General features: G+C 67.8%; 85 protein-coding genes (2 of these 85 cut by a window edge). 41 read left to right on the top strand and 44 right to left on the bottom strand.

All coding sequences use genetic code 11. From position 1 onward, the window contains the following. A protein-coding gene (locus tag GTZ97_RS01160; RefSeq protein ID WP_161648661.1) for an FxDxF family PEP-CTERM protein crosses the window boundary here: on the bottom strand, window positions 1-417 show its 5' portion. The gene continues 198 nt to the left of window position 1, outside the view; 417 of the gene's 615 nt are visible here — the first part of the coding sequence; the start codon lies at window positions 415-417; its stop codon lies beyond the left edge, outside the window. Window positions 418-603: 186 nt separating this feature from the next. Here GTZ97_RS01160 and GTZ97_RS01155 point away from each other — a divergent pair, with 186 nt between their 5' ends. Both GTZ97_RS01155 and GTZ97_RS01150 read left to right on the top strand, forming a co-directional pair. Beyond that, window positions 604-1,365, top strand: coding sequence for a Crp/Fnr family transcriptional regulator (locus GTZ97_RS01155; protein ID WP_330863518.1), 762 nt, complete (start codon window positions 604-606; stop codon window positions 1,363-1,365). A 167-nt stretch (window positions 1,366-1,532) separates the two neighbouring features. After that, window positions 1,533-2,426 (top strand): ferritin family protein, encoded by an 894-nt coding sequence (locus GTZ97_RS01150; protein ID WP_161648659.1) that lies wholly within the window; start codon window positions 1,533-1,535, stop codon window positions 2,424-2,426. Between the two features lie 45 nt (window positions 2,427-2,471). Here GTZ97_RS01150 and GTZ97_RS01145 read toward each other — a convergent pair whose 3' ends face one another. From GTZ97_RS01145 to GTZ97_RS01130, 4 genes are read right to left on the bottom strand one after another with little or no spacing between them, the layout of a single operon-like run. Next, window positions 2,472-3,527, bottom strand: a complete 1,056-nt coding sequence (locus GTZ97_RS01145) for a CaiB/BaiF CoA transferase family protein (RefSeq protein ID WP_330863517.1) — start codon at window positions 3,525-3,527, stop codon at window positions 2,472-2,474. Next, window positions 3,524-5,674 carry a 3-hydroxyacyl-CoA dehydrogenase NAD-binding domain-containing protein gene (locus GTZ97_RS01140; RefSeq protein WP_161648658.1) on the bottom strand — a complete coding sequence of 717 codons (2,151 nt, stop codon included), beginning with the start codon at window positions 5,672-5,674 and terminating at the stop codon, window positions 3,524-3,526. The genes GTZ97_RS01145 and GTZ97_RS01140 overlap by 4 nt, the downstream gene beginning before the upstream one ends. Window positions 5,675-5,691: 17 nt before the next feature. Then, window positions 5,692-6,897: an acetyl-CoA C-acetyltransferase gene (locus GTZ97_RS01135; RefSeq protein WP_161648657.1), complete on the bottom strand. Its 1,206-nt coding sequence runs from the start codon at window positions 6,895-6,897 to the stop codon at window positions 5,692-5,694. Between the two features lie 45 nt (window positions 6,898-6,942). After that, a complete protein-coding gene (locus GTZ97_RS01130; protein WP_161648656.1) occupies window positions 6,943-8,103 on the bottom strand; it encodes an acyl-CoA dehydrogenase family protein in 1,161 nt (386 codons plus the stop codon). 276 nt (window positions 8,104-8,379) lie between these two features. Here GTZ97_RS01130 and GTZ97_RS01125 point away from each other — a divergent pair, with 276 nt between their 5' ends. Next, window positions 8,380-9,027: a TetR/AcrR family transcriptional regulator gene (locus GTZ97_RS01125; RefSeq protein WP_161648655.1), complete on the top strand. Its 648-nt coding sequence runs from the start codon at window positions 8,380-8,382 to the stop codon at window positions 9,025-9,027. A 30-nt stretch (window positions 9,028-9,057) separates the two neighbouring features. Here the strand turns inward: GTZ97_RS01125 and GTZ97_RS01120 are convergent, their stop codons facing one another. Beyond that, window positions 9,058-9,198 carry a hypothetical protein gene (locus GTZ97_RS01120; protein WP_161648654.1) on the bottom strand — a complete coding sequence of 47 codons (141 nt, stop codon included), beginning with the start codon at window positions 9,196-9,198 and terminating at the stop codon, window positions 9,058-9,060. A 236-nt stretch (window positions 9,199-9,434) separates the two neighbouring features. On the opposite strand from GTZ97_RS01120, the gene GTZ97_RS01115 reads away from it, so the two are divergent. Together GTZ97_RS01115 and GTZ97_RS01110 are read left to right on the top strand one after the other, a co-directional pair. Beyond that, a complete protein-coding gene (locus GTZ97_RS01115) occupies window positions 9,435-10,412 on the top strand; it encodes a GGDEF domain-containing protein (RefSeq protein ID WP_161648653.1) in 978 nt (325 codons plus the stop codon). Beyond that, window positions 10,409-12,406, top strand: a complete 1,998-nt coding sequence (locus GTZ97_RS01110) for a hybrid sensor histidine kinase/response regulator (RefSeq protein ID WP_161648652.1) — start codon at window positions 10,409-10,411, stop codon at window positions 12,404-12,406. Before GTZ97_RS01115 ends, GTZ97_RS01110 begins: the two co-directional genes overlap by 4 nt. A 21-nt stretch (window positions 12,407-12,427) precedes the next feature. Here GTZ97_RS01110 and GTZ97_RS01105 read toward each other — a convergent pair whose 3' ends face one another. Continuing rightward, window positions 12,428-12,967, bottom strand: a complete 540-nt coding sequence (locus tag GTZ97_RS01105) for a MerR family transcriptional regulator (protein WP_236650937.1) — start codon at window positions 12,965-12,967, stop codon at window positions 12,428-12,430. A gap of 133 nt (window positions 12,968-13,100) precedes the next feature. Here GTZ97_RS01105 and GTZ97_RS01100 point away from each other — a divergent pair, with 133 nt between their 5' ends. From GTZ97_RS01100 to GTZ97_RS01080, 5 genes are all read left to right on the top strand, one after another. Beyond that, the gene (locus GTZ97_RS01100) at window positions 13,101-14,711 is read left to right on the top strand and encodes an acyl-CoA carboxylase subunit beta (protein ID WP_161648651.1); all 1,611 of its coding nucleotides are present in this window, start codon (window positions 13,101-13,103) and stop codon (window positions 14,709-14,711) included. A 70-nt stretch (window positions 14,712-14,781) separates the two neighbouring features. Next, entirely contained in the window at window positions 14,782-15,936 is a 1,155-nt protein-coding gene (locus GTZ97_RS01095) for an acyl-CoA dehydrogenase family protein (RefSeq protein WP_161648650.1), read from the top strand. A 13-nt stretch (window positions 15,937-15,949) separates the two neighbouring features. Further along, window positions 15,950-16,780 (top strand): enoyl-CoA hydratase/isomerase family protein, encoded by an 831-nt coding sequence (locus tag GTZ97_RS01090; RefSeq protein ID WP_161648649.1) that lies wholly within the window; start codon window positions 15,950-15,952, stop codon window positions 16,778-16,780. Between the two features lie 7 nt (window positions 16,781-16,787). Beyond that, window positions 16,788-18,764 carry an acetyl/propionyl/methylcrotonyl-CoA carboxylase subunit alpha gene (locus tag GTZ97_RS01085; RefSeq protein WP_161648648.1) on the top strand — a complete coding sequence of 659 codons (1,977 nt, stop codon included), beginning with the start codon at window positions 16,788-16,790 and terminating at the stop codon, window positions 18,762-18,764. 1 nt (window position 18,765) lies between these two features. Further along, a complete protein-coding gene (locus GTZ97_RS01080; RefSeq protein WP_161648647.1) occupies window positions 18,766-19,659 on the top strand; it encodes a beta-keto acid cleavage family enzyme in 894 nt (297 codons plus the stop codon). A 114-nt stretch (window positions 19,660-19,773) separates the two neighbouring features. On the opposite strand, the gene GTZ97_RS01075 is transcribed toward GTZ97_RS01080, so the two are convergent. The 7 genes from GTZ97_RS01075 to GTZ97_RS01045 form a co-directional block, all read right to left on the bottom strand. Then, window positions 19,774-20,685: a metal-dependent hydrolase gene (locus GTZ97_RS01075; RefSeq protein WP_161648646.1), complete on the bottom strand. Its 912-nt coding sequence runs from the start codon at window positions 20,683-20,685 to the stop codon at window positions 19,774-19,776. 102 nt (window positions 20,686-20,787) lie between these two features. Next, entirely contained in the window at window positions 20,788-22,362 is a 1,575-nt protein-coding gene (locus GTZ97_RS01070; protein WP_161648645.1) for a GGDEF domain-containing protein, read from the bottom strand. Between the two features lie 7 nt (window positions 22,363-22,369). Further along, on the bottom strand, window positions 22,370-23,203 hold the full coding sequence (locus GTZ97_RS01065; protein ID WP_161648644.1) for an efflux RND transporter periplasmic adaptor subunit: 834 nt from the start codon (window positions 23,201-23,203) through the stop codon (window positions 22,370-22,372). 119 nt (window positions 23,204-23,322) lie between these two features. Beyond that, window positions 23,323-32,517, bottom strand: a complete 9,195-nt coding sequence (locus GTZ97_RS01060; protein ID WP_161648643.1) for a cadherin domain-containing protein — start codon at window positions 32,515-32,517, stop codon at window positions 23,323-23,325. A 3-nt stretch (window positions 32,518-32,520) separates the two neighbouring features. Next, the gene (locus GTZ97_RS01055; protein ID WP_161648642.1) at window positions 32,521-34,422 is read right to left on the bottom strand and encodes a preprotein translocase subunit SecA; all 1,902 of its coding nucleotides are present in this window, start codon (window positions 34,420-34,422) and stop codon (window positions 32,521-32,523) included. 135 nt (window positions 34,423-34,557) lie between these two features. Continuing rightward, complete coding sequence (locus tag GTZ97_RS01050) at window positions 34,558-36,732, bottom strand: efflux RND transporter periplasmic adaptor subunit (protein WP_161648641.1); 2,175 nt, start codon at window positions 36,730-36,732, stop codon at window positions 34,558-34,560. Window positions 36,733-36,747: 15 nt separating this feature from the next. Then, the gene (locus GTZ97_RS01045) at window positions 36,748-38,157 is read right to left on the bottom strand and encodes an efflux RND transporter periplasmic adaptor subunit (protein ID WP_161648640.1); all 1,410 of its coding nucleotides are present in this window, start codon (window positions 38,155-38,157) and stop codon (window positions 36,748-36,750) included. A gap of 234 nt (window positions 38,158-38,391) precedes the next feature. Between GTZ97_RS01045 and GTZ97_RS01040 the strand changes: the two genes are divergently transcribed. Genes GTZ97_RS01040 through GTZ97_RS01030 form a run of 3 tightly spaced genes read left to right on the top strand, consistent with a single transcriptional unit; the run spans window position 38,392 to window position 40,954 of the window. Further along, window positions 38,392-39,435, top strand: a complete 1,044-nt coding sequence (locus GTZ97_RS01040) for a GGDEF domain-containing protein (protein ID WP_161648639.1) — start codon at window positions 38,392-38,394, stop codon at window positions 39,433-39,435. Between the two features lie 33 nt (window positions 39,436-39,468). Next, window positions 39,469-40,110 (top strand): hypothetical protein, encoded by a 642-nt coding sequence (locus GTZ97_RS01035; protein ID WP_161648638.1) that lies wholly within the window; start codon window positions 39,469-39,471, stop codon window positions 40,108-40,110. Between the two features lie 10 nt (window positions 40,111-40,120). Continuing rightward, a complete protein-coding gene (locus GTZ97_RS01030; protein WP_161648637.1) occupies window positions 40,121-40,954 on the top strand; it encodes an SDR family oxidoreductase in 834 nt (277 codons plus the stop codon). Between the two features lie 88 nt (window positions 40,955-41,042). Here GTZ97_RS01030 and GTZ97_RS01025 read toward each other — a convergent pair whose 3' ends face one another. From GTZ97_RS01025 to GTZ97_RS01000, 6 genes are all read right to left on the bottom strand, one after another. Then, window positions 41,043-42,497 carry an NAD(P)(+) transhydrogenase (Re/Si-specific) subunit beta gene (locus tag GTZ97_RS01025; protein WP_161648636.1) on the bottom strand — a complete coding sequence of 485 codons (1,455 nt, stop codon included), beginning with the start codon at window positions 42,495-42,497 and terminating at the stop codon, window positions 41,043-41,045. Beyond that, window positions 42,494-42,805 carry an NAD(P) transhydrogenase subunit alpha part 2 gene (locus GTZ97_RS01020; RefSeq protein WP_161648635.1) on the bottom strand — a complete coding sequence of 104 codons (312 nt, stop codon included), beginning with the start codon at window positions 42,803-42,805 and terminating at the stop codon, window positions 42,494-42,496. Before GTZ97_RS01020 ends, GTZ97_RS01025 begins: the two co-directional genes overlap by 4 nt. A gap of 30 nt (window positions 42,806-42,835) precedes the next feature. Beyond that, entirely contained in the window at window positions 42,836-43,201 is a 366-nt protein-coding gene (gene panD / locus GTZ97_RS01015) for an aspartate 1-decarboxylase (protein WP_161648634.1), read from the bottom strand. Window positions 43,202-43,232: 31 nt separating this feature from the next. Then, on the bottom strand, window positions 43,233-44,348 hold the full coding sequence (locus GTZ97_RS01010; protein ID WP_161648633.1) for a Re/Si-specific NAD(P)(+) transhydrogenase subunit alpha: 1,116 nt from the start codon (window positions 44,346-44,348) through the stop codon (window positions 43,233-43,235). A gap of 179 nt (window positions 44,349-44,527) precedes the next feature. Next, window positions 44,528-45,433, bottom strand: a complete 906-nt coding sequence (locus GTZ97_RS01005; RefSeq protein WP_236650962.1) for a methyl-accepting chemotaxis protein — start codon at window positions 45,431-45,433, stop codon at window positions 44,528-44,530. Between the two features lie 108 nt (window positions 45,434-45,541). Then, a complete protein-coding gene (locus GTZ97_RS01000; protein ID WP_161648631.1) occupies window positions 45,542-47,638 on the bottom strand; it encodes a putative bifunctional diguanylate cyclase/phosphodiesterase in 2,097 nt (698 codons plus the stop codon). A gap of 311 nt (window positions 47,639-47,949) precedes the next feature. On the opposite strand from GTZ97_RS01000, the gene GTZ97_RS00995 reads away from it, so the two are divergent. From GTZ97_RS00995 to GTZ97_RS00970, 6 genes are read left to right on the top strand one after another with little or no spacing between them, the layout of a single operon-like run. Further along, a complete protein-coding gene (locus GTZ97_RS00995) occupies window positions 47,950-48,591 on the top strand; it encodes a TetR/AcrR family transcriptional regulator (RefSeq protein WP_161648630.1) in 642 nt (213 codons plus the stop codon). A gap of 59 nt (window positions 48,592-48,650) precedes the next feature. Further along, window positions 48,651-49,208 (top strand): NUDIX hydrolase, encoded by a 558-nt coding sequence (locus tag GTZ97_RS00990; RefSeq protein WP_161648629.1) that lies wholly within the window; start codon window positions 48,651-48,653, stop codon window positions 49,206-49,208. Between the two features lie 47 nt (window positions 49,209-49,255). Continuing rightward, window positions 49,256-50,392 (top strand): tRNA 2-thiouridine(34) synthase MnmA, encoded by a 1,137-nt coding sequence (gene mnmA, locus GTZ97_RS00985; protein ID WP_161648628.1) that lies wholly within the window; start codon window positions 49,256-49,258, stop codon window positions 50,390-50,392. Between the two features lie 20 nt (window positions 50,393-50,412). Further along, window positions 50,413-50,865, top strand: a complete 453-nt coding sequence (locus tag GTZ97_RS00980) for a PIN domain-containing protein (protein ID WP_161648627.1) — start codon at window positions 50,413-50,415, stop codon at window positions 50,863-50,865. Between the two features lie 7 nt (window positions 50,866-50,872). Then, the gene (locus GTZ97_RS00975; RefSeq protein ID WP_161648626.1) at window positions 50,873-51,466 is read left to right on the top strand and encodes a YceB family lipoprotein; all 594 of its coding nucleotides are present in this window, start codon (window positions 50,873-50,875) and stop codon (window positions 51,464-51,466) included. Between the two features lie 54 nt (window positions 51,467-51,520). Beyond that, a complete protein-coding gene (locus tag GTZ97_RS00970) occupies window positions 51,521-52,492 on the top strand; it encodes a PaaI family thioesterase (protein WP_161648625.1) in 972 nt (323 codons plus the stop codon). A 26-nt stretch (window positions 52,493-52,518) separates the two neighbouring features. On the opposite strand, the gene GTZ97_RS00965 is transcribed toward GTZ97_RS00970, so the two are convergent. Together GTZ97_RS00965 and glpD are read right to left on the bottom strand one after the other, a co-directional pair. Beyond that, window positions 52,519-53,313, bottom strand: a complete 795-nt coding sequence (locus GTZ97_RS00965; RefSeq protein WP_161648624.1) for an SDR family oxidoreductase — start codon at window positions 53,311-53,313, stop codon at window positions 52,519-52,521. Window positions 53,314-53,389: 76 nt separating this feature from the next. After that, complete coding sequence (gene glpD / locus GTZ97_RS00960; RefSeq protein WP_236650936.1) at window positions 53,390-55,036, bottom strand: glycerol-3-phosphate dehydrogenase; 1,647 nt, start codon at window positions 55,034-55,036, stop codon at window positions 53,390-53,392. Window positions 55,037-55,193: 157 nt separating this feature from the next. Here glpD and GTZ97_RS00955 point away from each other — a divergent pair, with 157 nt between their 5' ends. The 4 genes from GTZ97_RS00955 to GTZ97_RS00940 all read left to right on the top strand — a co-directional run bounded on the left by GTZ97_RS00955 (window position 55,194) and on the right by GTZ97_RS00940 (window position 58,975). After that, on the top strand, window positions 55,194-55,976 hold the full coding sequence (locus GTZ97_RS00955) for a DeoR/GlpR family DNA-binding transcription regulator (RefSeq protein WP_161648622.1): 783 nt from the start codon (window positions 55,194-55,196) through the stop codon (window positions 55,974-55,976). 15 nt (window positions 55,977-55,991) lie between these two features. After that, window positions 55,992-57,512, top strand: a complete 1,521-nt coding sequence (glpK, locus tag GTZ97_RS00950; protein WP_161648621.1) for a glycerol kinase GlpK — start codon at window positions 55,992-55,994, stop codon at window positions 57,510-57,512. Window positions 57,513-57,545: 33 nt separating this feature from the next. Next, entirely contained in the window at window positions 57,546-57,974 is a 429-nt protein-coding gene (locus GTZ97_RS00945; protein WP_161648857.1) for a PACE efflux transporter, read from the top strand. Between the two features lie 122 nt (window positions 57,975-58,096). Beyond that, on the top strand, window positions 58,097-58,975 hold the full coding sequence (locus GTZ97_RS00940) for an alpha/beta fold hydrolase (protein WP_161648620.1): 879 nt from the start codon (window positions 58,097-58,099) through the stop codon (window positions 58,973-58,975). Between the two features lie 7 nt (window positions 58,976-58,982). On the opposite strand, the gene GTZ97_RS00935 is transcribed toward GTZ97_RS00940, so the two are convergent. Next, on the bottom strand, window positions 58,983-59,657 hold the full coding sequence (locus tag GTZ97_RS00935; RefSeq protein ID WP_236650935.1) for a DUF502 domain-containing protein: 675 nt from the start codon (window positions 59,655-59,657) through the stop codon (window positions 58,983-58,985). 189 nt (window positions 59,658-59,846) lie between these two features. Between GTZ97_RS00935 and GTZ97_RS00930 the strand changes: the two genes are divergently transcribed. The 11 genes from GTZ97_RS00930 (at window position 59,847) to GTZ97_RS00880 (ending at window position 74,486) form a co-directional block, all read left to right on the top strand. Continuing rightward, window positions 59,847-61,622, top strand: coding sequence for an N-acetylglutaminylglutamine amidotransferase (locus GTZ97_RS00930; RefSeq protein WP_161648618.1), 1,776 nt, complete (start codon window positions 59,847-59,849; stop codon window positions 61,620-61,622). Between the two features lie 22 nt (window positions 61,623-61,644). Further along, complete coding sequence (ngg, locus tag GTZ97_RS00925; RefSeq protein ID WP_236650934.1) at window positions 61,645-63,309, top strand: N-acetylglutaminylglutamine synthetase; 1,665 nt, start codon at window positions 61,645-61,647, stop codon at window positions 63,307-63,309. Beyond that, window positions 63,306-64,433, top strand: coding sequence for an osmoprotectant NAGGN system M42 family peptidase (locus GTZ97_RS00920; RefSeq protein ID WP_161648616.1), 1,128 nt, complete (start codon window positions 63,306-63,308; stop codon window positions 64,431-64,433). Before ngg ends, GTZ97_RS00920 begins: the two co-directional genes overlap by 4 nt. A gap of 97 nt (window positions 64,434-64,530) precedes the next feature. Continuing rightward, window positions 64,531-64,917, top strand: a complete 387-nt coding sequence (locus GTZ97_RS00915) for a VOC family protein (RefSeq protein WP_161648615.1) — start codon at window positions 64,531-64,533, stop codon at window positions 64,915-64,917. Between the two features lie 55 nt (window positions 64,918-64,972). Continuing rightward, complete coding sequence (locus GTZ97_RS00910; protein ID WP_161648614.1) at window positions 64,973-65,686, top strand: helix-turn-helix transcriptional regulator; 714 nt, start codon at window positions 64,973-64,975, stop codon at window positions 65,684-65,686. Between the two features lie 102 nt (window positions 65,687-65,788). Beyond that, on the top strand, window positions 65,789-68,515 hold the full coding sequence (leuS, locus tag GTZ97_RS00905) for a leucine--tRNA ligase (protein ID WP_161648613.1): 2,727 nt from the start codon (window positions 65,789-65,791) through the stop codon (window positions 68,513-68,515). Window positions 68,516-68,544: 29 nt separating this feature from the next. Further along, complete coding sequence (locus GTZ97_RS00900) at window positions 68,545-69,159, top strand: LPS-assembly lipoprotein LptE (protein WP_161648612.1); 615 nt, start codon at window positions 68,545-68,547, stop codon at window positions 69,157-69,159. Window positions 69,160-69,165: 6 nt separating this feature from the next. Further along, window positions 69,166-70,215 carry a DNA polymerase III subunit delta gene (gene holA / locus GTZ97_RS00895; RefSeq protein ID WP_161648611.1) on the top strand — a complete coding sequence of 350 codons (1,050 nt, stop codon included), beginning with the start codon at window positions 69,166-69,168 and terminating at the stop codon, window positions 70,213-70,215. A gap of 180 nt (window positions 70,216-70,395) precedes the next feature. Beyond that, window positions 70,396-71,742, top strand: coding sequence for a condensation domain-containing protein (locus GTZ97_RS00890; protein ID WP_161648610.1), 1,347 nt, complete (start codon window positions 70,396-70,398; stop codon window positions 71,740-71,742). Between the two features lie 119 nt (window positions 71,743-71,861). After that, window positions 71,862-72,077, top strand: a complete 216-nt coding sequence (locus GTZ97_RS00885) for a hypothetical protein (RefSeq protein WP_161648609.1) — start codon at window positions 71,862-71,864, stop codon at window positions 72,075-72,077. Between the two features lie 24 nt (window positions 72,078-72,101). After that, window positions 72,102-74,486, top strand: a complete 2,385-nt coding sequence (locus GTZ97_RS00880) for a putative bifunctional diguanylate cyclase/phosphodiesterase (protein WP_201748113.1) — start codon at window positions 72,102-72,104, stop codon at window positions 74,484-74,486. On the opposite strand, the gene GTZ97_RS16450 is transcribed toward GTZ97_RS00880, so the two are convergent. Together GTZ97_RS16450 and GTZ97_RS00870 are read right to left on the bottom strand one after the other, a co-directional pair. Next, a complete protein-coding gene (locus GTZ97_RS16450) occupies window positions 74,483-74,869 on the bottom strand; it encodes a thioredoxin family protein (RefSeq protein WP_201748112.1) in 387 nt (128 codons plus the stop codon). The two genes, GTZ97_RS00880 and GTZ97_RS16450, sit on opposite strands and share 4 nt — an antisense overlap. Before the next feature lie 57 nt (window positions 74,870-74,926). Further along, on the bottom strand, window positions 74,927-76,444 hold the full coding sequence (locus GTZ97_RS00870; protein ID WP_161648608.1) for an aldehyde dehydrogenase: 1,518 nt from the start codon (window positions 76,442-76,444) through the stop codon (window positions 74,927-74,929). 92 nt (window positions 76,445-76,536) lie between these two features. On the opposite strand from GTZ97_RS00870, the gene GTZ97_RS00865 reads away from it, so the two are divergent. From GTZ97_RS00865 to GTZ97_RS00855, 3 genes are read left to right on the top strand one after another with little or no spacing between them, the layout of a single operon-like run. Then, a complete protein-coding gene (locus tag GTZ97_RS00865; protein WP_161648607.1) occupies window positions 76,537-77,154 on the top strand; it encodes a ParA family protein in 618 nt (205 codons plus the stop codon). Then, window positions 77,147-79,078: a sensor histidine kinase gene (locus tag GTZ97_RS00860; protein WP_161648606.1), complete on the top strand. Its 1,932-nt coding sequence runs from the start codon at window positions 77,147-77,149 to the stop codon at window positions 79,076-79,078. The genes GTZ97_RS00865 and GTZ97_RS00860 overlap by 8 nt, the downstream gene beginning before the upstream one ends. After that, the gene (locus tag GTZ97_RS00855; protein ID WP_201748111.1) at window positions 79,051-79,464 is read left to right on the top strand and encodes a response regulator transcription factor; all 414 of its coding nucleotides are present in this window, start codon (window positions 79,051-79,053) and stop codon (window positions 79,462-79,464) included. The genes GTZ97_RS00860 and GTZ97_RS00855 overlap by 28 nt, the downstream gene beginning before the upstream one ends. Here the strand turns inward: GTZ97_RS00855 and GTZ97_RS00850 are convergent. The 9 genes from GTZ97_RS00850 to GTZ97_RS00810 form a co-directional block, all read right to left on the bottom strand. Beyond that, window positions 79,461-80,684, bottom strand: a complete 1,224-nt coding sequence (locus GTZ97_RS00850) for a GGDEF domain-containing protein (RefSeq protein ID WP_161648605.1) — start codon at window positions 80,682-80,684, stop codon at window positions 79,461-79,463. The genes GTZ97_RS00855 and GTZ97_RS00850 overlap by 4 nt on opposite strands. A 118-nt stretch (window positions 80,685-80,802) precedes the next feature. Next, window positions 80,803-82,194: a DUF3138 family protein gene (locus tag GTZ97_RS00845; protein WP_161648604.1), complete on the bottom strand. Its 1,392-nt coding sequence runs from the start codon at window positions 82,192-82,194 to the stop codon at window positions 80,803-80,805. Between the two features lie 109 nt (window positions 82,195-82,303). Then, window positions 82,304-83,164: an ABC transporter permease subunit gene (locus GTZ97_RS00840; RefSeq protein ID WP_161648603.1), complete on the bottom strand. Its 861-nt coding sequence runs from the start codon at window positions 83,162-83,164 to the stop codon at window positions 82,304-82,306. Continuing rightward, entirely contained in the window at window positions 83,161-84,087 is a 927-nt protein-coding gene (locus GTZ97_RS00835; RefSeq protein ID WP_161648602.1) for an ABC transporter permease, read from the bottom strand. The genes GTZ97_RS00840 and GTZ97_RS00835 overlap by 4 nt, the downstream gene beginning before the upstream one ends. Before the next feature lie 13 nt (window positions 84,088-84,100). After that, window positions 84,101-85,225, bottom strand: a complete 1,125-nt coding sequence (locus GTZ97_RS00830) for an ABC transporter ATP-binding protein (protein ID WP_161648601.1) — start codon at window positions 85,223-85,225, stop codon at window positions 84,101-84,103. Window positions 85,226-85,232: 7 nt separating this feature from the next. After that, a complete protein-coding gene (locus GTZ97_RS00825) occupies window positions 85,233-86,357 on the bottom strand; it encodes a polyamine ABC transporter substrate-binding protein (protein WP_161648600.1) in 1,125 nt (374 codons plus the stop codon). Between the two features lie 63 nt (window positions 86,358-86,420). Further along, on the bottom strand, window positions 86,421-87,839 hold the full coding sequence (locus GTZ97_RS00820) for an aspartate aminotransferase family protein (protein ID WP_161648599.1): 1,419 nt from the start codon (window positions 87,837-87,839) through the stop codon (window positions 86,421-86,423). A gap of 24 nt (window positions 87,840-87,863) precedes the next feature. Then, window positions 87,864-89,231: a glutamine synthetase family protein gene (locus tag GTZ97_RS00815; protein WP_161648854.1), complete on the bottom strand. Its 1,368-nt coding sequence runs from the start codon at window positions 89,229-89,231 to the stop codon at window positions 87,864-87,866. Window positions 89,232-89,264: 33 nt separating this feature from the next. After that, window positions 89,265-90,095 (bottom strand): gamma-glutamyl-gamma-aminobutyrate hydrolase family protein, encoded by an 831-nt coding sequence (locus tag GTZ97_RS00810; protein ID WP_201748110.1) that lies wholly within the window; start codon window positions 90,093-90,095, stop codon window positions 89,265-89,267. A 72-nt stretch (window positions 90,096-90,167) separates the two neighbouring features. On the opposite strand from GTZ97_RS00810, the gene GTZ97_RS00805 reads away from it, so the two are divergent. The 3 genes from GTZ97_RS00805 (at window position 90,168) to GTZ97_RS00795 (ending at window position 93,170) form a co-directional block, all read left to right on the top strand. Further along, window positions 90,168-90,521 carry a hypothetical protein gene (locus GTZ97_RS00805; protein WP_161648598.1) on the top strand — a complete coding sequence of 118 codons (354 nt, stop codon included), beginning with the start codon at window positions 90,168-90,170 and terminating at the stop codon, window positions 90,519-90,521. Window positions 90,522-90,590: 69 nt separating this feature from the next. Further along, the gene (locus GTZ97_RS00800; protein WP_201748109.1) at window positions 90,591-92,027 is read left to right on the top strand and encodes a glutamate-cysteine ligase family protein; all 1,437 of its coding nucleotides are present in this window, start codon (window positions 90,591-90,593) and stop codon (window positions 92,025-92,027) included. 60 nt (window positions 92,028-92,087) lie between these two features. Then, the gene (locus GTZ97_RS00795; RefSeq protein ID WP_161648597.1) at window positions 92,088-93,170 is read left to right on the top strand and encodes a M14 family metallopeptidase; all 1,083 of its coding nucleotides are present in this window, start codon (window positions 92,088-92,090) and stop codon (window positions 93,168-93,170) included. Here GTZ97_RS00795 and infA read toward each other — a convergent pair. Next, a complete protein-coding gene (gene infA / locus GTZ97_RS00790) occupies window positions 93,140-93,397 on the bottom strand; it encodes a translation initiation factor IF-1 (RefSeq protein WP_161648851.1) in 258 nt (85 codons plus the stop codon). The genes GTZ97_RS00795 and infA overlap by 31 nt on opposite strands. Before the next feature lie 120 nt (window positions 93,398-93,517). Between infA and GTZ97_RS00785 the strand changes: the two genes are divergently transcribed. Continuing rightward, window positions 93,518-94,810 carry an MFS transporter gene (locus GTZ97_RS00785; protein WP_161648596.1) on the top strand — a complete coding sequence of 431 codons (1,293 nt, stop codon included), beginning with the start codon at window positions 93,518-93,520 and terminating at the stop codon, window positions 94,808-94,810. Here GTZ97_RS00785 and GTZ97_RS00780 read toward each other — a convergent pair. The 9 genes in view from GTZ97_RS00780 to GTZ97_RS00740 are tightly spaced (at most 30 nt apart) and all read right to left on the bottom strand, a layout consistent with a single transcriptional unit that may run on beyond the window. After that, on the bottom strand, window positions 94,788-95,120 hold the full coding sequence (locus tag GTZ97_RS00780) for a hypothetical protein (protein WP_161648595.1): 333 nt from the start codon (window positions 95,118-95,120) through the stop codon (window positions 94,788-94,790). The two genes, GTZ97_RS00785 and GTZ97_RS00780, sit on opposite strands and share 23 nt — an antisense overlap. 23 nt (window positions 95,121-95,143) lie before the next feature. Beyond that, the gene (locus GTZ97_RS00775) at window positions 95,144-102,241 is read right to left on the bottom strand and encodes an eCIS core domain-containing protein (RefSeq protein WP_161648594.1); all 7,098 of its coding nucleotides are present in this window, start codon (window positions 102,239-102,241) and stop codon (window positions 95,144-95,146) included. 29 nt (window positions 102,242-102,270) lie between these two features. Continuing rightward, window positions 102,271-105,762: a hypothetical protein gene (locus tag GTZ97_RS00770; RefSeq protein ID WP_161648593.1), complete on the bottom strand. Its 3,492-nt coding sequence runs from the start codon at window positions 105,760-105,762 to the stop codon at window positions 102,271-102,273. Window positions 105,763-105,770: 8 nt separating this feature from the next. Next, a complete protein-coding gene (locus tag GTZ97_RS00765) occupies window positions 105,771-107,012 on the bottom strand; it encodes a hypothetical protein (RefSeq protein ID WP_161648592.1) in 1,242 nt (413 codons plus the stop codon). A 30-nt stretch (window positions 107,013-107,042) separates the two neighbouring features. Then, window positions 107,043-108,416, bottom strand: a complete 1,374-nt coding sequence (locus GTZ97_RS00760; RefSeq protein WP_161648591.1) for a coiled-coil domain-containing protein — start codon at window positions 108,414-108,416, stop codon at window positions 107,043-107,045. Continuing rightward, entirely contained in the window at window positions 108,413-110,644 is a 2,232-nt protein-coding gene (locus tag GTZ97_RS00755; protein WP_236650933.1) for an ATP-binding protein, read from the bottom strand. Before GTZ97_RS00755 ends, GTZ97_RS00760 begins: the two co-directional genes overlap by 4 nt. Continuing rightward, entirely contained in the window at window positions 110,637-112,235 is a 1,599-nt protein-coding gene (locus GTZ97_RS00750; RefSeq protein WP_161648590.1) for a hypothetical protein, read from the bottom strand. The genes GTZ97_RS00755 and GTZ97_RS00750 overlap by 8 nt, the downstream gene beginning before the upstream one ends. Next, the gene (locus GTZ97_RS00745) at window positions 112,232-114,481 is read right to left on the bottom strand and encodes a phage tail protein (RefSeq protein WP_161648589.1); all 2,250 of its coding nucleotides are present in this window, start codon (window positions 114,479-114,481) and stop codon (window positions 112,232-112,234) included. The genes GTZ97_RS00750 and GTZ97_RS00745 overlap by 4 nt, the downstream gene beginning before the upstream one ends. Before the next feature lie 13 nt (window positions 114,482-114,494). Next, on the bottom strand, window positions 114,495-115,343 hold the 3' end of the coding sequence (locus GTZ97_RS00740; protein ID WP_161648588.1) for a putative baseplate assembly protein. 1,446 nt of this gene lie beyond the right edge of the window; the window shows 849 of its 2,295 coding nt (coding positions 1,447-2,295); its start codon lies beyond the right edge, outside the window — the gene reads right to left on this strand; the stop codon is at window positions 114,495-114,497.

Below are 115,343 nucleotides of genomic sequence, written 5' to 3'. Positions count from 1 at the left end.
GCTCGTACCGACAACTTTGCCGCTCACGGTCATCAGGAAGGGACTGGTTTCATACACAAACTCAGTGCTGACCGAGTCGGCCGGGCCAGTGCCAGGGACAGGCACCAGCGCTGGAATGATTGGCGCGCCGCCCAGCGTAGTGAACGCGATGCTGCCAAAATCGATGTTCACCAGATCCTTGAGGCGCACCTCGGTGAACGCGAAACCGATCTCCGCGTAGGGCGCATCGGCGAACTTCCCGCCAAAGGTGACCAGGTAGGTGTCGACAAACGACCCTGGTACGCCCAGAACGTCTTCCGGCAGAGTCGCAAACGTTTTGGATGCCTTTGCCACCTCATAAGGCTGAAGCGTCAGGGCGGAGGCGGACAAGGCGGACAGGGCCAGCAGGGCGGCCATGGAAACGGACTTCAAGGTCATGGTGTGACTCCCATCAGGTAATGATTCGTGAACCATTTCACGAATTCGCAACCATGGTCCGGCCGGGCACAAACCCGAGTCATTGACTTTTCGCACGACCAGTCTGTCACCCCCCAAGACTGGTGACCAGACAGGCGACCGCCTTGTCACCAGTGGGCACTCGCACCAGAATCCGTCCGTTACAAGATGACAGCGTCACATCCAGGGAGTACCGTGAATCCATCCACGCCCGGCCGCAACATGCAGCCCCCGGGGGCAACGGTTGCCGCGTCGCCGCGGCATTGCATGGGTACCCCGCCCCTGGGAGGCTCGTGTCTTGTATGCCGGCTCCGCGAAACGCTCCCCGGCACCGACCTCGTTCACGACGTTCGGCCACACAGCTGGCCTGCCCATTCGGCCATCTACCAGCAAGGGCAGTCGCTTGGCCGAGTCCATGCGGTGTGCGCTGGCCTGGGCGCCCTGCAACAGACCAGCCCGCACGGCGGCGATCGCACGCTGCGCTTGATCGAGCCGGGCGACGTCATTGGGCTGGAAGGGCTGACAGGCCGGGTAGCGCAGTCACAGGCCATCGCACTCACGACAACGCATACCTGCTGCATGCGCATCGACTTGTTGCTTGCCACTGCTCGTCACACGCCTTGGCTGGCTGCAGAACTGCACGCGCTCTGGCTGCGCGCGCTCACACGTGCTGACTTCGTGATCGCCGGACTGTCCACCGGCCCCGCCCGCGCCCGGGTGGCCAGGCTGCTTGCCCACCTATGTGATCTCAGCGGTCCAAGCCATGTGCCAGATCTGTCCCGACACGACATGGCTTCGCTGATGGCGCTGACCACCGAAACCGTCAGCCGGACCATGGCAGCGCTCCAGCGAGAGGGCGCGGTCCAAAGCAGGGGGGCTCTGCTCATCTGTCGGCCAGACGTGCTCAAAATGGCGTCAGAGCTCGATTGAGACAGGCTCGACCACCACACAGACGCGCAACTGTCATCCACTCCGGATACCCTGGCGTAAGAGGTGGCTGATCAGACGATGATCGCTAGACCATTCTGCGGCAGCTATCATCGTTCACGGCCGGACCCGTCCCCGCTTGGCGGGACTCGTTTTTCCTGGAGTGCAGCATGCTCTACCCCGAACTGTTCAGACAACTCGAATCCGTTCGCTGGAATATGGAAAAGGACATCCCCTGGGACCAGTTCGACGCCAGCCAGCTGAGCGAAGAGCAGGCCCAGACCATCAAGATGAACGCCATCACCGAGTGGGCCGCCCTGCCGGCCACCGAGATGTTTCTGCGCGACAACCGCGACGACAGCGACTTCTCGGCCTTCATGTCGGTGTGGTTCTTTGAAGAGCAAAAACACTCGCTGGTGTTGATGGAGTATCTGCGTCGCTTCCGGCCCGACCTGGTGCCCACCGAAGAAGAGCTGCATGAAGTGCGCTTCGAGTTCGACCCGGCGCCGGCGCTGGAGACGCTGATGCTGCACTTCTGCGGCGAGATCCGCCTGCACCACTGGTACCGCCGGGCGTCCGAGTGGCACACCGAGCCCGTCATCAAGGCGATTTACGACACCCTGGCGCGCGATGAAGCCCGCCACGGCGGCGCCTACCTGCGCTACATGAAGAAAGCCATGAACCGCTTCGGCGACGAGGCCCGTGCCGCCTTTGCCAAAGTGGGTGTGCTGATGGCCAGCGCGCGCCGTACGGCCCAAGCGCTGCACCCCACCAACCTGCACGTCAACCAGGCGCTGTTTCCGCGGGACACCATCCAGTCACGTCTGCCCAACCCCGAGTGGCTGGAGCACTGGCTGGACAAGCAGATCCAGTTTGACGCCGTGTGGGAAAACAAGGTGGTTGAGCGCATTCTGGCCAACATGAGCTCGCTGATGGAACGCAGCTTTGGCTCAGTCCAAGACCTCAACCGCTACCGCAAAGAGCTGACCCGCGCGCTGGAGCAGCGCGTGAACGAAAAAATGCAGGCATTGGCACCCAACGATGCCAAGCCTGCATCCGTCTGACCCCCCGATCAGACAAAACCGTTCAAACCGGCCGAGGGCGAACCGTCAGACCAGCGTCCAGGGCTGAACTGGCTGGCCACCCGCGAACAGCGGGTGGGCTTGAGCCTCGTCCAGCGTGAGCACCGGCGTCACACAGGCATCGGCCGCTTCGAACTTGTGCGCCCAATAAGCCAGCGGCTGGCTGGCCACCAGGGCGGCCACCTCGGCCTTGAGTGCCGCCGCATCAGGCGAGCCTGGGAAGGCGCCGCGCTGCCAGTGGCGGTTCACCCAATCCGGGCGCTCGAAGACCTCGCAGGCCACCTTCCAGAACTTGTGTTCGAGCGCCCCCACCGCCAGGTGGCGGCCATCGGCCGTGGCGTACAGGTTGTAGCAAGGCAGACCGCCATTGAGCAGGTCTTCACCGGCCTGGGGGCGCCGCCCCAGGATGGGCGCCAGCAGCGCCGCCGTGGCCTTGGGCATCACCAGGTGGGTGTGCAGCCCATGCGTCATGCTCACATCCACATGGCGACCCCGCCCCGTGCGGCGGGCCTCGATGACGGCGGCCAACACGGCGATGGTCGCCATCGCGCTGCCTGCGGCCAGATCGCCCCACTGCACATTGGATAAGGCCAGCTCGCCCGTGGGCGCACGCATCTGATCCAGCACCCCCGACATGGCCAGGAAGTTCAGGTCGTGACCCGCCTTGCCAGCCCAGGGCCCGCTCTGCCCGAAGCCGGTGATGGAGACCATCACCAGTTTCGGGTTCAGCGCATGCAGGCGCTCCGCATCCAGCCCCATGCCTTGCAGCACGCCGGGGCGGAAGCTGTCGACCATCACATCGGCCGCCGCCAGCCAATCCCGCAACTGGGCCAGATCGGCTTCGTTGCGGAAATCGACCGTGCGGCAGGGCTTGCCGTGGTTGAGCGCCTCGAACAAGGCCGTCAGAGGCCGCGCCGGGTCGCCCTCGGGCGGCTCCACCTTGATCACCTCGGCGCCCAGGTCGGCCAGCATGCGCGTGCTGAACGGCCCCGGCAGGTTGCGCGACAGGTCGATGACCCGCAGACCATCGAGCAAGCCGCTCAGCGGGCCAGCCATGGTGGCGTGGGCAGCGCTCGGGCTCACACCACGTCCTCGAAGCGGCCGCCTTCCTGGGCCAGCTTGACGATGATGGCTGCCGGCTCGAAGCGCGGACCGTAGGCCTTGGCCAGCTCGCGGGCACGTGCGACGAACTGCTTCGGGCCCACCGCATTGATGAACTGCAGCGCGCCGCCCTGGTTGGGTGCAAAGCCCCAGCCGAAGATCGAGCCGATGTTGGTGTCGGCCACCGAGCGCACCACCTTCTCCTCATAGCAGCGGGCGGCCTCGTTGGCCTGCACGTACAGCAGGCGGTCGACCAGTTCTTGCTGCAAGGGCTGTTGGGCCACCGGCGGGTACAGCTTGGTCAACTCAGGCCACAGCGACTTTTCCTTGCCGTTGTAGTCGTAGAAGCCCTTGCCGGCCTTCTTGCCGATGCGGCCTTGCGTGGCGCCGATGTTCTGCAGCACGGCCTGACCGGGGTGGTGGGGAAGCTCCTTGCCTTCGGCCAGCAGGTCCTTCTTGGTCTGCTCGGCGATGTACAGGGCCAGGCTCAGCGAGACCTCGTCTTGCAGGGCCAGCGGCGGCATGGGCATGCCGGCCTTCAGGCCCGCGACCTCGATGGAACGCGGGTGCACGCCCTCGCCCAGCATGGCCAGGCCTTCCATCACGTAGGTGCCGAACACGCGCGAGGTGTAGAAGCCGCGCGCGTCGTTGACCACGATCGGGGTCTTGCCGATCTGCAGCACGTAGTCGAAGCCACGCGCCAGGGTCTCGTCCGAGGTCTTCTCGCCCACGATGATCTCGACCAGCGGCATCTTGTCGACCGGCGAGAAGAAGTGCAGGCCGATGAAGTTGGCCGGACGGCTGGAGGCAGTGGCCAGGCCGGTGATGGGCAACGTCGAGGTGTTCGAGGCGTACACGGCGTCGGCGGCGATGACGGCTTCCGACTTCTTCGTGCACACGGCCTTGATCTCGCGGTCTTCGAACACCGCTTCGATCACCAGGTCGCACCCCTGCAGGTCATCATACGACGTGGTCGGCTTGATGCGGGCCAGCAGCGCGTCGCGCTTCTCGGCGGTGGACTTGCCACGGCTGATGGCCTTGTCCAGCAGGCCTTGCGAGTAGCCCTTGCCCTTCTCGGCGTTCTCGATCGTGGTGTCGAGCAGCACGACGTCGATGCCGGCCTTGGCCGACACGTAGGCGATGCCCGCACCCATCATGCCGGCGCCCAGGATGCCGACCTTCTTGACCTTGCTTTCGGCAAAGCCCTTGGGACGCGACTGGCCCTTCTTGATGGCGTTGAGCTGGTGCCACAGCGTGCCGATCATGTTCTTGCTGGTCTGCGAGACCACACAGGCCGCAAAGTAGCGCGACTCGACCTGCGAGGCCGCATCAAAGTCCAGCAGGCAGCCCTCGAACAGGCAGCTCATGATGTGCGTGATGGCCGGGTAGTTGCCGTGCGCCTTGGCATTGGCCATCGACGGGGCGATCGCCAGCATCTGCACCACGGCCGGGCTCTTGCTGTCGCCACCGGGGATGCGGAAGCCCTTGTTATCCCAAGGCTGCGAGGCCTTCGGATTGGCCAGGCACCAGGCCTTGGCCTTGGCCAGCATGTCTTCGCGGCTGGATGCCAGCTCGGTCACCAGGCCCATGTCCTTGGCCTTGGCCGCAGTCAGTTCCTTGCCCTGGGTGATGAGCTCGAAGCTCTTCTGGATGCCGATCATGCGGGGCACGCGTTGGGTGCCGCCGCCGCCAGGCAGCAGGCCCAGCTTGACCTCGGGCAGGCCGAGCTTGGTCTTGGGGTCGTCGATGGCGATGCGGGCGTGGCAGGCCAGGGCCAGCTCCAGGCCGCCGCCGAGGGCCGTGCCGTTGATGGCGGCCACCACGGGCTTGCCGCTCTTTTCCATGCGGCGCAGCATGCCCTTGAGGTCTTCACACAGCTTGTAGGCTTCTTCCGCCGAGGTGATCTGCGTGAGCTGGTCGATGTCGGCGCCAACGATGAAGGTCGACTTGGCCGAGGTGATGACCAGGCCCTTGAGGTTGGCGTCGGTTTCCAGCTGGTTGACCAGCGCGGCAAACGGCTCGACCAGGGTCGGGTTGAGCACGTTCATCGCGCGCCCCGGCATGTCGATGGTGACCAGGCCGATGCCGTCGGCATCGATCTCGAAAGTGAAGGCTTGAGATTGAGTCATGGTGTGGGCCTCCCGGATCAGACGCGTTCGATGATGGTGGCGATGCCCATGCCGGCACCGATGCACAGGGTGGCGAGCGCCGTGGACTTGCCCGAACGCTCGAGTTCATCGAGGGCGGTGCCCAGGATGATGGCGCCGGTGGCGCCCAGCGGGTGGCCCATGGCGATGGCACCGCCGTTGACGTTGACGCGGTCCATCGACACGCCGAGGTCCTTGGCGGTCTTCATGGGCACGGTGGCGAACGCCTCGTTGATTTCCCACAGGTCGATGTCGCCCGGGGTCATGCCCAGCTTGTTGAGCGCCTTCTTGCAGGCCGGCGTCGGGCCGGTCAGCATGATGGTGGGCTCGGAGCCGCACTCGGCCGTCATCAGCACACGGGCGCGGGGCTTGAGGCCCGCCTTCTGGCCTGCTTCCTTGCTGCCCAGCAACACCAGCGCGGCGCCGTCGACGATGCCCGAGGAGTTGCCGGCGTGGTGGGCGTGGATGACCTTCTCGATGGTCGTGTACTTGTCGAGCGCGGTGGCGTCGAAGCCCATGGTGCCCATCATCTCGAACGAGGGCATCAGCTTGGACAGCGACTCGACCGAGGTGCCGGGGCGGATGGTCTCGTCCTTGGCCAGCATCAGCATGCCGTTGATGTCCTTGACGGGGATGACCGACTTGTCGAAGCGGCCCTCGGCCTGCGCGGCGGCGGCGCGGCGGTGCGACTCGGCGGCGTAGGCGTCCAGGTCGGCGCGCGAGAAGCCTTCCAGCGTGGCGATCAGGTCAGCCGAGATGCCCTGGGGCACGAAGGCGGTGCCGCTGTTGATGCGCGGGTCCATGACCCAGGCGCCACCGTCGGAGCCCATGGGCCAGCGGCTCATGCTCTCGACGCCACCGGCAACGACCATGTCGCCCAGGCCGGCGCGGATCTTGGCGGCGGCCATGTTGATGGCTTCCAGGCCCGAGGCGCAGAAGCGCGACAGCGTCACACCCGCAACCGACTCGGCCCAGCCGGCGTCCAGCACGGCGGTACGGGCGATGTCGGCGCCCTGCTCGCCCACCGGGGTCACGCAGCCCAGGATGACGTCGTCGACCAGCGAGGTGTCGAGGTTGTGGCGCTGTTGCAGGCCCTGCAGCAGGGTGCGCAGCAGCCACACGGGCGTGGCCTGGTGCAGGCTGCCGTCTTTCTTGCCCTTGCCGCGCGGGGTGCGGACGGCATCAAAAATGTAGGCTTCGATCATGTGAAGCTCCTCAGATGTAGGTTGAGTGGAAGACGAAGCCGCAGATCACAGGAAGCGCGAAGCGAGCTCTTTCATGATCTCGTTGGTGCCGCCGTAGATGCGTTGCACGCGCGAGTCGGCCCACAGGCGGGCGATCGGGTACTCCTTCATGTAGCCGTAGCCACCGAAGAGCTGCAGGCATTCGTCGATCAGCTTGCACTGGTTATCGGTGATCCAGTACTTGATCAGTGCAGCGCGGTCCACGCCCAGCTCGCCCTTGAGGTGCGAGACCATGGCCGCATCGACCAGGGCGCGCGAGGCCAGCAACAGGGCCTGGCACTCGGCCAGCTTGAAGCGCGTGTTCTGGAAGCTGAAGATGGGCTTGCCGAAGGCCTTGCGCTCTTTGGTGTATTCGAGCGTGACCTTCATCGCGTATTCCATGGCGGCGATGCCCGCCAGGGCCACCAGCAGGCGCTCTTGCGGCAGCTCCTGCATCAGCTGGAAGAAGCCCATGCCCTCTTGCTCGCCGATCAGGTTGTGCTTGCTCACCACCACGTCGTCGAAGAACAGCTCGGAGGTGTCCTGCGCTTCCATGCCGATCTTGTCGAGGTTGCGACCACGGCGGAAGCCGGGGGCCTCGTCGGTCTCGACCACGAACAGCGAGATGCCCTGGGCGCCCGCGTCCTTGTCGGTCTTGCACACGACGATGATCAGGTTGGCGAGCTGGCCGTTGGTGATGAAGGTCTTGCTGCCGTTGATCTTGTAAGTCTGGCCGTCTTCGGATTTCTGCGCCAGCGTGCGCACACCTTGCAGGTCGGAGCCTGTGCCCGGCTCGGTCATGGCGATGGCACCGATGAGCTCGCCGGTGGCCAGCTTGGGCAGCCAGCGCTTCTTCTGCTCTTCGGTACCGTAATGCAGGATGTAGGGGGCCACGATGCCAGAGTGCAGCGAGCCGCCAAAGCCGCCGATACCGGCTTCACCCTGGGCCAGAACCAGGGCGGCCTCGTGGCCGAAGTCACCGCCGCCACCGCCGTACGCTTCGGGCATCGAGGCGCACAGAAAACCGTTGGCGCCGGCGTCTTCCCAGGCCTGGCGGTCCATCATGCCCTGGGCGCGCCAGCCTTCGTCCTTGGGCTGCCATTGCTCGATCATGAAGCGCTTGGCCGACTCGAACACCATCTTGTGCTCGTCGGTCATCCAGGCGGGGGCGAAGTTTTGAATGGGCATGGGGGTGTCTCCTCGGTTCACGCAATCTGCTCTCACGAACGCGCCGGCCGGCAAACGATCAGGTAATTTGGATTACCCAACACCAAACCTCTGGTTTACCCCAGGTGTTCAGCCACGACACCGGCCTGACGCGCAGCGTGCCCAGTGTTCCTGGCGCACGCCTCAGCGAAGGATATTGACGTTAACGTCAACAATCGGCAAGGGGAGGCGCCACTTTTTTGCGAACGACCGTTCATCTGGTAATAATGATTACCCCAACGGTACGTCACCTTCCCCATGCAAACCGATGCCCGCACCGCCCCACCCGAAACCGCTGTCGAGCGCCGCGCGGCCCTCGACAGCATGCGGGCCGACACGCTTCACCGCCTGGAGAAGGCGGTGCTGGCGCTGTTTTCTGAACGGGATTTTCACGAGGTGAGCCTGCTGGATGTGGCCAAGGCGGCCAACGTGTCGCTGCAGACCATCTACAAGTACTTCGGCAGCAAGGAGGTGCTGGTCTACGCCATGCTGGACGTCATGCTTGGCCGACTGGCCGAGCGCATGATCGACCACCTGCAGGGCATCGACGACGCCCGCGAGCGCTTGCGCAAGACCTTCTGGGTCACGCTCGACTACATGGACAAGCACCCGGCAGTGATGATGCTGCTGTTCACCGCCGTGCCGGTCTCAAGGCACCGCAACATCCGCATCTACGAAAGCCCCGAACTGATGGGCGCCTTCCTGGGGGTGTTCAAGGATGGGCAAGCCCGCGGGGTGCTCAACCGCCGCGTGTCGGCCAAGGTGCTGCTGGACGTCTTCATGGGCCTGGTAGGGCGCGTCGCGCTGATGCACATCGTGCGGCGCGAGAAGCAGCCGCTCATCGAGCAGTTCGACGAACTGTTTCGCATCCTGTGGCGGGCGCTGTCCGAGGACGACAGCGCCTGAGGGGCGCGCCGCCCGCCACAGTGGATCGCGTCACAACAGGATGATGTCGTCGTAGCAGGAAAGCACCTCTTCGGCGTCGTCCTGGCACTGAAAGCCCAGCTTGGGCCAACCGCCGGCGTGCATGCAGGCGGCAAACAGGGCAGCAGGTTGGTCGCATTGGGTGGGGTTCATGGTGTGCTCCTTGCCGTGAGATCGCGTGAACAGCCACGCAAGCCCATGGTGCGCAATGGGGCGCGTTGAATGGAAAGGGGAATCCCTTTGCTGCGCCGCCCACATCGCGTGAACCCGGCCGCTTGATCAGGGGGGACGGCGCCCGGGCACCTCGGGGAAGCCCCGAAAACCCCGGCCGAGCCCTGAGGTTTGGGCCTCAGCAGCCGATATCCAGTCAAGCGATGACCGAATCCACCATGCAAGCCCCACCCCGCCTCACCGACATCCCGCCTGCAGTCGCCGCAGCCGAGCTCGACGCCGTGGCCCGCCTTGCCGCCGCAGCCATGGGCGCGCCAGCGGCCGCTGTCGGGCTGCTGGACGCCGCGCACTTGCGCTTCGTCGCCAGCGTGGGGCTGCCGGTCGACAGCCTGCCTCGAGACGACGCGCTGTGCGACCGCCTCGCGCCGCTGACGCCGGAGCCCCGCCACACGCACGATCTGCTGCAGTGGCCGGCCGTTCGAGCCCATCCGCTGGTCACCAGCCCCCCCGGGCTGCGCAGCCACCTCAGCGTCCCGCTACTGGACGACAGCGGCGGGATACGCGGTGTGCTGGCCGTCATGGACACCCAGGCCCGCGCCTTTCAGCCAGAGGAGCAGGTCCGCCTGCAAGATCTCGCCACCCTGCTGCAGTGTGCGCTGCGCTGCCACGAGCAGGCCACCCAGCTGTCCCAGCTGGCGCTGACCGACGCGCTGACCGGCCTGGGCAACCGCGTGCATTTCGACCGCAGCCTCGAGGGCGAACTGGCCCACGCCATGCGCACGGGCGAACCCTTCAGCGTGCTGCTGCTCGATCTGGATGGCTTCAAGCAGGTCAATGACGGGTTCGGCCATGCCGCAGGCGACGAGGTGCTGCGCGAGGTGGCCCGCCGGCTGGTGCTGCAGGTGCGCACCGGCGACGCCGTCTGCCGCTTCGACAGTGACACATTCGGCATCGTGATGCGCCATGGCGCCCTCGAGTCCGCGGAAGTGCTCAGCCAGCGCATCCGCCGCGCTGTCGCGGCGCCCATTGCGCTGTCAGGCGGGGATGAGGTTGGCGTGGGTGTCTCGATCGGCGCGGCGGCCTATGACGACAGCGTCCCCTCGGGAAAGGCCTTACTGGACACCGCCGAGGAAGCCCTGCGACAGTCGAAGCGGCACAATGAACACCGCTGGAAGGTCTTCATGGGGGTGCGGTGAAGCACGACGATGACGCGTTGACACAAGCCCTGCAGGAAGCCCGCGCCCAGGCCCGGCGCTACCAGCAGGCCTTTGTGCTGTCTGCCACCGGCCAGGCGCTGGTGAGTCTGGATGGCCGCTTCATCGAGGTCAACCCCAGCCTGTGCACCATGCTCGGCTACCCGGCCGAGGCGCTGCAGCAGCGCCGCTTCCAGGACATCACCCACCCGGACGATGTAGGCCATGACGCGCAAGCCGCCCAGGACATGATCCGCGGCGCGCTGAGTCATTTCCGGCGCGAGAAGCGCTACCTGCGCCCGGACGGGCAGACCGTCTGGGCTTTGGTGACCTCGTGTCTGGTGCACGATGAGCAAGGCCAGCCCTCGCACTTCGCGACCGTGATCGAGGACATCACCGAACGCAAGGCCGCCGACCAGGGCCTGCGCGAACGCGAAGCCCTGCTCAGCAGCATGGGCAAGTTCGTGCCCGGCCTGATCCACAAGATCGGATTTGACGCCGCCGGGCGGGCCCGCTTTCTGTACATCAGTGACCGCGCCATGGAGATGTTCGAGCTGCCGCACGAACAGATGGCGCGCGACTACTACGCCCACCACATCCGCGTGCACCCCGACGACCTGGCCTACGCACGGCGGCTGGCCACCGCGCCACCACCCGGGGCCGCGCTCAAGCCGGTGGACTTCGAATACCGCGTGATCCTGCCCTCGCGCGGCCTGCGCGTGTACGGCGGCCATGCCATTCCCGTCACCGAGGCCGACGGCAGCATCGTCTGGTACGGCCACACAGCCGACGTCACCGACAAGAAGGCCCTGGCCGAGGCCAAGCTCGCCGCCCGTGTCGCCCAGGACGCCAACCAGGCCAAGAGCGACTTTCTCTCACGCGTGAGCCACGAACTGCGCACGCCACTGAACGCCGTGATCGGCTTTGCGCAGCTGCTGCGGCTGGACCCGAAGGGCGGGCTGAGCGAAGCTCAGCTCAAGAAAGTGCAGCTCATCGAGGACGCCGGCTCGCACCTGCTGGGCATCATCAGCGACGTGCTCGACCTGTCGCGCATCGAGGCCGGCAACCTGCCGCTGTCGCCCCAGCCCACCACGCCACTGACGGTGCTGCAAGAAGCGCTGTACCTGGTTGAAGGGCTGGCCAGCGACAAGGCCATCCGGCTGCTGGCGCCCCAAGCCGAGCCACACCTGCCTGTGTGGGCCGATCCGATGCGACTCCGCCAGGTATTGGTCAATCTGCTGAGCAACGCGGTCAAGTACAACCGTCCGCATGGCGAGGTACAGGTGCGCATCTGGCAGCAAGATCATCACGTGGCCATCAGCGTGTCCGACACCGGCCAGGGCCTGTCGGCCGAGCAGCTGCAGCGCCTGTTCCAGCCCTTCGACCGCTTGGGGGCCGAACACAGCGGCATCGAGGGCACAGGCATCGGTCTGGTGATCGTGCGCAAGCTGCTGGAGGCCATGCAGGGCAGACTGGACGTGAACAGCACGCCGGGCGTGGGATCGCGCTTCACCGCCTGGCTGCCCGTGGGCCAGGCTCAGCCCGAGCGCATCGTGACGGCCGAGACCGCATTGGTCACGTCGTCCGCGTCGCACGCGCCGCCCCCCCAGCCGCCCAAGATGACGGTGCTCTACGCCGAAGACAACGAGATCAATGCCGAACTGGTGCGCAATGTGCTGAGCCTGCGCCCGGCCTGCCATCTCGTGGTCGCGCCCGATGGCGCTGCCGCACTCGCGCAGGCCCAGGCGGCACCGCCTGACCTCCTGCTGCTCGATATGCACCTCGGTGACATGACCGGCTTCGAGCTGGCCGAAGCGCTCGACCGGATCCCCGGGCTCCAGGCCATTCCGAAGGTGGCGTTCTCGGCCGACGCCATGCCCGACCAGATCCACCGCGCCGAGGCGGCCGGCTTTGCCAGCTACCTCACCAAGCCGCTGGACGTGCAGGCCCTGCTCCGCTGCATCGACACCCACCTCGCACGCGTGGGCGCCCGCTGAACGCACTGAACCCGGGCTGCGTCAGCCGCCCGATTTGCGCTTGGCCGACAACACCGAGCGGCTGTGCGCATTGATGGCCCGCAGTTCGGCCAGCGTCGCGTCGATCTCGGCGCGCTTGGCCTCCAGATCGGCGATGGCCGCATCCGTCTTCTCGATCACGTAGGTCAGCTGCTGGATGCGGCCCTCGCCATGGCGGCCGTACATGTCCAGGTAGTGCTTGATCTCGGACAGCGGCATGCCCAGTGACTTGGCGCGCAGGATGCGGCGCAGCCGCGCGCGGTCATCCCGGTTGTAGACCCGGGTGCCATTGATGCGGCGGGGCGCGAGCAGCCCCTTGGTTTCGTAGAAACGCAGGGCGCGGGGCGACACGCCATAGCGCTCACAGACCTCGGCGATGCCCATCAGGGCGTCGGTTTCGTGTTCGTCCGACAGCGGCCAACTGGCCATGCCCGCGGCGGGCAGGTCAGCATCGATGTCTTCGTCGCCCCACTCGGCATCCCTGGTCGATTTGGCTTTCAGCTGGCGGCCCACAGTGTCTTGCTCCCTTGACGTGCCAACCATGCGGTTGACTCAACGTTGAATTATCGACGAGGAATGACGCGCGACATCGGTGGTTCACCCTATACGCAATCAGTTGACGTTAACGTCAACCTGCGACTACAGTGCAAGGGCACGATCAAGGATGCCACAGACGATGCCCGCCCTGCGCACTGCCCTCACACCCCAGTCACCCGCCTTCCAGGCCAACGTGGCCCGCATGACCGAACGGCTGGACCAGGTCCGCGCCCTCGAAGCCCTGGTGCGCGAGGGCTCGGCCGCCAAACGCGACAAATTCGACAAGCGCGGTCAGTTGCTGCCCCGCGAGCGCGTCGCCCGCCTGATCGACCGCGGCACGCCATTCCTGGAGCTGTCCACCCTGGCCGGGCTGGGCATGCACGACGACGACGGCAAGAAGAGCGTGCTGGGTGGCGGCACCATCATCGGCATCGGCGTGGTGGCCGGCAAGCGCTGCCTGATCACCGCGTCCGACTCGGCGCTCAAGGGCGGCACCATCTCGCCCATGGGCCTCAAGAAGGGCCTGCGCGCGCAAGAGATCGCCCGCGAGAACAAACTGCCCCTGATTGGCCTGGTCGAATCCGGCGGCGCCAACCTGATGTACCAGGCTGACATCTTCGTCGACGGCGGCAAGAGCTTTGCCAACCAGGCGCGCCTGTCGGCCATGGGCATCCCGCAGATCGCCGTGGTGCACGGCTCGTCCACCGCGGGTGGCGCCTACCTGCCCGGCCTGTCGGACTACGTGGTGCTGGTCAAGGGCCGCTCAAGCATCTACCTGGCCGGCCCGCCGCTGGTCAAGGCCGCCATCGGCGAAGACGCGACGGACGAAGACCTGGGCGGCGCCGAGATGCACGCCAGCGTAACCGGCCTGGGCGAGTACCTGGCCGACAACGACGCCCACGCCATCGCGCTGACGCGCGACCTGGTCGACAAGCTGCAATGGGATGCCGTGCGTGAAGGGCCCGCCGTGCCCGCGCCGCTGTACGACGAACAGGAGTTGCTGGGCTGCATCCCCGCCGATGATCGCGAACCCTTCGACACCCGCGAGGTCATCGCCCGCATCGTCGATGGCTCCGACTTCCTGGAGTTCAAGGCCAACTACGGCAGCGAGACGCTGTGCGGCCACGCCCGCATCAACGGCCACCTGGTCGGCATCCTGGGCAACAACGGCCCCATCCAGCCGCAGGGCTCGACCAAGGCGGCGCAATTCATCCAGCTGTGCGACCAATCCGGCACGCCGCTGGTCTTCCTGCAGAACACGACTGGCTACATGGTGGGCTCGGCAGCTGAACACGGTGGCGCCATCAAGCACGGCTCCAAGATGATTCAGGCGGTGGCCAACGCGCGGGTGCCCAAGTTCACCATCGTGCTCAATGGCTCGTTCGGTGCCGGCAACTACGGCATGTGCGGCCGCGGGTTCGATCCGCGCTTCATCTTCAGCTGGCCCTCGGCACGTGTGGCCGTGATGGGCGGCGCGCAAGCCGCCAAGGTCATGGAGATCGTCACGCGCGGCAAGATGGAGCGCGCCGGCATGCCCGTCAACGACGCCATGCTCGAAGGCATGTCGGCCGAAATCAGGAAGCGCCTGGACGCCGAGAGCAACGTGCTGTTCGGCACCGCCCGCATGTGGGACGACGGCGTGATCGACCCGCGCGATACGCGCCGCGTGCTCTCGCTGTGCCTGGATCTGGCGCGCGACGCCGACCAGCGCCAGCTGCGCGGCAACACCTTTGGCGTGGCGCGTTTCTGAGCCATCGCCCACACATCACCCACATATCACCTACACAACGCGTCAACACCGCGACCCGAGGAGACACACCATGCAATTCACCGCCGAGCACCGCGCCCTGGCCGAGACCGTCAAGCGCTTCTGCGAACAAGAGATCAACCCCTACGTGAAGGAATGGGAAGCCGCCGAGATCTTCCCCGCCCACGAGGTGTTCAAGAAAATGGGCAAGCTGGGCCTGCTGGGCGTCAAGTACGACACCGAGTACGGCGGCATGGGCCTGGACTTCTCGTACTCGATGGTGGTGGCCGAAGAGCTGGGCGCCATCCCCTGCGGCGGTGTGCCCATGGCCATTGGCGTGCAGACCGACATGTGCACCCCCGCGCTGCACCGCTTCGGCTCGCACGAGCTGAAGAAGGAGTACCTGGCCCCGGCGATTGCCGGTGACATGGTGGGCTGCATCGGCGTGAGCGAGGCCGGTGGTGGATCCGACGTGGCGGCACTGAAGACGACGGCCCGCACCGAAGGCGACGACTACGTCATCAACGGCAGCAAGATGTGGATCACCAACGCCACACAGGCCGACTGGTGCTGCCTGCTGGCCAACACCTCCGAAGGCCCGGTCCACAGCAACAAGTCGCTGATCATCGTGCCGATGGATGCCAAGGGCATCACCACGCAGAAGATCAAGAAGATCGGCATGAACTCGTCGGACACGGCGCAGATCTTCTTCGACAACGTGCGCGTGCCCCGCCGCAACCTGATCGGCACCGAAGGCGCGGGCTTCATGATGCAGATGATCCAGTTCCAGGAAGAGCGCCTGTACGGTGCGGCCAACTCGCTGAAGATGCTGGACAAGCTCATCGACCTGACCATCGAGTACTGCAAGGAGCGCCACACCTTCGGCACGCCGCTGATCAACAACCAGGTCATCCACTTCCGCCTGGCCGAGCTGCGCACCGAGGTCGAGCTGCTGCGCTCGCTGACCTACCGCGCCGTCGAAGAGTACGTGCAAGGCAAGGATGTCACCAAGATGGCCTCAATGGCCAAGCTCAAGTGCGGCCGCTTGATCCGCGAGGTGGCCGACAGCTGCCTGCAGTACTGGGGCGGTATGGGCTTCACTTACGACAACCCCATCTCGCAGGCCTACCGCGACGGCCGCCTGGTCTCGATCGGCGGTGGCGCCGACGAAATCATGCTGGGCATCATCTGCAAGTTCGAAGGCACGTTGCCCAAGAAGGCACGCTGAGAGGCCCGCAGCGATGAGCTACACCACCATCCAGGCGCAGACCACGCAAGGCGTCTGCACCCTCACGCTCAACCGCCCCGAGGTGCGCAACGCGATGTCGCTGGCCATGGTCAGCGAGCTGCTCGCGGGGCTGAAGGCCGCCGAACAGGACCCCAACGTGCGCGCGGTGGTGGTGCGAGGCAGCGGCGGGCATTTCTGCGCCGGGGGCGACATCTCGGACATGGCGCAGGCCCGCATGAAGCTGGCTCAGATGCAAGCCGCGCCGGATCCGGTTGAAGGACTGAACCCGGTGGCCGAGACCAATGCCGCCTTCGGCCGCCTGTGCCTGGCCTACGCCCGCTCGCCCCTGCCCATCGTCACGGTGCTCGAAGGCACGGTGATGGGCGGTGGTTTCGGCCTGGCTTGTGTGTCCGACGTCAGCCTGGCGCGGGACACCGTGGCCTTCCGCCTGCCCGAGACCTCGCTGGGCATCATCCCGGCGCAGATCGCGCCCTTCCTGGTCGAGCGGCTGGGTTACGCTGAGGCCAAACGCCTGTCGGTGACGGGCGCCAAGATCAAGGCAGCCGAAGCCCTGACGCTGCGCCTGGTGCACGAGGTGCACAACAACGCCGACGAACTCGAAGGCGCGCTGCAGCGCACGCTCGCCAGCATCCTGGCCTGCGGCCCGCAGGCGATCGCCACCACCAAGGGCCTGCTGGCCCGCGCCCGCCTGACCCCGCCCGAACAGCTTGTCGAAGACGCAGCTCGCCTCTTCGCGCAGGCCGTGCTCAGCGACGAGGGCCAGGAAGGCACCGGCGCCTTCATGCAAAAGCGCAAGCCCAAGTGGGTTCCCCAACAAGGTTGATCACATCATGATCACGAAAATCCTGATCGCCAACCGTGGAGAGATCGCCTGCCGCGTCATCCGCACTGCCCGCAAGCTCGGTTACCGCACGGTGGCCGTCTTCAGCGAGGCCGATGCGCAGGCGCCGCATGTGTCGCTGGCCGACGAGGCCGTCTGCATTGGCCCGGCCGCTGCGGCACAGTCCTATCTGAACGTGGAGGCGCTGCTCGCCGCCTGCCGCAAGACCGCCGCCAACGCGCTGCACCCGGGCTACGGCTTCCTGTCTGAGAACGCCGACTTCGCGCAGGCCTGCGCCGACGCGGGCGTGACCTTCATCGGCCCTGGCCCGGAGGCCATCCGCGTGATGGGCGACAAGGCTGGTGCCAAGCGCGCCATGATCGAAGCGGGCGTGCCCTGCGCGCCCGGCTACCTGGGCGACAAGCAGGACGACGCCACGCTGATCGAGCAGGCAGAGCGCCTGGGCTACCCGCTGCTGGTCAAGGCGGTGAGTGGCGGCGGCGGGCGCGGCATGCGCCTGGTGCATGAAAAGGCCGAATTGGCGCAAGCCATCACCAGTGCGCGCCGCGAGGCCCAGAACGCCTTCGGCGACGGCACGCTGATGCTCGAGCGCCTGATCCTGGATGGCCGCCACATCGAGATCCAGGTCTTCGCAGACGCCCACGGCAACGCTGTCTACATCGGCGAGCGCGACTGCACGGCGCAACGCCGCCGCCAGAAGGTGATCGAAGAATCGCCCTCGCCCGTGGTGAGCCCCGCGATGCGTGAGCGCATGGGCCGCGACGCCGTGCTGGCTGCCCAGGCCATCGGCTACCGCGGTGCGGGCACCATCGAGTACATCGTCGATCAGGACCTCAACCACTACTTCCTGGAGATGAACACCCGCCTGCAGGTGGAGCACCCGGTCACCGAAATGGTCTCGGGCTTCGACCTGGTCGAGTGGCAGATCCGCGTGGCCGATGGCCAGCCGCTGCCGGTCAAGCAGGAAGACATCACCTTGAGCGGCCACGCCATCGAAGCACGCCTGTACGCCGAAGACCCGTACGCCGGTTTTGCGCCGCAGACTGGCCCGGTGCAATGGTGGCGCCCTGCGCAAGCACTGTACGAGGGCGTGCGCATCGACGACGGCATCCGCGAAGGCGGGGAGGTCACGCCCCACTACGACCCGATGGTGGCCAAGCTCATCGTGCACGGCCGCGACCGCGCCGACGCCATCCGCCGCCTGATGGCCACGCTGGACGACGCGCCACTGCTGGGTCTGAAGCACAACGCCCGGTTCCTGCGCGACCTGGTCGACCACCCGCGCTTTCGCGCCGGCAGCATGACCACCACGCTGATCGACCAGTGGCAGGCCGATGGTGACCCGATCCTGCAGGCGCCGGTCGCATCTGACGAGGCCTGGTTGATTGCGGGCGCCCTGTTCGGCGCGCGCCAGCAAGGCACGACATCCCTGCTTCGCGCCGACAGCGTCAGCGCATGGGACCTGCCGTTGCAACAAGACAGCATCAAGCGCACCCTGCGCGTGGGCGCAGCCTCTGATGGCGTCTACCGCATGGCGATGAGCCCGCAGGCCGCCCCCGTTACCGTGCGCCTGCTGAGCGACAACGCCGAGCGCGGTGAAGCCCGCATCGAGCTCGATGGCGTGCAGCGCCGCGTGCGCGCGGTGTGGCTGGGCGACACCTTGAACCTCGTCATCGACGCCGCCGTCTTCACCTTCACCGAGGTCTCGGCTTGGCCGGACGCGGGCAACGCCCTCGACCCGAGCCGCGCCCTGGCGCCCGTGGCCGGGACCGTCACCCAGGTGCTGGTGCAGGCCGGTGACGCCATCACCGAAGGCCAGCCGCTGCTCGCCATCGAGGCCATGAAGATGGAAATGTGGCTCAACGCCCAGGCACCGGGCGTCATCAAGGCCGTGCACACAGCCCAGGGCGCCCAGGTGCAGGCCAAGGCCCTGCTGATCGACATCGAACTCACCAAGGACAACTGACATGGACAAGGCCATCCTCACCTGCGCGCTCACCGGCGTGCTCACCGACCCGGCGCAACACCCGGTGCCCGTCACCGCCAAGGAAATGGCCGCCGCCGCGCGCGAGGCCTACGACGCCGGCGCCTCGATCATGCACGTGCACCTGCGCCGCCAGGAGCCCGGCATGGGGCGCTTTCCGAGCTGGGACCCCGCTGTGGCCGGCGAGATCGACACCGCCATCCGCGAGGCCTGCCCGGGTGTCATCATCAACCTGACCACCGGCGTGGTCGGCCCCGACATCAGCGGCCCTTCGGCCTGCATTCGCGCGGTGCGCCCCGAGATCGCGGCCTGCAACGCCGGCAGCCTCAACTACCTGAAGATCAAGGACAACGGCCAGTGGGCCTGGCCGCCCATGCTCTTCGACAACACCGTCGACAAGGTCAAGGCCATGATCGACGTGATGAACGAAACCGGCACGCGCCCAGAGTTCGAATGCTTCGACGTGGGCATCGTGCGCTCGGTGGGCATGTACCGCAAGGCGGGCATGGCCGACGTGCTGGAGTACAACTTCGTGATGGGCGTGGCCTCGGGCATGCCCGCTGATGCGGATCTGCTCAAGCTGCTGGTGAAGTACCGCGAACCCGGCACCATCTGGCAGACCACGCTGATCGGCCGCGAAGAGATCTGGGCCGTACACCAGGCCACGGCCGAGCTCGGCGGCATGCTGCGCACCGGCGTGGAAGACACCTTCTACCTGCCCGGCGGCGAGAAGACCACGGGCAACGGGCAGCTCATCGAGGCCCTGGCGGCGTGTGCGCGCCGTGCGGGTCGCGAGGTGGCCTCGCCCGCAGAGGCCCGCGAGATGCTGGGCCTGAAGCCGGCATCGGCGCATGGGGTGCAGGCTGTGGCGGCCTGAGGTTCGCCATTGTCCTCGCACGTGGCACCGGGGGTGCCAGACCGGCTCCGATCGCAGACCCGCGGTGCCCTCAGCGCCCCCTCAGCGCCCTTCAGCGCCGCCTTTCATGCGCCTTCAGCGCGCCCCCATCACCTCACGCGCATACACATCGCCGGCCGCCACCGCATCGCCCGTGCGATTGAACGCATCCAGCCAGGTCTGGTAGTGGCCCATCTCCTGATGCTGCCAGGGGTGGAACCCAGGCTTGAAGTAACTCAGGTAGTAACCCAACGCAGGCAGGAAAACGCCACCCGGCTTGTACAGCCACCAGGCGCCCTTGGCCAGCATCTTCATGCGCTGCCAGAAGCCAAAGCCGTCGTCCTTCAGCATGTGGTTGACCATGTACCAGTTGCCGATGGGGTACTCGATGCTGAAGTAGATCAGCCCTGCAATGCGGGTGAGGTAGCCCGCCTTGGCCACTTTGGTGAGCACGTCAAAGCACACGGCCTTGTGCTCGACCTCTTCGATCGAATGCCAGGTGTACATGGCCCGAATGCGATGATCGAAGCCGGCGATGATGTCGGGGCGCTCCATCAAGGTGGTGCACATCATCGCCGTCAGGTGTTCAGCCGCCGCCGTGTATGACAGGTTGAAAGCCCGCGACCAGCTGGACAGCTGCCACTTGAACTTGCGGTCGAGGAAGCGCTGCGTCCACGCCACGTTCAGCCCCTGCTTTTCGAGCATCTCGTTGAAGCGGGCGTGCACGATGCCGTGCTGGGCCTCCTGCCGGGTGAATTCCTTCACCTCCTGTCGCAGCTTGGGGTCGGTGATCTGGTCCCGGTAGGCGCGCACGGTGCTGATGAAATAGCGCTCACCAATCGGGAAGGTCAGCGACATGGCGTCAAAGAAGCGCGTCTTGTAAGGATCCCCGCCGTTCCAGAAACGGGGAATGCGCTCATCCAGCTGGAAATCCAGCTGCTCGCGCGCTTGCATGGGGCGTGTGCTGTGGCTCATGGCAACGGGCTCCAGTCGAATCAGGAGGCTCATTGCACACCGCCTTGCCATGACCTGGGCAGACAAGAGCGTGCTTCAGGCGCCAGATGCCGCGCATCTGAAGGCATCCGCTGTGCGGATCATGCCGGCATGCTCTCAGCCCACTGCGGTGGCTTCGGGTTCGGCCTGGGGTGCGTAACACACCCGGTTGCGCCCCGACTCCTTGGCGGCATACAGCCCGGCATCGGCCTGCTCGATGAGCTTGTCGAGCGACTCGACCGGCCGCTCGGGGAGCGTGCACACCCCGAAGCTGGAGGTGATGCGCAGCCCGGGAATGTTCTCGATCGCCGTGCCCGCCTCTGCTTCGATGCGGGCGCGCATGCGCTGGGCCACCAGCATGGCGTCTTCCAGGGTCGTGGCCGGCAGCAAGATGCAGAACTCTTCACCGCCATAGCGGCACAGCAGGTCATCGGCGCGCAGCGCGCTCTTGAGCACGCGCGCCACCTGCTGGATAACCTGGTCGCCCACGGCATGGCCGTAGGTGTCGTTGAAACTCTTGAACTTGTCGATGTCGGTCATGATGCAGGCCAGCGGCGTCGCGAAGCGCCGAGCCTGCCCGAAATGCCGTTCCGCCCTCGCGTAGAAGGCCCGGCGGTTGAGACAACCTGTCATCGGATCATGGTTGGCGAGCTGTTCCAGCTCCACGTTCTGGCGCTGGATCTGGACGTGGGAAGTTTCGAGTTCGCTCAGCGCCTGACGCAGGCGCGTGTTGGCGCGATCCAGGTCGGTCACGTCATCGAGCGTGACGAGGCAGCCGCGGGCGGTCCCGTGGCCATCGGTGATCGCGGCGCAGTTCATCAACACATGGCGGGCACCGCCCTCGGCGGGCAGGTCCAGACGCACGCCTAGCACGGGCTGGCCGGTGCGCATGGCCTCTAACCAGGGCGCGGGGCGGGCCGAGGCCGCCAGCGCATCACGGAGCCAGCCAAGCTCCGCGATCGGCCGCCCCATCCAACTGTCAGAAGCGGGGTAGAGCTGCTGGAACGCCGCGTTGACCAGCATGATGCGGTGCCGGTCATCGAGCACCAAGAGGCCTTCGGTCAGTGCATCAAAGGCCGCGCGCACGCGATCGGGGATCGCTTGCGACGGATCCAGGTGCTGCAACATGCGGCGCAAGTAGAAGTAGTACACCACAGCGCCCAGCCCCGCCACGCCCAGCAGCAAGGACATCAGCGGGCCCCCGAGCCAGCCACGCCAGCCCGTGACAGCATCTTCGCGATAGCGGATCTCCAGAGTGCCCCACAGCCCGGCCGGCGAGCGCAGCGGCACGTTGACCGCGTCCAGCGTTGACCGCAAGTCACCCCGCCGATGCCAGAGCGCAGCATGGGCTTGCGAGGCGGCGACCAGCTCGCCATCCGTCCGCCGCACACCCACCGATTCGATGTCGTCCGAGGTGCGTGCAAGATCCTCGAGCAGGCGCACCAGCAGTTGCTCACCCTGAGGCTGGGTCAGCAGTACGCGTACCTGTAGCGCAAGAGACAGGGCCTCGCGCTCACGCACGGCACGCAGGCGCTGCTGCTCGCTGGGGAAGATGCCCAGCATCAAGTCCAGCAACAGGATGAGGCTGAGCGTGAGCGACAGCATGCCCCAGGCCAGCCGCACGGTGGCAGATGGCTGCGGCAGATGGCGTCGCCATCGACGCCATCGTGCTTGCCAGCCGGTATCTGTCATGGGGTGCTCAGCGGATGGAGGCGGGACGATCGGTCACGCTGGCGGTCAACTCGACGCTGCAACGCAGCCCGGACGGGATGCTCAGTTGCGGGTTCGGTAGTGTCAGGCGCACGCGAAAGCTGTTGGATGCGGCATCCACCACGCGGTCCACCAGGGTGACCGTGGCGGACAGCGTGCCGAACTGCTTGAGCTGCGGTGTGACGCGCCCGGTCTGTCCCGGCTGGATGGTGCCAAACATGGCGGCCGGCGCGATGGCCTCGACGCGCAACGGATGGATGCGGGCAATCTTGACGACGGGTTCGCGCTCGATGCGCTCGCCCTGGGTGCGGTAGCGCTCGACGACGATGCCTTCAAAGGGCGCGCGGATGAGGCGCTGGCCCAGCTGAGCTGCCGACAGCTCAAACTCACGCTGCGCGACATCTCGGGCATCACGCGCCTGTTGGGCGCGCTGGTCGGCTACCCGCGCTTCAGCTTCAGCCTGCTCCAGGGCCTGCGGCGAGATGAAATTGGCCTTGACCAAGTCCTTGGCGCGGTCCAGCTTGCTGCGGGCCAACGAGGCCGCGGCCTCCGCTGCCTTGACCTCGGCGTCCGCGCGGGCTCTGGACTCTGCCACGGCCACCGAGGCGCGCTCGACACCCGAGCTGAGTCGGGCCAGCACCTGGCCCGCCTTGACAAAATCGCCGCGCTCCACGCGCATCTCTTCGATGACGCCCACAGACGCACTGCCCACATCGGCCACGCGATCCGGCTCAATCAGGCAATTCAACGGTTCGGCTGCCTGCGTCAGCGCCGGCACACTGGCCAACAACGCCCCCCAGACCATCCAACAAGATTTCAACATGCGCAACACCCCCGGCGCACCGACCATGCGCCCAGCTTGCCTGCATGTTCTAACGTTCTGACAACGCGCAATCGGTGAATAAGCGGCACCATTCGTCAGAAGTTCACGGCTGTCCACGCTCAACGCCGGCCATCGATGTCGGCGAACGCGCTGTCGCCGACGGGCGCAATGTCGAACAACGCCTCCGCGCGTTGCGCGAGCGCGTCATCCGCCTCGGGTACGCGCATGTCGTCGGCCTGCCGGCTCCGGCCGAGCACCGGCAAGGGGTCGATGCCGCGCCAGGCTGGCGCCGAAACTGCCATGCTGGCCAGCAGACCGCTGGTGCGCGCAGCCCACCAGACTGCACCAGCCGACAAAACCACGCCCCCCACCCGCATGGCCTGCACATCGACCGCGACATCGACGTCACCCGACTCGGGTGGCCAACGGCCGAGATCGCCAAGGTCGAATGCCGCGGGCACCGCGTCGGTCGCGGCAGTCGATGCGACGCCCTGTGCCGCTTGCGCCATGACCTGAACCAGCACCTCAACCGGCGACAATGCTGCACCCGCTGCCACCGTGGGACTCTGGGTGAACCACGACCACATCTGGGTGCTGTAGCGTACCGCCCCCACCGTCACGCCGCTCAAGGGCGGCGCCTGAGTGAGACCACGCGCGTCACCCCCCACGTCCCCTTCCAGAGGGGGGCTGACATTCAGCAAGCCCGGTACACCGCCGCCTGTCGGGCGCTCGGCCGCGGCAGAAGGCGCCTCGTCATTGCCATCCGCACTGCCCACCGTCGGAGGCATCGCAGCCGGCTCTACCGCCTGCACGGGGCCCAGCGTTGGCCGCTCGGGTAACGGCTCGGGCGAAGGTGTCGACACCACAGGTGCCACCGCTGCGGCCTCGACCCGCACGGACACCCATTGCACCTCGGAGGCCAGCGCACCATCGGACACCCGAACGGCAAACTGATCCATCCCCACGAAACCGGCACCCGGCGTGTACGTGACCGTACCCTCCGGCGTCAGCAGCACCGCGCCATGACTCGGCCCGTTGACCATTTCAACCTGCAGCGGCGCGCCCTCCGGGTCGCGCACCAGGGCCAAGGGCCCGCTGCTGGCCGGGAGCGTCACTGGCTGCCCGGCACGGGTGGTGAGCGTCGGGATCGTCCCCGTCCAGACAGGCTGCTCATCCTCATTGAGCACAGTGACCGCGATGCGCTGCGTGCTGGACAATATGCCGTCACTGACCGTCACCTCGACGTCATAGACGTTGTTGGCACCAGCATCCAGTGGCGCCTCGTAATCCGGCGCCACGACAAAACGCAGCTCACCCGTGGCGGCGTCGATCGCGAACCGGCCAGCATCGGCCCCGCCCGTGATGCTGTAGGTCAGGCCGCCGCTGGCGTCGGCGTCGGTTGCGGTCACGATGGTCACAGCCGTCGTGTTCTCGTTGATGGCCACCGCCGCATTCGCCCCACCGCCGTTGCTGGTGATCACCGGCGCGGTATCGTTGATGTCGGTCACGGTGACCGCAAAGGCCTGGACCACGCTGAAGCTGCCGTCGCTGGCGCTAACCTCAACTTCATAGACGTTGTCGCCATCCGCGTCGGTGGGCTGCTCCCGGTCTGGCGCCAGCACGAAGCGCAGCACCCCGGTGCCGGCATCCACGACGAAACGCGCCTGATCAGCTCCACCGATGATGCTGTACGTCAGCACGGCACCGATGTCGGCATCGCTGGCGGTGACCACCGTCACGTCTGTCATGCCTTCTGCCACCTCGATCGATACGGCGAGCGCACCGCCGTGACTGGTGATGACGGGTGTGTTGTCATTGACGTTGGCCACTGTGACGGCAATGACCTGGCTGGCGCTGAGCACGCCATCGCTGACTGTCACCACCACGTCATAAACATTGTCTGCGCCGGCGTCCTGCGGGCTCTCATGATCGGGCGCGGCGTTGAACCGAAGCGCGCCCGTGCTGGCGTTGATGCTGAAGCGTGCCGCATCGGCGCCACCCGTGACGCTGTAGCTCAGTGCGCCCAGTCCATCTGGATCCGTGGCCGTCACCGTGGTCACCGCCGTGGTGTTCTCATTGATCGCCACGGCCGCATTGGTACCACCGCCATTGCTCGTGATCACCGGTGCGTTGTCGTTGACGTTGTTGACCGTCACTGCAATGGCCTGCACATCGGTGAAGCTGCCATCGCTGACCGTCACCTCGACGTCGTAGACATTGTTGCCGCCCGCGTCCTGCGGCACCTCAAAGTCAGGCGCAGCAATGAAGCGCAGCACGCCTGTCGTCGCATGGATGCTGAACAGCGCCGCGTCCGCGCCGCCGCTGATGCTGTAGTTCAGTGCGCCCAGGCCATCCGCATCCGTGGCCGTCACCGTGGTCACCGCCGTGGTGTTCTCATTGATCGCCACAGCCGCATTGGCGCCACCGCCATTACTCGTGATCACGGGCGCGTTGTCGTTGAGGTTGAGCACGCGTACCGTGATGGCCTGGCTGTCGGTGTTGAGCCCATCGCTGACGCGCACGATGACATCGTACAGATTGTCGCCACCGATATCTGTGGGCGCTTCATGATCCGGCGCCACCACAAAACTCAGGACGCCGGTATTCGCATCGATGGTGAAACGGGCCGCGTCTACACCACCTGCAATGCTGTAGGTCAAAGTATCTGCCGGATCGACATCCACCGCCGTCACTGTTGTGACATACGTCGTGTGTTCGGCCACATCGACCTGGGCGGCGCCACCACCCCCATTGCTGGTGATCACTGGCGCGTCGCCGTTGACATCCAGCACCGTGATCGCCAGCGTCTGCTGCACGCTCAAGAGCCCGTCGCTGGCAGAGACGGTCACCAGGTAAACGTTGTCCAAGTCATCATCAAGCGGCACAGCGAAGTCAGGCGGCACGGCAAATCTCAACTGGCCCGTCACCGCGTCGATCGTGAACAGCGCGGCATCTGCCCCGCCCGCGATGCTGTAACTCAGCACGCTGCCCGCATCCGCATCGGTTGCCATGACAGTCGTGACATCCACCTCACCTTCATTGACCGACACGGCTCCGATTGCGCCGCCGCCGTTGCTGGTGATCACCGGCGCGTTGTCGTTGACGTTGTTGACCGTCACCGCAATGGCCTGCACATCGGTGAGGCTGCCATCGCTGACCGTCACCTCGACGTCATAGACGTTGTTGCTGCCCGCATCGGTAGGCGCCTCGCGATCCGGCGCCACGATGAAGCGCAGCACGCCAGTCGCCGCATCGATGCTGAAGCGTGCCGCATCGGCGCCACCCGTGATGCTGTAGCTCAGTGCGCCCAGTCCATCTGCATCCGTGGCCGTCACCGTGGTCACCGCCGTGGTGTTCTCATTGATCGCCACAGCCGCATTGGTGCCACCGCCGTTGCTCGTGATCACCGGTGCGTTGTCGTTGACATTGAGCACCGTCACTGACACGGCCTGCGTATCGGTGTCCTGACCGTCGCCGACCGAGACGATCACTTCATAGACGTTGTCACCGTTGGCATCAGTTGGCGTCTCGAAATCCGGCGCAACGGCAAAGTGCAGCGAACCGGTGACCGCATCGATGGTGAAGCGCGCCGCATCGGCGCCACCGGCGATGGCATAGACCAGGGGGGCAGCCGTGTCCACGTCAGTGGCTGTCACCATGGTCACTGCAGTGGTGTTCTCATTGATGCTGATGGCGGCCGCAGCCCCACCACCGTTGCTGGTGATGACGGGAGGATCGTTGACGGCCTGTACCGCCACGGTGACGGTCTGTGGCGCGCTTGCCTGCCCTTGCTCAGAGGTCAGGCCCACACGCACCTGCCGGTCCTGTGTAGATGGGGCTGCCTGGTTGCTGTTGGCATAGGTCAGGCTGCGCACCAGCGCAGTCACAGCCAGGTCGGTGGCTGAACCATTGAGTAACACCACCAGCGGCACACCGGCGCTACCGCCCGAGACCGTACCAATCGCCACCCCGCCATACCGCACCTCGCTACCGACCACAGCAATCTGGCCTGCAGCCTGGCCGACGCTCTCGATGCCCAGCACATCCTCTGCCGCCTGCCCCCCCGCGATGATCTCGACCGTGAGCGCGGCCCCGTCATACCAGTCGGCCGATTCAGTGGCAACAGTGGCATTGCCGCCTGCATCCAGCTTGATCGGCGCGCTACCCTCGACAAAGGCACGGGCATCGCCGTCCAGGTTGGCGATCACGGCCGCCTGTCGGTACCAGACAAAGGTGAAGTTCTCGCGGTACGTGAACCCGGTGGACGAATCCATGGTGCTCACGGCACCCCAACTGCCTCCTCCCCATAACGACGTGTGCAGATCAGCACCGTTGTCCTGCACGACGAGCATGATCTCGTTCGAGTAGGGGTCGGCGTACAGCTTGACCACGTACGGGATGTCGGTGCCGCCCATGCTGGGCCCGGTCTGCTCGGCCGACCAGCCTGTTGCCGCAGACCAGGTGCGGAAGAAGACATTCGGGCCTGCGGACTTGCCATAGGCCGCCAGCAACTCGCCTGACTGGCTCTCGAAAGCCAGCGCCATGGTGGGGTGGTGGTCTGTCAGCGTGACGCCCGATGTGGTCGCCACCAGCCCCGCGTCCCACACGCTGCCGTCCCACACATGCAGCCAGAGCTGGTTGGCGGCGTTCTTGGCCGCCAGTGCCAGCCGGTCACTGCCCGGATCGCAGACCAGCACCACCGTGTGCAACTCAGATGTGGCTGTGATTCCGGCTGGCGCTGCCACCGTGGCCTGAGCGCTCCAGCTGCTGCCGTCCCACAGCCTGTACTGAAACTCCGACGCGTTCGCGGCCGAAGCGTCATACACCACCATGGCATGACCACTGCGCTGCTCGTACACCACGCCGAGCTCGAAGTACTGCTTGCTGCTGTTGGTTCCCAGCGTCTGGGCCTGTCCCCAACTGCTGCCGTTCCACACCAGCGCGTACTGGTTGTTCGATGCAGCCGAAGTCTCCACCGCCAGCACCATCTCCGAGCGAGTGGGATGGGCCGCCAGCTTCATGTGGACCGGCTCGCCACTCACGGGCGCCGTGATGGTCTGAATGGCTGACCAGGTGCTGCCATTCCAGACGGCATACGACAGACCCGCCGTTCCGCTGGTGCCGTTGCTCCAGACCAGCACCGCGTTGCCCGTGGCGTTGTCATACGCCACTGCAAAGCTCTCATACTGCGAGGCCACATCGCTGGGGTCGGCCAGCGGGATGGTCAGCACCGAAGACCAGCTGCTGCCGTTCCAGATGCCCGCCAAGATCTTGCCCGACACGTCGGCCGCACCAATGAACAGGATCTCGCGTCGCGTAGGCGCCTCAGCGGCCACAATCATGGAGATGTCGTCGCCAAAACTGAGCCCGTTGACCCCGGTGCCGCCAAAGGCGCTGCCCATCCAGTCGGCATAAAACTGGAAGAACTGGTCGTTGTTGTTCCAGATGAGCTTGCCACGCGGCGCCTGCGCCGGTGCCACCGCCTGAACGGCCAGCGCAAACTCCGAGGCGCCCACGAAGCCCGTCTCGACGTTGCTGACCGCCGTGATCCAGTCGCCCACGTTGACGCCGGCCACGTCGATCGAAAAGCTGGCGTCGCCGGTGCTGGCATCGGTGGTGAGTTGCACCGCGCCCAGATAAGTCCGGCCTTCACCATGGCCAGAACCATCCGGTGTGGGGCTGGCAAAGAACTCGAGGTACAGCGTCGCGCCGTGGTAATACTCGACAGAGCCGAGGATGCGGGTCACGCCACCGCTGGTCACCACCGAGGTGATCACCGGGAAGTTGTTTCGGTAGTTGGCCCCGCCATCGCCATCCCCGAAGTCGTTGAACGTGACGCCGTTGTTGTCCAGGTCGATGCCCAGTCCCGCGTTGCTGTGGATGCTGTTGCGGTAGAACAGGTTGCTGTGGCCTGAGTTGACGACGATGCCTGCGCCCCCGTTGTTGGCGATCACGTTGCCTTCGCCATCGCTCTTGCCACCGATCACGCTGTTGCTGGCCGCGATGTAGACACCGGCGCCACCATTACCAGCCGGTGTGGTGCCGTCTGCCGCGACACCGATGTAGTTGCCACGCACCACATGCCCGGCGGCCGGGCTGCTGTGGATGGCCACGCCGTGCGAGCTGTTGCCCGAGATGAGGTTGCGCGCGCCCGCTGTGCTGCCCCCGACTGTCGTTACCACGCTGCTGGTGAGGTAGATGCCCACGCCTGTGTTGCCCAGCGCCGAGGTACCCGCTGCGTTGAGGCCGACGATGTTGCCCTGCAGCGTGACAGCGGCCGAGCCGCCCACGTAGATGCCGCCACCATTGTTGCCCGACACCAAGTTGCCGGCGCCGGCTACTGTGCCGCCAATCAGCACCGTACCGCCATCATCGACATAGATACCGTAGCCGGCGTTGCCCAGATCGAGCGAGCCGGTCGCATCAGTGCCGACGCGGTTACCCTGGATGGTCACATTGCCAGTCGTGGTGGCCCACACACCATGGCTGGAAAAGCCGGATATCACATTGCCAGCCCCGGCCGCCGTGCCACCGATCGTGATCTGGCTCGACGAGGTTTCGATCATGATGCCGTAGCTGCCGTTCGTGCTGGTGAACGCCGTCGAGCCGGCCGCATCGGTGCCGATGTAGTTGCCCAGGATGGTGGTGCCGTTGGCGCCGCTCAGCAAGTAGATGTTGTAGGCCGAGACGTTGCCCGAGATCACGTTGCGGTCGTCTGCCGCAGTGCCGCCGATCGTCACATTGGCGCCGTAGGACTGGATGCCCGACCCGATGTTGCGCTCGCCCAGACCGGCATTGCTGCCATCGGCGTGAAAGCTGCCGATGTAGTTGCCCACAATGGTGTGGTTGTCTGATCCGGACTGGATGTGGATGCCATCGCCACCGAAGTCGCGGATCACGAAGCCCCGGATGGTGCTGCCATCTGCGGTGCCGGTCAGCGTGAAGCCATTGCCCGCCCCGCCCTCGCCGTCCAGCACGATGCGCGGCTGGCCCGTGTAGCCCGGCTGAGAGGCGGCATTGATATAGACCGCATCGGTGATGCTGGGCAGCGTGCTGGTTGGCAGAATCGTGTACTCGCCATACACGCCGGTTGCGCCGGTGAGGTTGAACGTGATCACGTCCAGGCCAGGCGTGTTGTTGGCCGCGATGATGGCCTCCCGCAGCGACACTTTGCCATCTGTTCCCTTGCTCGCATTCAGCTGCTCGATGGTGAAGCTGCTGCCCAGCCCACTGTCGTTGGTGTCGGCCGTGGTGTCCACGACCAGCACGTTGGAGACATCGGTGACGGTCACGTAGAGGGTCTGGAAGGCAAACAGGCTGCCATCGCTGGCACGCACCGTCACTTCATACACGTTGTCCGCATTGCTGTCGGTCGGGTTCTCGAAATCCGGGGCCGTGGTGAAATTGAGTACGCCACCTGCGGTGATGGAGAAGCGTGCCGCATCGGCGCCCCCGCTGATGCTGTAGGTGATCGCGGTGCCCTCAGGGTCGCTCGCGGTGACCGTTGTGACCAGCGTGCGGGTCTCCTGAACCGACACGGCCGCAGTAGCCCCGCCACCATTGCTGGTGATGACGGGCGCATCGTTGACCCGTGTGACGGTGAGGCTGGATGTCGCAGACGCGGTCTGGCCGTATGCGTCAGTGACCGTCACGCTGATGGAACGGGTGGTGGTCGCAGGGTTGTCAGAGGCGTTGTCATACCGAATCGAGCGAAGCACTTCCTGGTACTGCGCAGCGGTCGCGCTCCCCGAGAGACTCAGCACGCCGGTTGCGCTGTTGTAAGCGCCCGTGATGGGAGTGGTGCCGGCCTCAAAACTCAGGGATTCCAACACGCCGTCTGGTCGGTTGGTCAGTGCCACCGTCATGCCTGTCAAGGTGCCTGAGCCCGCGGAGATGGTGGCATCGTTGACATCCGCAATGGGCTCTGGAAATCCCTCGACGTAGGCGCCGTTGTAGTTGGAGCCAACTGCCCCCGAGCTGTTGTTGGCGTCCAGATCGAGCGATGGCGGGGCAGGTGCTGTGAAAGTGACTTCGAGACGGGGGCGTTGCGCGATGGTAGCCGCCTCTGACGAGGCAAAGCCGACACGCGACGAGTAATCATCGTTGAAGATGTACCAGCCGTGGTTGGTGGATGGGTCGTTCACCCAACCTTGTACGGTGGCGACCAGCGCGGCGGTGCTGCCCACCGTATAGGTCTTGTTTCCGCTTTCCGCCAGCGTCACGTCTGCGATCAGCCTGGCCTCGATGCCGTCCACACCGCTGCCCATGGAGTTCCAGGTGGAAGTGTCCGACCAACTGGTCAACATGCGGTAGATGCTGAAAGTGGGGTTGGTAAACGTCGATTGGTTGGTGATCGTCAGCACCAGCTTGACGTCCGTGATAGTGGCCCCGAGCGGAATCTGTGACGCGCTTCCACCGACGATGTCGTTGAACTTGAACAGGATCTGAAAGGCGTCGTAGGTGCCCGATCGTCCGGCATAGATGACGGTGTCCGCGCTGTTGTTGTTGTTCGGGCCCAATTGCTCAAGGCCGGTATCCTCTGTTCCGGTGTAGCCGTTCTCGCCGTCTCGAAACGTCACCGTCGGCAGCACCTGCTGCCAACTGACCTGGAAGTCCAGCCCCACCGCCAGTGCCGTGTCCACGTTGCCGATGCGGTGTTCCAGATCCCAGTCCCCTCCCAGCGAGGCTGCACCCGTACGGTCCACCGATGCGGCCACGTCTGCGCCCGTCAGCATGGCCAGGTCACCCAGCAGCGCGCGGCCCGTGGCGTCAGCGGCCAGATCACAGCCATAAAGCAGCAGATCGGCCTCTGCATGCAGGGCCCTTGCCCAGCCCGCCACATCGCCCGCGTGGGCCAGCAAGGTGGTGCTGTCCAGCCGGTCCGAGCCCAGCGCCAGGCCCTGCGCATCGCCATGGCTGATGATGTGCACCGCGGTCAGCCCTTCACGGCTGGCGAGCAGGTCGGTGATCTGTGCCAGACCACTGCGATCGGCTGTGAGCACCACCACCTCGATGGCCCGCCCGCTGCGCGCGGCTTCGGCCTCAATGGCCGTGCGCCACTGGTCGGCGTTGTCCACCCGCCAATCCAGGATAACCAGTTCCCGCGTCGTGGTCTGCTGGCTGACCATCCCTTGCTGCTGGCTGGTCTGCGCGGATTGCTCCCAGCCGCTGGCCGCCGCAACGGGCGGCAGGCCGGGCACAGCGTGCTGGCCTGCCGTGGCCAATGGAACCAGCCCGTCCAGATCGGCCGAGAACAGCAGCCGGCTCTCAAGTTCTTCGACCAGCGGCCCGGCGGGGTGAGGTACACGGCGCATGGTTCAGCGGTCCCAAGGGTGATAAGTGGCCCACGCCAGCTGCGCGGCCTGGCGGCGCTCGGCCAACAACATGCGCCAGCGCAGCGCCTGGCCTCGGCGAGACGCCCGACGCTGACGCCAGGTTAGCCACCCGTTGAGCAGCGCGGGCATCACACGGGCCAGCCCGAGCAGCGGACCGCGCCAGCCAGGCGCCACACCCACCACCGGATCGGCGAGCGACAACCACCGTTCATGGGCGCCTTGCTGGCCCTTGCGGCCTGCGCGGCCCGCGAGCTGCCGCTCGGTTCGCCGCGCTGCATGCAGCCCGATGGACACGACCTGCAGACCGCCTTGGCGGGCCAGTGCATCGTCGACAGGGATGTCCGTTCCACGGCCGGCCATCTGCGTGGCCACCGTGACCACACCCGGCCCACCCGCTGCCGACACGATGGCCGCCTCGTCGGCATCCTGGCTCGCGTTGAGCACCACGTGGCGTACGCCGCAGGCCGTCAAGGCCTGCGACACAGTGTGGGATTCGGCGACCGAGCGCGTCCCCACCAGTACGGGCAGCCCGCTGGCCTGCAGCGCCCGCACCCGCGCCGCCACGGCGGCCATCAGCGCCGCATCCGAGCGGCACACACGCGTGCCGCGGTCCACACGCTGGCTGGGCAGGTGTGAGGCCACGCGCACAACCGGCAGGCCATACACGGCCATCAGCTCGCGCCGCGCCTCCCAGACCGTGCCGCTCTGGCCGCATAGCCGCAGGTAGCGCGGAAACAGCTGCTGGTAACTCAACTGCTGCAGCGTCTGAGTAGGAGGCGTCGGCTTGAGCCCTTCCTTGATCGCCAGCAGTTGGTGGATGCCCCGCGACCAGCTCCGCCCCTGAGCACGCCGACCCGTGTGGCTGTCGACGATCTGGATCTCGTCGTCATGCACGACGTAGTGCACATCGCGCTCGAAGCTGTACAACGCGGCCAGCGCCGTGGTGACCATCTCCTCGCGCAGGCGGCGAAGCCGCCAGTCGGGCCCCAGATGGGTGGCCCGTGCTGCCAGCCAGTCACGCGCGGCATCGCTCAGGTGCCACTGTCCGGGAGCCCGCTCGATCGCCTGCTCGCCGCGGATCAGCTGACGCGCCAGAAACAAGGCCACGCGGTGACGCTGCACCTGGTCATCGAGCACCGGAGCCGACAAGATCATCGGCATCGTGGCCTCATCGACGAGCACGCTGTCGGCCTCGTCCAGCACCGCCATGCACAAGCCCCGCAGCACCGGCGCGGTCACCTCAGACGTGCAACCGCTGCGCTGGGCCGTGCTCTGCATGGCCAGGCGATCACGCAGATGATCGAAAGCCAATTCGCGGGCACTCGCGTACGCCACATCACATTGGTAGACCCGTCGGCGCCGCGCCGCGTCATCCTGCGGCTCAATGGCAGCCACGCTCAGGCCCAGCATCCGGTACACGGATGCCCAGGCTGCGGCATCGCGCGCGGCCAGGTAGTCATTCGATGACAGCACATGCACGGGTACACCCGCCAGCGCGGCCACCGCTGCCGTGAGCACGGCCACCACCGTCTTGCCCTCGCCCGTGGCCAGCTCAATCACGGCGTTGGCCAGCATGGCCTGCGCGGCGTGAAGCTGCGTGTCTCGCACAGCCAGGCCAGCGCTCCGCCGGATTGCCTCGCTCGTCGCTGCCAGGGCCGCGGCCACGCCCCCCCCCTGCAGCCCCTGTGCAAGAAGCTGCACACGGACCCGCTGGACCTGAAGCGCGAAGGCCTCTTCATTCAGATCCGCCCAGCCTGCTTGCAGCCCACGGATGCGCTGCACCACGGCGTCGCGAGCTTGCCGTCCCGGCGGCCGGACATGATGGCGGCACTGCTGCCACCAGGCGCGCAGCGGATTGGGCTGCTCGGCCGGCAGCGACAGCATGGGATAGCCCCCCCAGACCGGCCCGGGGCGCGGCGCCCATCCCGGCCTGCGCCAAACCAGGCCCGCCGCATCTGGGCCGGCCGATGGCACCTGATCAAAAGCGGATGCGAACAGCGATGCCGGCATGTGCTCTCCTCAGCCCGCCTGCACGAACTGCCGCAGCAGCAACTGCCGCAGGCGGAAGGTGAGTTGCGACACCAGTGTCTGCGGCGGCAAGTCGAGCCTCACCTGCACCCGTCCCCCGACCCGGGTGGCGGCGCGGTCGGGTACCTGTAGCTCCAAAGCGAAAACCGGGCGCAGCGGGCGCAAGCCATCCGCATCCTGCGGATCCGTCGGCACATGACCGCCTGCGCTTGCCCCGAGCGACCGGGTGGGCAGACGGTCCAGCGCGGCAGGGACCTGCCGGACCAGCTCGGCGCGATGCACCCGTCCGTCGTCCGCGAACAGCACGCTCATGGACACGGTCGAGCCGGCGGCCAGCGCCTCGCGCCACAGACCGGCATCGTCTTCCGGAATCACAGCAAGCACCCGGCTGCCTCCCTCCGGCAACACATGGGCCAGCACCTCCCCCTGCGGTACGTCCCTGTGCAGTCCATCCTCCGCGGCCGGCAGCACAAAGACGCCGGCGGTGGCCGCGCGCACCGTCAACCCCGCCAAGCGCCTGTCGAGGTCGTCCAGCGTGGCCTGATCCCGACGCAGCGCCTGCTCGGCCTGCTCCACGCGTACAGGATCCGTGCCCCACATGGCGCTGCGCTCAGCCTCGGTGGCGCTCATCCGCGCGGCCACCACGGCGCGCTCGGACAGCAACTCTTCCGACACCAGCTGAAGCAGCGGGGTGCCAGCCTGTACTCGTGCACCATCGCTGGCCAACACCCTGTCCACCCGGCTGGCATGGGGGGCACGCAGCACGGCTGCATCCGGCAGCCAGGCCACGCCTTGCGTGTTGAGCGTCGGCGTCCAGGGCCACAGGAGCACGGCGCCGATGGCCGCGGCGACAGTACCCACCAGCATCCAGCGCACCTGCTCGCGCGCCTCGCCCAACGCGGGCGCCTCGGCAAGCTCCGCCACCCAGCGCCACACGGGCGTCAGAAGCAGACTCCACACCATCCAGACCCCCGCCGCCCAGGCCAACCATGGCGACCAGTTGCCTACCCACTGCACCACAAACCATCCCACCAGCACGCGCCACCACCAAGACGCGGGCGCATACAGCCACAAGGCGAGCTGCTCGAACCGGTCACCAGCGAGGTCGGGACGGGTCAGATCAGGGCGGCGCAGCAGACGCGCCACGAGGTGCTGCAACTGCAGCCGCCAGTGACGCGCGCTGCGCGTGCCCAGGTTGGGCAGATCGAGCACGTCGCACACCAAGTGATACCCGTCATACCGCATCAGCGGGTTGCCGTTGAACAGCACAGTCGAAACGCCGCCCAGCACCATGAGCACCAACGCCAGATCGCGCGCGAGACCCGGCGAAACCCACACCCATACCCACACCGCGGCGGCTGCACAGGCAAGTTCGACGGCCATGCCCGCCGCGACGATGACCGCGCGTTGCCAACGATTCGTCAGACGCAACGAATCGGTGGCATCCACATGGGGCAACGGCAACAGCAACAGAAAACTCAAGCCGACTTCGCGGGTGGTGCACCCGTACCGCCGCAGGGCCAGCGCGTGGCCGGCCTCGTGCAAGGCCTTGAGCACGGGGTACATCAGCCACATCCACAGAAGGGCATGCGGTTGGGTAAGCGTCTGACGCGCATGTGACAGGAGATCCGGCAGATGCCACCACGCCGCCACAAGGGCCGACACCACCAGCATCAGCCACACCGCGCCCGTGGCAGCGTGAAACAGCACACGCGCCAGCGGATCCCCCCGCGGCAGCCAGCCCGAGGGATCAAATAGCTTCACACGGAAAGCCAGGGGATGCACCCGCGCACGCTGCTCGGCCTGCTCACGTTGACTGCCACGCGCGGCCAAACGATGGAGATCGGGTTGCTGGTCTGCCTGCAGCAGATCGCCGTCGGCCAGCTGCCCGAGGATCCCGAGGACCTCGTCCTGCGTCGGCGCTTCATCGCCTTGCTGATCCAGCAGGCTGCGCCAGATGGCATCCACGCTCAGTTCGCCATCGAGTCGCCCCACGACCTCGAACGCCCGCGCATGCACGCGGTGGAAGCGCCCGGTCGCGACGTTGTGCAGAACGTACCACTGCTGCCCGCGCGAAGGCTGTCGATGCACCGTCACCTGCGGCCGCAGCCGGGGCCGCAGGCCTGCCACGCGAAACCACTGAGGAGACAGGAGGCTGGCTTCCATGCTTGTCCCTGCGGCTCACCACCAGGACCACGTCAGCCAGCGCAAGCCACGCCCCGCCTCGCTCAGCCACCGCACCAGCAAAGGCTGCTGCGCAAGCTCGATCTGAGCCACGCCCTGCATGCCGGGGCGCCAACCCGCGGGCGGCGCGCCAACAGGTTCGGCCAGCACCTCGAAACGTTGCTGTCCATCTACCGATTTGGCCAGCGGCGTGATCCGCATCACACGCAAATCGATCGGTGCCGTTGGCAACGCTGTCAGCAACACACGTGCAGGCTGTCCTGGCTGCACGAGGGCGATGCGTCGCTCATCCACATCCAGCACCAGACGCCAACCGCTGAGCGGGGCCACGGTCAGCAACAACTCACTGCGCTGCACAGGCGAGCCCACCTTCTGCGCCAGATCGCCTGCGATCACCACCCCATCGAACGGGGCGATCACTTTGGTGCGCGCCAGCTGCTGCTGGGCGCGCTCCAGCTGCGCACGCGCCTCGGCCGCCCGAGACTGGGCCATGGCGGCTTGCGCCCGTTCGCCGCGGGTGAAGGCATCAATGAACGCATTCTCATGCTGCGTCAGTTCCGCCTGATACCCTCGCACCTGCAGGCGCAGGTCATCATCGGCCAGTTGCGCGAGCACCTGTCCCCCACGGACGCTGTCGCCTGGGCGAACCATCACCTGCTGCAAAAAGCCGTCGACCGGTGCGGTCAGTGCGCGCTGCTGCGCGCCCTCTACCCGAGCCGCCACATCCAGCCGATGCGGCAGCGGCACCACCGCCGCCAGCGCAATCGCCACCACGGCCCCGGCCGCACCAAACTGCCACATGCGGCGCCCGACACTGCCCTCGCGCACCCAGCGCATGCGCAGATCACGGCGCACGCGCGCCCAACCGCCCAGGCTGGCCTCATGCCGCAGCTTGAGCACCGGCGCCACCGCCTCGGCCATCGCCTCCAGAGCGATGATCTCGGCCGCGGTGAACCGACCGAGCTCCCGCTCGCAGGTGATGGCGCCCAACACCTCACCCTGCCGCGCAACGGGCACGGTGATGACGCCGATCACTCCCTCGCGGCGCATCAGCGCGCGATGGGCAAGCGTGATCCTCACGGCGCCGTCAGCCACCCGAGGCACGCAGATTGTCTGGGCCTGCACCACGGCCTCCTGCATCGCCTCCTCGACGCCGCCCAGCACGGCGCCGCGACCCAACTGGGCGCCGTGCGACAGGCCCTGCACTCGCAGGCTCGCGCCGCGGCCCCAGCCAACGGCCACGCGACGGCAAGCCAGCGTCTGCGCGACCTCGGTGGCCAATGCAGCCAACGCCGCTGGCGTGTCCGACTCGCGCAGCACGGCCTGCAGGCTCCGCCAGGACAGGCGGGCCAAGTCAGCCTCCTCGGCGGGCGGCAGCGTGGATGGAGAAACCTCTTGCTGGAGCATGGATCGGCATCGACCTCGCCCGACAAAGGCGCAGCCGGTCATCGGTTGACCATGCTCTCATGCTAGGGAAACGCGCGCCGTTTGACGCTCCGAAACAGCAGGCAATGGCCGTGCTGTTCTTCACGGCAACGCCAAGGGATTACCCGGGTCTTTGACCGCAAACGCCACGTCACCTGCGCGGTATGCTCGCATCGACACACCGACACCAACGGCGTCGGCAGACAAGGAGGTTGCATGTCAGAGCAGTCCGTCGCATCTGGTGCGTTTGCGCGCTTGTTGCTCAGTGGGGCATTGCTGGGCGGCGTGGTTCACATTGCCTTTGCGTTGCTGTTCTATCAAGGCGGTGCCATCACCATGGCCTGGGTGAACGTGGGCAGCGTGCTGGTCTACGTGGTTGCAGGCCGCATGCTCGCGGCGGGTCATGTGGGGTGGGCGCTGGCCACCATGGCCATCGAGATCGTCGCTCACGCCGTGCTGGCCGTGCGCATGGTGGGCTGGGACAGCGGCTTTCATTTCTACCTGCTGATCACCATCCCCGTGCTGCTGGCCAGCGGCATCATGCGCTGGCCCGCCAAGATCGGTTCGGCCACGCTGATCGCCAGCATCTACGTCGCGATGGACTGGTACTGGCGCCGCGCCATGCCGCTGCACCCGCTGGATGCAGACACCCTGAGGCACCTCCACCAGTTCAACCTCGTCTCGACCATCACCGTGCTGGGCGGTCTCACGGTGGTGTATGTGCAGCTCATCCGCGATGCCGAGAAGCGCCTGCACCGGATGGCCACCACCGACCACCTGACCGGCCTGATGAACCGCCGCAGCCTGGTCGACGCGCTGGAGCGCGAACAGGCGCGCCGCCTGCGCAAGCCGCACCCCATGACAGTGATTCTGGTCGACATTGACCACTTCAAGCAGCTCAACGACACCTACGGCCATGCCGTAGGCGACTGGGCCTTGCAGGCCGTGGCCGGCGTGCTCAAGAAAGGCGTGCGCGAGATGGACTTCGTGGCCCGCTGGGGTGGGGAAGAGTTTCTGATCGTGCTGCCGTTTGCGGACGGCACACAGGCCAACCCGGTGGCCGAGCGGCTGCGCGAAACCATCCGCACCATCGAGCACCCCGGCCGACTGCCATTGCAACTCGGTGCGACACTGGGGGTGGCCGAAGTCGGTACCGAAGAGGACGTCGAGCAGGCCATCCAGCGCGCCGACGCAGCGCTCTACCAGGGCAAGCATCAAGGTCGCAACCGCGTGGTGATCGCCGAGGCGGCGCTGGTCTGATTACCCCGCCATCCCACCACACCCAGAGAGAACATGATCCGCATTCACACGACGCTGTGGCGCGCAACGCCCCTCGCCCTGGCGCTGCTGCTCGGGGCCTGCGCCTCCAAACCCGTGGCCACCACCGATGCCGAAGGCCGCGTGACCAACCAGGAGCCGGCCGTCACGGAACGCGTGGGGCAGGCCGTGATCACCCCGCTGGGGGACCTCAACGTCGTACGCAGCGAGATCCCCGAGATTCTTCAGGAGGCCGTGAAGCTGGGCGCCTACCACCCACCAGCCGAGCGCAGTTGCGTGCACATCGGTGAACAGATCGTGCTGCTGAATGCAGCATTGGGTTCGGATCTGGATGCGCCCAAGGGCGGCGATGTGGGCAGCCTGCTGGACCGCGGCACCGACATGGCCGAAGACGCAGGCATCTCGGCGGTGCAACGCACCGTCGAGGGCGTCGTGCCCTTCCGCAGTTGGGTGCGCAAGCTCAGCGGCGCTGAACGCCACTCGCGCCGTGTGCGCACGGCCATCGTGACTGGCGGCATCCGCCGCGCTTACCTCAAGGGTGTGGGCATGCAACTGGGCTGCCAGCCACCCGCAGCGCCCCTGGCTCGCACGGAGCCGGCCGAGGCCAAGGGCAAACCGTCGCTGGTCGACCGCGTGCTGGCCCGAGACGAACCCTGAGGAGGTTGCCGTGACATCGCCACGTGACACCGTCTTGATCACCGGCTGCGGCTCTGGCATCGGGCAGGCACTCGCCCGCGCCTGCCACCAGCGCGGTCTGACCGTCTGCGCCACGGCGCGACGCCTGGACACCCTCGCCCCACTGGCCGCCGAAGGGATGCTGACACGTCAGCTCGACGTGACCGACGAAGCCGCCATCGGGCCACTGCTGGCCGAGTTGCAGCAGGCCGGGCACACCGTGGGCATGTTGATCAACAACGCGGGTTACGGTGCCATGGGCCCCATGCTCGACGTGACCACAGCCGAGTGGCACCGCCAGTTCGACGTCAACCTGTTTGCTCCCATGGCGGTGGCCCGCGCCGTGCTGCCCGGCATGATCGCCCGGCGCCGCGGAACGATCGTGAACATCAGCAGCGTCTCGGGCGTGCTGACCACGCCGTTTGCCGGCCCCTATTGCGCCAGCAAGGCGGCGTTCAATGCTGCATCGGATGCGCTGCGCATGGAACTCGCCCCGCTGGGCGTGCGCGTGGTCACCGTGCAGCCAGGCGGCATCCAGTCGGCCTTCGGCAGCAATGCCAGCAACGCGGTCAGCCTGGCGCCTGACTCGCCTTATCAAGCCATCAAGGCCAGCGTGCTGGCACGCGCCAACGAGAGCCAGAACCAGGCCACACCGGCCGACACTTTCGCCCGCCAGCTGGTCGAGCAACTGATGCGCGCAGATTGCCCACCCATCGTGCGCCTGGGCGAAAAGAGCACGCTGCTGCCGGCGCTCAAGCAGTGGCTGCCCACCCGGCTGCTGGACCGGGTGTTGAGCAAGAAGTTTGGATTGACGAAGCTCGGCTGACACCGGCTGGACGACAAGCAAAAAGGCCGGCGTCTGCCGGCCTTTCGCTAGAGCAGGCAGCAAGCGCGGCTTGCCACCCAGGTCAGACTCACTCCACCGCCTTGACCATGTCCTCGACCACCTTCTTGGCGTCGCCGAACACCATCATGGTCTTGTCCATGTAGAACAGCTCGTTGTCCAGGCCGGCGTAACCACTGGCCATCGAGCGCTTGTTCACGATCACAGTCTTGGCCTTGTAGGCCTCCAGGATCGGCATGCCGTAGATGGGCGAGCCCTTGACGTGCGCGGCCGGGTTCACCACGTCGTTGGCGCCCAGGATGATGGCCACGTCAGCCTGCCCAAACTCGGCGTTGATGTCTTCCATTTCGTGCACCTGGTCGTAAGGCACTTCGGCCTCGGCCAGCAGCACGTTCATGTGACCGGGCATGCGACCGGCCACCGGGTGGATGGCGTACTTGACGGTGATGCCCTTCTCGGTGAGCTTCTGAGCCAGCTCCTTCACCGCGTGCTGAGCGCGGGCCACGGCCAGACCGTAGCCCGGCACGATGACCACCGACTCGGCGTTGCCCAGAATGAAGGCGGCGTCGTCGGCCGAGCCGCTCTTGACGCTACGCTGCTGCTGCGCGCCACCGGCACCGGCTGCGCCCGCATCACCACCGAAGCCGCCCAGGATCACGTTGAAGAACGAGCGGTTCATCGCCTTGCACATGATGTACGAGAGGATGGCGCCCGACGACCCCACCAGCGAACCGGCGATGATCAGCATGGGGTTGTTCAGCGAGAAGCCGATGCCCGCAGCGGCCCAGCCCGAGTAGCTGTTGAGCATCGACACCACCACCGGCATGTCGGCGCCGCCAATGGGGATGATGATCAGCACACCGAGGATGAAGCTCAGGGCGATCAGCGCGACGAACAGGTCCATGCGCTGCGTGGCCATGAAGGCGCCGATCAGGCCCAGGGCCAGCAGGCCGAGGGCCAGGTTCAGCATGTGCTGACCCTTGAAGATGACCGGCGCACCCTGGAACAGACGGAACTTGTACTTGCCACTGAGCTTGCCGAAGGCAATGACCGAGCCCGAGAAGGTGATGGCACCGATGGCGGCACCCAGTGCCAGCTCCAGCAGGTTGCCCACCGGGATCTGCGCGATCTCGCCTGCGACCGGCTTGGCCACGATCTGGAAGGCCCAGGGTTCGGCCACCACGGCCACGGCGATGAACACCGCCGCCAGACCGATCATGCTGTGCATGAAGGCGACCAGCTCCGGCATCTTGGTCATCTCGACGCGCTTGGCCATCACGGCACCGGCGCCGCCGCCGACGACCAGGCCGGCCAGCACATAGCCCAAACCTTCAACGAAATCGAGTTGCAGCGCCTGCACCTGACCGTGGATCAGGCCCACGGTGGTGAGCACCGCGATGGCCATGCCCGTCATGCCGAACAGGTTGCCGCGGATGGACGTGGTCGGGTGGCTCAGGCCCTTGAGCGCCTGGATGAAGCACACCGAAGCGACCAGGTACAGCAGTGCGATGAGGTTCATGCTCATTTGCTGGCTCCTGCCTTCTTGTCCTTCTTCTTGAACATCTCGAGCATGCGGCGGGTGACGAGGAAGCCACCGAACACGTTGACCGCCGCCAGCGCCACGGCCAGCACGCCCATGATCTTGCCCGTGGGGGTTTCGGTCAGCGCGGCCGCCAGCATGGCGCCCACGATGACGATGGCCGACACGGCGTTGGTCACGGCCATCAGCGGGGTGTGGAGGGCGGGCGTCACGTTCCAGACCACGTGGTAGCCGACGTAGATGGCCAGCACGAAGATGGTCAGGTTGATGACGACGTGCGAGATCGCTTCCATCGTTGTCTCCTGGTTCTATTCAGATGAGGATCAGTCGAACTTGCGGATTTCCTTGATGGCATTGCGCTCGTCGAGCAGCACCACCTTGGGCTTGTAGCTGGACACCTCGGTCTCCGACATCGGCGCGTAGGTGCAGATGATCAGCAGGTCGCCGACGTGGGCCTTGCGGGCCGCCGCGCCATTGAGCGAAATGACACCCGAACCGCGCGGCGCCTTGATGACGTAGGTGGAGAAGCGTTCGCCGTTGTTGATGTTGTAGAGCTCGATGTACTCGAACTCCTTCATGTCGGCGGCATCCAGCAGGTCTTCATCGATCCCGCAAGAGCCTTCGTAATTCAGGTCGGCCTCGGTGACCGTGGCGCGGTGCAGCTTGGCCCGCAGCATGACGCGTTGCATGAGGTGGTACTCCAGGAAAGGGGGCGCGAGGTCAGGTACGCAGCAGCTGACCGTCGCGGCACATCAGACAGGCCTTGACGATGTCGTCTTCCAGATCGACATGGAACTGGCCGTCCTTGTTGATGACGAGCTTGAGGAAGTCGAGCACGTTGCGCGCGTACAGCGCAGACGCGTCGGCAGCGACCAGGGCGGGCAGGTTGGTTTCACCCACGAGGGTGACGCCATGCTTGACCACGGTCTTGCCGGCTTCCGTCAGCGGGCAATTGCCCCCCTGGGCGGCAGCCAGATCGACGATGACCGAACCTGGCTTCATGGACTTGACCATCTCCTCGGTCACCAGCACGGGGGCGGCGCGACCGGGGATGAGGGCGGTGGTGATGACCACATCGGCCTGGGCCACGCGCTTGGCGACCTCGGCCTTCTGACGGTCCAGCCAGCTCTGCGGCATGGGGCGGGCGTAACCGCCCACGCCTTCGGCGGCTTCTTTTTCTTCGGCCGTTTCATACGGCACGTCGATGAACTTGGCGCCCAGCGACTCGACCTGCTCCTTTACCGAAGGCCGCACATCGGAGGCCTCGATGACGGCACCCAGGCGCTTGGCCGTGGCAATGGCCTGCAAGCCAGCCACACCCACGCCCAGAATCACCACACGGGCCGCCTTGACGGTGCCGGCGGCAGTCATGAGCATCGGGAAAATGCGCTGGTACCTGTCGGCGGCAATCATGACGGCCTTGTAGCCCGCCAGGTTGGCCTGCGAGGACAGCACGTCCATGCTCTGTGCGCGTGTGGTGCGCGGCGCGGCTTCGAGGGCAAAGGCCGTCAGCTTCGCATCGGTCAGCGCCTGCAAGCCGTCCTTGTCAAACGGGTTGAGCATGCCCACCAGCACGGCGCCGGGCTTCATCAGCGCACGCTCGTCCGCCTGAGGCGAGCGAACTTTGAGCACCATGTCGCAACCCAGCGCGCCGGCGGCGTCGGTGATCTCGGCGCCAGCGGCCAGATAGGCTTCGTCGGTCACGCTGGCTGCCACACCCGCGCCGGACTGCACACGCAGCGTGTGGCCCTGGGCTTTCAGTTTCTTGACGGTTTCAGGAGTCACTGCCACGCGGGTTTCGCCGGCAAAGGTTTCCTGGGGTATGCCGATCAGCATACGAGTCTCCTACTGTGGTGTTCGGGTGCGGACAAATGTTTCTGGCCGGTAAACGGCACGGAACTCGCCAGCATACACAAAGTTCGCCGAGGTCACTGACCGTTTCGGTCACTGCCCCCGTACTCCAGCGCCATGCAGATCGCCGGATTGTCGCAGAATTGACTTTGTGTGTGGTCAGATCAGCCCGCGCCGACCGCGGACAGGGCCGTGCGGCACAACGCTGTCTGCTGTCTGACCGTGTCATCCAGGCTGACCAGCGCATCGGCGATGCAGCCGATCCGCTCCGTCTGTGCCTGCGTGTCACTGGCGATTTCTTCCAGTAGCACGTGTACCTGCTGAACCTGCGCCACCAGTTCTGCCATGGTTGCGCCGGCTTCCCGGGCATGCGTGGCGCCTGAGCTCATCCGGCTCACGCTGTGCTCTACCAGGCCCCGGATCTGGCGCGCGGAGCCGGCACTGTGCTGCGCAAGGGCGCGCACCTCCGCCGCCACCACCGCAAAGCCGCGGCCCTGCGGCCCCGCACGTGCCGCTTCGACGGCTGCGTTCAATGCGAGGATGTTGGTCTGAAAGGCGATCTGATCGATCACCGCAACAATCTCGGAGATCTCCCGAGAGCGTTCAGCCAGGCTCTGCATTGCCGACACCACCGCCTCAACCGCCACACCGCCCTGGGTGGCAATGTCGCTGGCGGAGCGCGACAGGTCCGCCGCCAGGCGCGCAGCATCGGCCTGTTCGCACACGGAGCCGCGTACCGTTTCCGCTTGCCGGCGCGTGACGTCGACACCGGCCTGGGCGCGTGCTGTCAGGACGTCGAGGGCACGCCAGTTGTCGACCGCGAAGGCAGCAGGCGTGGTCGCCGGGGCCGCATCAGGTGCAGCGTGGGTGATACACCCGTGTGCGGGATGCGCATCGCTGTCACGCGCGAAGGCAGGCGCCGATGGCGTCGGACGCAGGTAAGCCAGTTGCCGTCTGGCAAAACCGCACCCCAGCGCCGCGCCCAGCGCCACCCCGACCAGGGTGGACTGGACCCAGCCCTGTGCGTGCCAGGCGGCGAACACAAGCGCCACCGGCAGCCCTACCAGCATGGCGATCAACGCACACGACAGTCGAGGCAGTGCGCGAGCCTGGCGGGCGGGCATCGAAGAAACGAGTGCTGGGTGCGACATGCTTGCTCCAGTAGGCCTTGGGATGGATCAGCCGCCGGCGTGAGACCGGACTCGGGCCAGCGCGTCATCTGCCGTCTCCGGTCGTCCGAGGTAGTAGCCCTGCATCACGTCGCAGCCCTGGCAAGCCAGGAACTGTCGTTGCGCCTCGGTCTCAATGCCCTCGGCCACCAGCTCGAGCCCCAGGGCATGGGCCATTTCGATGGCGGCGCTGCAGATCGCGCGGTCATTCGCGCTGCGCTCGAGGTCCTTGACGAAGGCGCGGTCGAGCTTGATGCGCTGAATGGGCAGGGTCTTGAGATAGGCCAAAGAGGAGTAGCCGGTACCGAAATCGTCCACAGCCCAGCTCACCCCCGCCTCGCGCAGTCGGTTCATCTGCTCGATGCAACGTGCCGGATCGCGCATGGCGACCGACTCGGTCAGCTCAAGCTCCAGCGTACCGGGCGGAAGGCCGTAGGTCTGGAGGTGCGCGCTCAGGCGCTCCGGCAGGGCCACATCGTGCAACTCGTCTGCGGAGAGGTTGATGGCAATGCGCAGGTGCTTGCCCCCCGCATCCGCCCAGGTACGCCAGTGTCGGCAAGCCTCACGGGCCACCCAGTCCCCGATGTGACGGATCAAGCCTGTCTGCTCCGCCAACGGGATGAACTGGTCGGGCGGCACGGCCTCGCCTGCGCTGGTTGTCCACCGAATGAGGGCCTCGAATCCGAGCAATACACCTCCGCATGCAGCGAACTGCGGTTGAAACCGCAAGCTGAACTCCTGCTGCGGCAACGCCTGCCTGAGCTTGCTTTCCAGTGCAAAACGCTGCGCGCTCAGCGCATGCAGCTCGGGCCGGAAGGTCACCACGGCCCCCTGACCGACGGCCTTGGCGGCGTGGAGGGCGGCGTCGGCGTGGCGCATCAGCTCGGCTGCGCTCCCGCCGTGGTCCGGGTACAGGGACAGTCCAATCGATGCGGCGACATGGAGGTCGTGGTCGTGCACGCGCATGGGCTCGGCCAGCGCAGCGAGCATCTTGGCCGCCAGGGGCGCCACAACGGTCTCGTCATGCAGCTCGACAAGCAACACCACGAACTCGTCTCCGCCCAGCCTCGCTACAAGGTCGTCGCTTCGCACAGCCGCCTTCAGGCGCTGCGCAATCAGCTTGAGCACCTCATCGCCAGCCGAATGGCCCAACGAGTCATTGATGGTCTTGAACCGGTCAAGGTCTATGAACAGCAATGCCATGCCTGGGCTGCCGTCCGACCGGCGGCTCAGGCGCTGACGCAGCACGGACTGCAGCTGCTCCCGATTCGCCAGCCCAGTCAAGGTGTCATGCCACGACAGATAGTCAATGCGATCCTGGGCAAGCCGACCGTCGGTGACGTCGCAGACGAGCGCGCTCAATCTGAGCGTGGCGTCACGGCGGTCCAGGTAGCCGCGTTCTCGCAGCCACTTCGTCCGGCCGCTCGCTTCGCGCACGCGGTACTCGATTTCGTAAGGGCCGCGCTCGACCTCACGATACGCCGCCTGCAAGGTGCCACGGTCTTGCGGCTCGACCCGCGCAATGTGCGCGTCCAGATGGCGGGGCAGCTCGTCGGCGCCTCCGCCCAGTATGGCCTCGGCCCCCGGCGTCCAGTGCATGACATGCTCGGACAGCGCATACTCGAAGCCCGCCATGCGGGCGAGACTCAGGGCCTCGCGCATGCGGCGCTCGCCCGCCTCCAGCGCTTCGCGGGCGCGACGCTGGGCCGTGACATCTGCCTGCACGGCAACGAAATGACAAACCTCGCCGTCGGCGCCACGAACCGGCTGGATATTTAACTGAACCCAGTAAGGGCTGCCGTCTTTCCGATAATTAACCAACTCCGCCTGCTCAACGGGCTCGCCCGCGCGGACCTTGTCCCGGATGAGATTCAAGGTCGTTCTGCAGGTGAGCGGGCCATGCAGAAACTCGCCGGGTTGGCGCCCCACTACTTCTGAAAGCGCCCAGCCTGTGACCACGGTGTAGGCGGGGTTGACATACTCGATGCGCCGATACCGATCGGTGATGACCACCATGTTATGGGTGTGCTCCACCACCAGCCGGTACTTCGCTGCGTGGCAGCCGGCACCGCAGGCCGCTGCCGTGTCGTCGATCGGAAGCTCCACCTCTCCCCCCTTGTGCGCTTTGTCAGGACGCATCTCGCCGACCAGAAACCAACAGCCTCGCGCCGGTTTCGTTATTTGTACACGTATTGTACTTGTACAAAACGCGTATAACCGAAAAAAAACGGGGGCTTGCCACCCCGTCTCGGGGTTTGGGCGCAAACTTGGTCTTGCTGACTCCTACGACGACGGCGATTTCCTGAGGCGAGCATTTCCCTTCAGCATGGTCATTGCAATTGCTTCGCACCCCAGAGAGCGCCAACCCCTGCTGAATATGCGTGCCCTGGCGCCCCGGCCCTCGGCACTTGTCCACCATGCCCCGCACCCACAACAAGCGCCGCGTTACGCCGGAAGAACGTGATCAGTTCAGGGCCCAGCTGATTGACATTGCGCGCCGTATTTTCCTGGCCGAGGGTTACGGCGCGGTGACCATCCGCCGCGTGGCAGCAGAGGCGGGCGTCACGCCCATGGCGTTTTACTGGTACTTTGAAAGCAAGGACGCCTTGCTGACCGTCATCTGGGACGAGTTCATCAAGGATTCCGCTGAAACTTGCGCGCGCGCCGCCGATGCCGCCGGACCCGCGTCCGCGAAGGTGCTTGCATATTTCGCGACATTTCTCGATTACTGGCTGGCGCGGCGCGACCGCTTCCGTTTCATTTTCCTGAGCGATTCGCATACCGTCGACTACACGAGCCTGCGAAAGCAGTTGTTTGCGATGCCCGGCGTGAAGCAGCATTTTTCGCAATATGACGCCCTGCTGGCGCCGCTGTTCCATGGGCGCCCCGATATGACGCAACGGGTGGAACAACTGCGCACCTTGTCGATGTACCGCGTGTTCGGCTTCTTGTATTGCACGGTGGGCATCTACGACTACGACGCTGTGGAAACACGGCGCTTGCGCCAATTGGTCACGGACGAAATGGGGCGCTGCCTCGATCACTGGTGCACACACTGAGACCGGGGGGATCACATCGTCACCCGTTGGACATGATCTTGGCGGATAATGCTCGGCTCATGAACCCCGTCGATTTGCTGGAAGCCCTCTCTGCCGCGGACGCGCCCCAGTCACCTGCCAAGGTGCGCTGGAAGCCCAACGTCACCGTGGCGGCGCTGATCGAGCATGACGGCCGCTTCCTGCTGGTCGAGGAAGACACCTCGGATGGCCTGCTGCTGAACAACCCGGCAGGCCACCTGGACCTGGGTGAATCGCCCATTCAGGGCGTGATCCGCGAGACACTCGAGGAAACCGCGCGCACGTTCCAGCCGCACGGTTTTGTGGGCATGTTCATGTCGCGCTTCCGCCGCACGCGTACCGGCGAAGACGTCACCTACCTGCGGCTGGCTTTTTACGGCACCGTGTCGGAGGCCGACGCCAGCCTGCAGCTCGACGAGGGGATCGTGCGCACCGTGTGGATGACGCCGGACGAGATCCGTGCCTGCCCTGAGCGCCACCGCAGCCCGCTGGTGCTGGAGTGTGTCGAGCGCTATCTGGCTGGCGAGCGCTACCCGCTGTCGCTGCTCACGGTGCACGACAGCGTGTTCTCCGCGCCCAACTTCAACCGCGCCGCCTGAGTCGGCCCCGACCGGCTCGCCGGTCAGCCCTTGCCGTGCATCCCACCATGTCTCAGCCCCTCCACCGCGTCGTTGTAGGCCTGAGCGGCGGCGTGGATTCGGCCGTCTCGGCCTGGCTGCTGAAACAGCAGGGCCACGAGGTCATCGGCATCTTCATGAAGAACTGGGAAGATGACGACGACAGCGAGTATTGCTCGTCGCGTCAGGATTTCCTGGATGCCGCGTCGGTCGCCGACGTGATCGGCATCGAGATCGAGCACGTGAATTTCGCAGCCGACTACAAGGACCGCGTCTTCGCCGAGTTTCTGCGCGAGTACCAGGCCGGCCGCACGCCCAACCCCGATGTGCTGTGCAACGCCGAGATCAAGTTCAAGGCCTTTCTGGACCACGCGATGCGCCTGGGCGCAGAGAAGATCGCCACCGGGCACTATGCGCGGGTGCGCGGGGTGGCCGATGCCTCGTTCGAAGGCGGAGAGCGCTTCGAGCTGCTCAAGGGGCTCGACCCGCTGAAGGATCAGAGTTACTTCCTGCATCGCCTGAACCAGGCGCAGCTGAGCAAGACGATGTTCCCGGTGGGCGAGTTGCCCAAGACCGAGGTACGCCGCATTGCCGACGAGATCCGGCTACCCAACGCGAAGAAGAAGGATTCGACCGGCATCTGCTTCATTGGCGAGCGGCCGTTCCGCGAGTTTCTCAACCGCTACCTGAGCAACACCCCCGGCCCCATCAAGGACGACCGTGGCCGCAAGCTGGGCGAGCACGTCGGCCTGAGCTTCTACACGCTGGGCCAGCGCAAGGGCATCGGCATCGGTGGCGTGAAGGACAAGGGCGCTTCCCGTGGCGGCGGCGAGCACGAACCCTGGTTTGTCGCGCGCAAGGACATGACCACCAACACGCTGTATGTGGTGCAGGGGCACGACCACCCCTGGCTGCAGCAGCACACGCTAATGGCCGACGATTTGAGCTGGGTGGATGGGCGCGGGCCGACGCTGGCACAGGCAGGCGTCGGCGCCAAGACGCGCTATCGCCAGGCCGATGCGCCCTGCGAGGTGACGGCGGTGGATGCCAGGACCTTGCAGCTGCGCTTTCCGCAGGCGCAATGGGCGGTTACGCCCGGGCAATCGGCCGTGCTGTACCAGGGCGAGGTGTGCCTGGGCGGGGGCGTGATCGCGTCGGCGGCGTGATGCAAACGGGCACACTGCGCATGGATCACCCAGCGGACGACAGCGCCCCCATCGTCATCCTCGACACGAACGCCCTGCTCGACTGGCGCGTCTTCAAAGACCCCGCCGCCCAGCCCATTGTCGACGGCATCCTCAGCGGCGCGCTGCGTTGGCTCGCCTGCCCCTCGATGGAGCAGGAGTGGCACCAGGTCTGGCCGCGCAGTTACTTCCGCGACTGGCAGCCCGACCCGATGTTGACGCTGACGGTGTTCCAGCACGCGACCTTCGTGGACGAGCCGCCACGTTGCGGCTTGCGCTGCAAGGATCCTGATGACCAAGTCTTCATCGACCTGGCCATCCACGTGGGCGCACGCTGGCTGTTCAGCAAGGATGCGGCGCTGCTCAAGCTCGGCCGGCGCGCGCAGCGCCTGCATGGGGTGCAGGTGCTGCCGCTGGCCACCTGGGCCGGCACGCCCCTGCGGGATGCGGCATGATCGGCCCATGGCTGCACACACCCCTGACCCCATGAACGGGCGACGCGCCTGGCTGCGGATGGCGCCCTGGTGGCTCGCCGGCAGCGGCATCGCCTTGCTGACCGCCTGCGCCAGCGTGCTTGGCCCGCGTACGGTCGAGATCAGCCAGGCCGAGTTGCTGGACAAGCTCTCGAAGCAGTTTCCCGCCACACAGCGCCTGATGAACGTGCTGGATGTTCAGGCGCTGGCGCCCCGGCTCACGCTGCACCCCGACACCAACCGCGTGACGGCGGCCATCCCGCTGGTGGCCAAGGACCTGTTGCGCAGCCAGGAGCACAAGGGCGAGGTGGCGCTGAGCTTCGGGCTGCGCTTTGAGCCTCAGGACATGACCATCCGGCTCAAGCAGCCGAAGGTGGAATCGGCCCGCATCGCCGGGCTGCCGGCCACGCTGGAGCGGGGCCTCACCCGCGCCGCGGCTTGGCTGGCCGAAGAGCGGCTGGACAACCAGATCGTGCACCGCTTCAAGCCGGAAGACCTGCGCCGGGCCGACCGCATGGGCTATGTGGTGCACGACCTGCGTGTCACGGCCCAGGGCCTCGCGGTCGACCTGCGCCCACGCTGATCGAAACTTGTGGACAATGCGGTTTCTCCGCGTTCTCCTCGATCGAGCATCGGCATGAGCATCTTCACTGGCGACAACCGCAAGGCCTCGGCGCAGGCCTTCATCTCGGGCATCCCTTACGCGTCGGCGTCGGGCATGCGGCTGGAAGACGTCAGCGAAGGCCGCTGCAGCCTGCTTCTGCCCGCGCGCGCCACGTGGACCGGTGACAGCGAACGCAAGCTGATCCACCCCGGCTGCCTGAGCGTGCTGGCCGATACGGCCTGCGGTGTGGCCGTCGGCTGCGCGATGGAAGAACTCGAGCCTTACGCCACGCTTGACCTGCGCATGGATTACCTGCGCCCGCCGGTGGCCGAAACCGACCTGATCTGCACGGCCGAATGCCATCGGCTGTCGCGCAGCGTCGCCTTTGTGCGCGGCGAACTGCACCAGCCCGGTCAGAGCGAGCCTGTGGCCACTGTGCACGCCACTTTCATGCGCGCCACGGCCAACACGCGCCGCAAGGATGCGGGCACCGCGTCGCGCCAGCCCACACCCTCAGAAGCCGCCTCGGCACTCATCGCACCGGCCAGTGTGGAGTCGAGCAAGGTGTTCGTGTCGACCCCCGACGCCACCCCCGAAACCCTGGCGCTGCCACCGGGCCGCTCGCCTTATGTGGACTTTCTGAACATCCACCAGCAGACGCAGGTGGACGCGGGCCCGGTGTTCCGCATGCCCTTCAAGCCCGAGCTGATCGGCAACCCGGTGCTGCCAGCGCTGCACGGCGGCATCTTGGCCGGCTTCGGCGAAACGGCCATGATCCTGCACCTGGTGCAGACCAACCCGGGCATCACGGGCGTGCCGCGCGGCGTGGACTTCGCGATCGCCTACATGCGCTCGGCCAAGCCGGTGGACACCTTTGCACAATGCACCACGGTGCGCCAGGGCAACCGCGTGGCGCTGGTGATGGTGTCGCTGTGGCAGGACGACCCGTGCAAGCCGGTGGTGCAGGCCCGTGGTCACTTCCTGATGCCGCGCGACGACGCCTGAAGGGCCTCGCCAAGCGAGGGGCGGGCTCAGTAGCCCGCCATGCGGGCCGTCACCACGCGGTTCATGAAGCTGGGCGACAGCTTGGAGAGCAGTGCAAACAGCTTGGTCTGCCAGCCGACATGGGTGTGCACGGGCATGCGCGCGGCCGCCATGTTGGCCAGCCGCCAGACCGCCTCGGCCACGTCTTCGGGGCCCAGTCTCACACCCAGGGTCTGCACCGTTTTCATGCGGCTGACCTCGTCGGCCACCATGGCGGTGTTGACGAACAGCGGCAGCACGTCGACCACACGCACACCATGGCGCTGCCACTCGATGTCCAGCGCCTCGGTCAGGCTGCGTACGGCGGCCTTGGTGGCCGAGTAGCTGGCCAGTTCGGGCTGGCCGTACAAGGCCGAGGCCGAGCACATGTTGATCACGCGACTGCCTGGCGTGCGGCGCAGGTACAGCGCCGCGGCATGACACCCATTGACCACGCCCTTGAGGTTGATGTCGATAAGGCGGTGGTGGCGTGCCAGATCGGCCGCCTCGAATGGGCTGGTCACGGCGATGCCCGCGTTGTTGAGCAGCACATCCAACCGCCCGCCCGCCGCATCGGTGAAGCGGCGCAGGGCCGCATCCCAGTCCTCGGGCTGCGTCACATCCAACCGGCCCGCCACCGTTGCGGCGCCGCCGAGGCCGCGCTGCACGGCCAGCACCCCCGCTTCGTCGATGTCCCACAGGCCCACGAACCAGCCCTGGGCTGCAAACCGCTCGGCCACCGCGCGGCCGATGCCGGCGGCAGCACCGGTCACGAAAAGGGCGGGCGCTTGAGCAGGGTGCATGGGTCAACTCCAAAAGCGGCTGAGTGTGGTCAGGGGCCACCGCGTCGTCTTGACCGCAGCAGCCAGCATTTTGACATCACGCGCCAACACCCCGCATCCGGACGAACGACTGCACCGCGCGCTGACGCAGCCACTGGCGCACCTGCTCCCGCCCTGCCGCGTCCAGGTGCAGGCCGAGCTTGGTGCGGCGCCACAGCACGTCGTCGCCAGTCTGTGCCCACTCGTGCTCGACCAGGTGAAGGAGTTCCCGCTCGAACACCCCGGGGGCCACCTCGGCGCCCAGCTCAGCGCACGTGCTCGCGCCCTCCAGCAGCCGCGGAACCTCGCTGCCATAGGTGCGCGCCCAGCGCTGCAGCAGCTCGACTTCCATCCACGGGTAACGGGTCAGCAACCAGCCCAGGTACTGGCTCAGCGCCTGGCCGGGCTGCAGGGGCTCGCACATCACACCCGCGAGGTCACCACCGGGCAAGGTCGCATCGGCCGTCCACGCGCGGCGGGGCTCGCCCAACAGCGCCCCGACCTGATGGGCGGCCTGCTCGGCCAGCACACGGAAGGTGGTGAGCTTGCCGCCCCACACAGTGAGCCACGGCGCGGGTTCGGCGCGGGCCTGCAGCAGGTAGTCACGCGTCACCGCGGCTGCGTTGCCGCTGGCATCGTCCAGCAGCGGGCGCACGCCCGCGTACGACCACACCACGTCAGCGGGCTGGATCGGCCGCGCCAGGTAGCGCCCCAGTTCGCGACACAGATAGGCCACTTCGTCGCCATCGATGGCCACCCGAGCCGGGTCGTCGCGCCATTCGACATCGGTGGTGCCCACCAGCGTGTAGTGCGTCTCGTAGGGGATGGCGAAAATGATGCGGCGGTCCTGCCCCTGGAAGATGTAGGCGTGGTCATGGTCGAACAGCCGGGGCACGACGATGTGGCTGCCCTTGACCAGGCGCAGGCGTCCCGGGTTGCCCACGCCGCCCTGGCCACCCTGTCCGTGATTGCCCGGCGTCTGCACCCGCATCACCTGGCGCAGCAGGTGTTCCGCCCAGGGGCCCGCCGCATTGACCACGCTGCGCGCGCGTACGCTCACGCGCCGCACCGTGTCACCCGTGTGCGCGTCGCGGCTGAGCAGTTCGGCGCGCCAGCCATGGCCTTCGGCCGTGATGTGTGCACAGCGGGTGCGCGTCAGCACCTTGGCGCCCCGCTGCACCGCGTCGCGCGCGCAGAGCACGACCAGGCGGGCGTCGTCCACCCAGCCATCCGAGTAAACGAAGCCCTTGCGCCAGCCCGGCTGCAGCGGCCCCCCCAGCGGGCTGCGGTCCAGCGCCACGGCGTGGCTGCCTGGCAGAAACTCGCGCCGCGCGAGATGGTCGTACAGCCACAGGCCCGCGCGGATCATCCAGGCCGGGCGCATGCTGGCGTCGTGAGGCAACACGAAGCGCAAGGGCCACATGATGTGCGGCGCCGAGCGCAGCAGCACCTCGCGCTCCATCAGGGCCTTGCGAACCAGACCGAACTCGCCATACTCCAGGTAACGCAGCCCCCCGTGGATGAGCTTCGTCGATGCCGACGAGGTGTGGCTGGCGAGGTCGTCCTGCTCGCACAACAGCACGCGCCAGCCTCGGCCGGCGAGGTCGCGTGCGATGCCGACGCCGTTGATGCCACCACCCACCACCAGCACGTCGACGGTGTGGTCCGCAGGGGCAGAGACGGTGGAGGATGGGGTCGGAGACAAGGCAAACTCCCGAAAAGTGACAGAAACGCGCAAATGACAGCGCGAAGCGTATCGTATTTGATCGTTTCTTTTCGTTTTTGTCTTTGTTTTTTCGTATAACCTGCGAACTTGTCCGCGAACCAAGGCCTCACGAGGGCCACCACAGGAGACATCGCCCATGCCCGCCGCTTCCAGCTGGAGCCCCAACCCACGCCAACAGGCCCTGCTTGACGAGGTCAAGACCCGGGGCGCCGTGTCCGTGGAGCGGCTGGCCCAGCGCCTGAACGTGACGATGCAGACGGTGCGGCGGGATGTCCAGCGCCTGGCCGACGCGGGGCTGCTGCAGCGCTTCCACGGCGGCGTGAGCCTGCCGCGCGAGATGCCGCTGGGTGGCGCCTGGAAAGAACGTCAGGCCCTGCGCGCCGACGCGAAGGCGCGCATTGCCCAGTCCGTGGCAGCCGCCATTCCCGCGGGCAGCAGCCTGATGCTGGGCATCGGCACCACGGTCGAAGCCGTGGCACGCGCCCTGCTCGACAAGCCTGGCCTGACGGTGGTCACCCACAACCTGCACGTCGCCAACCTGCTAAGCGAACACCGCGAATGCAAGGTGCACATTGCCGGCGGCGTGCTCCGCGGGCGCGACAGCGCGCTCGAGGGCGAGAGCACCGTGTCCTTCCTGTCCCAGTTCCGGGTGGACTACGCCATCATCAGCACGCTGGGTGTGGACCCCGACGGCACGATGCGCGACCGCGATCTGCGCGAGCTGCCAGTCGTGCAGACCCTGATGAAGCAGGCGCGCGAATGCTGGCTGGTGGCCGATGTCAGCAAGTTCGGCGAAGCCGCGCTGGCCAAGGTCGCCCATCTGCGCGACATGCGCCGCGTGTTCACCGAAGCCCTGCCCCCGGCCCCGTTCCCGCAGATGATGCAGGAATGGGGTGTGGGCCTGACCATCGCGTCCTGACGCCTGTGCATCACCATGAGCTACCTGCTCGCCCTCGACCAGGGCACCTCCAGTTCCCGCAGCATCGTGTTCGACGCGCAAGGCCGCATCCTGGCCAGCGCGCAGCTGGAGATCCGCCAGCACTACCCCCAACCCGGCTGGGTCGAGCACGACCCGCTGGAGCTGTGGGCCACCCAGCGCGACACCGCAGCGCAGGCGCTGGCGCAGTTGCGCGCCCAGGGCCATGACCTGGCCCAGCTGCGCGGCATTGGCATCACCAACCAGCGTGAGACGGTCGTGCTGTGGCGGCGGGACACGGGCCAGCCCGTGGCGCGGGCCATCGTCTGGCAGGACCGCCGCACCGAAACACGCTGCGCGCAGATGCGTGAGGCCGGCCTGGGCGAGCAGGTCCGCCGCAAGACCGGGCTGGTGATCGACCCTTACTTTTCAGGCACCAAGCTGGCCTGGTTGCTCGACCATGTTGACGGCGCCCGCGCCGCGGCCGAGCAGGGCGAACTCGCCTTCGGCACGGTCGACAGCTGGCTGCTGTGGCAGCTGACGGGCGGGCGCGTGCACGCCACCGATGTCAGCAATGCGTCGCGCACGCTGCTGTTCAACATCCACACCCAACAGTGGGACGACGAGTTGCTCGCGCTGCTCAACGTGCCACGCAGTGTCCTGCCTGAGGTGCGGCCTTCCAGCCATGTGTTCGGCGAGGTGCCGCCCGCGGTGTGGGGCGACAGCCCGGACGGCGTGCCCGTGCTGCCGGTGGGCGGCATCGCGGGTGACCAGCAGGCCGCACTGTTCGGGCAGGCCGGCTTCGAAGCGGGCCTGGCAAAGAACACCTATGGCACGGGCTGCTTCATGTTGATGCACACCGGCCAACAGGCGCGCGAGTCGGCCAACGGCCTGCTGGCCACGGCAGCCGCGCAGGTGGGCGCGCAACCCGCCTACGCCATGGAAGGCAGCGTGTTCATCGGCGGCGCCGTGGTGCAGTGGCTGCGCGACGGGTTGCAGGCCATCCGCGCAGCCAGCGAGGTGCAGACGCTGGCCGAAAGCGTGCCCGATTCGGGCGGCGTGGTGTTCGTGCCGGCCTTCACCGGCCTGGGTGCGCCCTACTGGCACAGCGAGGCGCGCGGCGCCATCCTGGGCCTGACCCGGGGCAGCACGGTGGCCCACATCGCCCGCGCAGCACTGGAATCCGTCGCCTTCCAGAGCGCGGCACTGCTGCAGGCCATGAGCCGTGACGCCGAAGCCGCGGGCGGCCGTGCGGTCAGCGAGTTGCGCGTGGATGGCGGCGCCTGCGTCAACAACCTGCTGATGCAGTTCCAGGCCGACCTGCTGGGCATTCCTGTCGTGCGGCCCAAGGTGGTCGAGACCACGGCGCTGGGCGCGGCCTATCTGGCCGGGCTGGCGACCGGCGTCTACCCCGACACCACGGCCATTGCCCGTCTGTGGCAGGCCGACCGCACCTTCTACCCCACGCTGTCGCGCGAGCGCGCGGCCGAGCGCATGGCCGAATGGGAGCGCGCGGTGCGGCAGGCCTGCACCCACTGAGCGAGGCCATCGATGTCTGCCCGGATCGGCACCCTGCAAGGGGTGCGCCGCAAGGTGGTGCACGCCACGCTCTATGAAGCCATTGCCGTGGCGGTGGTCACCGTGGCGGTCATGCTGTTCACCGACAAGGGGCTGGCCCACGCGGGCAGCCTGGCCCTGGCCACCTCGGTGGCGGCCGTGAGCTGGAACATGGTCTTCAATGCGCTGTTCGAAGCGTGGGAGCGACGCCAGGCCGACCGGACGCGCACGGTCCGTCGCCGCGTGGCGCATGCCATCGGTTTCGAAGGCGGCCTGGTGCTGCTGACGGTGCCCTTGATCGCCTGGTGGCTGGACATGAGCTGGTGGGCCGCGCTCGTGGCCGACATCGGCCTGGTCGTGTTCTTTTTGTTCTACACCTTCTGCTTCAACTGGGTGTTCGACCACGTGTTTGGCCTGCCGGCCAGCGCCGCCCCTTCGCCCTGAACCAGGCGTTTTCACGGAGGGGGGCTGTCGCCCAAACCGCCCGGGCTGTCGCGCAGACTGCCGCGCCTGCCGGCGCCGGCCGCTAGCATCGGTACTTTGCCGTACCGCTCGCTCATCCTCCCATGCCCGCACCGTTGACGCCATCGTTCGAGATCCAAGGACCGGATGGGCACCTTGCCGTCCGGCAGTGGGGCCAGCCCGGCCGCCCGGTGGTGTTGTGCGTGCATGGCTACCCCGACAACAGCAGCAAGTGGGAGGCCGTGGCCGACTTGCTCGCGCGCGACTTCCACGTCGTGGCGTACGACGTGCGTGGCGCTGGCCAATCGTTCAAGCCCGGTCGCACGGATGCCTACGCGCTGCCCCGGCTCACCGAAGATTTTCGGGCGGTGATCGACGTGGTCAGCCCGCATGCACCCGTCCATCTGGTCGGACACGATTGGGGCTCGGTGCAATGCTGGGAGTTCGTGACAGACCCGAGCCTGAAAGGGCGCATTGCGTCGTACACCTCGTGCTCGGGCCCCTGCCTGGACCACGTCGGCCACTGGATGCGCGACCGCTTGCGCCGGCCCAGCCCGCGCGGCCTGGCACAGGTGGCCGTGCAATTGGTCAAGAGCTGGTATGTCTACCTGTTCCATCTGCCGTGGCTGCCCGAGTTGCTGTGGCGCGGGGTGTTCGGCCGCCAGTGGCACCTGTTCATGCGCTGGCTCGAGCGCACCCCCGTGCCGCCTCGCGACGGTCAGACCGAAGACGGCCTGTTCGGCGTGAACCTGTACCGGGCCAACTTCCTGCCCCGGCTGCTGCGGCCCGGGCTTCGCGTGGCCCATGCGCCGGTGCAGGTGCTGGTACCCACGGGCGACCACTTCGTCAGCCCCGCGCTGAGCGAGGACCTGGGCCGCTGGGCCCCGGCGCTGCGCCGGCGCGAACTGGATGCCGGTCACTGGATCACATTGAAGCACCCCGAGCTGTTTGCGCGGGCGGTACGCGAGTTCATTGCTGCCTGAGGCGCGATCAGGCGCTGTCGGGCTTGATCACGGAAGGGATCTGGCGGCCCAGCACCTGGGCCGAGGTGACACCCATGGACACGTAAATGCTGGTGAGGCCATCCATGCCCACCTCTGCCGGCGCCACCCACGCTTCAGGCACATAGAGCAAGCCACCACCCACGGGCACGGGCGCCGTGGGCACCAGCACGGCCAGGTAGTTCTGGCCATCGAGCTGGACGGGATCGGGCGTGGACAGCAGGCCCAGCACCTTGACCCCTCCCGGCCCGCCGAAGCTGCACCAGACCGGGCTCATCGACTTCAGGCCGTCCTCGTCACGCTGGCTGAGCATGTCGACAAAGCGGCTGATCAGGTCATACACGTTGCGAACCAGCGGGATGCGCCGCACCACCCCGTTGACCAACCTCGCCAGGCCGCGCTGCAGTTCGGCTTCGACCAGCAGACCCAGGGCGAACACCCCCAGCACGATGATGAGTGCGCCCAGCGCGTAACCGAGCAGCGTGGAGTCTGACAGTCCGATGCCCAGTTGCACAAAGACCTGACCCACCAGGCTGTTGGGACCCAGCCAGTCATACAACAGCCGCCCCAACCAGATGAACACCGCGGCGGTGACGAACAAGGGCAAAGCCGCCAGCAGGCCCGTCACGAAGGTGCGGGTCAGCTCGCGGAAAGAGCGCTTCATGGGCATGAACAGGCCGATACAACGACACGGCAACACTGCCGCCCCGCATTATCGCGATCCCGCGCACAGGCCAGGGTGATCCGGCAACCCGATTCTTTCCCGCATATACATTTGTACAATAGTATTTTGCCGAGGGCGGAACGCCGCTTGCCAGCCGATCCACTGCCCCTTGTTCAGGAAGGAGACCCCATGTGCGGTTTTGTCGGCGTGAGACGCTTTGACGGACGCGCCCCCGATGCAGCGTTGCTGCAGCGCATGTCCCAGGTGATCGCGCCCCGGGGACCCGATGCGCATGGATTGATCATCCAGGGCCCCTTCGGGGTCGCGCATCGCCGGCTCAAGGTCATCGACCTGAGCGAGACCGCGCAGCAGCCCATGGTCGACATGGCGCTGGGGCTCACGCTGGTGTTCAACGGCTGCATTTACAACTACCGCGAGCTGCGCGAAGCCTTGCAGGCGCGGGGTTACACCTTCACGTCCAGCGGCGACACGGAGGTCGTCCTCAAGGCCTTCCACGCATGGGGCCAGGGCGCCTGGGCGCGCCTGCACGGCATGTTTGCCGTCGTGGTGCACGAGCGAGACAGCGGGCGCATCACGCTCGCGCGAGACCGATTCGGCATCAAGCCGCTGTACATCGCGCAAACGCCGGGCGGGGTGCGCTTTGGCTCGTCCCTGCCCGCGCTGCTGTGCGACCCGGAGGTGGACCGCACCATCGACACCATGGCGCTGAATCACTACCTGTGCTGGCATGCGGTCGTGCCGCCACCGCTGACGCTGCTGAAGGGCGTCCGCAAGTTGCCGCCAGGCAGCAGCCTGGTGATCGACGCTGAAGGCCAGGGCGATCTCCACACCTGGTGGCAGCTGAAGGTCGAGGCCGATCCGGCCCTGGCGCGCTTGCCTGCCGAGGAACGTGAATCGTTGGTTGAACAGGCGCTGCGGACGGCGGTGCGACGCCGCACGGTGGCCGACGTACCGGTCGGCGTGCTGCTGTCCGGCGGGGTGGACTCCAGTCTGATCGTCGCTTTGCTGGCCGAGGCCGGTCAGATGGGGCTGCAGACCTTCTCCATCGGCTTTGATGCTGCTGGCGGGGAAGCAGGTGACGAGTTCCACTACTCCGATCTCGTGGCCCAGCGCTTCGACACCGAACATCACCGCATCCACATCCCGTCTTCCGAGCTGATGGACGCTCTGCCGGCGACCATCGCCGCCATGTCGGAGCCCATGGCGAGTTACGACAACGTGGCCTTCTACCTCTTGTCGCAGGCGGTGTCCCGTCACACCAAGGTCGTGCAAAGCGGCCAGGGTGCCGACGAGGTGTTTGCCGGCTACCACTGGTATCCCCAGCTGGCCGAGGTGCCGGTCGAGCGGGCGGCGGCGGCGTACGAGCAAGTCTTCTTCGACCTCTCGCCGGCGGCGTTGCAGGCACTGCTGAGGCCCGAGGTCTTGTACCCGGACGCCAGCCAGGCCTATGTCGCGCAGCACTTCCGCAGCATCGGAGGCAGCAGCGTGGAGAAGGCCCTGCATCTGGACACCACCGTGATGCTGGTTGACGACCCGGTCAAGCGCGTGGACAACATGACGATGGCCTGGGGCCTGGAAGCGCGGGTGCCCTTCCTGGACCATGAGCTGGTCGAACTGGCCGGACGGCTGCCCGTGGCCGACAAGCTCCATGACGGGGGCAAGGGGGTGCTCAAGGCCATTGCACGCCGTCATCTTCCCCGCGAGGTGGTGGACCGCCCGAAGGGCTACTTCCCCGTGCCCATCCTCAAGCACATCGACGGGCCGGTGCTGGAGTTGGTGCGCGACGCGCTGCACAGCAGGGCTGCGCGCGAACGTGGCCTGTTCCAGCCGCACGCCATCGAAGCCATGCTGGCCCGCCCCGACCAGCAGCTCACGCCGCTGCGTGGCTCGCGCCTGTGGCAGGTCGGGCTGCTGGAGATGTGGCTGCAAGCCCATGCCATCTGACACATCCATGACCTCTCCGACCATGACCCCAACCATCATCGACTGCGGCTGGGGCCGCCTGCTCATGGGCCAGACCTTCGCTTCTCAGCGAGATCTGGTGGAGGCCCTCGTGGCCGAGGCGCCGCAGCAGCGTGACGTGGCGCTGTACGCCCCTGACCCCCACGTGCTGGTGGCACTGGCACCCCAGCAACTCTTTCTGGACCCGTCACATACCTATCGCCTGCCGGTCGCAGCGGCGCAGGGCTGGAACCACCCCCGCAGCGGCCCTGGCTGGCGTGTGCGGCCGGCGAGCGCAGCGGACGAAAGCGATGTGAACCGCATCCTGTGCGCCCGGCACATGGTGCCGGTGTGGCCCGGCTTCCTGAACCAGGCCGTTGACGACCCCGCCTTGTGCATCCTCGTCGCCGAGGAAACCGAGGCGAAACGGGTTGTGGGGGTGGTCACCGGCGTCGACCATGTGGCGGCTTGCGGAGACAGCGAGCGCGGCTGCAGCCTGTGGTCGCTGGCCGTCGATCCGCAATGCGTGCGCAACGGCATCGGCCTGGCGCTCGTGAGCGAGCTGGCCAGCCGCTTCCACGCACGCGGGTTGCAGCACATGGACCTGTCGGTCATGCACGACAACCAGCAGGCCATCGCGCTGTATGAGAAGCTCGGCTTCGAGCGCGTGCCCATCTTCTGCGTCAAGAACCGCAACCCGATCAACGAGACGCTCTATGTCGGCCCTGACAGCGATGAAGGACTGAACATCTACGCCAAGATCATCGTCAAGGAGGCACGCCGACGCGGCATCCACGCCGAGGTGCTCGATGCCGAACACGGCTACTTCCGACTCAGCCTGGGCGGGCGCAGCATCACCTGCCGGGAGTCGCTGTCGGAGCTGACCACCGCCGTGGCCATGAGCCGCTGCGACGACAAGCGCGTCACGCGGCGCGTGCTGGCACGCGGTGGCGTGCGCACGCCCGAGCAGCTTGTGGTGGGCTGTCCCGACGCGCTGGAGGCCTTTCTGGTTCGACACCCTCGCGTCGTGGTCAAACCTGCACGCGGAGAGCAAGGCAAGGGCATCTCCGTGGACCTTTGTGGCGTGGCTGCCGTATCACGGGCCGTCGAGGGCGCGCGCCGCTACTGCGATGACGTGATCGTCGAGGAGATGGTGGCCGGACAGGATCTGCGCATCGTGGTGATCGACCACCATGTGGTCGCAGCAGCCACCCGCCAGCCGGCCTGCGTCGTGGGCGATGGCGCCCATGACATCCGCACGCTGATCGAGCGCCACAGCCGCCGGCGTGAAGCCGCCACCCATGGCGAAAGCCGCATCCCGATGGACGAGGAGACCACACGCTGTGTCGTGGCCGCCGGCTTCACACTCGACAGCGTGCTGCCTGCCGGCCAGGTGCTGGCCGTACGCAAGACGGCCAACCTGCACACGGGCGGCACCATCCACGATGTGACGGCTCAGCTGCACCCGCACCTGCGCGACGTGGCCGAGAAGGCCTCGCGCCTGCTTGACATCCCGGTCGTGGGCTTCGACTTCATGGTGCCCGACGTGGCAGGCGACACCTACTGGGTCATCGAGGCCAACGAACGACCCGGGCTGGCCAACCACGAGCCCCAGCCCACGGTGCAGGCCTTTGTCGACTTGCTGTTCCCCCAGACCCGGGCCAGCCCGCCTGGCCTGTCGCCCACATGAGCGCCCTCGCCATCAACCCCGCCTACCTGCAGTCGGTGCTGCGCCGGCTGCTCGAGACCCCGAGCCCATCGGGCATGACCGATGCCGTCGTGCGGCTGGTGTGCGAGCTGCTCGACGAGCTGGGCATCAGCTACCAGCTCACCCGCCGGGGCGCGATTCGGGCGGTGCTGCCCGGCAAGCGCAGCCGGCCCAAACGCGCCATTGCGAGCCACCTCGACACGCTCGGGGCCATGGTCAAGGCACTCAAGCCCAATGGCCGCCTGGCCATCTCGCCCATTGGCTTTTGGTCGTCGCGCTTTGCCGAGGGCGCCCGCGTGACCGTCTACTGCGACCACCACAATCTGCGCGGCACGGTGTTGCCGCTCAAGGCCTCGGGCCACACCTTCAACAAGGAGATCGACACCCAGCCGGTGGACTGGCAGCAAGTGGAAGTCCGGCTCGACGAGCGCGTGGCCAGTGTGGCTGACCTGATGCACCTGGGCGTGCGGGTCGGCGACACGATTGCCCTGGACACCGGCACCGAGTTCTGTCCCAACGGCTTCATCAACTCGCGCTACCTGGACGACAAGGCGGGGGTGGCGAGCATGCTGGCGGCGGCCGAGGCCATCGTGCGCGAAGGCGCCGCGCTGCCGCTCGATGTGCTGCTGCTGTTCACCATCTCGGAAGAGGTGGGCGTGGGCGCCTCGCACGTGCTGCACGGCGGCGATGTATCCGAACTGATCTCGGTCGACAACGGCACGGTGGCCGAGGGCCAGAACACGTCGGAATACGGGGTCACCATCTCGATGATGGACAGCAGCGGGCCGTTCGACTGGCACCTCACACGCCACCTGCTGAACCTGTGCCGACTGCATGCCATCGACCACGCGCGCGATGTGTTTCGCTACTACCGCAGCGACGCCGCATCCGCCGTCGAAGCCGGCAACGACATCCGCACCGCCTTGCTGTGCTTCGCCTGCGACGCCTCCCACGGTTACGAGCGCACGCATGAAGACTCGCTGCTGGCGCTCGGCCGGCTGCTGGCCGCCTACATGCTCAGCCCGCCCTTGTTCGAGCGCGACCGTGAGCCCATGGGGCCGCTGGGCGACTTCCCACCCGCCGACGCGCAGATCACGCCCGAGTGAGGGCGACGTGTCAGACCAGCCTGCTGACAACACGCTGTCAGCAGCCTCGGCGCACGATGGGCACGCCATTCACCACACATGCAAAGGAGTGCACGACATGACTGACACCACCATCCACCACGCGGCCAGCTGGTTCGAGATCCCCGTCAGCAACCTGGCCCGAAGCCAGGCGTTCTACGAAACGCTGCTGGGCGTCAAGCTGACCCCGATGACGTGCAGCGGCGAGACGCTGGCTGTCTTTCCCGGCGACGAGCGCCATGGCGTGCGCGGCGCCTTGCTGGCGGCAGACCAGGTCGCGCCGCAGCGAACCGGCGTGACGCTCTACCTCAACGCGGGCAACACGCTGGCGCCGGTGCTGGCACGCGCCGTCCAGCAAGGCAGCGAAGTGCTCACGCCGCGCACCGTGCTGCCCGATGGCGGCGGCTGCTTCGCCCACATCACCGACCCAGACGGCCAGCGCATCGGCCTGTACGCGCTGGACTGACGCCGAGCCAGGGGGCGATGGCTGCGGGCCACTGAACAGCTGCGACACTGAGCGCATGCGACGCGCCGACCGCCTCTTTCAGTTGCTGCAGCTCATCCGCGGACGCCGGCTGTCCACGGCAGGCTGGCTCGCCCAGCGGCTGGAGGTGTCGGTGCGCACCGTATACCGCGACGTGGCCGCCTTGCAGTCGCAAGGCGTGCCCATCGACGGCGAAGCCGGCGTGGGCTACCGCATCGGCGCCGGCTACAGCCTGCCGCCCCTCATGTTCACGCCGGAGCAAGCCCAGGCCCTGGCAGCCTCGGTGCGCATCGCCGCCGGTCGCCTCGATCCGGAGCTGGCGCAGCAGGCCGAGGAGGCCCTGGGCACGCTGCTCAGCGTGCTGCCCAGCCGCAGCCGTACCGCCGCAGACCGCCTGCCGCTGCATGCGCCCGCGCGCCCGCACACGGCCCTGACGCTGGAGCGCCTCGGACACCTGCGCCGGGCGATCGACGGCCGTCGCCTGGTGCATCTGGGGTATGCCGATGCCTCGGGCCAGGCCAGCCAGCGTTGCGTCCGCCCGCTGGCGTGCTTTTGCTGGGACACCGTTTGGACACTGTCGGGCTGGTGCGAACTGCGCGACGGCTTTCGTCACTTCCGTCTCGACCGGATCCAGACCCTGGTCGTGGACGAACGGTGTTTCACCGACGAGCCGGGCAAGACCCTGGCCGACCTGTTCCGGGCGGTGTGCGACACGCCGCGCACCGCCGGGGCCGCTGGCGGCTTCCTATAATCGCCGGATTCCCTGTCTCAGGTCGGGGCCTTCCATGAAGATGAAGGCGCCGGCCTGATTCTGTCTTGGCGACCCGGCGTCGCCTGTCGCACGACACGTCCCATGAGCGCACAAAACGAATCCCAGACCTACGACCCGCGCGCCGTCGAAGCGCGCGCCCAGCAACACTGGGCGGACGCGGACGCCTACCGGGTCACCGAGGACACGTCCAAGAAGGCGTTCTACGCCTGCTCGATGCTGCCCTACCCCTCGGGCAAGCTGCACATGGGTCACGTGCGCAACTACACGATCAACGACATGCTCACGCGCTACCTGCGCATGAACGGTCACAACGTGCTGATGCCCATGGGCTGGGACGCGTTCGGTCTGCCGGCTGAAAACGCCGCGCTCAAGAACAAGGTGCCGCCCGCCGCCTGGACCTACGACAACATCGCCTACATGAAGAAGCAGATGAAGGCGATGGGGCTGGCGATCGACTGGTCGCGCGAGATCGCCACCTGCCAGCCCGAGTACTACAAGTGGAACCAGTGGCTGTTCATCAAGATGCTGGAAGCCGGCATCTGCGAACGCCGCACCCAGACGGTGAACTGGGACCCGGTCGACCAGACCGTGCTGGCCAATGAGCAGGTGATCGACGGCAAGGGCTGGCGCTCGGGCGCGCCGGTCGAAAAGCGCGAGATCCCCGGCTACTACCTGAACATCACCAAGTACGCCGACGAGCTGTTGAGCGCCGTGGCCAACCCCGAGGACAAGAACTACCTCGCCGGCTGGCCCGAGCGCGTGCGCCTGATGCAGGAGAACTGGATCGGCAAGTCCGAGGGTGTGCGCTTTGCGTTTGCGCACGACATCAAGGACGCCTCGGGTGCATTGATCAACAACGGCCAGCTGTGGGTCTTCACCACCCGCGCCGACACCATCATGGGCGTGACCTTCTGCGCCGTGGCGGCCGAGCACCCGCTGGCGCTGCACGCCGCTGCCACCAAGCCCGAAGTGCAGGCCTTCATCGACGAGTGCAAGACCGGCGGCACCACCGAAGCCGAGCTGGCCACCCAAGAGAAGAAGGGCGTGCCCACGGGCCTGTTCGTCACGCACCCCCTCACCGGCCAGCAGGTCGAGGTGTGGGTGGGCAACTATGTGCTGATGTCCTATGGCGACGGCGCCGTGATGGGCGTGCCGGCCCACGATGAGCGCGACTTCGCGTTTGCCAAGAAGTACGGCATCGCGATCCAGCAGGTCATCGCCGTGGACGGCGAAAGCTTCTCGACTGACGCCTGGCAAGAGTGGTATGGCGACAAGCAAAAAGGCCAGTGCGTCAACAGCGGCGTACTCGATGGCCTGGGCTACAAGGACGCCGTCAACAAGGTCGCCGAACTGCTCATCGCCAAGGGCGTGGGCGAGAAGAAAACCACCTGGCGCCTGCGCGACTGGGGCATCAGCCGCCAGCGCTACTGGGGTACACCCATCCCCATCATCCACTGCGCCGACTGCGGCCCGGTGCCGGTGCCCGAGAAAGACCTGCCCGTGCGCCTGCCGGAAGACGTGGTGCCCGATGGCAGCGGCAACCCCCTCAAGCAACGCCCCGACTTCCTGAACGTGGCCTGCCCCAAGTGCGGCAAGCCCGCCCAGCGCGAAACCGACACGATGGACACCTTCGTGGACTCGAGCTGGTACTTCCTGCGCTACACCTGCGCCGACAACCACGGCGCCATGGTCGATGAGCGCACCAACTACTGGATGGCCAACGGGGGCATGGACCAGTACATCGGTGGCATCGAACACGCCATCCTGCACCTGCTGTATGCGCGCTTCTGGACCAAGGTCATGCGCGATCTGGGGCTGGTGAAGGTGGACGAGCCCTTCAAGAAGCTGCTCACCCAGGGCATGGTGCTCAACCACATCTACAGCCGTCGCACGGCCAAGGGTGGCAAGGAGTACTTCTGGCCACACGACGTCGAACACGTGATGGACGACGCCGGCAAGGTCATTGGCGCCAAGCTCATCAACGAAGTCGACAGCGCCGACGGCAAGCTGCCCGCAGGCACCGCCATCGACTATGAAGGCGTGGGCACCATGTCGAAGTCGAAGAACAACGGCATCGACCCCCAAGAGCTGATCGAGAAGTACGGCGCCGACACGGCGCGTCTGTACACCATGTTCACCGCGCCGCCCGAACTCACGCTCGAGTGGAACGACGCCGCCGTGGAAGGCAGCTACCGCTTCCTGCGCCGCGTCTGGAACTTCGGCATGAAGCTGCGCGCCCTGCCGGATGCCGGCACGGTGGTGGCCACGCGCGGCGCCACCTCGCTGGGCGATGTCGCCTTCGGCAAAGAGGCCAAGGCCCTGCGGCTGGAGATCCACACCGTGCTCAAGCAGGTGGACTACGACTACCAGCGCATGCAGTACAACACCGTGGTCTCCGGCGCGATGAAGATGCTCAATGCGCTGGAAGGCTTCAAAGCCACCGACACGGCCGATGGCCAGGTCGCCCTGATCGAGGGCTTCGGCATCCTGGTGCGTGTGCTGTACCCGGCCACACCGCACCTGGCCCACGCGCTGTGGAGCGAACTGGGTTACGCTGGCCCGCTGGGTGACCTGCTGGACGCGCCCTGGCCGCAAGTTGACGCGTCGGCCCTGGTGCAAGACGAGATCGAGCTGATGCTGCAGGTCAATGGCAAGCTGCGTGGCGCCATCAAGGTCAGCCCGCAGGCCGACAAGGCCGCCATCGAAGCGGCCGCCCTGGCCAGTGAGGATTTCGCCAAGTTCAGCGAAGGCAAGGCGCCCAAAAAGGTCATCATCGTGCCAGGCCGCCTGGTCAATCTGGTCGTCTGAGCACCGCCGTCGGTCTAAGGTCCAACCCCATGCAACGCCGCCACCTCCTGTCTCTGCTCGGCGCCTCGTCGCTGTTGCCGCTGGCCACCCTCGCGGGGTGTGGGTTCCAGCTGCGGCGGCCCCGCGCCATGGCCTTCCAGTCCATTCAGCTCACCGGCTTTCAGGCGGCATCGCCCCTGGCCACCGAGCTGGCGCGCGAACTCGAGGCCAGCGGCGTCAGCGTGGTCGACAGCGTGGCCCAGGCCGCACAGCGCACAGGTGGCGGGCAAGTGCCCGTCGGCCACCTCGTGTTCGAGGCCATGCGCGACACGCAGGACCTGACCGTGGCCACCAAGACGGCCTATGGCCAGGTGCGCAGCATCACCGCGCGCAACCGCCTGCGCTTTCAGGTCAAGCGTGCCGACGGCAGCGTGCTGCTGGCCCCGGCCGACATCGCGCTGGACCGCGACCTGAGCTACAACGAGCAGGACGCGCTGGCCAAGCAAAACGAGTCCGAAGCGCTCAACCGCGCCATGCAGACCGACATCGTGCAGCAGGTGCTGCGTCGCCTGGCGGCGATCCGGGCCGAGCAGCTGCCTTGGCCCGAACCGGCGCCCCAGGGCGCGCCCACCGCCGCCCCAGCGTCTGCGGCCTCCCAGCGCTGAGCCCGCATGCAGCTTCGCCACGATCAGCTGAGCGCCCACCTGGCCAAAGGCCCGTTGAAGGCGGTCTACACGCTGCATGGCGACGAGCCGCTGCTGCAACAGGAAGCGGGTGACGCCATCCGCGCCGCCGCGCGCGCCGCTGGCTTCACCGAGCGCCAGGTCCACACCGTGGCGGGTGCCCATTTCGACTGGTCAGGCCTGATCGGCGCGGCCAGCGAGATGTCGCTGTTCGGCGACCGTCAGCTCATCGAGATCCGCATCCCGTCGGGCAAGCCCGGCAAGGATGGCTCCGAGGCCCTGCAACGCTACTGCGAAGCCGCTGCCGGCAACGACGGGCTGCTGACCATGGTCAGCCTGCCTCGGCTGGACAAGCAGCAGCAAAGCAGCGCGTGGTTCACCGCGCTCGATGGTGCAGGCCTGAGCGTGCGCTGCGACCCGATCGAGCGTCAGGCCCTGCCGATGTGGATCGCACAACGCCTTGCGGCCCAGGGCCAGCAGGTCGAGGGCGGTGAAGCCGGTCAGCGCACGCTGGCCTTTTTTGCAGACCGGGTCGAAGGCAACCTGCTGGCCGCGCATCAGGAAATCATCAAGCTGGGCCTGCTGCACGGACCGGGCACGCTGACAGCCGAGCAGATCGAGGCCGCCGTCGTGGACGTGGCGCGCTTCAATGTCTTCAAGCTCAGCGAAACCGTGCTGTCGGGCCACATCGACCGCACCTTGCGCATGCTCGAAGGCCTGGAGGCCGAAGGCGAGGCTGCCGTGCTGGTGCACTGGACACTGAGCGAAGACATCCTCACGCTGCAACGCGCCCGCCGCGGGCTGGATGGCGGCAAGCCGCTGCCCATGGTGCTGCGTGAGTTGCGCGTGTGGGGCCCCCGCGAGCGCCATTTCGAGCGCATCCTGCCCCGCATCAAGCCAGCCGCGGTCAGCCGCCTGCTGGCCTCGGCCGCCGCGGTCGACGGCGTCATCAAGGGCCTGCGCCACCCGCAGTGGCCGGCCGACCCCTGGGAAGCCATCCGGCGCCTGGCCGTGCAGCTCAGCCGCGCGGTGGCCTGAACGCCGCACGCCGCTCCTTCCCTCGCCCTCTCGCCCCCGCAAACCCGGGGTCGAAAACGCCCTTCTGCGCCCTTCGGTGCAGGAAAGCCCGCGGGCCACGCGCCGCGCGACGTCTCTATAGTCCGAAAGCAGATGGCACACGTTCGACGGTGAACGTGCCGACAACAGAAGTACCGCGTTGTGTCCCACCCTGACCACCTCCCGCTGAACCGTTCCGAACACCTGTACTGGGCCGGTGAAGGGCTCTACGGCCCGGTCAACATGGCATTCATGCTGCGGTTCGCGGGGCCGGTGGCCGAGGCAGATGTGCGCCGCAGCCTGCGTGCCCTCGTCAGCGCCTACCCCCGCCTGCGCGGCGTGATCCAACCCGGCTGGGTGCGCCACCACCTGCGCATCCTGCCGGACAACCCCCATGTCGACCTGCTGTTTGCCGACGCCTACCGCGTGCAACCCGGCGTCGACCCGTCCAACCTGAAGGCGCTCGAAGCGTTTCACGGACCCTTTCTCAACGAGCCCATGCCACTGGAGCGTGGCCTGCCGTGGCGGGCCCGCTTTTTCCCGCATGACGCGACGCCGGCGCTGATGTTCTCGGTGCATCACATCGCGGGGGACGGCCGCTCGATGATCGATGCGTTGTGCGGCCTGATGGCGGCGCTCAATGGCCATACACCGGCCGCATGCCCGCTGGACGCACCCTCCATGCTGCCGGCCGTCCTGCCTCAGCGTTGGCAGGACTGGCCTGCCAGCATCGCGGCCTGGTGGCGCAACACCCAGGCCGTCAAACAGTTCATGCAGACGCGCCGAGTCGTCAGCCTGGCCACCCACCGCTCCAACGAGTTTGCGCCCACGCAGGTTCATCACTGTGACCTGCAGACGCCACCCCAAACCCTGCGACGGATCGCCAAGGCCATGGGCACCACCAGCAACACCTTGCTGACGGCGATGCTGGCCGAAGCCTTTCTCTCACTGGCCCATGACGACCCGAACGCGGTCGCGGCCATCCGCATCTCCGTGGACCTGCGTCGCTACTTCCCTCAAGGCCGCGCACCGCGCTTCGGCAACCATGTGGCCACGATGGTGGTGAGAGCCCGCCGCCAGCCCGATCTCGCACATCAGGTGGCCGACATCGATGCCCAGGCCAAAGCCGGCCTGGCCAGCTTCGAACAGCGGCAGCATGCGCTGCCCTTGCTGTTCTATGAATGGCTGCCCCTGATGGGCAAGACCTTGTACAGCCGCATGCTGATCGCCTTCAAGCGGCGCGGCAAACTCGACGATGTCAGCTGCCACTTCACCAACCTGGGTGACACCGACGCCATTCATCCCGAGGGGGCTGGCGTGCGGCTTGCCCACATGTGGCCCGCGACAAACAGCACCGGCCTGCTGGTGGCCACCGGCAGCCTGGCTGGACGGCAGTTCATGGTGCTCAGCCACCCACAGGACGAGATCCCCGCCGAGGCGGTGCACCAGTTCAGTGCGCGAGTGGATCGCCAGCTGCAAGCACTCGAGACGCTGCGTGCTGCGGCGTGACAGGCAGCACAAAAAGGGCGGGATTGCGCCCGTTCTCGCGGCCTCGCCCCTTCATGGAACCGCCATCATGGCCGAAAGCAAGGCGTCGGCTGTTCTTGACGCCCCAGATGGTGTGTTCCATGGTCACCCTGCCCGCCCCTCCTGCCCGCCCCTCGTTTGCTGTTCCACGATCGGCCTCACGGCAGCCGGAGGAGGTGGCCACGCCCGCTCCAGAAGCGCCAGCTAACTCCACGACGCCAGCCGGCCACGCCGACTGGCTGAGCGCGGCCATGGCCGCCTGGCTCGCACCCGCCAGTCACGATCTGCCCCCCACTCAACAGGCGGGTGACCGCTGAGCGGCGCCGTGCCATGATGCCTGCATGCTGCCGTTTCTGAACCCGCACCGGCTCCAGACCCGCATCGTCGCGATGTTCCTGGGGCTGCTGCTGATCATTCAGGCGGTCAGCTACTGGTTCGTGCAACGCAGTGTCGATGCCAACGCCCGACGCGCGATCCAGGCCGAACTGCAAACCGGCGAGAAGGTCTTTCTGCGCCTGCTCGAACAGAACAACGAGCGGCTGGCCCAGGCCACCCGCGTGCTCGCCAGCGATTACGGCTTTCGCGCAGCCATTGCCAGCAACGATGCCGAAACCATGCTGTCGGCCCTCGAGAACCATGGGGAGCGCATCGACGCCAGTCTGGCGCTGTTTGCCGACCCCGAGTTTCGACTGCAGGCGGCCACGGGCGAGCAGCCCGCGCGCTTTCTGGAGGCCGTCCGGCGCTATGCGCTGAGCGCCGACCACGACGGCACCCAACGCCATCAGGTCGAACTGATTGATGGGCAGCCATATCAGATCGTGGCGGTTCCGGTGCGTGCACCTGCCGTGATCGGCTGGGTGGGCATGGCCTTCCGGCTTGATGCCAACCTGTTGCGCGACATGCAGAACCTGTCCGGCCTGGACGTGGCCCTCATGCTTCCGGGCAAGCATGGCCGCCCCGAAGTGCGCATGGCCACCCTGCCAGCGGACGCATGGCCGGCGGCGCAGTCCACCCCCGCCAACGGGAGCAAGACCCTGCGCGGAGAGTACGCCACCCTGGCGGTGACCTTGCCCGGCGCTTCCGAGACCGGCACGGCCACCGTGGTCCTGATGCGCTCGGTCGACCAGGCGCTGTCCAGCTACCGGGACCTGCAGGTGACGCTGCTGACCCTCGCCGCGCTTGGCGTGCTGGCGTTTGGTGTGGGCAGCGTGGTGACGGCGCGCCGCATTGCCACGCCGCTGCGCGCCCTCTCGCGCGTGGCCCGCCGGCTGGGCAAGGGCGACTACGCACAGGCAGTCGCCGTGCGCGGCCGTGGCGAGATCGGGGAACTGGCCGCCTCGCTGGAAGCCATGCGCCAGGCCGTCCAGGCCCGCGAAGGCGAGATCCGGCGACTGGCTTTCCAGGATGCACTGACCGATTTGCCCAACCGCGAGCAGTTCCGCCATGACCTGCGGCAGGCGATCTTCCGCAGCCAGGACAGCGGCGCGCCCTGCACCGTGCTGCTGATGGACATGGACCGCTTCAAGCACGTCAACGACGTGCTGGGCCACCGCTTCGGTGACCGGCTGCTGCGCGCAGTGGCCGAGCGCATCCGACAGGAAGCCCTGGCCGAGCACCCTGCTGTGCTCGCACGCCTGAGTGGCGACGAGTTTGCTGTGCTGCTGCCCGAGACGGCCGTCTCGGGCGCCTTGCCGATTGCACAGCGCATCCACGCGGTGCTGGAGCGCCCCTTCACATTGGACGACCACACGGTCGACCTCAGTGCCGGCATCGGCGTGGCCGCGTGCCCCACCGATGGCGACGACGCCGACCTGCTGCTCAGCCGCGCCGAGCTGGCCATGTATGCCGCCAAGCAGCGACAGGCCGGCACGGTGGTCTACCAGGCAGGGCTGGACACAGGCAGTCAGGAATCCCTCAGCCTGCTCAGCGAGTTGCGCACGGCCGTCGAGCAAGATCAGCTGCGCCTGTTCCTTCAGCCCAAGGTCGATCTGCGCAGCGGCCAGATCATCGGGGCGGAGGCGCTGGTGCGCTGGCAACATCCGACACGCGGCATGGTGCCGCCGATGAAGTTCATCCCGTTTGCCGAGCAGACCGGCTTCATCCGCGTAATGACCATGTGGATCCTCGGCGAGGTGGCCCGATCCGCCCACCAGCTCGCCCACCATGGCCTGCGCATGAAACTGGCCGTCAACCTGTCGACCCGCGACCTGATGGATCAGGACCTGCCCGCCAAGGTCGAAGCCGTGCTGCAGGAACACGGCGTGGATCCGACCCTCATCGTGCTCGAAATCACCGAAAGCGCGATCATGGACGACCCGCAACGCGCGCTGCAGACACTCAACCGCCTGCACGCACTGGGCCTGAAGCTCTCGATCGACGACTTCGGTACCGGCTACTCTTCGCTGGCCTACCTCAAGCGCCTGCCGGTTGACGAGCTCAAGATCGATCGCTCGTTCGTGATGAACATGGAAAGCGACCTGCAGGACGCCAAGATCGTCTACTCCACCATCGACCTCGCCCACAACCTGGGCCTGAGCGTGGTGGCCGAAGGCGTGGAAGGCGCCAAGCACTGGAAGCTGCTGGCCGGCCTGGGCTGCGACGAGGCCCAGGGCTATTTCATCGCCAAGCCCATGCCCGCCGACGACTTCATGTCCTGGCTGGCCAACTGGCGCGCCCCCGACACCGAGCAGGAAGACCTGGGCACCGCCTTCGCGGCCATGATTTAAGCGGCGAGCGCCTGCGCCAACGCGGCAAATGCCTCGGCCTGGTCATCCGGCAAGCCCAGCGCCGCGGGCGCCGGCCACTTGCCCTCTCCTGACAGCACGGCCTGCGCCTGCGCCTGGTGCACCGCCACCAGGCGCTGCGCGTCGTTGAGCCGCGGCAATACCGGCCCGGCAAACAGCACGTGGCCCTCACAGGCCAACATCAGCGTCGGGAAGGTCTCCACATCGATGTCGCCCACCTGGTCGGCTTCGTCCTCGATGTCGATCCAGCGATAGCGATGGCCAGGTGCCGCCGCCTGCAGATCGGCAAAGGTGGCGGTGTACTCGCGACAGGTGCCGCACCAGGCGGCACACAGGCAAACGATGTCGAGGACGGCGGTGGACATGGGCGGATTCTGGCAGGAATCCTGCTTCGCATAACCGAACACTAAGGCGCAGCCCCCTCACCCCACCCTGATCCAAGTCGTCTTCAACTCCGTGTACTTGTCCAGCGCGTGCAGCGACTTGTCGCGCCCGTTGCCTGACTGCTTCACACCGCCGAAGGGCACGGTGATGTCGTCTTCGTCGTACTGGTTCACGTGCACGGTGCCGGCTTTGAGGGCGCGGGCCACGCGGTGGGCGCGGTCGAGGTGGCGACTCCAGACGCTGGCTTGCAGGCCGTAGTCGGTGCCATTGGCCAGCGCGATGGCCTCGGCTTCGTCCTTGAAGCGCAGGATGCTGAGCACGGGGCCGAAAATCTCTTCCTGCGCGATGCGCATGTCGGGCTGCACGTGGTCGAACACCGTGGGCTCGACGTAGTGGCCGCCGCTGTCGGCGCGGGCCTGGCGGCCGCCGGCCAGCAGGCGGGCGCCTTGCTGGATGCCGCTGTCGATGTGGCCCATCACCGAGCGCAGCTGGCCTTCGTCGACCAGCGCGCCCATCACGGTGGCGGGGCTGAGCGGGTCGGCCGGCTGGTGTTTGGGCACCTCGGCCAGTGCGGCGTCGATGACGGCGTCGGCCACCGCCTCGTGCACCAGCAGGCGCGAGGGCGCGTTGCAGGATTCGCCCTGGTTGAAGAACAGCGCCTGGGCCACGGTGCGCCCGGCCCGCACGGGGTCGTCCACATCGTCAAACACCACAAAGGCCGATTTGCCGCCGAGCTCGTTGAACACCCGCTTGAGGTTGCTGCGGCCGGCGTATTCGAGCATCTTGCGGCCCACGCGGGTCGATCCCGTGAAGCCCAGCGCATCGACATCGGGGTGCAGGGCCAGCGCTTCGCCAGCCTCGTGGCCATAACCCGGCACGACATTGAGCACGCCTTCGGGCAGGCCCGCCTTGGCCGCGAGCTCGGCCAGGCGCATGGCCGTCAGCGGCGATTTCTCGGAAGGCTTGAGCACCACGCTGTTGCCCATGGCCAGCGCGGGCCCGAGCTTCCAGGCGGCCATGATCATGGGGTAGTTCCAGGGCACGATGGCGCCCACCACGCCCACGGGCTCGCGCTGGATCAGCGCCAGCGCGTTGGCCGGCGTGGGCGCAATCTCGTCGTAGACCTTGTCGATGGCTTCTGCATACCAGGCGATGCAGCGCGCCGCGGCCGGCACGTCGACGCTGAGGCTGTACTGGATGGGCTTGCCCATGTCCAGCGTTTCGAGCAAGGCGAGTTCGTCCTTGTGCTGGGTGATGAGCTCGGCCCAGCGCTGCAGGATGCGCTTGCGCACGGCCGGCGCCTTGCGGGCCCAGCGGCCATCGTCGAAGCTGCGGCGGGCGGCCGCCACGGCGCGGTCGATGTCTTCGCGCTGCCCGCGGGCCACCTGGGTGAGCAGGCGCCCGTCGATGGGCGAGTGGCAGGCAAAGGTCTGGCCGTCTGCAGCCGCCACGCGCGCGCCGCCAATCCAGGCGCGGCCATCGATGCGGCCTTCGGCCAGCCAGGCGTCGGCGCGGTCATGCCACAGGCGGGTCTGTCGGTGCGGTGTGTCGGTCATGTGCCCATGCTAGCCAAAACCGGCGCGGCGGTCACACTGCAGGCGCGGCTTGCGCCACAATGCATCAGCCTGACACACCGAGGGAGCACAGCATGCCGGTGATCGTGGTCGCCAACCCGAAGGGCGGCGTGGGAAAGTCCACGCTGTCGAGCAACATTGCAGCCTATTTCGCCAGCCAGGGCCACGCGGTCATGCTGGGCGACATCGACCGTCAGCAGTCGTCCCGGCTGTGGCTGCGCCTGCGGCCGCCGACGCTGCCGGCCATCCAGACCTGGGACATCAGCAAGGACCAGATGGCCCGCCCACCCAAGGGCACGACCCACATGGTGCTCGACACACCCGCCGGGCTGCACGGCAAGGCGCTGGAGGCTGCCGTGCGGCTGGCCGACAAGATTCTGGTGCCCGTGCAGGCCAGCGTGTTCGACATCTACGCGGTGCAGGCCTTTCTGGAAGACCTGGCCAGCCGCAAGCACGCGAGCAAGGTGGAGCTGGCCGTGGTGGCCAACCGCGTGAAGGACCACACCCGGGCCACCGAGCACCTGCTGACCTTTTTGCAGACGCTGGATGTGCCCCTGCTGGCGCAGCTGCGCGACACGCAGAACTACGCCCACCTGGCGGCCCACGGCCTGGGCCTGTGGGATGTGCCTGCCGCCAAGGTCGAGAAGGACCTCGCGCAGTGGGCGCCGGTCACCCGCTGGCTGGATGCCTGAAGCGGGTGGCCTGCGTCGGGCGCAGCCCGGCGGCCCTTCGGCCTGGCTGCGGCTGTGGTGGTGCGGTGTGCTCGCGGTGGCCGCGGTGTGCTGGCCAGGCAGCGCCCTGGGCGCGGAAGACGACCTGATCACCAGCCGGGCCTGGCTGGCCGATCCTTCGGGACAGCTCAGCCTGGCAGACGTGCAGGCTGGCCCCTGGCAAGCCGCCCCCCGCGTGCTGTCTCGCGGCTACACCGCCGACACGGTCTGGCTGCGTGTGACCGTCAACGTGCCGCGCGCAGACGAGGCGGTGGTGCTGCGTGTGCGGCCCAGCTACCTCGATGAGGTGCGCCTCTACCATCCAGACCCGGCCGCACCCGGACAGTGGCGCCATCGGGACACGGGCGACAGGGTGCCTTTTGCGCTGCGTGACCGCGCATCGGCGGCCCTGGCGCTGGTGTGGCACCCCCACCGGGCCGGCGAACACACCCTGTACTTGCGCGTGCGCACCACGAGCACACTGATGGTGAGCGTGCGAGCCCTGAGCACGCACGATGCCCAGCGGCACGACCACCGTCTGGACCTGTTTCTCATTGCCTACCTCAGTGTGATGGTGGGAATGGGCCTGTGGGCGCTGATGGATCACACCCTGCAGCCCAGCCGTGTCAGCCTCTGGTTTCTGGCCACGCAGGCCACCGCCGTGGTGTTTGCCGTTTCGGCGCTTGGCTACATGGCCGCGCTGCTTCCTGCTGCGTGGTCTACGGCTGGCGACGTGGTGACGAGCGTCTCGGTGTGCCTCTCCACCATGCTGCTTCTGGGCTTTTACCGGGCCATGCTGGCCGACACGGCGCCATCGGGCACCTCTCGCACGGCCATTGCGGTGGTCATGCTGATGTTTCCCGTGCAGCTGCTGCTGATCGCCACAGGGCACCCCCGTGCGGCTGTCGAAAGCAACGCCATGGTGGCGACCCTGGTGGCCACGCCCCTGGTGTTCTGGATGGTTGCGTCCTCGCGCCAGGATGGTGTGCTGAGCCGACGCGTCTGGTGGGGCGTCGTGAGCACGCAGGCCGTGCTGGTGGTGGTGGCAATGGTGCCGTTGCTGGGATGGCGTGGCGCGGAAGAGTTCAACCTGCAGGCGTCACTGGTCTTCGGGCTCAGCAGTGCGCTGCTGATGCTGGGGGTGCTCATGATGCGTTCTCGCCGGCTGCGCCAGATTTCACGCCGCGATCGCTTGCAGCTGGACCTGGTGTCGCAGCGCCTGGAGCTTGCTCAGCAGCAGCGCGCTGATCAGCAGCAGTTTCTGGACATGCTGGGCCACGAGCTCAAGACGCCGCTGATGACCATTCGGCTGGCCGCGGGAGCGTTGCAGCGCCAGCCCCCGCTCGTCGACGCCCAGGCCCAGCGGCGCCTGATGCACATCGATGCCGCTGCCACCGCGATGAACCAGGTGCTTGAGCGCGTGCTGGAGGCCAACCGCCTCGGCGACAGCAGCCTGCCGGTGAGCACCTCGCCGGTGCAGTTCGATGCCCTGCTCGCTGGCCTGCGCGCCACCTTGGTCGCGCCGGAGCGACTGCACTACGAGGGTGTCACAGGAGCCATCATCTTGACCGATGCGGATCTGCTGCGCGTCATCCTGGCCAACTTGCTGGACAACGCCTGCAAGTACTCGCCGCCCGGCTCGCCGGTGTGGTTGACGCTGGGCGAGCTACCGGGCCACTGGCATGTCTGCGTGCGCAACGCGCTCGGCCCCGCGGGCGCCCCCGACGCACATCGCGTGTTTGACAAGTATCACCGCGCCGAGGAAGCCAAAGGCTTCGCGGGGGCTGGCCTGGGTCTGTGGCTCGGGCACAATCTGGCTCAGCGACTGGGCGGCACGCTCAGCGTGCGGACGATTGGTGACCACGTGGAGTTCAGCCTGTGCCTGCCCTTGCAGAAGCCCCTGTAGCCCGCCAGCTTCACGTGCTGGTGGTGGAAGACCACCCGCCGCTGCTCGAGGAACTGGTGGCCCACCTGCGCGAAGTCGGTCACACGGTGACGGGTCTGGCCGCCCCACTGGACATCGACAGGCTGATGATGACGGAGCCGATTGAACTGGTGGTGCTGGACTTGAACCTGCCGCACGAGGACGGCCTGTCGGTGGCCCGGCGACTGCGGGCTGCCTTGCCGGAGCTGGGCATCATCGCACTGTCCGGCCGCATCCACAGCGATCAGAAGGCAGCGGCTTACGCCGACGGGGTGGACATCTACCTGGCCAAACCAGCGTCTCCAGATGAGTTGTCTGCCGCCATCCAGAGCCTGGCGCGGCGCCTGCCGGCCCGCGCCACGCATTAGCGCACCGGCGGGGCGTCCGCCTCGCTCCACAACACGTGACGGTGGCGGCCACCATGTTTGGCGGCGTACAGCGCCGCATCGGCGCGGTCCACCAGGTTGTCTCGCGCCATCTGTCCGTCGGGCCGCGCGACGGCCACGCCAATGCTCACCGACACATGTCGACCCGCTGACGACTTGGGATGCGGCAACGCCAGGCGATCGACCTCCTCGGTCAGCCGGCGCGCCGTGGCTTCGGCGCCTGCTTCGTCGGTATCCGGCAGCAGCACGGTGAACTCCTCGCCACCGTAGCGCGCCGCCTGGTCGCCCGGGCGCCGCACCACCGCCGACAGCGCCTCGGCCAGCCGCACCAGGCAGGTGTCGCCCGCAGGGTGGCCGAAGTGGTCGTTGTAGGCCTTGAAGTGGTCGACGTCGACCATGAGCAGTGCCAGCGGTCGGCCCGTGCGGCGGGCGCGGTCCCATTCGAGCGCCAGCGCCTCATCAAAGGCGCGGCGGTTGGCCAGTCCGGTCAGCCCGTCGCGCCGGGCCAGCTCGCCCAGTTCCTGGTTCAGGCGCTGCACCTCCTGGCGCTCCATGTCGAGCAAGACGGACTGGTAGAACGCCATGCGGTCTTTGTCTTGCCGCACCGCTGCGACGAACAGGCAGACCGCTGCTGTGAGTCCGTAGTGTCCGCCGGCCAACCAGGCAGCTTCGGGCGTGGGCGACCACCAGGCGGCCAGCAGGCCCAGCGCGCCGATGGCGCAACCGCGGGCCACGGCGCGCACGCCCAGATGCAGGCCGAGTGCACCCACGATGGTGACCAGCACGGCCATGTGGACCTCGTTGACCGCCAGCGAGCGGCTGGTCATCAGCGTGGCGGCGGCCAGCTTGGCTGCGACGATGGTGCCGAACGTCCAGGGCAGCCAGCGTTCGTGCGAGGCCTGCCAGCCCGGCCGGAAAGCCAGCGCCAGGCCGATCATGCCGGCCGTGACCGACACCAGCTCAGAGGCCGCGAACACCACCCGATCGCGCCCGTGGAGCTCGCCCGCATACAGCCACACCGTGAAGCCGATGAAGGCCACGAAAGCGGCCAGCAGCAGCGGCCACCACACCGCCACCAGCCGCGTGAACTCGCGCTGGCGCAGGGCGGCATGACGAAGCTGCAGGGCGGCCGGCACCGGCTCCAGCCAGCGGTGGTGCCGGGTCAGGCTTTCGACGTCGGAACGAGATAACTCCTGGGGCATGCCGGGCGCGGACCTACGGGGCTGCGGCGTCCACCGTGACGCCGCGTTGCCTCATGTTAGGCCAAGTTGGGCCTTCCGGACGCCGGGTCTGCCTGGAGAAGCGCCTCGAACAGGTGTCTTAGAAGCTCACAACCACCGCCGCGCCGATGACCTGGTTGCTCTTGTAAGCCTTGAGGTTGCTCGTGTCCAGGAAGATGGGATCGGTGGCCCAGTCGTAGCGGTACTCGAACTTCAGGATGGTGTTCAGGTCGTAGGCGTAGTTCAGGCCCAGCGACAGGGCACCGCGGTTCACACCCCTGCGTGACAGCACGTCGGCCTCGTCGAATCCGCCCTCTGCGTCGGTGTAGGCGCGCAACGGCGTACCAATCCCGTTGAACGGGTCGCGCTCCGCATAGCCCAGCAGCCCGCCGCCGTTCTTGCTGTTCCAGATGTAGTCCATGCGCGCGACGCCTTCCAGGCGCGGGGTGAACTTGTGCGCCACCAGGGCCGACAGCCCCTGCCAGTGGGCGTCACGCAGCGGCGCACCGTCGATGCCGCCACCAATCGCCGCTTCCTTCTGGCGACCGAAGCTCAACTGCCCTTGCACGGTCCAGTCTCCGCGGATGAAGTAAGCGTCCACTTCAAACAGGTCGACGCGACTGTCAGGCAATCCCTCGTCGCGGAAGTTGGAGGCCTTGCCATGCACCCCCGCAAAACCAAAGCCCTGGAACTCGCCCTTGGCGTAGTCCACGCGGTAGGTGAACACCGGGGCCTGCTCGCCGTTGCCGCGGCGGCTGGTGTTCATGTTGGCCAGCATGGCGCGCGTCCACCACTTGCCCCGCGTGATGTCCACGCCCGCGCCCGTGTAGTAAGTGGGCAGCGTCAGGTCGAACAGCAGGTTGTGGGTGATGAGCTTGTTGAGCTGCGGCTGCAGGTACTCGTAGCCCGACCAGTCGGGCACGTGACCGGCGAGGAAGCGGGTCTGCAGATCGGTCAACGGCAGCGACACCGTGGCCTCGTGGATGGGCGAGTTGCTGCCTTCGGCCACGGCCATGGTGCTGCGCTGCGGCGCCAGGGTCAGGCGCCAGCGCGTGCCGCCATCGGTCTCCTTCTGGAAGTCGATGGCCGCCATGCCCAGATAGGAATCGTCGTAGGTGTAGCCGCTGGCCGAAACCGGGTCCAGGAACAGGAAGCCGGCGTTGTGGCGGCGCTGGTTGGCGATGTAGGTCGGGTCGGCCCAGCCACTGATCTTCAGGCCCTTGAAACCCAGCATCTCGCGGCTGTCTTCCAGCGCCTCGGTCTTGACCGCGATGCGGTTGAAATCCTGCTGGCGTTCGGTTTCTTGCGCGGCCTGGGCTTCCAGGCGCTGTTCCAGTTCGGTCACGCGGGCCTTGAGCGCGCGCAGCTCCTGCAGCAGCTCTTGCTGGGCCGAGGCGGTCTGCGACAGGGCCAGCGTGGGCAGCAAGGCCCCCAGGGCGCCCACCACCAGCCAGCGGCCTGAACGGGGGGCAGTCGAAAGATGCGGCTTCATGGTGGGCTCCTTGTCTGACGTGTCGGTGTGATGCGAAAGCGGTTTGGGGAAAGCGGTGTGGAGGTGGCAGAGGCGTGGCGCGGCGGTCAGGTATGGCGACGGGCGGAGATCACGGGCTGCGGTGCGCGCGCGCCACGTCAAGCTGGCGCCGTCGCTCCAGCCGGGCCAGCGCATAGCTGCCGCCGATCACGGCCAGCGCTACCACGCCGATCACCACCGTGGCCAGCGCGTTGACGCTCGGGTCCAGCCCCAGGCGCGCGCGCGAGAACACCACCAGCGGCAAGGTGGTGGCGCCTGGGCCCGACAGGAAGGCGGCGATGACGACGTCGTCCATCGACAGCGTGAAGGTCAGCAGCCAGGCCGAGGCCAGCGATGGCGCGATCATGGGCAGCGTGACCAGAAAGAAGACCTGCAGCGGGCGGGCACCCAGATCCTGCGCGGCCTCTTCGAGCGCGCGGTCGAGCGTCTGTAGCCGAGCCTGGATCACCACGGTGGCGTAAGCCATGCCCACCAGCAAATGGCCCAGCCAGATCGTCAGCCAGCCGCGTTCCGGCACGCCCAGCAGGCGCTGCACAGACACCAGCATCAGCAGCAGCGACAGCCCGATGATGACCTCGGGCATGACCAGCGGCGCGTTGACCATGCCGGCCATCAGCGTGCGCCCGCCAAAGCGCGGGTGGCGCACCAGCGCCAGCGCCGCCAGGGTGCCGAGCACCACGGCGGCCGTGGCCGTGCACAGCGCGATGCCCAGCGACAGCTTCAGCCCGTGCAGCACCTCCTTGTCCTGCGTCAGCGCCACAAACCATCGCAGGCTGAAGCCGCCCCAGACCGACGCCAGGGGCGAGGCGTTGAAGGCCGCCACCACCAGCGCCACGATCGGCACGTACAGAAAGGCAAAGCCCAGCGCAAGCCAGACCCGCGGCAGCCACCGCGCCGACCGCCCGCTCACACGCGACAGACCGCGGCTCATGCGCGGCCTCCCTGACGCGCTTGCGCCTCGGCCTGCGCGCGGTTGAACCACGCCAGCGGCACCAGGATCAGCAACACCATCAACACGGCCACGCTGGCAGCCATGGGCCAGTCATTGTTCGAGAAGAACTCATCCCACAGCACGCGGCCGATCATCAGGGTCTCGGGCCCGCCCAGCAGCTCGGGAATCACGAATTCGCCCACGCAGGGGATGAACACCAGCATCGCACCCGCGACGATGCCCGGCCGCGACAGCGGCACCGTGATGCGCCAGAAGGCCTGCCAGGGCGTGGCACCCAGGTCGGAAGCGGCCTCCAGCAGGCGCATGTCCAGCTTCGACAAGGTGGCATACAGCGGCAGGATCATGAACGGCAGGTAGGTGTAGACCATGCCCAGCACCAGCGAGAACGGCGTGTGCATGTACTGGCCGGCCGCCGGCGTCCAGCCCAGCCACGCGAACAACAGGCCCAGCCCGGTGGCATCGAAGGCCTGGGCCAGCCAGCCGCCCTCGCTGAGCAGACCCTTCCACGCGTACACACGCAGCAGGAACGAGGTCCAGAACGGCAGCATCACGCCCATCACCAGCGCCGGCTGGATGGCCGGGTTGGCGCGCGCCATGAACCACGCAAACGGGTAACCGATCAGCAGGCACACGGCCGTGGTGATGGCCGCGAACTTCAGGCTGTTGAGGTAGGTGCGGAAGTACAGGTCATCCTGCGTGATGAACAGGTAGTTGCTGAACTTGAGTTGCACCTGCAGCACGCCATCCTGCCAGGTGACCAGGTCGCTGAAGGTGGCAATGTCCATCTCGGACACGCTGATCTTCAGCACGATCAGAAAGGGCAACAGGAAGAAGGCCAGCAGCCAGAGGAAGGGCACGCCGACCAGCGTGCGCTGCATCCAGTTCAGGCGCGAGGACACCATGGACACCGCCGCCTTACTGCGTCAGCACGACATGGGCCGAGGGCGACCAACAGGCCCAGGCCTCGTCGCCCCAGCTCAGCATGTCGTCCGGGTGGCGCTCGGTGTTGCCCTGGCTCACCTTGAGGATGGCACCGCTGGCCAGCTCCAGGTGGTAGAGCGTGTCGCTGCCGAAATAGACCAGATCGCGCACCTTGCCGCGCACCTGGTTGAGCGGCGCGGGCGCATCGCCGGGCTCCGGCTCGGGCGGGCGCCGCGACAGGCGGATCTTTTCGGGCCGCAGGGCGACCGTCACCGGCATGCCCACATGGCCGGTGATGCCGTGGCCCACGAAATGGCGCACATCGGCGCAGGCGATCTCGACATGGTCCGCCTCGTCCACCGCCAGCGTGCCGTCCATGAGGTTGACGTTACCGATGAAGTCGGCCACGAAGCGGCTCGACGGGGTCTCGTAGATCTCGCGCGGGCTGCCGATCTGCAGGATGCGGCCCTCGCTCATCACGCCAATGCGGCTGGCCATGGCCATCGCCTCTTCCTGGTCGTGGGTGACCATCAGGCAGGTCACGCCGACCGACTCGATGATGTTGACCAGCTCGATCTGCGTGGCCTCGCGCAGCTTCTTGTCGAGTGCGCCCAGCGGCTCATCCAGCAGCAGCAGGCGTGGCTGCTTGGCCAGGCTGCGCGCCAGCGCCACGCGCTGCTGCTGCCCCCCCGACAACTGATGCGGTTTGCGCTGGGCCAGCGGCGCCAGCTGCACCAGTTTGAGCATGGCGTCGACGCGCTGCGCCACCTCGGTGCGTGGCAGGCCTTCGCGCCGCAGGCCGAAGGCGATGTTGTCCCACACCGTGAGGTGTGGAAACAGCGCGTACGACTGGAACATCATGTTGACCGGCCGCTGGTAGGGCGCCAGCCCGACCAGGTCCTGGCCGCCCAGCAGAATGCGGCCCGAGCTCGGCTCGTCAAATCCGCCCAGCATGCGCAGCAGCGACGACTTGCCGCACCCCGATGGCCCCAGCAGCGCGAAGATCTCGCCGCGGTTCAGGTTCAGTGACACGTTGTCCACCGCCCGGAAGCTGCCGCCATCCGGGCTGGGGAAGTCCTTGACCAGACGGTCAATCGACAGGTACGGCTCAGCGCTCAAGACCGCCTCACATGCCGGTCTTGAACGAGGTGTAGATGCGCGTCATCTGTCGGCGGATGTCGTTGTTGACCGCGCCGGGCATGGCCATCTTGCGCATCTCAGCCTCGGGAGGGTAGACCGACGGATCGTTGGCCACCTCAGGCTTGACCAGCGGGCGGGCGGCCGCATTGGGGTTGGCGAAGAACACCTTGTTGGTCAGGCTGGCATGCACCTCGGGGCGCAGGATGTAGTTGATCCACTTGTGGGCGTTCTCGGGGTGGGGCGCATCGGCCGGGATCACCATCACGTCCATGAACACCACGCCGCCCGTCTTGGGAATCAGCGTCTGGATGCGCTGGCCGGTCTTGCCTTCCTGCGCCCGGAAGCGGGCGATGTTGAAGTCACCCGAGTAGCCGAAGGCCATGCACAGCGAGCCGTTGGCCAAGTCGTTGATGTAGCCCGACGAGCTGAACACCGTGATGTGCGGGCGGATGGCCTTGAGCAGCGCCGGCACGGCCTGGTAGTCGGCAATGTTGCGGCTGAAGGCGGGCTTGCCCAGGTAATGCAGCGCCGCCGGCACCACCTCGGTGGCCGAATCGAGCACCGACACGCCGCAGCGCTTGAGGCGGCTCACATACTCGGGCTTGAACAGCAGATCCCAGGCGTTGTCGGGCATGGGCAGGTCGCCCAGCGCGGCCTTGACCTTGTCGACGTTGATGCCGATGGTGGTGAAGCCCCACAGCCAGTTGACCATGTACTGGTTGCCCGGGTCGAGCTGGGCCAACTGCGCCTGGATGCCCGGATCGAGGTTCTTCAGATTGGGCAGCTTGGACTTGTCGAGCTTTTGCAGCAGGCCGCCATCGGCTTGCATCTTGGCCCAGTACGACGAGGGCACGACGATGTCGTAGCCCGTCTTGCCGGCCACCAGCTTGGCGTGAACGATCTCGTTGCTGTCGAAGTTGTCGTAGCGGACCTTGATGCCGGTTTCCTTCTCGAAATTGGCAATCGTGTCCGGTGCGATGTAGTTCGACCAGTTGTAGATGTTGAGGACCTTCTCTTCCTGCGCGTGGGTGGCACCCACGGCCAGCAAGGCTAGGCTGGCGGTCAGGGCGTGGCGCAGGCGCGCCAGAGCTGGACGGGGCGTCGAAGGCATGCGGGCTTCCTCTCTGAATGTTCGGCACGCAAACTTTACGCCAGGGCAGCGCCAGCCCCGCCCCTAGGATGCAGGGAGCCAGCCCCGGTGTTGCAAATCCGTCCACGTCAGGTCCAGGCAGTGACGGATCAGGCCGAGCAGTTCGTCGACCTGGGCTTCGGTCATGACCAGCGGCGGCGCCACGATCATGCGGTCGCCCACTGCGCGCATGATCAGGCCGTTGCCGAAGCAATGGCCGCGGCACAGCATGCCCACACCCAGCGCCGGGTCGAAGGCCTCGGCGGCCACGGCGCTCGGCCCGGCCCCCTGCGCCTTGCGCCGCACCAGGCGCAGGGCGCCCATCAGCCCACAGGTCTCGGCCTCGCCCACCAGAGGGTGCTCGGCCAGCGCCGCAAAGCCGGCAGCCAGGCGCGGCCCGGTCACCTCGCGCACGCGGGTGATGAGGCCCTCGCGCTCGATCAGATCCAGGTTGGCCAGCGCCACCGCACACGCCACCGGGTGGCCGCTGTAGGTGTAGCCATGGGCGAACTCGCCGCCCTGCTCGATCAGCACCCGCGCCACCCGGTCGCCCACCAGCACGCCGCCCAGCGGGATGTAACCCGAGGTCACACCTTTTGCAAACGTGATCAGGTCGGGTCGCGTCCCGAAGCGCTCGCAGCCGAACCAGTGGCCGGTGCGCCCGAAGCCGCAGATCACCTCATCGGACACCAGCAGGATGCCGTACTGGTCGCAGATGCGCTGGATCTCGGGCCAGTAGCTTTCGGGCGGGATGATGACCCCGCCCGCGCCCTGCACCGGCTCGCCGATGAAGGCCGCCACATGCTCAGGCCCCACCTCGCGGATCTTGTCTTCGAGCCAGGATGCGGCACGCCGGCCAAACGCCTCGGCCGACTCGCCCGGCAGGCCATGCTGCACCTGGTAGGGCTGGTCGATGTGTACGATGCCGGGGATGGGCAGGCCGCCCTGGGCGTGCATGTCTTTCATGCCGCCCAGCGAGGCCGCCGCCATGGTGGAGCCGTGGTAGGCGTTGTAGCGGCTGATGACGGTGTGGCGACGCGGCTGGCCCATCAGATCCCAGTAGCGCCGCACCATGCGGATCACGGTGTCGTTGCCTTCCGAGCCCGAGCCGCTGAAGAACACATGGCTGAACTGTGGTGGGCTGATCTGGGCCAACCGCGCGGCCAGGGCCACCGCGGGCGGTGTGGTTGTCTGGAAGAAGGAGTTGTAGAAGGGCAGCGTGCGCAGCTGCTCGGTGGCCGCGTCGATCAGCGCCTGCTGGCCGTAGCCCACGTTCACACACCACAGGCCGCTCATCGCATCGAAAAGCCGCTGGCCTTCGCTGTCCCAAAGATAGATGTTGTCGCCGCGGGTGATGATGCGGCTGCCCTTGGCGGCCAGCGCCTTGAAGTCGGTGAAGGGGTGCAGGTGGTGGGCGGCATCCAGCGCCTGCCATTGCGCGGTGGTGTGTTCGAACTGCGGCATGGTGACGGCTTTCAGGCGTGACAGTCAGACGTGAAGCAGCAGGTGCTCGCGCTCCCAGGGCGAGATCACCTTCATGAACTCGGCGTGCTCGACCTCCTTGATCTCGGTGTAGACGGTCAGGAAGTCCTGGCCCAGCACCTCGGCCAGATCGGTCTCGTCGCGCAGCAGGCCCAAGGCCTCGCCCAGGCTGCGGGGCAGCAGGTAGTCGCTCAGGTAGGCGTCGCCGCGGCACTCGGGTGAGGGCTCGATCTGCTTGATGATGCCCAGGTAGCCGCAGGCCAGCGTGGCGGCCAGCGCCACATACGGATTGGCGTCGGCACCGATCACGCGGTTTTCGATGCGGCGCGCCTGCGGCTCGGCCACCGGCGAGCGAAAACCCACCGTGCGGTTGTCGGCGCCCCAGTGCGTGTTGATGGGCGCCGCGGTGGAGCGCACCAGCCGCCGGTAGCTGTTCACATACGGGGCGAACAGCGCCATGGCCGCGGGCACGTAGCGCTGCAGGCCGCCAATGAACCAGTAAAAGGCCTTTGACGGGCTGCCATCGTCGTTGCTGAACAGGTTGCGCCCCGTGGCCTTGTCCACGACGCTCTGGTGGATGTGCATCGCACTGCCTGGCTCGTTGGCCATGGGCTTGGCCATGAAGGTGGCATACATCTCATGGCGCAGCGCCGCCTCACGGATGGTGCGCTTGAAGAAGAACACCTCGTCGGCCAGGCCCAGCGGATGGGCATGGAAGAAGTTGATCTCCATCTGCCCGGCACCCACCTCGTGGATCAGCGTGTCGACGTTGAGCTCCATCTGCTCGCAGTAGGCGTAGATGTCCTCGAACAGCGGATCGAACTCGTTGACTGCATCGATGGAGTAGGCCTGTCGCGAGGTTTCGGCGCGGCCGCTGCGGCCCCGAGGCGGGCGCAGCGGTTGGTTGGGGTCGGTGCTGCGCTCGATCAGGTAGAACTCGAGTTCGGGCGCCACAACCGGCAGCCAGCCCTGGGCCTCGTACAGCGCACACACGCGCTTGAGCACCGAGCGCGGCGCATACGGAATGAGTTCGCCGTCGCGTGTGTAGCAATCATGGATGACCTGGGCGGTCGGGTCGGTGGCCCAGGGCACGATGCGCACCGTGGTCGGGTCCGGCCGCAGGTGCATGTCGCGGTCGGTCGGGGTGATGACGTCGTAGTAGGCGCCCGACTGCGGAAACTCGCCGGTGACCCCGATGGCCACGATGCCCTCGGGCAGGCGCATGCCGCGGTCTTCGGTGAACTTCTCGCGCGGCAGGATCTTGCCGCGGGCCACGCCGGTCAGATCCGGCACCAGGCATTCGATCTCGGTGACCCGGCGCTCGTTGAGCCAGTGTTCAAGGTCGCTGAAACTGCTGGGTAGCCGGCGTTGCATGGTGTTCACCTGGTGTTTGTGTGTCGCCGCGTGTCAACGGCGCTGGGGATGGGGGACTTCCTCGATCGCGTCGGCGTGCTGCTCGCGGCGCGCGCGGTGGGCGCGGCAGGCCTGGCCGAAGGCGTCGAACAGGCGCCGCGACACCGGGTTGGCCGCCGCCTGCCATTCGGGGTGCCACTGCAGGCACAGGTTGAAGGCCTGGCCCGGCTCCCAGGTGAAGGCCTCGACCACGCCATCGGGCGCCACGGCCTCCACCCGCAGACCGGGCGCCAGGCGCTTGACCCCCTGGCCGTGCAGGCTGTTGACCATCACCTGCGCACCGTCGCGCACATCGGGCGGCAAGTCCGCCAACACAGCATCCAGCGTGCCGCCCGGGGTCAGCGCCACCGGATGGGCAAAGCCATACTCCTGCTCGACGGGCAGGTTGCCGTCGCCACGGTGGTCCATCAGACCGGGCTGTTCGTGCACCGCCTGGTGCAGCGAGCCGCCCAGGGCCACGTTCACCTCCTGGAAGCCTCGGCAAATGCCCAGCAAGGGGATGCCACGTTGCAACGCCTCCCGGATCAAAGGCAGTGTCCAGGCGTCGCGGTCAGGGTCGAGCGGCAGGGAGGGGTCGTGCACGTCTTCGCCGAAATGGCTGGGATGCACATTCGACGGCGAGCCGGTCAGCAACACGCCGTTGGCGATGTCCAGCAGCGTGCCGAGCTCGTCCACGTGCGCGGCCGGCACGACGAGCGGCACGCACCCTGCCAGTCGCACGGCCTCGACGTACTTGCGTCCAGCCACGTGGAAGGGATGACGCCCCAACACCCGCTGGCAGGCGGGCACCAGGACGATGGGCGGTCTGTTCAGATGGGCACTCATGGCGCTGTCGTCCTGCAACCAGTGTGCCAAAGCGGCATGGCTTGTCAATGCGAATGGCGTGACAATCGTCTCATGCCCGCACCAGATGACGCGCTCACCCTCGCTTATCTCGAATTTGACCTCGGTGAGACCACCGATGGGGTGCACACGCTGGAGGCGCTGGCCTCGGTGCAGGCCGCGCATCGGCCGGCGCTTGCCGCCGAGGTCGAGGCGGTGCTGACCTGGTGTCGCACCCGCTTTCCGAACGGGCCCGGACCGCTCGAAGAAGGGCACGATTGGGACATGGCCTGCGACTGGACGGTGGACGGCGGCGGCGACCACGAGGGCGCCCCGGCCTGGCACACCGTCGGGCTCACGCTGACCGGTCCCGCGGCCTTCGCCGAGGCGCTCACGCACGCCTGGCGCAACACCCCATCGGGGCATTGACCCGCATCAAGCGCAGTTGTTTTCAGGGCGCGGGCACTTCCCTTGCCCCGTGCGGCCGGCGATCATGGGATGTCTGCCACCCGTCGCGCCGCCATGGGACAGGAAATCAGCCGCACCACCTTCACTGACGACGACCGTCAGCGCTTCGCGCTGGCCCTGCAAGCCGAGACCGCGCTGGCCCGGCAATGGTTCGAAGCCGGGCGCTTCGCCGAAGACAGCCTGACCGTGGGCTGTGAGCTGGAAGGTTGGCTGCTGGACCGCAACCGCTTTCCCAAGGCCAGCAACCAGCGCATCCTGGCGGCCCTGGACGACCCCATGGTCGTGCCCGAGTTGTCGCGCTTCAACATCGAGCTCAATGCCAGCCCCCGCGCGCTGGCCGGCACCGCCCTGTCCGACATGGAGGCCGAGCTGCGCGCCATCTGGGCGCGCTGTGACGATGCCGCACGCGATGACGGCGGCAACGTGGTGGCCATCGGCACGCTGCCGACGCTGAAGGAGGCCGATCTGAGCCTGTCGGCCATGACGCCCTCCTCCCGCTACCGCGCGCTCAACGAGCAGGTGCTGCGCGCCCGCGGCGGTGCGCCCATCACCCTGGACATCGACGGCATCGGGTCGCTGCACACGGCCCACGAGAACGTCATGCTGGAGGCGGCCACCACGTCGTTCCAGCTGCACCTGCAGGTGCCGGCCTGCGCGATCAGCCGCTACCTGAACGCCTCGACCGTGCTCAGCGGCCCGATCGTCGCCCTGTCCGCCAACGCGCCCTTTCTGTTTGGCCAGCCGCTGTGGCATGAGACGCGCATCCCCCTGTTCGAACAGGCCGTGAACTGTGGCGACGGCCCGAGCGGCCAGCGCGTGACCTTCGGCAGCGGCTACGTGGGCGCCGACCCGACGACCGTCTTTGCCGACAACGCGGCGCACTACGACGTGTTGCTGCCGCTGTGCAGCGCCGACCCGCCCGAGCAGTTCAGCCACCTGCGTCTGCACAACGGCACGGTGTGGCGCTGGAACCGCCTGCTGATCGGCTGGGATGCCGCACGCCAGCCCCACCTGCGGCTCGAACAGCGCGTGATGCCGGCCGGCCCCACACTGGTCGACATGGTGGCCAACGCGGCGTTCTATTACGGCGCCGTGCACATGCTGGCCGCGCGGCCACAGCCCCCAGAGGCCGCCCTGCCCTTCGAGGACGCGCGCGCCAACTTCTACCGCGCCGCCCGCGACGGGCTCGCCGCCCCCCAACGGTGGCTGGACGGCAAGACCCACACGGCGCAGGCGCTGCTCACCCAGTTGCTGCCGCTGGCCGAAGAAGGGTTGCACCGCCTCGGCGTGTCGCCCGCCGACGCGCGGCGCTATCTGGATGTGGTCGCCCTGCGCCTGCGCACCGGGCAGAACGGCGCCGTCTGGCAGCTGGCCCACCACGGCCGCCATGGCGACCTGTTCCAGCTCACGGCCGATTACCTTGCCTTGCAGCACCAGGGCCTGCCGGTGCATGAATGGCCGGTGTGAGCCCGCCCCAGCCGATGGGCATGCCCCCGATGTGTATCCGCCTGATTGTGTTGACAAGACATGCCTGAGCCCGCCCTCCACCTGACCGAGCTGCACGCCCTGCCGCCCAGCCTTCTGACCACGCCAGCCCGGCTGCTGCACACCGTGCTGCCCGGGCCGACCTTGATCCATCTGCCAGGGCGACGCGAACCCGCGCTGTTCGTCTGCGCGCTGCTGCACGGCAACGAAGACGTGGGCCTGGCCGCGCTGCAGATGGTCTTGCGCAAGCACGCCCGTCAGCCCCTGCCTCGGGCCTTGAGCCTGTTCATCGGCAACATCGAAGCCGCTGCCGAAGGCCTGCGTCGGCTTGACGGGCAGCCGGACTACAACCGTGCCTGGCCCGGCACGGTGGCCCACGTGGGCACGCCGGAGCACGGTTTGATGACCCGGGTACACGACATCATGCGCGCGCGCGGGGTGTTTGCCTCGCTGGACATCCACAACAACACCGGCCTGAACCCGCACTACAGCGTGGTGACCGACCTGACCCCGCAGACCTTGCACCTGGCGCGGCTGTTTTCGCGCACGGTCGTGTGGTTTCGGGGCACGCCGGGTACACAGACCGGGGCGTTCAGCAGTTGGTGTCCATCGGTGGCGGTGGAATGTGGGCAACCCGGCCAGGCCACGAACGAGATGGCGGCCGCGCGCTTCATCGAGGCGGCGCTGCACCTCAGCGACTTTCCGGACCATCCCTTACCGGCATCGGAGCTGGATCTGTACCACGCGCTGGCCGTGGTCAAGGTGGCGCCCGAGCTGAGCTTCGGCTTTGGCGACCCGGACGCGGCGCTGCGCTTCGACGCCGAGATGGACCACCGCAACTTCGTCGAGTTGCCGGCTGGTGCCGTGTTCGCTCACAGCACGCATCCGCGGCCGCTGCAGGCCTGGGACGAGCAAGGGCAGGATGTGGCCGAGGCCCTGTTCGAGCGGGTGGGCGATGCGCTACAGCTGGCGCGCCCGGCCATGCCGGCCATGATCACGCGCGATCTGCGCGTGGTGCGACAGGATTGCCTGTGCTACCTGATGGAGCGGGTGCCCCGCTCACTGGTGGGCACCGCCATGGTGGATGGCACGTCTCAGTTCGAGCGGCGCGGCGGCGGGGTGTAGCCGGTGCGCTCGATGTGGCGGAAGGTGATGCGGCCCTTGCTCAGGTCGTAAGGCGACAGCTCGAGCGACACCTTGTCACCCGCCAGGATGCGGATGTGGTGCTTTTTCATCTTGCCGGAGGTGTACGCCACCAGCTGGTGTCCGTTGTCGAGTGTGACGCGGAAGCGGGAGTCCGGCAGGACTTCGTCCACCACGCCTTGCATTTCGATCAGTTCTTCCTTGGCCATGTCTGATTGCGCTTGTTTCGGGTCTGCCTGGACGCGCTTGTTGACGGCATCCTGACGGTGCCAGTGGGATGCTGCAGCGCGATGGGTTCGCAAACGAACCCGACATTGTAACATCGGGGGATGCAGTCAGCCAGCCCCCCTCCCCCGCAGTCCGGCGCCCGGGAGGACGCCCTCACCATCGGCCTGGTGGGCCTGGCGCATGGGATCTCCCACTTTCACCACCTGCTGCTGCCCACGCTGTTTCCCGTCTTCGCGCGCGAGTTCGGGTTGAGCTTTGCCGAACTGGGCCTGCTGATGACGGTGTTTTTTGCCGTCTCGGGCATCGGGCAGACCGCCTCGGGCTTTCTCGTGGACCGCGTCGGCGCGCGGCCGGTGCTGTTTGCCGCGCTGCTGTGCTTTGCGGGCGCCGGGCTGATGACCGCGCTGGCCGGTACCTTCACCGGGCCCTATGTGGGGCTCATGGCCGCCGCCGTGCTGGCCGGCCTGGGCAACGCCCCCTTCCACCCGGTGGATTTCACCATCCTCAACCACCGCGTTGCGCTGCCGCGGCTGGGCCATGCGTTTTCCATCCATGGCATCAGTGGCAACCTGGGCTGGGCGCTGGCGCCGGTCTTTCTGATCGGCATGCAAGGGCTCACGGGCAGCTGGCGGATCGCCTGCGCGGCGGCCGCACTGATGACGCTGACGTTGACGGCCGTGCTGTGGTGGCAGCGCGCCGCGCTGGACGATCGCGGCACCCCGCTCGCGGCAGAGCACACCAACAAGCCCGCAGGCGCCCGGCCGGGTGCGCTCCAGGGCGCTGGCTCGCTCGGGCTGGCGCAACTGCTGGCCATGCCCACGGTGTGGCTGTGCTTCGGGTTTTTCTTCTGGTCCACCGCGGCGCTGAGCGCGGTGCAGGGCTTTGCCAGCCCGGCACTGCAGCAGCTCTACGGCCTGCGCGAATCGCTGACCGCGTTTGTCGTCACCGCCTTCATGCTGGCGGGGGCCGCCGGCATGGTCGTCGGCGGGTTTCTGGTGGCGCGGGTACAGCGGCTGGAGCGCACCATCGGTGTGGCCATGGCCGCATCGGCCGGGCTGTTCCTGATGGCAGCCTCGGGCGCTGTGGCCCCCTGGGCGGCGGCGGCCAGCGTGGCGCTGGCCGGGTTCGGCACGGGGCTGGCCGGCCCTTCGCGCGACATGCTGATCAAGCGCGCGGCGCCGGCCGGGGCCACCGGCCGCGTCTACGGCCTGGTGTATTCGGGGCTGGATCTCGGCTTCGCGGTGGCCGCGCCGGTGCTGGGCCACTGGATGGACCATGGCCGCCCAGGGTGGGTGTTCGCGGGCGCCGCCGGGGCGCTGCTGCTGGCGGTGGCCTCGGCCAACTGGGTGGGGCGCCGCACCACCGCCCGGCTCAGTCCTCTTCCTGCCCCTTGACGGGGCCCTTGAAGCGGTCGGGCGTGTAGACGTTGCCCTCGCGTTGCACACGGGGGCGTCCGGCATCGGACGGCTGCTGACGTGCGCGCTGCATGGCGTCATGCAGCACCTGCTGGGCCTGGTTGCGCGACGACCGCCAGTAGCGCATCGCCCGCAGGCGCTGCACGGTGCGCACCCACAGACGCTCGAAAGCCCGGTCCAGCCGGGCACGCCGTTGCGGGCCCAGGACCAGACGCACCAGCAAGGCCACACAGACCGCTGCCACCAGCACGGCCAACGCTTGCTCGAACCCGAAAGACGACGACGCCATCTGCACACTCCGTGTGCCACATGTTAGCGTCGATCGCCTCGCTCTGCCCGCTCGCTCCCCGCATCCGGGGCGTTGAGCAACTGGTCCAGCGTATCGGCATTCAGGCTGGGCACCTCAAAGCGCACGGCCTCCGGATCGAAAACCACCCCCCGGCCGTCGCTGTAGTAATCCACCGGCACAGCCAGACGCATGGCAAGGTTGCCGCCGAGTTCGCGGCGGGCCAGGTTCCAGTCCTTGCGCCACAGGGTGAAGCTGGTGACAAAGGCATCGGCCACCACCTCGGCGTAGCCGTTGAGGCTGAAGGCCAGCCGGGGCGTGAGCGAGGCGTTCAGACCAGCATGCAGATGCAGCCCGGTGGTGGGCCGCCAGTCGATGTCCACCGCGGGTGTCGCACGCGCGGTGAGCGCCGCCTCGGCGCTGACGTTCAGGCCTGCCGTGGCGCGGATCACCGCCGCGCCCAGCGACACGCCGGCATCCAGCGAGGCGGCCACGCCAGCTTCGGCCGGCAGCTCGAAGGTCGCCCCACCGGTGACATGCAGGCTGTCAGGCTGGGCGGGGTTGAAGTCGTGCACCGCGACCTCGGTCCGGGTCAGCCGACCGGGGCCCACATGGGCGTGGCCCGTGACGCGGCCGTTGATGGTCAGCGCCAGCCCCACGACCGAGCCCCCGACCGACAGGCCCACCAGCGGCACGGACACGGTGGGCATGCGGAACAGCTCACGACGGGCCCGCTCGGGCGCCGGGTACTGGTTGAACACGGTGACGGGCTCGGGGAGGCCGATGCGCCCGCTGATGAGCAGATCGCCGCTGGGCCGCACCTTGAGGCCCACGCCGCCTTCGAGCCAGTCGGTCAGGCGCACGGTGACGGTGCCGTTGCCAAAGGGGTGCAGCTCGCCGCCTGCGCCACCGGCCGCCCCCTCGGCCGGCGGACTGCCCAACAGCCGGCCGTCATCGTCCACGGCGCCGTTGGTCAGGCCCACGCGCACGCGCCCGCGCACCCGCTCGCCCACCGCGAACGGGGCATCGGCCGCGAACATGAACAGGCCGTCGCGGTAGCTGGCCTCCAGCGTGGCCGTGATGCCGGCAAAGGTCGCCTCGGCCGTGCCAGAAGCGCTCAGCGACCAGTCGCTGTTGCCAGCCGCCTGGGCAAGCGCGGCCTCGATGCGCCCGTTGCGCAAACCCGGTCGATCGCGAAAGCGGGCCGTGCCGCCGATCATGGTGCCGCGTTCCGGGTCGAACGTCACCCCCAGCGTCGCCGACTCGACGCCCGGAATCGCCAGTTCGGCCGTACCCTGGATGCTGCGCTGCTCGCCATCAAAGCTGGCATCGACCGATGCGCGCTGGATGCCACGCACCTTGCCCGGGCCGATGGCCAGGCGCCCGCCGCCGGACAGCTTGCCCTCGGGCGCGTCGGGCGTGCGCGCATAGGTCAGGCGCACGCTGGCTTCGCCATCGAACAGGTTGCGATCAAACTGGAAATCACCGGTGAGCCGGAAGCCCTCCCGGCTGGCCGCACCGCGCAGGTTGCCCTGGCCCAGGCGGGCAATGCTGTAGGCCACACCGCCGTCGAGGGTGAGCCCGCTGCGCGTGCCCAAGGCCACAGTGAGGTCGCAGCCATCGATGCGGAAGGGCCCGCCCAGGGCCAGCTCGCCGCCTGAGAACGCCTTGTAGACCTGCAGGTCGTTGCCAAGCAGGCGGAAGTCCAGGCGCGAGCCGCGCAGCAGCGCGATGCTGGGCTCGACATGACCGTGCACCGTCAGGCCGAGGCCCGGCACGATGTCCATGTCGCTGATGACCACGGGGCTCAGGGCCGTGACGCCCCCTTCGCGCAAGATGCCGCGGAAGCGCTCCAGCAGGCTGTCGGTGTCGAGCACGCCGGCGTTGGTCAGGCGCGGCAGGCGCACGATGTCGATGGCCACATCGGCGCGCGCGCCCTCAGCCAGCTGGGCGTGCACGAGCCGGCCGCGAACCTGCCCCATCGGGCCGGTGGCCGAGCCACTGAGGGTCAGCGTCAGGCCACTCGTGTTCAGCCCGGGCAGCCAGTCGCGCAGCACGCGGTCGGCGTCGGCCGGCTGCCCGTCACGCAGGGGCACCGACTTGGGCTGGCCACCGCGCTTGGTCGGATACAGCACCAGCAGGTTGGGCGAGCCGGTGTAGCGCGCGGCATCCACCCCGGCGGGCCAGGGCTGCACGGCATGCCCGTCAGAGGGAGCGCCCGTCAGGTTGGACGGGTCGTAGATGCGCAGGCCCTGGGCCGGTTGTGCGGCCAGCACGTTGTCCAGGGTGTAGCGATGCCCGACCGCAGGGTCGCCCTCGGCCAGAAAGCTGCCGAAGCGAACATGGAAGCGCCGCTTGAGCACCTCGGCCTGACGCTGCTCGACCGGCAGGCTGCGCGCCGCGTCAGAGCGCGCATAGGCGGCAAAGGCCTCGTCCATGAAGCGGTCGATGGCCCGGCCGGAGGCACCATTGGCGCTGCGCTCAAGCAGCTCCAGGTTTTCGATGCGGTCGTAGCCGATGCCACCGATCTGCAGCTCGACGATGTGATCGACCTCGAACGGGTGCTCCTGCGGATCGCCATCGCGGGTCCAGCGGGGCTGGCGCAACGCCAGCGCGAGGTCGTTCATGCGCCCCACCATCACATGGCTGCCGGCATTGGCCAGGGTGCGCTGGCGCGGCACGGCCACATACACCTTGTCGGCCTCCAGGCCGCTGACCACGGTCTGCATGGCGGTGCGCAGTGTGCCGGGCGGCGTGGCCTGTCGCCACAGGCTTTGCTGACGCGAGTCGAGGTCGGCACGGCGGTAGCCGGCCGGCCGGCGCACGCCCGCCGTGAGTGCGCGCTGGTAGGCCGCGTGGCGGTGGCGGTTGTCGTCGCTTTCGGTGTACTTCAGCGATGGCAGCTTGAGCTGCGGCAGGGTGATGTCGCCCAGCGCGGGCTCGCCGGCCTCGCGGGGAGCCGCGCCACCCGCGGCCGGCGCAGGGCCCGCGGCCGGTGGCGCGGCGCTGGCGGCCGCAGGTGCGGGGGCTGCTGCCGAGGCGGCCGGCGTGTCGTCCGTGCGCATGACCTGGCGGGCCACGCCGCGCTGCTGCTGCAGGACGTGAGCCAGTTCATGCGCCAGCAGGCGCTGCCCCTCGGCGCTGTCGGGCTGGTAGGCGCCCGGGGCGAAGGCGATGTCGTGGCCCACGGTGAAGGCGCGAGCCTGCAGGCGTTCGGCTTCGCGCTCGGCCATCGGCGTGGTGTGCACACGCACCTGCGAGAAATCCGCACCGAGCTGCTGTTCCATGTGGCCACGGGTGGCGGCGTCCAGTGGCTCGCCGGCGCCCAGGCGCTGAACCACGCCTTCGTCGACCTCGGTGGGCGCCCGCGCGCCAGCCTCGGCGGTGCCATCGGCGCGCTTGGGCATGACCGACTGGTTGGGCTCGGTCGACGCCAGGGGCTCGGCGCTGCACACCGGCTCGGTGTGCGTGAGCTCGGACGCACCGGCCGCCTTGCCCTGGTCGTCGGTGGTCTTGACCACGGGGGGGCCGGCCTTGTTGGTGGCCACATCGCGCAGGGTGCTGGCATCCAGTGTGGGCTGCTTGATGCTGAACGCATCCGAGATCTTCTCCGGCGTGATCTTGCCGGTCTTGGAGTTGTAGCCCACGGTGCCGGTGGCGCTGATGCCCACGGGCAACTGGTAACTGGCCTGCGCCAGCGTGAAGTTCTTGCTCCACACCGTCACCTTCTTGACCAGCAGGTTGAGCTTGGCCGCCACCTCGCCAAACACCCGGAAGGTCAGCGCCGGGTTGATGTTCAGGCTGAGCGTGCTGGACAGATCGAGCCCATTGGCCACGCTGTAGGTGAAGTCGGTCTTGGCCCCCAGAATCGGCTGCTTGTCGTCGGGGATGTTGACGCCGGCTTCCAGCCCCACGCTGCCCACCAGGCTGGCCACGGCCGCGCTGAACTCCAGGTTGAGCTGCGCCCCGACCTTGACGCCCGCGTCGCCCGGCACCTCGAAGCGCCCGCCGCCCTTGAACTTGAGCTGGTCGATGTCCACGGCGGCCGGGTCGAACTCCTCGACCTCGATGAACACGCCCTTGAGCTTGCCGGGCCCGATGTAGGCATGGGCCTTGAGCGTGGCCGTGGCCGAGACGGTGACGCCCACCGACACCGAGCCCACTGAAAAGCCCAGACCCGGCACGGGCACCGATGGCGACTCATACGCCTCGTCGATGAACTCGGCCTTGCCCTTGGGCACCCGAGGGAACAGTTGCACCTCGTCGACCTTGAGGCCGCCGCCCACGCGCACCGTGCCATCTGGCGCCAGCCGCAGCTTGAGCGTGCCGGTGAGCACGTCGGGAATCAGCTTGGCGTCGATGTCGGCGGCGCCAAACGCCTTGAACGTGCCGCCCTCGCCTTTGTCGGCACGCTTGCCGTGTTCATCGACTGCCGCGTTGGTGACGCCCGCTTTCACCGTGCCGCTCAGCGGGCCCTTCTTGAAGTCGAAACTGCCCTCCAGCAACACCGTGCCGTCGCTGTAGTCGAAGGCGAGCTTGGCCCCGCTGAGGCCGGGAATCTTGGGCGTGACCTCGCCGTTGGCCGACACCTTCCACTGCTCGCCCGCCTGCTTGACCGACACGGTGATGTCGGCCGCCTCAACCATGGGCACCTTCTCATCAAGCGACAGCTTGCCGGTGACCTGGAGCTGTTCCTGTGCATACGTGACCGACAGCGACGCGGCCTTCAGACCCGGGATGTCGGGCATGACATCACCGGTGGCCGTGAAGACCGAGTTGGCATAGGACACCGAGAGGCTGGCCGACTTGATGCCTTTGATCTTGTCCGGGTTGGTGATGCCCAGCGTGCCCTTGCCGCTGAAGCCCTCGCCCGTGGTGTAGCCCAGTTCGACCTTGGCCAGATCGAAGAGCTTGCGGTCGGCCGTGAGGGCGCCCTTGGCATACAGGATGGGTGCCTCCTTGCCCGAGCGCATGCCCACCGTGAGATGACCTGAACCAAATCCTTTGATGGTGAAGCCCAGGTGGCCCTCGGCGCCCAGGCCTTTGGTGCCATACAAGAGCGTGAGGCTCGCGTCATCGACGGTGATGCCCGGCAGCTTGAGCTTGTCGCTGAGGTCGCCCGCTGAGAGCGTGTGTTCGAAAGCCAGCTCATCGCCCCGCCAGCGAACCGGGATCTGCAGGCCCTGGAACAGTTCGTGGCTGGCGGTGAGCATGCCATCGGCGACCACCTGCCCCCGCACCACGCTGACCTGCTCGAAGGCAACGGGGCTGGCGCCGGGCACGTCGAGCCCCGGCGGATTCAAGCTGGCCAGGGCCCCAGCGTAGGGCTTGCTGGTGATGCGGTTGAGCGTCGCGGTGAAACGCTTGCCGGCGTTGACCTTGACGGTTCGCGGCAGGTCCCACGTCCCTTCCAGCGTCCCGACCGGTCCTGTCCCCGGCTGGTCCAGATCGGCCGTCAACGTGATCGAGTCGATGCGCAAGCCCGCGAGCCGCCCGCTGTTGTGCACATTGACCTTGTTCTTCTTCAGCGGGAAGGCATCGATGAAGCCGGCGCCCGTGTCAGAGTACAGCGCGAAGCGGTCCTTGTGCGTGCCGTCGTCCTTGGCCGCGCGCGGGTCGTTCTTGAGCCAGACCAGGTGCTCGCCCTTGGCGATCTGTTCGCGGCTCCAGAACTGGGAGGTGGACTCCGGGTTCTTGCCGGCCCCGCCACCCTCCACTTCCTCGAACTTGATGTCGTTGTCCTTCAGGTAGGACTTGACCAGGTTGTCGCCGGTGTTCTTGTCCACCGCCGCCAGATAGGTCTTGACGTTGGCATAGATGGCCGAGCGCAGCAAGGAGCCCACGTTGGTGTTGTGCTTGCCCGTCAAGAGCTCGTAGTTCTCGAACGCATCTTCACCGCCGACCTGCACTTCGACGATGTGGTCCACCTGCATGGGGCTGTTGAACCAGCTGCCATCCGGCGCCCAGGTGGGCACCTTCAGCCGTTCGACCACCTCGCCGACGGTGCCACTGATGGTCTGGCGCGTGGCGCCGAACCAGGTCAGGCTCTGCCGTCCGCCCGCGGGATCGAAGCCGATGCTGTCGTAATGCGGGGCCAGGTCGACCGCCTTCTTCCACTTGTTGACCTGGTCTGTGGCAAAGGCCGGTTTGTCACGGTCGTACCCGGCAGGCCGTTTCAGTGACTTCCCCGCTCGCTTCTTGTACACCGGTGCATGCCGCGCCTTGATCTCCGGCAGCCGCAAGGTTTCCAAGCCCTTGCGCGCCTTCTTGTCCTTGACCGGATCAATGGCAGCCTGGCGGACGTCGTTGGGATCGGCATAGGCCGGGTTGGTGGCCGGCGCAGCCGCCGGCGCGCGCGCCACGACCGCGGCCAACCCCATGTCGTCGTTCTGCATGACGTGGGCCAGCTCGTGCGCCATGAGGTGGCGACTCGATTCACCGCCCGGCTGATACTCGCCTGCGGCGAAGACCACATGGTGACCGAAGGTGAAGGCCCGCGCGTGCAGCGCGCGCGCCGCGTCGGCGGCCGCAGCGTCGTGGTGCACCCGCACGTGCGACAGGTCGCGCCCAAAGCGCGGCTCGAAGAACGCGCGGGCGTCTGCATCCAGCGGCTCACCCGGGCCCAGGCTCGCTTTCAGGGCCTCCGGACTGTCAGGCTGTTTCGAGCCGGACGGATCCTGTGCCTGAGACGACGCGGCCCGCTGGACAGGCTTGTCCGCAGCGCCCGCGAGGCCTGCGGGGCCAGCCTGGCGCTTGTCATCACGCGCCGTGGGCGCCGGCTTGGCCCCAGCGGCAGCAGGCGCGCCAGCAGGCTGACGCATCACCCGATCGGCCATGGCATCGGCCTCGCGCTCGATCGCATCGCCAGGCTCGGTCACGGCCAGCTTGGGGCGCGCGGCGAGTCTGGCGAAGGCGTCCTTGTTGGCGTCCTTGTCGGCTGCCTTGTCTGCGGCCTTATTGGCGCTCTTATCGGCACCCTTGCTGGCGCCCTGATTGACCGCCTTGCCATCATCCCGACGCGCTGACTGGGGGGCCGCAGCGCCCTGACCCGCCGCGTCCTTCGCAGGCGCAGCGGGTGTGGCCGGCTTCTTGGTGTCGGCGCGGGGCGGGGCAGACTGGGCCATGATGGGTCCGTGCGATCAACCCGTCGCGGTCAGTTCAGTTCCATGCGCAACACACCGACCACCGTGAGCACCTGGGCGCCACCAAAGTCGGTCACCGTCGAGGCGATGTGGCCATCGTCCCCCCCGCTGGGCGGCGTCCCCCCAGGCACGTTCAGCAACTTCTTCAGGGCATCGTGCTGCACAGCCGGCTGGACCCCGGCGGCCAGCGGCGCACGCGCGTCCACGCGGAAAGCCAGGAACAGGTAGCCCAGTTCGTGGGGCTGCCGTGTCATGTAGGCCGCATCCTGCTGGAGCAGCGTCATGTCGGTGGCATGCAGGCTGCCGCCGGTGAACTGCACGATGCGATCCGGCACCCGCTCGACCACGTGCGTCACCGCCCCGGCGGCCTCCTTCATCTTCGCCAGGTAGTCCGCCAGCTCGGCCCAGCCCTGGTCAGGCTGCTTGCGCATCTGCCCCAGCGTGCGCTGGTAGACCTCATAAGGCAGCATCACGACGCGGTGGCTGACCGTCTGCGCCGCCGCTTCCTCCAGCGTGACCACCAGCATCCCGCCATCGAGCCCGGCGTCATCCAGCACCGCGGGTGTGCGTGTCAGCGTGCCCACCACGCCGCTGCCGGTGGCCGGGGGCTGCACGATGCCGTCGAGCATGCGCAGCATCTCGCGCACACGGAAGTGGTTCTGCCAGCCCTGTCCCGCCTGGGGCCGACGCTCCCACACACAGGCCAGCGCCACGCGGCTGGCCGGCTGAGCGGCCTGCCACATGGCCCGCACATCGGCGGTCGTCTCCTCGGGCGCCGTGTTGTCGTCAAGGTAGCGCAGCACACCGACACGCCGCGGCTGCAGCTTGGCCAGCACCGCATCGTCGTTGCGCTGCAAGGCCTGCTTGAGCATCTCGAGCTCTTTGGAGGAGCCCACCTTCAGATGCCAGACCTGGAAGGCCTCGGTGACCGACGCGGGCAGCGGCTGGCTGCAGACCGGATCACAGAAATGCGGGCGCGCGCGCCGGAACATCACCCAGTCGTGCACGGCGCGCACCGCCTGCGCCGATCCCGCCTTCGGCACCGGCAGCAACCGCTGACGGGCACGGTGGAACAGCGCTGGATCCGCCAGCGTGTCGGCCAGCTGGGTCAGACCATTGAGCGCACGCGCGGCCAGCGGCGAGCTGGCCGATGGCATGGCGGGCAGGGCTTGCAAGGTCATCAGTTCCAGCCGCCCATCCCCGGGGGTGGCATCCAGCGCATCGATGGCGGCCTGGATGGCCGCGCGCGTCGCCTCGTCGGCAGCCTGCTTGAGCATGTTGCGCCAGTCCAGCCCGACCACCGCCTGTCGCGGCATGTCGTCCCAGCTCACGTCGATGGGCGGCGAGTCGGGCGCCTGCTGGCCATCGTCGATGCGCAAGAGGCCGTCGCGCGCATCGCCCTGGCGCGTGATCACGTAGCTGCGCCGCACTTGCTTGCGCTGGCTGGTGGACTGACCCGCCCATCGCGCCACCAGATGCTGGTCCAGATCGATCTGGATGCGCAGCACGGTACGCTGCCCCTGGCTGCTGCGATGCAGCACGGTCATCGTGCCCATGCCCTGAAGGTGCCACCCCACTGGCTGGCCCTGGCGCGCGACCTGCAGCGCCAGCTCCAGCTGCATCGGAGACTGCCCGCCCACGGCCAGTGCGAACGGGTCGTCGCGCAAGTCGGCGGCGGCGTAGCTTACGGCCGAGGCGGCCGTGTCGTCTGGCTCCTCGTCTTCATCGTGCAGCGCGGGTCGCGCGCCCAGCACCATGGTCACACGGTGTCCGGCTGTGGCATCCCGGTCGGTGCGGGTCAGACCGTCGACCGCATCGGGGAGCCGACCCGCCACATTCACGGCCTTGCCTGCCTCGGGCGCGGCATGCATGTGGGTGCGCATGGCCTGCATGTCCTGGCCGGCCGCGGGGGCCGTCGCCTCGGCATCGGCCATCTTCATCTCCATCGTCTCCTGGCCCGCCGAGAGCACGGACATCACCGCCAGGCTGCCTGCCACGGGCGTGTGCATCCGCGTCTGCCACCATGTGCCCGGCGGTGGTGCAACCGTGGCGCCCACGGCGCCATCGGGCACGAACACCTCCACGTCTTCCAGCGCCTGCGGGTTGTCGATGCCCTTGGTCAGCGAGATGCGGTTCATGTGCTGGGCTTCTTCCAGCAGGTGGGGCAAAGCGTCGAATGGCGCAGCGCGCAAGTGCAGTCGCACACCTTCGCCGAACCAGCGGGCAAGCTGCTCGGCCACCGGCTGGCTCGCGGCGACCGGCAGGTAGCCGGCCGGCGGCAGCTCGCCAAAGCCCTTGGCCAGCAGCCAGCGCGACGGATGCTGCTTGCCCACGCCCACATCGAGCTTGGCCAGCGCGGCATCCAGGGCCTGCAGGTGCGCCACGGACGATTGCGTCTCATTGACCATCCAGGTGGCATCCGTCTTGGTCACACGGCCGCCCAGGCGTTCGACCATCTGCTTGGCGCTGTCGGCATACTGCTTGTGCAGCGTGCGGATCTCTCGACGCGTGCGGTCCAGCGCGTCGCGCAAGGCGTCGCAGGGGTCAGCGGGGGTGCCCAGGTCGACGTCGGCACCCAGCCCGGCGCTGAGCTGACACTGGAACTGCAGGATCTGCGCGAGATAGGCGTTCCACGGGCGCATGGCCATCCGGCCCTGCCAATAGGCACGGGCCTGGGTCTCCATGCGCTCGCGCCGGCCCGTCCAGATGTCGAGCGATTTCAGCGTCTGCCCCTCGCGCACCAGCACACCGAGCACCAGTTCATTGGCTGCGCCGATGCTGGCTGGCCCGCACCATACGGGCCCGCGCAGGCCTTGCGGGTTGAGCAGGTGCGGCACGGCGGCACGCTCGCGCGCGAAGTACGCCGAGGCCACGCGGTTGCGCAGGTGCGCGGTGCCGTACAGCGGGCTTTGCGGCAGCGGCAGCGCGATCGGACGCAGGCGCAGCACCAGACCGTCGCGCACCTGGCTGTGCCGGGCATCCGAGACGCAGGCCGATTCGCACAGCTTGCCGTGCACCGGCTCGTTGCCGCACAGCGCATCAATGGGGCCCGCCGTCAGCTCATACACGACCAGCCCGTCGCCCACGGAGGTGGTGACCGGGCCGGTGGTCGGCTCGGTGCAGGGTGCAAAGCCGGCCGCGCCAGAGCCCGTGGAAGGCGCCGGCTTGGCCACGGCCAGCAACTCGCTCAGACGGGCCGACACCTCGCCCACGGCCATCACGAATTCGCCCGCCGGCGTGACGCCCAGACCGGGCAGCACGGTGAGCTGGTCGCCTTCGACCTCGACATCCAGACCGTGGACCACGCCCCAGCCGCCGGCCTGGTTGGCCAGATGCACGCGCAGGCGGTGATAGGCCTGCTCCTGCGCGAGGTCGTCGGCGCGCAGGAAGCGCCCGTCGAAGTAATGCAGGCGGGTCAGCGGCGAGGCGGTTTCGATGAAGGCGCGGCCATCGGTGACGCCCGCGTCCAGGCATTCGGTGTGGAGTTCGTCTTGCTTGCCCATGATGGACCTCAGGTAAGGGTGATCGACAGGGAGCGGCCATCGGCCTGCGCTTCGGGGGCGCCGAGCGGCAAGCCGTTGGCGCCCATCAAGGGGGTGGGGCCGCTGCCCTGCAGCGTGATGCGCACGGGCTGACCGGCCTGCACGGCAGCGGCCAGCGTCAGCGTGGCGGTGGGCACGCCGTCAGGCTCGGCGTAGGCCACCGCCGTGACAGCATGGCTGTGCCAACCCGCACCGGCCGCAGCCGCGGCATCAAACTGCGTGACGGCAAATGCGGTCAACGCCACGCTGGCGGGCGCCAAAGGCTGGCTGAACACCAACGTGACGCTGGCGCCACTGGCGCTGCTGCCCTCCGCAAGGGGCAGCGGGCCGCCCACCGCAGGCGGGGTGGCCAGACCAGGCAGCAGCACACGCTGCAGCGTGGCGGTGGACAGCAACAGCGGCCGCACAGCCATGTCCACGGCGTCCACGCTGGCCTGCCATTGCCCATCGACCTGGGTGAAGGCCACACCGTGCAAGCGGGCCAGCACCACCGGGGGCGTCGCCTCCGCCGCCTCGGCATTGGGATTGGCGCCAGGCGGCGCGTCAGGCGGCAAGCCGGCCAGCCAGGCCACCCAGCCGGCGCGGTCGTCCGGCAAGGGGCTGGGAAGCGGCCCGGTTGGCGGCAGTTCCGCTTCCGCCTCGCCCGCCGGCGCCACACGGCGCAGGCTCAGCCGGGCGGTTTCACACACACGGGCATAGGCGATGTCGCTGGCCTGGCGCTGACAGGGATCGGCGATGGCCGGCACCGGCTCGCTCAGGCAGGTGGCGTAGGACACCACCACCTCCAGCGTGAGGCGGGCATGGGTGCGGCCCCAGAACTCGGCGTAGTCGGGGTCTTTTTCCAGCAGCCGTGCGGCCCACCAGCGGCTCAGGCTCAGGCACTGAGGCTCGCTCAGCAGCAGGTCGCGCCCACCGTCATCCAGCGCGTGGCCAGGGCTCACGCGCAGCTCGGCCCGGTCGACCTCATCGGGCGTGGACTCGACTGAGACGGCAAAACCGGTGACCACACCGTGACCGTGCAGGGCGCGCTGGTGGCGACGCGCCTGGCCCAGATGAAAGCCCTGAAGGGCGCGGAGGTCATCCACACCCAGCAACTGGCCGAAGTGGACATTGAGCGTGCAGTCGGGGTTCTCGGGTAGCACGGCGGCGCAGCGGTCGGCGTCGGCGCGCGGGTCACAGTCGGGCTGACGGCGGAGGGCGGCAGAGGTCATCTCGGGCTCCAGGAATCAGGGGGGCGTCGCTCAGACCACAGGGGCGGTGCCCCGCCAGGCCAGGCGCGCACGACGCAGCAGTCGCGCCTGTTCGGCCTCGGCGCGGGCGGCCAGGATGGCCCAGGCCTGCTGCGCGGCCGCCTGCTGCCGCTGGGCCAGGCGGGCGGCCTGCAGCGCATCGGCGTGCTGGCTTTCGGCCAGCGTGAGGGCCGACAGCAGCTGGCTCAAGGCGGTGCCGCTCTTGAGGCGGTTCAGCCTGGCTCGTGCGCCATCCAGGCGGTCCAGCGCGTCCCACAGCGTGTCGGGCACATCGGCCAGCCAGGCCTGCAGCAGCCCGTGGTCGGCGTGCTCGGTGAGGGCCTTGTGGGCGTCCTTGCGGGCCTTGAGCGCGTCGTCGCGGGCCTTCAGCGGCGCCGTGAGATCGGCGGCATGCAAGGCCGCCAGGGTGGCATCCGGCTTGGCGGCGCGGGCGGCGGCCCACGCCTGTTCGTAAGCCGCCTGCTTGGCGCGCAGGGTGTCTTCGGCGTCGTCGACGTCCTTGAGCAAGGCGAGCATGGCCTCGGCCCGGGCCAGCCGCGGCGCATTGCCTTCGAAGCGCAGCCGATCGGCCTGGGCGGCCGTCAACGGCCCCAATGGGGTTGGCAAGGCGGCGAGCGCGGCCAGCGCGGCGGTGTCATCGGCCACGTGGGCCGCCGCATCGGCATAGGCCTGCACGGCCGCCCACGCACGCGCATGGGCGCGCTGCGCTTGCGCCAGCGCCGGGTGTGCCGGGGCGTAGGTGGCCTGCTCGACCAACTCGGCCTGCGCATGGGCATCGCGTGCGGCCTCGGCGCGGTCACGCAGGCGCTGCAGCAGCAAGGGCTTGGTGGCATCGCTGGCCGGGAAGGCACCCTCCACCCGCTCGCGGGCTGTGGCTTCGTGGGCCGCCAGCGCCGCGGTGGCATCGGCCACGGCGTCTTGCCAGCGACCGGCCTGCAACTCGGCGACAAAGCCAGCGCGCGCGGCCGCTTCGGCCTGGGCCTGACGCCACGCGCGCGCCACCACCTCGGCTTCGGCCTCCAGCGCCTGCATGCGCTGGCTCAGGCCATCGGTTTCAACGGCCCACTCGGCCAACAGACCTTCCAGACGAAGCTGCTCGCTCTGGGCCTGCGCCTGCGACACGCGGGCGGCGTTGAGCGCGTTCAGCAACGGTTTGGCATCGGCCGGCATCGCGATGCGCGCCAGCGCAGCCCGCAGCGTGTCTTGCGCATTGGCGGCCGTCAGCGCCTGGTCCTGCACCGCGCGCAGGGCCTGCCTCGCCACTTGACCGTCCTGGCGTAAGGTGGCCAGTCGGGCGCGGGCTTCGGTCAGCGTCTGCTGGATGCGGTCGGCTTCGCTTTGCCAATAGCCAGTGAGCGTGCTCATGGGATCCTCCAGTCGTCCGTGGCGGACGGGTTCAGGGTGTGATGGGCAGGAAAGCCGGGGTGGGCCCGGCCCGCCTTGTCGTATTCGCGCTCGACGGCCGCGAGGAAATGGCGCTGGGCCATGGGCTGGCCTTCGGCCGCTGCCAGAAAGGCCGCGGCGAGGGCCGCGTTCTTGATCTGCGCGCCCGACAGCGGATACCAGTCGGCCAGTTCGGCCAGGTCGACATCGGCCGCCAGCGGCGCTTCGGCCGGCAGGTGCAGGCGCCACAAGGCGTGGCGCACCGAACCCTCTGGCTCGGGAAACTCGACGATGAACTCGAAGCGGCGCGAGAAGGCGGCGTCCAGCTGCGAGCGCAGGTTGGTGGTCAGCACGGCCACGCCTTCGTAGCGCTCCAGCCGTTGCAGCAGGTAAGCGGTTTCCAGGTTGGCATAGCGGTCCTGCGCGTCCTGGGTGTCGGTGCGCTTGCCGAACAGCGCGTCGGCCTCGTCGAACAGCAGCAGGGCGCGCGAACGTTCGGCCAGATCGAACACGGCGGCCAGGTTCTTCTCGGTCTCGCCTATCCATTTGCTGACCAGACTGGCCAGGTCGACCACCAGCAGGTCCACACCGAGTGCGCGCGCCATGACCTCGGCGGCCAGCGTCTTGCCGGTGCCCGGGGTGCCATGAAACAGCATGCGCACGCCACGGCGGTCGCCCCGACCCTGCGCAAAGCCCCAGTCGTCGAGCACGGTGAGTTGCTGGCTCACGCGGCGCACCGCGGCCTGCAGGCTGTGCACCGCCGGCTGCGGCAGCAGCAGGGCCGACCAGTCGGCATGCGGCTGCACGCGCGTCACGCCGGCACGCTGCCCGGCGGCCGCGCGCTGCCGCACGCCGTCGGCCACGTCGTCCAGCACCATCGCGCGCTGCAACAGGGCCTGGCGCAGCACCAGGTCGCGCAACACCTCGCGCGCCTCATCGGGCTCAATGGGGTAGCGAGCAGCCAGCACCGCCGCCTGCTCGCCCAATTGCGGCAGCAAGGTGCGCCACAGCTCCCGCCGCGCCACCGGTGTCAGCGGCTGCACGACCAGGCGCAAGCGCGGCAGATCCAGCGGGGGCACGGCGCCGGCATGGGCGGCGCTGCAGAGTTGCGGCAGCGCCACCGGGGCGCGCAGGGCCCACGCCTCGGGCGGCACCTCGGCGGCGCCACCAGCCGGCCATTCGTCGTGGGTGTCTTCCAGCCAGCAGGCCGCCTGGTACAGCCAGGCCTGGCCGAGGGCACGGGCCAGTTGGTCGGTCGACCAGGGGCCCGATGCCGTGGCACGCACGGCCGCCACGCCGGCCGCACCCAGCAAGGCCTGCACCCGGGTGCGGCGCATGGCCGCCGTGCCGCCGAGCACGACGATCTGACAGGGCTGGCCCCGCCGCAAGGCGTGCAAGGCCGCCGCAGTGTCGGGTTGGGCCAGCCACCCAGCCAAACCCGGCACGTCGGGCACCCCCGCATCCAGCGGCAGCTGGTGCGCGCCGGGCGCGCGGCCACACAGCGCGGCCCACACCGTGTCGTCCACGCGGAGGTCACGGCTGTGCCAGGGCAGTTCACTGCCACGCAGTGAGGTGGTCTCTGCTTGCCACAGGCCCAGTCGGGCAAGCGGGCCGTCTTCCACGACGTGGCGCACCGTCTGCCGCAGCATGTCGCGCCGGGCCCATTGCACCGCCTGCCGAGCGTGGTCAGCCCGGGCCGCATCACCCGCGTCCGGGGCCGTCTCCAGCGTGGCCTCCAGCCACGACAGGGCCATGGTCACGGTGGGCCAGGGGTGGCCCTCGGGGTGCCACAGGCGCATCAGCGCGGCGCAGCACTCATGGGCATGCGGCAGCACGGCCAGCAGCAGCACATCGCTTGCCCAGGTGGTGGCGGCACGTGCGGAGTCGGCATCAGCGGACATCGGCGTGGCCAGCGCGACCAGGCGGCTCAGGGGGTGATCGGCAGGCCATGCGGCGCCAGGCTCATCGGCGTCGGGTGACGGCACAGCGTGGGCCACGTGGGGGGCATGGGCTGCACGCTGCGCTTCGGCCCAGCGCTGCACAGCCTGCAGGCGCGCCAGGCGCTGCGCATGCGCTGCGGCGTCGCCAACCCGCGCGTCATCATCCGGCTCGCCCAGCGTGTCGCGCAGGTGCCGGACCAGCCGCCCGGCAGCGTGCGCCACGGCATGCTGCGTGTGGGTGGTCAGGGTGTGCAACCAGGTATCAGCCATAGCGGAACCTCACCACCGCCTGAGCCAACGGCACCCAGCCCGGATCCAGATCCAATGCCAGGCGGCGGATGCGGGTGTCGGTCTGATCTGCATCGAAGCCCACCTCAACCCATCCGGGCTCGACGCGCAGCCGCGCCGGCCGCTGGTTGAGCCAGTTCAGCGCGGCTTGCGCTTCAGCCCATTGGGCGCCATCGCGGTCTGCGCTCAAGCTGGACCACAACCAGTCGGCCCAGACCTGCACCTGCTGCTGCGCGGCGTGGCGCAAGGCTGTCGGGATGCCCCACTCGCCATCGCCACCGCGCTCACCATCGCCGGACGAGAAGCCGCCTGTCCACAGCGCCCAGACCGGGTCAGTGGGCGGGATGCCGAGCACCTCGGCCAGCGCGCGGCCAACGGCAGCATCGGGCCAGTACGCTGGCACGGTGGCGCGCAGGGCGGGCCACACGGCTGGCAGGCGGGCCAGCCAGAAGCAGGCGCCGGCCCATGAAGTGGGCCAACTGGTGCGTTCGTCGCGCGCAGGCAATTCGGGCAAGGCCGGGACGTCCTCCCGCGACGCGACGTCGGTCGGGGCTTGCACCGCCGCACCCGGCGCGGCATCGGCGTCACACGGGGCGTGCGACGGGTCGGTCGGATCCACTGACGCCCGCACCTGTGCAGACGCGCTGGCCTCAACGGCCCGGGGCGCCGTGCCGCTCGCTGGCGACCACGCCGAGAGGCGGGACGTGGGCGCGCCCCCGCAGGCCAGCGCATGCCAGGACGGCCACAGCACGGCGGCTTGTGCCGCATCGGCAAATGGCCATCGCGCGCTTGCCAGCCAGGCTGCCACCGCCTCGCCGCCATGGCGCTGCAAGCGGGCCGCGAGCACAGGCTGTCGCGCAACCCAGTGGCGCCATGCTGCGTGAAGCCCGCCCTCGGGCCAGACCAGTGGTGTCGGTTTCGCGTGGACTGACTGCAGATCGCTGCCAGGCGCACCCCTTGCCTTGCTCACCCCGGCCCAAGCCGCTGGCAGCGCCAAAATCAGGGCCGCCCACGAAGCCGATGGCAGCCGCCGCACCAGGGCGCTCCAGGCGCCAGTCTGCGCCTCGGCCTGCAGCAACGCCTGAAGCGCGGGCGTGACGACCTCGGGCTCGGCCACCAAGGCCTGCCAGCCCTGTTGCAGCGCTTCGGCCGACGACAGGGCCGGGCTGCGCAACAGGCCCATCCGGTGCCACGCCCACTGGCGCGTGGTGTCGCCTGCCGCGCTGCGATACAGCAGGTCGGCCAGCGCATCGGTACGCCGGCGGTAACGCACGACCGCATGGGCCACGGGCGCCTGAAGACAGGTGTGGACCGCCTGGCCCACGGCCTGCAGCCAATCGCGTCCCCATTGCAGCGTGGTCGCATCGGCCCGCACCCGGTTGTGAACCTGCAGTTGCGGGATCAGAATCCACTCGTCGTCATCGGGCACGGGGCCAGCCCAGGCCGCCTCACCCAGCATGGCCAGCTCCTCCGCCCAGTCGCGCGTGCGCGCGGCGACCGCTGGCGCATCGGCCGGATCGGCGCAGACAAAGCGCTGACGCAGCTGCGCGATCTGCACGGGTGCGGCGCTCATGCGATGGGCTCCCTGGGCAGCTCCGGCCGCCCGAGGATGAAGCCCTGGCCGAGTGCCGCCTCACCGGTGATCGCCGGCTGCATCCGCGCCGCATGGCCGACCACGGCCGACACACCCACATGGCTGCCCACACCCAGCCGCAAGCCGCCTTCGGCCGTGCACAACGTGAAGGCGGTGTGGGCGGGCTTGTGCAGTTCGATGAGCCGCTCGACACAGGCCCGCTGCGCCTCGGTCAGACGGGCCACGACCATGACGGTGAAGCGGTGCGCGAAATCGTCGAAGCGCACCGGCGTGGTGTCGGCCAGCGGCCGCTCGTTGGGCTCGCCAATCAGGCCGCCGACCCGAAAGCCCGCACCGAGCACGGCCTGCGAGGCACGGGCCTGTTCATGGCCCACCACCCCGCCGCCGCGCAGGCGATGGTGCTCGATCAACACGACCTCGGCGCCTTCGGTGAGGATGCTGACCATGCGACGCAGGCTGGCCACGGTGCCACGCGTGCGAAACAGCCGAGCAGCCTCGCCCACCATGCGCCGCTGCACGGTCTCGGACCAGCACGGGTCCATGGCCAGTCCGACGAATCGGCCCAGCCAGGGCAAGGCCTCGCCCGGTGTGGCACGCGGGTTCAGCAGGCGGTGACGCTCGGCACCGCTGCGATCCCAGTCGTCGAGCACTCGCGCCAGCGGCATCAGGTAGCGATGCAGGAAATCGCGGGCGGCCGGCTCGTGCCACAGCGTGCGCGGCAACTGCTGCAGCCAGCGATGGCCTGGATGGGCCACCTGCACCGCCCGCACACGCGGACTCTTGTGGCGCGTGCCGTGCAGCGCCAGCACCACCCACAGGTAGCGCCCCGGCGGCGCCATCACCGGCACCTCAAACCACTGCAGGCCGGCTTCGGGTGCGTCCGGCCCGGACATCGCCGGGGCATGCGCGTCGCGGAACACCCGGTGGCCGCCCTCGGGCTGTCGTGCCCAGTCCTGCGCCGAGATCAGCGGCGTGCGTTCGGGCTCCGGTACGGCGGTGAAGTCGGCCAGGGCGCCCACCGGTGGGGTATGAGGCAGCGAATCAAGGTCGTCGAGCTCGTCGCGCGTGACCGTCCACACGCGCAGCTCGGTCCCGGGCGGCACGCAGGCCATCACGCGCACGGCCCCCCAGCTGCGCTGGTCATGGCCGCTGTCGAGCGCGAAGCCGAACACGCGGCCTTGCGTGCGGTAGCGGCTGCGCGCCGGCGAGGTGTGGCGCAGCCCGGCCGATGTCCAGTAAGCGATGCGGCCATCGGGGGCCAAGGTGATGCCCGTGCCGTCATAGCCCGGTGCCGACAGGCCGGCGCCCTGCACCGTGGGCTGCGCGCCCAGCCAGCGCAGTTGCACGAAGTCCTGCCCCGGCTGCATGGCCAGGGTCAGCGGCGTGCCCAGCCGGGCGTCGTCCTCACCGCTGACCAGATCGAGTGCATCGGCCACCGTGATGGCCGAGCCGTTGTGCAAGGCCTGCACACGCGACAGCGCCGCGCCCGGTTCGATGAGCACCCAGGCCAGCCAGCCTCCCGCGCTGCCGCCGGCCACGGCGCCCGCATCACGCGCCTGCACGGCACGGCTCACCGTCAGGCGTGCGGCACCGGCTCGCCGGGGCCACGGCATGGGCTCGGGTGCATCGCAGGGCGACACGCGCCAGACCTGCCCGTCGTCGGTCAGCACGAACACGGCGTCGCCACACACCGCCACATCCAGCGGCACCGCGGTGAAAGGGATGCGGCGCGCGACCTCGCGCTGCCAGGTGTCGATCACCCAGACCACCCGCTCGACCGGGTCGGTCGCGTAAAGCAGGTCGCGGCTGTCCACGCCCACGGCCACCGCATGCCGGGGCAGCGTGTCATCCGACCCAGCCCCACCATCCGGCACAGGCGCCCCCTCGGTGCGCGCCGCCGTCACGTTCAGCGGGTGCACCGTGGCGTCATGCACGCCCAGCGCGGTGGTCTGGCCCCAGATCACATAGGCCAGCGCCGACGTCCCCTCGGAGGCGGGGTCCGCCGGCGTATCCAGCGGCATGGCGCGGAACAGCCGGCAGCGCGCATCGAAGGCCATGCCGGTGAAGCGACGCGCCGACTCGACCGGCCAGTCGGGCGCAGGCGCGTGGGGATCGGGCGCGAGGACCAGGTCGTCACCCAGCAACGCCACGCCGTCGAAGGCGCAGCGCCGCCAATGCGGCAGGCCTCGCATCCAGAGGGTGGCGGCATCGGGGGTCAGGCGCATGGTCGGGCCTCGCTCAGCACACCGTGGGCAGCACCGGCACAGGCACCGGCGCCTCCTGCAGGGGCGGGGCCACGCCGAGTCCCGGCGCGGGCAGCGGCGTGGCCGCATCGACCACGGTGATGGCGGCCAGCTCGGGCACCACCCAGTCGGCCAGCGTGGCGCGCGCCACCACGGTCCAGCGGGGGGCGGCAGCCGCTGCACCGCCGTCAGTGTGCAGCTCGGGGTGCGGCTCAAGGCGCTCCTCGCGCGCCAGCTGCAGCGCCTCGACATAGGCGACACCTTCGGCCTGCATGGCCACGGCCTCGAGCTCGCGGGCGATCACGGGGCGGCCCAGTGGCCAGCCTCGGCCGTCCGGGCCAAATGGGGGCAAGGGCGACAGGTACTGCCGCAGCAGCTGGCTGACCCAGTCGCGCACCGCATCGAGCCCGTAACCGGGCTGCACCGCCACCGACAACGACACGGCGAGGCGCTGGTAGGTCGGCGGGATCACATAGAGCTCGGTCGTGACCAGACGCCAGTCGTCCAGCCACTGACAGACTTCGGACAGCTCACGGCTGTCGGGCCGCGGCGCCTCGGGGTGATCCGGGTCGCGCACGGGCCAGACCACCACGCTGACGCAGCCAGGCTGACGTTGCTGCGACGGGGCATGGAACAGCGGCAGGCATTCGGCGCGGGCCAGGCTGACGGTGGGTGTCTCCAGCGCCAGGCTGGCGAAGTCATCGGCCGTGACGGCGCGGCGGTTGCGACGCAGCTCGCTGGGAATGCGCCGCAACGCGGCCTCGATGGACTCGGCATCCACGCCGCCTGCAGCCGGAAACGGATTGGCCAGTTTGACAGGCAGGCCGGCCGGTCGACGCAGCGG

This window comes from Aquabacterium fontiphilum (assembly GCF_009909205.1).
In the GTDB taxonomy this organism is placed as follows: Bacteria; Pseudomonadota; Gammaproteobacteria; order Burkholderiales; family Burkholderiaceae_C; genus Aquabacterium; species Aquabacterium fontiphilum.
This window is presented reverse-complemented; position numbering and strand designations above follow the sequence as displayed.

What these genes read in the sequence shown, in the direction of transcription:
- GTZ97_RS00870 (WP_161648608.1), bottom strand. Translation starts at nt 76,444, where the DNA reads ATGACCGACACACCGCACCGACAGACCCGCCTGTGGCATGACCGCGCC.
- GTZ97_RS00940 (WP_161648620.1), top strand. Translation starts at nt 58,097, where the DNA reads ATGCCCGCACCGTTGACGCCATCGTTCGAGATCCAAGGACCGGATGGG.
- leuS (WP_161648613.1), top strand. Translation starts at nt 65,789, where the DNA reads ATGAGCGCACAAAACGAATCCCAGACCTACGACCCGCGCGCCGTCGAA.
- GTZ97_RS00930 (WP_161648618.1), top strand. Translation starts at nt 59,847, where the DNA reads ATGTGCGGTTTTGTCGGCGTGAGACGCTTTGACGGACGCGCCCCCGAT.
- GTZ97_RS00800 (WP_201748109.1), top strand. Translation starts at nt 90,591, where the DNA reads ATGTCTGCCACCCGTCGCGCCGCCATGGGACAGGAAATCAGCCGCACC.
- GTZ97_RS01105 (WP_236650937.1), bottom strand. Translation starts at nt 12,967, where the DNA reads ATGGTTGGCACGTCAAGGGAGCAAGACACTGTGGGCCGCCAGCTGAAA.
- GTZ97_RS00900 (WP_161648612.1), top strand. Translation starts at nt 68,545, where the DNA reads ATGCAACGCCGCCACCTCCTGTCTCTGCTCGGCGCCTCGTCGCTGTTG.
- GTZ97_RS01010 (WP_161648633.1), bottom strand. Translation starts at nt 44,348, where the DNA reads ATGCTGATCGGCATACCCCAGGAAACCTTTGCCGGCGAAACCCGCGTG.
- GTZ97_RS00865 (WP_161648607.1), top strand. Translation starts at nt 76,537, where the DNA reads ATGCCGGTGATCGTGGTCGCCAACCCGAAGGGCGGCGTGGGAAAGTCC.
- GTZ97_RS00825 (WP_161648600.1), bottom strand. Translation starts at nt 86,357, where the DNA reads ATGCCTTCGACGCCCCGTCCAGCTCTGGCGCGCCTGCGCCACGCCCTG.
- infA (WP_161648851.1), bottom strand. Translation starts at nt 93,397, where the DNA reads ATGGCCAAGGAAGAACTGATCGAAATGCAAGGCGTGGTGGACGAAGTC.
- GTZ97_RS01140 (WP_161648658.1), bottom strand. Translation starts at nt 5,674, where the DNA reads ATGACTCAATCTCAAGCCTTCACTTTCGAGATCGATGCCGACGGCATC.
- GTZ97_RS01150 (WP_161648659.1), top strand. Translation starts at nt 1,533, where the DNA reads ATGCTCTACCCCGAACTGTTCAGACAACTCGAATCCGTTCGCTGGAAT.
- GTZ97_RS01045 (WP_161648640.1), bottom strand. Translation starts at nt 38,157, where the DNA reads ATGCTCCAGCAAGAGGTTTCTCCATCCACGCTGCCGCCCGCCGAGGAG.
- GTZ97_RS00995 (WP_161648630.1), top strand. Translation starts at nt 47,950, where the DNA reads ATGCCCCGCACCCACAACAAGCGCCGCGTTACGCCGGAAGAACGTGAT.
- GTZ97_RS00980 (WP_161648627.1), top strand. Translation starts at nt 50,413, where the DNA reads ATGGATCACCCAGCGGACGACAGCGCCCCCATCGTCATCCTCGACACG.
- GTZ97_RS01090 (WP_161648649.1), top strand. Translation starts at nt 15,950, where the DNA reads ATGAGCTACACCACCATCCAGGCGCAGACCACGCAAGGCGTCTGCACC.
- GTZ97_RS00965 (WP_161648624.1), bottom strand. Translation starts at nt 53,313, where the DNA reads ATGCACCCTGCTCAAGCGCCCGCCCTTTTCGTGACCGGTGCTGCCGCC.
- GTZ97_RS01025 (WP_161648636.1), bottom strand. Translation starts at nt 42,497, where the DNA reads ATGAGCATGAACCTCATCGCACTGCTGTACCTGGTCGCTTCGGTGTGC.
- GTZ97_RS00840 (WP_161648603.1), bottom strand. Translation starts at nt 83,164, where the DNA reads ATGAGCCGCGGTCTGTCGCGTGTGAGCGGGCGGTCGGCGCGGTGGCTG.
- GTZ97_RS00975 (WP_161648626.1), top strand. Translation starts at nt 50,873, where the DNA reads ATGGCTGCACACACCCCTGACCCCATGAACGGGCGACGCGCCTGGCTG.
- glpK (WP_161648621.1), top strand. Translation starts at nt 55,992, where the DNA reads ATGAGCTACCTGCTCGCCCTCGACCAGGGCACCTCCAGTTCCCGCAGC.
- GTZ97_RS01130 (WP_161648656.1), bottom strand. Translation starts at nt 8,103, where the DNA reads ATGCCCATTCAAAACTTCGCCCCCGCCTGGATGACCGACGAGCACAAG.
- GTZ97_RS01020 (WP_161648635.1), bottom strand. Translation starts at nt 42,805, where the DNA reads ATGGAAGCGATCTCGCACGTCGTCATCAACCTGACCATCTTCGTGCTG.
- GTZ97_RS00775 (WP_161648594.1), bottom strand. Translation starts at nt 102,241, where the DNA reads ATGGCCCAGTCTGCCCCGCCCCGCGCCGACACCAAGAAGCCGGCCACA.
- GTZ97_RS00835 (WP_161648602.1), bottom strand. Translation starts at nt 84,087, where the DNA reads ATGGTGTCCTCGCGCCTGAACTGGATGCAGCGCACGCTGGTCGGCGTG.
- GTZ97_RS01040 (WP_161648639.1), top strand. Translation starts at nt 38,392, where the DNA reads ATGTCAGAGCAGTCCGTCGCATCTGGTGCGTTTGCGCGCTTGTTGCTC.
- GTZ97_RS00990 (WP_161648629.1), top strand. Translation starts at nt 48,651, where the DNA reads ATGAACCCCGTCGATTTGCTGGAAGCCCTCTCTGCCGCGGACGCGCCC.
- GTZ97_RS00805 (WP_161648598.1), top strand. Translation starts at nt 90,168, where the DNA reads ATGCCCGCACCAGATGACGCGCTCACCCTCGCTTATCTCGAATTTGAC.
- GTZ97_RS00850 (WP_161648605.1), bottom strand. Translation starts at nt 80,684, where the DNA reads ATGCCCCAGGAGTTATCTCGTTCCGACGTCGAAAGCCTGACCCGGCAC.
- mnmA (WP_161648628.1), top strand. Translation starts at nt 49,256, where the DNA reads ATGTCTCAGCCCCTCCACCGCGTCGTTGTAGGCCTGAGCGGCGGCGTG.
- GTZ97_RS01125 (WP_161648655.1), top strand. Translation starts at nt 8,380, where the DNA reads ATGCAAACCGATGCCCGCACCGCCCCACCCGAAACCGCTGTCGAGCGC.
- GTZ97_RS00845 (WP_161648604.1), bottom strand. Translation starts at nt 82,194, where the DNA reads ATGAAGCCGCATCTTTCGACTGCCCCCCGTTCAGGCCGCTGGCTGGTG.
- holA (WP_161648611.1), top strand. Translation starts at nt 69,166, where the DNA reads ATGCAGCTTCGCCACGATCAGCTGAGCGCCCACCTGGCCAAAGGCCCG.
- GTZ97_RS00760 (WP_161648591.1), bottom strand. Translation starts at nt 108,416, where the DNA reads ATGAGCACGCTCACTGGCTATTGGCAAAGCGAAGCCGACCGCATCCAG.
- GTZ97_RS00935 (WP_236650935.1), bottom strand. Translation starts at nt 59,657, where the DNA reads ATGAAGCGCTCTTTCCGCGAGCTGACCCGCACCTTCGTGACGGGCCTG.
- GTZ97_RS01075 (WP_161648646.1), bottom strand. Translation starts at nt 20,685, where the DNA reads ATGAGCCTCCTGATTCGACTGGAGCCCGTTGCCATGAGCCACAGCACA.
- GTZ97_RS01050 (WP_161648641.1), bottom strand. Translation starts at nt 36,732, where the DNA reads ATGGAAGCCAGCCTCCTGTCTCCTCAGTGGTTTCGCGTGGCAGGCCTG.
- GTZ97_RS00920 (WP_161648616.1), top strand. Translation starts at nt 63,306, where the DNA reads ATGAGCGCCCTCGCCATCAACCCCGCCTACCTGCAGTCGGTGCTGCGC.
- GTZ97_RS01085 (WP_161648648.1), top strand. Translation starts at nt 16,788, where the DNA reads ATGATCACGAAAATCCTGATCGCCAACCGTGGAGAGATCGCCTGCCGC.
- ngg (WP_236650934.1), top strand. Translation starts at nt 61,645, where the DNA reads ATGACCCCAACCATCATCGACTGCGGCTGGGGCCGCCTGCTCATGGGC.
- GTZ97_RS01100 (WP_161648651.1), top strand. Translation starts at nt 13,101, where the DNA reads ATGCCCGCCCTGCGCACTGCCCTCACACCCCAGTCACCCGCCTTCCAG.
- GTZ97_RS01035 (WP_161648638.1), top strand. Translation starts at nt 39,469, where the DNA reads ATGATCCGCATTCACACGACGCTGTGGCGCGCAACGCCCCTCGCCCTG.
- GTZ97_RS01005 (WP_236650962.1), bottom strand. Translation starts at nt 45,433, where the DNA reads ATGCTGGTAGGGCTGCCGGTGGCGCTTGTGTTCGCCGCCTGGCACGCA.
- GTZ97_RS00810 (WP_201748110.1), bottom strand. Translation starts at nt 90,095, where the DNA reads ATGAGTGCCCATCTGAACAGACCGCCCATCGTCCTGGTGCCCGCCTGC.
- GTZ97_RS00885 (WP_161648609.1), top strand. Translation starts at nt 71,862, where the DNA reads ATGGTCACCCTGCCCGCCCCTCCTGCCCGCCCCTCGTTTGCTGTTCCA.
- GTZ97_RS00955 (WP_161648622.1), top strand. Translation starts at nt 55,194, where the DNA reads ATGCCCGCCGCTTCCAGCTGGAGCCCCAACCCACGCCAACAGGCCCTG.
- GTZ97_RS01055 (WP_161648642.1), bottom strand. Translation starts at nt 34,422, where the DNA reads ATGCTGTCGCTGCCGGCCGAGCAGCCCAATCCGCTGCGCGCCTGGTGG.
- panD (WP_161648634.1), bottom strand. Translation starts at nt 43,201, where the DNA reads ATGCAACGCGTCATGCTGCGGGCCAAGCTGCACCGCGCCACGGTCACC.
- GTZ97_RS01095 (WP_161648650.1), top strand. Translation starts at nt 14,782, where the DNA reads ATGCAATTCACCGCCGAGCACCGCGCCCTGGCCGAGACCGTCAAGCGC.
- GTZ97_RS00780 (WP_161648595.1), bottom strand. Translation starts at nt 95,120, where the DNA reads ATGGCGTCGTCGTCTTTCGGGTTCGAGCAAGCGTTGGCCGTGCTGGTG.
- GTZ97_RS00770 (WP_161648593.1), bottom strand. Translation starts at nt 105,762, where the DNA reads ATGGGCAAGCAAGACGAACTCCACACCGAATGCCTGGACGCGGGCGTC.
- GTZ97_RS00765 (WP_161648592.1), bottom strand. Translation starts at nt 107,012, where the DNA reads ATGACCTCTGCCGCCCTCCGCCGTCAGCCCGACTGTGACCCGCGCGCC.
- GTZ97_RS00795 (WP_161648597.1), top strand. Translation starts at nt 92,088, where the DNA reads ATGCCTGAGCCCGCCCTCCACCTGACCGAGCTGCACGCCCTGCCGCCC.
- GTZ97_RS00970 (WP_161648625.1), top strand. Translation starts at nt 51,521, where the DNA reads ATGAGCATCTTCACTGGCGACAACCGCAAGGCCTCGGCGCAGGCCTTC.
- GTZ97_RS01060 (WP_161648643.1), bottom strand. Translation starts at nt 32,517, where the DNA reads ATGCGCCGTGTACCTCACCCCGCCGGGCCGCTGGTCGAAGAACTTGAG.
- GTZ97_RS01135 (WP_161648657.1), bottom strand. Translation starts at nt 6,897, where the DNA reads ATGATCGAAGCCTACATTTTTGATGCCGTCCGCACCCCGCGCGGCAAG.
- GTZ97_RS00745 (WP_161648589.1), bottom strand. Translation starts at nt 114,481, where the DNA reads ATGCGCCTGACCCCCGATGCCGCCACCCTCTGGATGCGAGGCCTGCCG.
- GTZ97_RS00755 (WP_236650933.1), bottom strand. Translation starts at nt 110,644, where the DNA reads ATGGCTGATACCTGGTTGCACACCCTGACCACCCACACGCAGCATGCC.
- GTZ97_RS00860 (WP_161648606.1), top strand. Translation starts at nt 77,147, where the DNA reads ATGCCTGAAGCGGGTGGCCTGCGTCGGGCGCAGCCCGGCGGCCCTTCG.
- GTZ97_RS16450 (WP_201748112.1), bottom strand. Translation starts at nt 74,869, where the DNA reads ATGTCCACCGCCGTCCTCGACATCGTTTGCCTGTGTGCCGCCTGGTGC.
- GTZ97_RS00820 (WP_161648599.1), bottom strand. Translation starts at nt 87,839, where the DNA reads ATGCCGCAGTTCGAACACACCACCGCGCAATGGCAGGCGCTGGATGCC.
- GTZ97_RS00750 (WP_161648590.1), bottom strand. Translation starts at nt 112,235, where the DNA reads ATGAGCGCCGCACCCGTGCAGATCGCGCAGCTGCGTCAGCGCTTTGTC.
- GTZ97_RS00910 (WP_161648614.1), top strand. Translation starts at nt 64,973, where the DNA reads ATGCGACGCGCCGACCGCCTCTTTCAGTTGCTGCAGCTCATCCGCGGA.
- GTZ97_RS00880 (WP_201748113.1), top strand. Translation starts at nt 72,102, where the DNA reads ATGCTGCCGTTTCTGAACCCGCACCGGCTCCAGACCCGCATCGTCGCG.
- GTZ97_RS01120 (WP_161648654.1), bottom strand. Translation starts at nt 9,198, where the DNA reads ATGAACCCCACCCAATGCGACCAACCTGCTGCCCTGTTTGCCGCCTGC.
- GTZ97_RS00915 (WP_161648615.1), top strand. Translation starts at nt 64,531, where the DNA reads ATGACTGACACCACCATCCACCACGCGGCCAGCTGGTTCGAGATCCCC.
- GTZ97_RS01155 (WP_330863518.1), top strand. Translation starts at nt 604, where the DNA reads ATGACAGCGTCACATCCAGGGAGTACCGTGAATCCATCCACGCCCGGC.
- GTZ97_RS01065 (WP_161648644.1), bottom strand. Translation starts at nt 23,203, where the DNA reads ATGTTGAAATCTTGTTGGATGGTCTGGGGGGCGTTGTTGGCCAGTGTG.
- GTZ97_RS01115 (WP_161648653.1), top strand. Translation starts at nt 9,435, where the DNA reads ATGCAAGCCCCACCCCGCCTCACCGACATCCCGCCTGCAGTCGCCGCA.
- GTZ97_RS01070 (WP_161648645.1), bottom strand. Translation starts at nt 22,362, where the DNA reads ATGACAGATACCGGCTGGCAAGCACGATGGCGTCGATGGCGACGCCAT.
- GTZ97_RS00815 (WP_161648854.1), bottom strand. Translation starts at nt 89,231, where the DNA reads ATGCAACGCCGGCTACCCAGCAGTTTCAGCGACCTTGAACACTGGCTC.
- GTZ97_RS00785 (WP_161648596.1), top strand. Translation starts at nt 93,518, where the DNA reads ATGCAGTCAGCCAGCCCCCCTCCCCCGCAGTCCGGCGCCCGGGAGGAC.
- GTZ97_RS01080 (WP_161648647.1), top strand. Translation starts at nt 18,766, where the DNA reads ATGGACAAGGCCATCCTCACCTGCGCGCTCACCGGCGTGCTCACCGAC.